This window comes from Marinobacter sp. (genome assembly GCF_046484525.1).
Classification (GTDB): domain Bacteria; phylum Pseudomonadota; class Gammaproteobacteria; order Pseudomonadales; family Oleiphilaceae; genus Marinobacter.
Genome location: NZ_JAWOIS010000049.1, coordinates 1 through 114,737, shown reverse-complemented (window position 1 = coordinate 114,737; position 114,737 = coordinate 1). Strand labels below are relative to the sequence as shown.

The following is a 114,737-nucleotide window of genomic DNA, read 5'->3' as shown; positions in this document are numbered from 1 at the left end:
TGGCCCGAAGCTGTCGCTTACGTATTGTTTTGCCCTGGCCGGGATTGCAGCGGGTCGAGGTGCCTCAGGGTCAAGACTTTCCGGATCCGTATCGGGATCAGGCAAGGCGCAGGATCCGGATCGAATGAACGCGCGCCCGGCGTCGGTTCCGGGCTTTATCAAAAACTCTTCGATAGGCGTAACTTCCTGGATGTTGCCACCTGCCAGCAAAATAGTGTTGCCCGCGAGTTGGCGCGCGTGCTCCAGATTATGAAGAGCGACAATGATTGAGCGTTTTCGTCCTTCGTCGGCGATGCACTCCAGTAGTCGTCTCGCCTCCGATTCGCTGAGCCCCGTGGTCGGCTCGTCCAGCATTAACAATCTGGAGCCGGTTGCAGCCATGCGCATGATGGCTAGGAGTCTTTGCAGGGCAAGATCCAGGTGGACTACCGGGTCGTCAATCCGTTCGATGAGTTCACTCAGGCCGGCCGAGTCCAGAAGACGCACTGCCAGTTGCCGTTGCTGCAGGGGAGAAAGTCCCTGGCGTTCAGGAAGGTCGTGGATGATGTTCTCCAGGACACTGGACATCATCATGCGGGTATTCTGGGCCACAAGCGCCGGGCGCTCTCTGGTGGAAATGGGATTGCCCAGATAGGTTGCCTCGCCCCAGGTCCTGAGGTTAGGGCTGGCATCGTTATAACCGCTGAGGGTTCGGAGCAGCGTTGATTTTCCGGTTCCGGCTGGCCCGAGAAGGATTGCCACCTGTCGGTCCGGGATATCCAGATCCAGGCTGGCGAGGATGGTTTTTTCTCCGAAGCCGACGCCGAAACCTCGCATGGATAAAACCGGAGGTGTGGAATCCGCCGAGTCGCCAGGGGTCATCGTTGAGCCCCCGGGTCCAACATGGCGAGCAGCGCCTGTAGCATAATGGAGACGTCTGTCCGCTCACGGGCATCCACCTCAAAGACGGGGGCCTGAATACCGAGTTCCGAGAGTCGGGTGTGGTAAGAGTAAAGTCCCGGGCGGGGCTTGGTATCCATGCGTGTAACGCCTACAACCAAGGCATTCTTTTTTATAAAAGTCTCGAAAGCACGGACGTAGAATTCCAGATCGGCCAGTGGATCTTCGCGGTCATTATCGACCAATACCACGATGCCCAGGCCGCCAATGGTGAGGATGTCCCACATAAATCTGAAACGTTCCTGACCAGGGGTACCGTAAAGGTGAACTTTCAACCCTTCCCCAAGCTTCATTACGCCATAGTCCATGGCGACCGTCGTTGTCGCTTTTTGCTTGGCGACCTCGTCACTGGCCTTGCTTTCGGTACTGACAACCGGAATGTCACTGATAGAGCCGATGGCGGTGGTTTTGCCAGCACCGACCGGTCCGGTAAAGATGATTTTGTGCTCCACTGAGTTCTCCTAAAACCTGGCAATCTTTTTCAGAAGTGACGAAAGCAGCGATTGGCTGCGATGAGGCGCCAGGCTGGGCTCTTCAGCTTTACGGTTGATGGCGCGACCGAGACCCGCGGCTTTGGCAGCGCTGTAGATTTGAAAGATTTCGCTGGCGGGGACCTTCAGTAGCCGAGAGGCAAAGAACACGGACGTCGGATGTTTTGAGAGCAGCGCCAGGATTCTGAAACTGTTTGGGGTGCGGGGTAGGCGAGTCAGGTTGGGCCAGTAATCCAATTGAATCACGTCAGCCTGGTTACAGCCTTCCATCAGTCGACCATCGGAAACGTAAAATGCAGCTTGCCACATCAGCTCATCGATATTTCGTCCGATCCCGGAGTCCGTAGAGAGTTGATCGTCCCCTGTGTCAAGAATCCTCACGCGACAGTTATCCGGGCTCTGGCAGAGTAATGCGGGCAGATCCGGGCTATCCGTAAAATACTCTCCCCGGCTGCTCATTACCGTCAGGCTGCCGATGCTCCCGCCGCTTATGCGGATATCCTGATTGTTGGCAACTGCACGTTGCAGAGTATTGAGCAGATAGTCCTCTGGACTGAAATAGGTTGCTGCCGCAGAGGCATCCGGGGATTTGTTATTGAGGGTCTGTGCGTCCATACGCAGTAAATGTCCGGGTAAAGTTTTGTTGACGGCTCCAGGCCAGCGTTGTCGAGCCTTAAATAGGTGATTGGTCTGGTAGTTTCTTGCGAAGGCTGACTCGTTGAGAATGCTTAAGCATTGGCATCACCGTACTCTAGGCAGCCCTTAACAGGTGCGCAACATACGACATGTCCTGTTTGGCAACATTTGTGCCGGTTTTTGTTGCCGAATGTAAAACTTTGTTTTGCGCTGGAGTTTTAGAATTTTGTTCTTAAAGTTTTGGCGGCAGTCTTAATAACCTTTAATTAACTAGGGTTATTTGTCAAAGCTCAGGATCTTACTTTATTTCTGTCCGTTATCAAAAAAGGCTTCGCTGACACCATGAAGATGCATAACCACCTGTATCAGGATCAGGAATCATTGTTGAAGTTTGTCAGCGATCATGGTCTCGCCTATCAGACTGGTTTAGTACAGGTATTTGCCGGTAAAGTGGAGTGTGGTGGGTGTGTTCGGTTCGGGGTAGCCGATGTTGAAACCAGTTTCTATCAGCAACAATCTCTCAGCCAAGGACATGGAAAATCCGGACATCTCGGCCTTTATTCTGGAACAGCTTTCGCTCCACGGTGGCCATAACCTGATTTTTGAGATTACGGAAACGGAATCTATTCAGGACTATTCCAAGGTCAAGCAGTTTGTCGAAGGCGTACGCGCCAGAAATTCGAAAATTGCAATTGATGATTTTGGCAGCGGCTATTCCAACGATTCTTATCTGATTGAAATTCAGCCGGACCTTATCAAGGTCGATGGTTCAATAATCTCCCGGATACTGGACGATGAGAAGAGTCGTCTAATTACTGAGAGCATCGTTGAGTTTGCACACAAGATTGATGCAAAGGTGGTTGCGGAGTTTGTGTGTAATGAAGAGATTGCCGATGTATTGCGAGATATGAATGTGGACTTTTTCAGGGTTTCCATTTCGGAAAGCCAGAAGTGCTTTCGGATTTGTCCGACTAGTATGAACGGAAAACAGGGGGCTTGTGCCCCCTGTTCAGACAGTTCGACTCACCCGAGTAACCCTTTGTCGGCTATTTACACTCCAGCCAGGGCGATTAGGCGTTGATCACCTGGTCGATCTTCGCGGCACACTTGCGCGCCTCAAGGAATACCCGCCCCAGGTTCACTGTCGGTTTGGCCGCCAGAGCCAGAACCTTGTCGTCGCCAGCCCGGATCAGAAGCATCAACCCCTGAGTTCCTTCCACCAATAACTGCTTCATCTGACCGCGCCCGATTTCATCCGACGCCTGTTCTGCCAGCGCCAGCAGTGAAGCGCACATGGCGGAAAAACGATCTTCATCAGTAGTGGTGCCGAGGACAGCACCAATGATGTAACCATCTGTCGTCATAGTGGCGGACGCTTCAATTTCCGAGGAGGAAGCATTGAGTTCCCGGAGAATGGAGCGGGCGGCACTGGCCTTCGGATGGGACTGACCAAAATAACCCATGGTGTTCATCCTTCTAGTTCACAACCCCTGCAGTGAACCGGAGTTCATCCGTTGGGTCAATTGTTACTATGTAACGGCTACAGCGCAGCTTCCACCTTAGGCAGTGCAGCGCGGGCTTTGGTTAAAACCATGCCAAGGTTGGCGGATTTACGACATACGAATGTCACTACGTGGTCCTGGTTCTCCTTGGTGCGCATGAAAATGTGAATCAGGTTCTCACTGTTGACGATGATTTCCTGAAAGTAATGGAAATCATCCAGCGGAAGGCCTCGGGATTTCTTGAACATGTTCTCGATGGTCACAACGTTAGGGCCCTGAAACAGATCAGCAGTTGCTGCGGCGAGCATTTCAAGGACTTCCTGAGGATGTGAGTCAACGGTTTTGATGCCAAGAAGCATCCCACTGCTTAAGTCCACATAACCACCTGCCAGGCACTCCGGAATAGTGGAAATAGCCTGTTGAATAGTATTATCAAGGTTCGACATAAGTAACTCCGGATCTTTTCGATTGATTGACGCAGGTCAGTTTTTTTAGCCTGCTTGTATTTTTCGCCTGGCTATAAACCGGGCGTACCTTTCTAGAAACTCAGCCTGGACTTCGGATTGCACCCAGCCAGGCTCCATCTGGCGGACCGTTTCAAGTGCATCCAATGCCTCTTTGCCTTCCCATATCAGGTAGGCCGCGAGAATTGTTCCGGTGCGTCCCAAGCCTGCGCCGCAGTGGATGGCAACAATGCCGCCGCTGCTGGTGATTTCCTGAATTTGTTTGCACAAACCCACAGCTTGAGTGATAGCAGGGGCTGCCATGTCCCTGAAAGGACACCAGATACTTTCGATTCCAAACCCAGAGAGTCTGGTCGTCTCAGGTAGTGTCTTGGTGAGGCTGATGAGAGTGGTGATCCCCACCCGCTGCAGGGCCTTCAGGTCACCTTCGAGATCCCCCAAGACCCCTGGACTCGACATGCCGGCCAACTGTCCCTGTTTGAGCCAGAGAAAACCCCGAGGTCCGAAGTTGTCACTTGCGTAATCCTTAGCGATGGCGGGTGTTTTTGCCGGGGCAGGAGTTGAGACATCCAGAATATCGGGGTCGGTGTCAGGCGAGGGAACCGAGCACGAGCCCGTACGAACAAAGGAACGCCCCGGATCAGTCATCGGCGTGCTAAAGAAGGTATCTGTCGGAGTCTTCTCCTGGACAATGCCGCCAGCGATCAATATCGTCTCTCCACGTAGTCGCCGGGCGTGGATCTGATTGTGCACGGCCATAAATATAGAGCGCGTGGCACTTTTCATGGTAATGAAGTCGAGTAATCGATCAGCTTCGGCTTCGGAAATGTCAGCGGAGGGTTCATCAAGAAGTAGAAGAGGGGCACCTGTTGCTGCCAGCCGCATGATGCCAAGGTGACGTTGCTGAGCCAGCTCCAGATGTATGACTGGTTCATCAATCCGGTCGACGAGTTCCTGAAGTCCAGCTGATTCCAGCATGGTTACGGCAAGTTCTCTTTGCTGCATTGGGGAGAGGTGCCGTCTCCCGGGCAGGTCATGAACGATGTTTTCCAGGATGCTGGCCATCATCAGACGGGCATTTTGTGCAGCAAGGACAGGACGTTTTGTCCAGGCCTCCATGAGTTTGCCACGATAGCTGGCTTGCCCCCAGGTTCTCAGGTTGGGGTTGGGATCGTTGAATCCCGCAAGTGTTCGTAACAGGGTTGATTTGCCCGTGCCGCTGGGTCCAAGCAGCAGGGTAACGCCAGATTCCGGCAACTCCAGATTGATGTCGGCGAGTACGGTTTTTTCTCCGAAGGCGACTCCGAATCCGGATAGCGAGAGCAAGGGTGCTGATCGATCGTGACTGGGAACCTCCAGCACCTCATTATTAGCTCTATCGGGCATGATCTACTCTTCGCAATTGCTGATTTACGCTGTATCCGAATCCGAAAGTCAGGTCTTGATAACGTTCAAACCCTGACCGAAAGTTGAAAGGCTTTTCTGCGGTACAAGGGGCTGGTCTGTACGCCAGTCGGAGGACACCAAATTTTCGCCATCTCGTTCGGGAGAGCTGAATGGTCTGACTTTTCTTTCATCGAGTTGATTAAGATCAAGGTGCAGTTTAGTGATCCTTAAGTTTATGCACAAGAAGAATAAGTCGCTTATATAGACACTTAGTGCTTAAGTCGAAGTTATTGATGGGTTGGAAAGGAGGGGTGACCATGACGGTTTGCTGAGGATAAGACCGTCTCATAGGGGAAAAAGGGCGCCAGGGTTGTGGCGCCCCGTTGAGTTACTGAACTGTTTCCTGCTCGCTGAAAATGCCCGCGAACAGGGCCGTGGACAAATACCGTTCCGCCGAATCCGGCAGCACCACCACGATGTTCTTGCCTTGGTGTTCCGGCTGCTTGCTGACGCGAACGGCGGCGGCTACGGCGGCACCACAGGAAATCCCGCACAGGATGCCTTCTTCCTGCATGAGCCGGTGGGCCATGTCCATGGCTTCTTCATTGGTTACTGCCTCCACCTGATCGACCAGATCCAGATCCAGGTTCTTGGGTACGAAGCCGGCGCCGATGCCCTGGATCTTATGGGGGGCGGGCTTGGGCTCTTCGCCATTCAGGGTCTGGGTGATGATCGGGGAATCGGTGGGCTCCACGGCGACCACGGTGATGTCCTTGCCCTTGGTGCCCTTGATGTAGCGGGCCACACCGGTGAGGGTGCCACCGGTGCCGACCCCGGAGACGAAAATGTCCACTTCGCCGTCGGTGTCGTTCCAGATTTCCGGGCCGGTGGTGTCCTCGTGGATACGGGGGTTGGCCGGATTCTGGAACTGCTGGGGCAGGAAGTGGTTGTCCGGATCGGACGCGAAGATTTCCTCGGCCTTGGCGATGGCGCCGGGCATGCCTTTGGCCGGCTCGGTCAACACCAGTTCAGCGCCCAGGGCCTTGAGAACCTTCCGGCGTTCCAGGCTCATAGAGGCCGGCATGGTCAGGATCAGCTTGTAGCCACGGGCGGCGGCGACAAAGGCAAGGGCGATGCCGGTGTTGCCGCTGGTGGGCTCGACGATGGCCATGCCGGGCTTCAGTGTGCCGCGTTTCTCGGCATCCCAGATCATGGCGGCACCGATCCGGCACTTCACCGAGTAGGCCGGGTTACGGCCCTCGATCTTGGCCCAGATAGTGGCGCCGTCGTTGACGCGGTTGAGTTTGACGAGCGGCGTGTTGCCGATGGACAGGGAGTTGTCTTCGTAGATTCGTGCCATGGTGTTATCCTCCTTTTTGCAGCCATCATAGCACCGGATAGCCGGCCGTCCTGTTTTCAACCCAGTTCGCTGTTGAGCCAGGCCGAAAGTTGGGCGGTGGGCATGGCGCCGCTCTTGCGGGCAATCTCGCGGCCGCCCCGGAACAGGATCAGGGTGGGGATGCTGCGGATGCCATACTGGCTGGAGGCCTGAGGGGCCTGTTCGGTGTTGAGCTTGGCGAAGGCGACCTTGCCGGCCCAGTTGCGGGCGGCCTGCTCGAACTCCGGTGCCATGGCCTTGCACGGGCCGCACCAGCTGGCCCAGAAATCGACGAGTACGGGCAGGTCTGACTGGCCGGTAAAGCTGGCCATGGAGGCATCGTCGAGATTGGCCACATCGCCATTCAGCAATGGTTTCTTGCAGGCGCCACAGTTGGGCTTGTCACCCAGGCGGGCGGCCGGGACGCGATTGGTCCTCAGGCAATGGGGACACTTGATCTGGAGTGGATCAGACATCAGGAACTCCTCACGGAATGGGTCTGCTTATCAGATAGTAGCCCCGATGCCTGAATTCAAGCCCGCCTCATTGATTGACTTCGCGCCCGGTGTAGTCGGAGAAGTCCGGCTTTTGCGGATGGTGCTGGTCATCGGTCATGTAGGCGGAGGTGAGCACAAACTCGGCGGTGGCCCGGTTGCAGGCCACGGGAATGTTCCACAGGGCGGCAATGCGCAGCAGGGCCTTGATGTCCGGGTCGTGGGGCTGGGGTTCCAGTGGGTCCCAGAAAAACACCAGCAGGTCGATCTCGCCCTCGGCGATCTTGGCGCCGATCTGCTGGTCACCGCCCAGCGGGCCGCTCAGCAGGCAGTTGAGATCGTCCCGTCCGAGGCTCTCCCGCAACAGCCTTCCGGTGGTACCGGTGGCATAGAGACGCAGGGGCGCGAGCCGGGTCCGGTTCTCGTTGGCCCACTCCACCAGTTCCTTCTTCTTGTTGTCGTGCGCCACCAGGGCGACGGATTTTACGGCCATTTGCGGTAAAGTCTCCTGTTATGGATCAAGATTGGTTGTCAGTGTTCCACAGCCTGACGCGGGACGAAATAGGAAAGAGGGTTTATGGGCACCACGCAGTTTGACTGGCAACACACACCGGCGGCGGTTTGGCGCCGCCACCGCTCGGGTCTGCGGGCGATCCGGCGGCTGGATCCGATCAGCTGGAGCGATCTCAAAGGCATTGACCGGCAGAAGCAGGCGCTGGCCCGCAATACCGAACGCTTCCTGGCCGGTGAGCCATCCAATAACGCGCTGCTCTGGGGCTCCCGGGGCACCGGCAAGTCGTCGCTGATAAAGGCCCTGTTGAACCGGTATCGGGACCAGGGGCTGCGTATGATCGAGGTGGACAAGGACGACCTGGTGAACCTGCCCGAGATCGTCGATGACATCTGTGATCTGCCGTTTCGGTTCGTCATTTTCTGCGACGACCTGTCGTTCGATGTCGGTGAATCCGGCTACAAGGCACTGAAGAGTGTGCTGGAAGGCTCCCTGGAGTTGCCGCCGGAAAACGTCCGGGTATACGCCACTTCCAATCGCCGGCACCTGATGCCGGAGTTCATGAGCGACAATCTCAAGAGCGAGGTACGGGACGGCGAACTGCATCCGGCGGAGGCGATCGAGGAACAGGTGTCCCTGGCGGACCGGTTCGGCCTGCAGCTGTCGTTCTACCCGTTCGCTAAGGATGTGTACCTGCAAGCCATTGATGCCCTGTTCCCCGAGGTTCAGGACCGGGAAGCCCTGCACCTGGAAGCCATCCGCTTTGCCACCGGCAAAGGCGTGCGCAACGGGCGCACCGCCCAGCAGTTTTTCCGGCAGGTGGCCGGAGACAGCCGGTTCCGCTGAGCTACTGCCGCCTGGCCATCTTGATGAAGTGATGATGGACGATACGGATGCCCAGGAATACCAGGGCCATGACCACGGGGATGGCAATGCCCAGCACCAGGGTCTTGTTGAAGGCCACGCCGCTGTCGTAAAGCGCGTCCAGTCCCAGTTTCAGCAGGCCGATCAGGTAGTAGGAGATGGCCACCACGGAGAAGCCTTCCACGGTGTGCTGCATCATCAGCTGGATACGTGACCGGCGGTCCATGGAACTGAGCAGCTGCTGGTTCTGGCTCTGGATGGCCAACTCCACCCGGGTGCGCATCATGTCCGAGGCCCGATCCACACGCCGGCTCAGGTCTTCAACCCGCTCGCTCACCGCCTCGCAGGTTTTCACCGCTGGCGTCAGCCGCCGGGTCATGAACTCGGTCATGGTCAGGTGGCCGGAAAGCTCGTCTTCCCGCAACTCCTCCAGTCGGGTCAGTACCAGGCGGTGGTAGGCCCGGGTGGCAGAGAAGCGGAACGTGGAATGGGCGCGGAAGGCCTCGATCCGGGCGGCGATGTTACTGAGTTCGCCCAACAGCCGCTGCTCATCCACGTCCTGGTTGTCGGCCAGGGCCTGGGTGATGATCGCCAGCTTCTGGTCCATGTCGTTCAGGGACGGGGTGATTTCCCGGGCCACGGGCAGGGCCAGCAGGGACATCAGCCGGTAGGTCTCGATTTCCATCAGGCGCTGGGTGAGGCGGCCCAGCTGGCTGTTGGACATGTGGTGGTTCTGGACCATGAACCGACCGAAACCGTCACTGTGCAGTTTGAAGGTGCCCCAGATCCTGGCTGCACCTTCCTGGGGGCTGCTACCCACCAGGCGCAGACCCTCGAAATGCTGGCGGACAAAGGCGAGATTGCTGGCGGCATCGTGGGACGAGGGCCGAATGTCCACGTGGAAGGCGGCAATCACAGTACCTGCCAGTTGCTCAAGCCAGCCCTCGGGCAACGGTGTGATCCCGGTTTCGGTGAAAGGATCGGCACTGCTTTCGGCCAGGTTGGTAAAGCTGTAGGAGGCGAACTCCATGTGCATTTCCCGGCGCACCTTCAGGGTGCCGAAGGTCTGCTCGAAACAGCCAACCTCCTCCTCGGGAACCGGGTAGCCCAACATGCGGTGGAGCTCCTGCAGGTGCAGGAACTGCTCCCGGCGCTGGTCCGGGGTGGTCAGGATCGCCATCTGGGTCACCCGCGCCGGGGTGGGCAGCACCTGGAAGGGGCGGGAGTGGAGTTCGTTGTACAGGTCATCCCGCAGGGGATGGATGTCGAGATGTTCCAGTCGTGAGCTCACAGCAGAATCCGGGCTTATCTGGGGTTGACCGGGATGATAACCCGGAAACGCACCCCGTCAATGCCACCATGGGCCTCATTGGCGGCTTCTACCCGGCCACCATGGTACTCGGCAATCAGTCGAACGATCAGCAGACCCTGCCCCAGATGGCCCTCCCCGCTGCCCTCCCGATGGGACACGAAGGCGCCGAAGATATCGGCGGAGCCATCCTCCGGCAAGGCCGAACCCTGGTTGAATACGGACAGTTCCAGAGTCTCCGGGTGCTGTGCCAGGGCGACCTCGATCAGCCCGTGCTCGGGGGTGAAGTCCCGGGCGTTATCCACCAGCTTGTCCAACAGTTGCACCATGTGTTCCGGGGAACCGGTCAGGTGGCAGCCGTGTTCCGGGCCGACGTACCGGATCTCGTGACCGCTGTCGAGGCCCTGATAAGCAGCGGTGGCCCCGGCGGCCACTTCGGCCAGGTCAAAGGGTTCCGCGTCGGCCTGATCGAAGCTCTGTTCCAGTCGTGCCGCTTCACTCATGCCGTGGAGGATCTGGCGCAGACGTTCCGTGGCGGTTGAAGCGCGCTCCAGGTATTGCTGGCGCTCCGCCTCGAATCGGGCATGGGCTAGATTTTCCAGGGAGGAGCGCACGATCGCGACGGGGGTCTTCAGCTCGTGGGACAGACGGCGGGAGAAGCTCTCGAGATAGCGGTTGTAGCCATGCAGCCGTTCCACCATCTGGGCGAAGTGAGCCTGAAGCTGACCCAGTTCATCGCGGCTGGCGGCCGAGGGCAGGGTGCCGATGATCCGGCCGTCCTCGTCGACGCTGGCGCTCACCAGTCGCTGCAGGCGGGCAATGCGCCAGGACAGCCAGCTGGCGTAGCCGAGCAGAACCAGGGTCAGGGCAACGATGATCAGGGTGCTGCGGGCAATCACCGAGCCCAGGGTCGAACCGGAAAGGGTCAGCAGTTGGTCCAGGGATTGTTCCAGAATCAGGGTCCGGTCCCCGAAAACCGGCTTGGAGACCAACAGCCATCGGCTGTCATCCGGGTGCTGGAAGAGCCCCTGTTCCGGCAGGGAGCGGGCTTCCAGCTGGCGCGCCTGGTCGGGGAGGAGCCCGGGCTCGGGCTGATAACGCTGGACCAGGTAACGCAGGACGTTAAGGCTGATTTGCTCCAGCACCTGCACGGGGCTGAGGCTGTCGAATTCCGGTGACGTACCCCTACCGGGCTTTCGGGCGTGGGTAATCACCCAGCCAGCCGGCTCGACAATCCGGGCCTGCTGGCCCGGGTCGAGCTGTTGCGCCAGTCTGCGTTCCAGCGCCGGCCGGCGACCGACCAGAACCGGCAGTGGCTCGAGTGACGTTGCCAATGGGAACTCCCCATCCCGGTAGGCGGCAAAACCAAGGCGGCTGTTATCCGGTGGTTGCGGCAGCTGGAGCTCCAGCTGCCAGCCCTCGCCGTGCTCCTGCCATGCACCTTTGACACGGTAGTCCGGGCGCGGTTCTTTGCTGTCGGTCTGGCCATAGAGCTCGCCGGGTGCGGACGGACGAACCAGCCAGGCCTGGCGCGCCGGTGACTGATCCACCGCCGTGGCCGGCGCCTGTAGCCAGAGTTTCAGGGAATCATGGGGTTGCCCCGGGTCGGAGGGACTGAAGAAACTGGACTGACGACCGCGCAGTCTGATCAGCAGATAAAGGTATTGGCCATTGCTGGCCGCCTGCCACTGGAATTGCAGACCGTCGTCGGTCCGGGTGCCTTGCCAGGGCTGGGAAGCTGCCGTGTCATCGTAGCCGGGCCATTCGGAACCATAGCCGTCCGGTGTGAAGGGTTGGCTCAGGGGCGCAACATAGATGACCGGCACCTCGGCGGGAATCGCCGGCTCGCCCAACAGCCGGTCTCCCGCCAACTCCGCCAGTTGTTCGGCGCGGGAGTCCAGCTGCCGGATCGCCTGTTCCCGCAGTGCCGTATCCAGTTCGAGCACGAATTTCAGGCCCGCCCAGGGGATGAGCAGCATCAGCAGACTGGCAACCAGGAGCTGGCGCTTGAGGCTCAAGGGTCAGACCTCATGGGCGTTCCAGCGATAGCCCATGCCGTAGGCGGTCTGGATGCCATCGAACTGGTCATCCTCCTGCTGGAATTTGCGGCGAATGCGCTTGATGTGGGAGGTCACGGTGTTGTCATCGAGCACGGTGCTGGCGGCGTCCATCAGCTGATCCCGGCTGCGGACATGGCCAGGGTGGCGGACCAGCGAGTGCAGCATCCAGAATTCGGTGACGGTCAGGTCAATGGGCTGATCGTTCCAGGCCACGGTCATCCGGTCCACGTTCAGGGTGAGCCGGCCCCGCCGGAGCAGCTCATCCGGTTTCTGCAGCGCCTCGGCCCAGGCATCGGCCCGGCGCAGGAGCGCGGTGATCCGGGCCAGCAGATGATCGATGCTCATGTCCTTGGTGACATAGTCATCGGCGCCCAGCCGCAGGCCATGAACCGTGTCGATGTCGCTGTCCCGGGCAGTCAGGAAGATGATCGGCAGGGTCATCGACAGCTGCCTGAGGTCCTGGCACAGCAGGAAACCGCCTTCCGGCTCATCGCCAAGCCCGACATCAATGATGGCAAGATCCGGCAATTCCTGGTGCAGCGCCTGATAGGCCGAAGCCCGGTCCCCGTAGGCTGAGACCCGGTAGCCCCGGCGCTCGAAGGCGGCCCGGTAATTGTCCCGGATCGCCGGTTCGTCTTCGATCAGCACAAGGTGTTTCTTCATGGTCATCGACCGGTTGCCTGAATGGAGTCCCTATTTAACCATGGCAACCGGCCAGGACAAGGTCCAGGGGCCTGTTGCCACAATTGATCATTATTCGTCGCCGTATTGTCGCACTCTGCCACGGCCTGAACCTTTCGGGTTGGTGAAATAGCGGTCATCCACGGAATTGATCAGGAAAGGACCTTGTGATGATGCTATCGACGACCCTGCTCAGACTCTCAGTGCCAGCAAAACCCGCAAGCCGGGTCCGGCTGCGCCGGTTCATGGAGGGTATCACCCTCTGGCTGGCGTTTCTGCTGCTCCTCTTCGTTCAGCCCCTTTACGCCGAGGCGAATGTGGCTGATGAACTCCAGCCCGGGCTGTTGCATTTCACCGACAGCCGGGGTGAATGGCAGGAGCCTGCGCTGGTGCTTGAAAGTGACTTTGATGTCACGGTCAGCGGACTGATCGCTGACACCCGCCTCACCCGGCGCTTCCGCAACACCAGTGACGACTGGCGCGAAGGCGTCTTCGTGTTCCCGCTGCCGGAGAAGGCCAGCGTCCATGCCCTGACCATGACGGTGGGTGAGCGCACGATTACTGGCAAAGTGCGCCCGAAAGAGCAGGCCCGTCAGGAGTATGCCGAGGCCCGGGACAGTGGCCGGCAGGCTGCGACGGTGGAGCAACAGCGCCCCAACCTGTTTACCTCCCGGGTAGCCAATATACCGCCCGGGGAAGATATCACCATCGAGTTGCGCTATCAGCAACCGGTGGATTACCGGGACGGTCAGTTCTCGTTGCGACTGCCCACCACCCTGACACCGCGATATATGCCCGGGCGGCCGCTGCCGACAGGCGAAGTCTCTGACTGGAGAGAGGGTTGGGCAATCGCCACCAGGGCAGTGCCGGATGCTGATGCCATCAGTCCGTTCACGGTGCGACCGGAGGACGTTGCCGCCGACAGCCACCGGGCCCGGATCAACGTGTCTCTCAATACCGGACTGGAGCTGGCGGATGTCTCCAGTCCCGGCCACGAACTGGAAACCCGGACCGATGGCCAGCAGGTCCATGTTTCGCCTTCGGAAGCGACAGTGCTGATGGAGCGGGACTTTGTGCTCCGCTGGCGCCCGGTTCGTGGAAGGGAGCCGGTGGCCGCGGTGTTCCATGAGCAATTCGGCGGTGAGGATTACCTGATGACCATGGTAGTGCCGGGTGCCACGCGGGATAGGGCTCTGCCCCGGGACCTGGTGTTCGTGATCGACACCTCTGGTTCCATGGCTGGCGAATCGATACGCCAGGCCAGGCAGGCGCTCGGGCGGGGCCTCGATACCCTCGCTGGCGAAGACCGGTTCAATGTCATCCAGTTCAACTCACAACCCCATGCCCTGTTCATGGAGCCGGTGCCGGCCGATGGCAACAGCCTGTCCCGGGCCCGTCGTTATGTCAGTCGGTTACAGGCCGAGGGTGGCACAGAGATGAGTTCGGCCCTGTCGCTGGCGTTCAATGGGGCTGGTGGCGATACAACAGACGATGCCGCACGGGTCCGGCAGGTGGTGTTTATCACCGACGGTGCGGTGGGCAACGAGGCGAGCCTGTTCCGGCAGATTCGCGCGCAGTTGGGCAACCAGCGTCTGTTCACTGTCGGGATCGGTTCGGCCCCCAACATGCACTTTATGCGGGAGGCGGCCCGTTGGGGGCGGGGTACCTATACCGCGGTCAGCAATCCTGCGGATCTCAGTGGCCCGTTGGAGGCCCTGTTTATGGCCATGGAAGCACCGGTGCTGACAGGGCTCCAAACCCAATGGCCTGGGGCTGACGCGGAAGCGTACCCGGAACGCCCGGGCGACCTGTTCGGGGGTGAGCCGCTGATCCAGATTGTTCGCGGTGTGCCGCCGGAGGGGCGGCTATTGCTAACCGGCCTGGCGCCGGATGGCAAGCGCTGGGAGCGGACACTGGACCTTCGGCAGTCTGCCGGAGGCTCCGGGCTGCATCGGCGTTGGGCCCGCGCGAAGATTGACAGCCTGCTCGACCGGGCCAGGGTTCAGGGTGAACAGCCGAATGAGGAGCAGATTGTCCGGCTGGCGATGGCCCACAGCCTGATGTCGCCGTTTACCAGTTTCGTGGCGGTGGACAGCACACCGGTGCGCCCCGGTGATGATCCATTAATCTCTGACAACGTGCCTACCCTGTTGCCGGCCGGAACCTCGGCCGGAATGTTGCGATATCCCCAGACCGCCACCCTGTCACCGCTACTGATTGCCCTGGGCCTCGTGGGCCTGATGTTCAGTGCAGCGATCGTATTCCTGCGCGGGAGGGTAGCGCTGTGAGCCGGGTCCTTTTGTTGCTGCTCAGTTCATCCGCCACCCTGCTGGTTTTCGGGCTTTGGATACCCATCAAGGCGGTGGTCGCCCAGGAATTGCTGGCACTGGCGTGGGCGGAGAGCCAGGCCCGGCAGACCGAAACCCGTCCCTGGCCCTGGGCGGACACCTGGCCGGTGGCCAGGATGGCGCTGCCGGAACTGAACCGGTCCATGATCGTGCTGGAGGGTACCCACGGCGAGAGCCTGGCCTTCGGTCCGGGCCGGGTGGTTGGCGGGTTGCCCGGTGCGGGCCCGGTCATCATTGCTGGCCACCGGGATACCCACTTCCGGCAGCTCAACGAACTGGCGCCCGGAAGCGGGATTCGTCTGCAAGGGCAGGATGGCCAGTGGCAGGACTACCGGGTTGAGGCATCCCGGGTGGTGGACAGTCGCCGGGAGCAGATCGACACCCAGCGCCTCTCTCCGGACACGCTGCTGCTGGTGACCTGCTACCCGTTCGAGAGCCTGGATGCCGGCGGGCCGTTGCGTTATGTGGTGACGGCGCGGCGCCAGGATCCGGCAACGGGTAACCCGCTGGAACAAATTGATACTGTTGCAGGGCTATGACCTTGGCGTACACTTGTGCGCCAGTTTTATGTGACAGAGAAGCTGTACCAGATGGGTGTTTTGAGAAAGCTTTTGGCGTGGCTGAGCGTGCCGGTAATCAGTCTGTTTGCAATGGTCCTGTACCTTGCCCGCCCGTTCAATCCGGATAACAACCGTATGCTGGGGTGGGTAGTCGCCCGCTTCGGACGCTGTATTCTGGGCATGGAACGCCCCATCGAAGGCCGGGAGAACATGCCCCAGGACCGGCCCACCGTGGTGATCGCCAATCACCAGCACAACGATGACCTGTTCGTCATGGGGGATCTGCTTCCTCCCCGGACGGTCGCCGTCGGCAAATCCTCTCTGGTCTGGTTGCCGTTTTTCGGTCAGGTCTTCTGGCTCGGGGGCAATGTCATCCTGAACCGGGGCCGATCCAAGAAAGCCGTAGCGGCAATGCAGCTGGTTGGCGAAACCATCGCCCACGACCGGAAAAGCCTGTGGGTGTTCCCCGAGGGTACCCGCAGCCATGGCAAGGGGCTGGGCAGCTTCAAGAAGGGCGCCTTCTATGCTGCGATTGCTTCCGGTGCCCCCATCACTATGGTCTGTGCCAGTGAATACGCCGACAAGACCTGCGGCGTTCTGGGGCGCCGTGAGCCGGTGGCCATTCGCATCCTCCCTCCGATCGAAACCGGTGATCTCAAGCCCGAGGATGTGCCCGAGCTGATCGAGCGCTGCCGGTCCCGGATGGCCGAAGCCATTGTCTCCATCACGCCCGCCTCTGGTGCCGGAAGTGCTTGAAGCACCGCAGGAAACAGGGCAGTCTTTGCGTGGACTGACCGTTTCTTGAAGCATCCTCAGGGAGAGGCGAGAGATGAACCTGATTTATTTTCTGATTATTGGTGGTGTGGCCGGCTGGCTGGCCGGGCTGATCATGAAAGGGCGCGGCTTTGGCGTATTGGCCAACATTGGTATCGGAATTGTCGGCTCGTTTATTGGTGGCTTCCTGTTCGGGCTTCTGCAGTTGTCGGCCCACGGCGCAGTCGGCCGGCTGGTGACGGCGACCGTGGGGGCCGTTCTGCTTCTGGCCATCGTTAACAAGATCAAGAAGGGTTAAGCATGATTGTCCCGGTAACCGGTGTCTATGCCGCTGTAATCGGTTTGCTCCTGCTGGTGCTTTCGGTCCAGGTGGTGAGGTTTCGGCTCAAGTACCGCAAGGGCCTTGGCGTCACCGAGGACCGGGATTTCGAAGCGGCGGTTCGCGCCCATGCGAATCTGGTTGAGTATGCGCCTCTGGGTTTGCTGATGCTGGGGCTTGCGGAACTCAATGGTGTACCCAGTGGTTTCGTGTACTGGACTGGCATGGCCCTGGTGGTGGGGCGCATCCTGCACGCCTGGGGTATGATCAATGGCCATGGTGGTCCTCACCCGGCCCGGATCATCGGCATCATCCTGACCTGGCTGGCAATTCTGGTGGCATCACTGCTGTTGTTCTGGAACGTCTGGCAGGTATACGGCGGCTGAACCGTCACAAAGCAAGCGGGGGCCCATGGCCCCCGTTTTCCGTAGTGGCATGGTCTCCCCGGATTACAGGGCCTGGGCCATTTCCTGTGACAGATATTCCAGCTCCACCCGCCGGTTGGCAGCATGATCCTCAAAGGTGGCCAGCGGTCGCGTTGATCCCCAGTGCGCCAGCCGGATCTGGTTTTCGCCCACGCCTTCCCGGATCAGGATCCGGGCGATGGCGCTGGCCCGCAATCGGGACAGGAATTGGTTGTAATCCTCGGTGCCGAAGTTGTCGGCATGGCCGTGGATTCGTACTTTCAACCCCGGATATTGGCGGAGGTAGGTGGCGTGCCGGTGGATGATCTCCAGATCATCATGGTCCAGAGCATGCTTGTTGAAACCGAAATGAAATTTCAGTCGATGAGGTCGTTGTCCCGCAGGGGTGGCCATCGCCGCCGTAAAACCTGATGCCAGCGCCGCTTTGGCCAGCAGTTCCGGGTTGTCCAAAACGAGTACGGTCATGTGCAGTATCCTTGGTTCCAGTATCCGGTTCTTGTTGTTATTCCTGTTCACTATTGGCGGTGGCAGGAATAACGGCAATTGGCGAAAGGTCGATAGGACGCGGGTACGTCGTCTGGCTGCCACCGATTTAATGTCATTTGAATGACTCAGGTGTGACAGTGTCCCGCACCAGCCCCGCTATCTGTGGGGCTGTCCACATTTCTCGGCTTAAGCCGTTGTAACCGTCGCCACAAGAGCTATTACACCGGGAAATGCGGGCAGGGCTGTGGTAAAAAAGCAGGTTTTCAGGGGCAGAATATGATGAATTGTGACCGCCGATGCTGATTATCCCCGCCGAGAACGCCGTTAACTGGAAACGCCCGCCCCTGGTCACCCTGGGGCTGATGTTCGCCTGCGTGCTGGTTTTCCTGTTTTACCAGGGGGATGACAGCCGCCGGATCGAGCAGGCGGTTGAGCAGTATCTCTCCCACGATCTCCAGGAGCTGGAAGCCCCGGTCTACGAGGATTACCTGCAACGGCAGATCCAGTTCCGGGGCGAGGAAGAGCGTGTCTATGACCTTCAGGAATTCCAGCAGCTGCGGGAGGAGAATGCCGACTTCTGGATCGCCATCAGCCTGATGATGGACCGCGAGTTCTACCACTACCTGCTGGAGAACCGCGATATCCTCTGGGCACCGGCGGAGCGGGCATACTGGCTGGATCAGCGGACCGCGATCGAGCAGGACTTCATCAGCCAGCTCAGTGCCCAGCAGCTGGGCCTGGTGCCGGCCGATCTCAAACCCTATACCCTGATTACCTACCAGTTCCTGCATGGTGGCTGGGGCCATATCATCGGTAACCTGCTGTTCCTGTTCCTGCTCGGCTTCACGGTGGAGAAGGCGCTGGGGCCGGGGCGGTTTCTGGTGGCCTACCTGCTGTGTGGTGCCATTTCCGGCCTGGTGTTCACGGCCTTTTCCGCGGGCAGTCCGCTTCCCCTGGTAGGGGCTTCGGGATCGATCTCGGGTCTGATGGGCATGTACGTTGCCATCTACGGTTTGCAGAAGATCCGGTTTTTCTTTTTTCTCGGCGTGTACTTCAACTATTTCCGGGCACCAGCACTGGCCATGCTGCCGGTCTGGCTGGGCAAGGAAATCTATGATTACTGGTTCGCCGGAGCGACCGGTATCGCCTACATGGCCCACGCCGGCGGCCTGGTAGCGGGGGCCGGCCTGGTCTGGCTGTTCGGACGTAGCTGGCTGCATGTGCGGGAGGAATTCTTCGAGCCGGAGGAAGCCGAACAGGATGCCCGCTTTACCACCAGCTATGCCCAGGCGATGGCGAACCTGGGCCGGATGGAATTCGATCTGGCCCGCCGTCAGTTTGAGGCCCTGCGCCAGCATTACCCGGATCGGCCAATTTTGCTGGAGCACCTGTACCAGCTGGCCAAGCTGAGGCCGGACCTGCCCGACTACCGGGACCGTACCCGGGAGCTCATGGAGGACACCCTCAGCCGGCGCCAACCAGAGCAGATGGTTGAAGTGTGGGAGGAATATCTTGGCAAGGGCGAGCACTACCATCCGTTGGCTGCCGAAGACCACAACCGGGTGCTGTTTACCAGCTTGAAACAGCAGAATTTCAAGGCCGCCGAAAAAGCGTTTGAACGGTTGCGGGCGACGGGGAATGAATTGCTGACGTCAGAGGCCTGCCGGCTGCTGGTAGGCGAGTTCGAGAAGCGGGAGATGGAGCCGAAGGCGCGGCATTATCGGCAGTTGCTATGAAAGCGGGGTCAGAAGAAAGTGTTCTTCTGACCCCAACTTCAGGCAAACCTCTTCAGATCCCCGCGAACTCCGGAGTCAGATGAACGTTTTCATCTGACCCCACCTTCACTTTTCACTCCGCTACCGCAAAGCTCGCTTTGGGCCCCTTCAATGGCTCCCGCTTCTCCGCCTGCGCCAGATACGTTCCGATCTGTCCATACAGCGGATGATTGGAGCACTTTTTCTGAATAAAGGTCAGGAAGGCAGTGGCTTTCTCCCACTGTTGCAGGCCATTGGCCAGGATCTGGGCCACCAGCAGGTACGCCGGAGCGAGCTGGTCGCTGTGCGGGAAGCGTTTGTGGAAATCCTGGAGCAGGCGCAGGGCGGGCTTGAACCGGCCCCGGTGATACATGGCGCCGGCACAGCGCACACTCAGTTCCGGATCCTCGAGCCGGAACGTGGGCTCGGCCTCCTGCAGCAGGGTGACCAGTTCGGCAATTGCCTCGCCGTCGTTGCTGTTCGCCAGCCAGTTGAGGATCCGGGCATGGTGACGGTGCAGCTCCGGGACATCCCGGCGGGCCATCAGCAGCTTGTATAGCTGGGCGATTCGCAGGGCATTGTCCGGGTCCCGTTTCAGGGTTTCCCCGAGCATGGACTGCACCCGGTCGTAGTTTCCGTCCTTGAGGTTCATGTCGATATCGGCATCAAAGCGGGCGGCCCTGTCCCGACTCTGTGCCTGGGCAAGGGTCTCGCCATCCTGAACGTCTGCCGCAAAACCCAGCTCCTCCTGGTACTGGAACAGAAGGTAACCGAGCATGTGGAACAGGATCAGGGTGAAGGTACTGTTCAGGAAGCCGGCCAGGGGCTGTGAGAACCACAGCGGGAAGTGGTTCAGGGCGAAATCCTGTGCGGCACCGGAGGCCAGGGTGAGCAGGATCAGATAGCCGTAGAGCAGGAAGTAGGGTGTCCCGATGCGGGAAATCAGCAGAGCCAGGTTCATGGGGTTCACGGCCGCCCCGACCGAGCGCTCCATGGCCAGAACCATGATGCTGGCGGGCAGGGCCAGCACGACAAAGGCGATGGCCAGCATTCCCAAGATCGGGCCGCCGAGCATGGCGGCGGCCCCGACCAAGCCACCCATCACCACGAACACCAGAAGTTGCAAAACCACGATATCAAAGCCGCTGCCGGTAAAGGCCACGGCCACAGGCGGTGGTTTCAGGTTACCTTCGGCGGTGTGATTGATTACAGCGTAGGTATACTTGAACAGAGCCAGGGCGAGCACAATCCAGATCAGGATGCCGATCAGGTTTGCCGGGGCGATCACCGGCACCAGGGTGCAGATGGCAATCACGATCAGTGGGTCGCTGTGGAACGGGTAGCGAAAGAAGGCGCCGATCCGGTTCCAGAACGGGACCGCTTCGGTCGCGGCCCCAAGGTAACGCATGGCCTTGCTGCAGTGCGGGCAGAGCGCCTTGCGCTGGCGGGTATCGGCATCGGGCATGCAGCGGCTGCAGTAGCGGATCTGGCATTCGCCGCAGTGCCATTTGGCGGGTTCACCGGGGTGGTAGTGGCAATCGTGTTTCACAGCGGGTCGGGTTCCTGGTCCGTCAGAGTCAGGCGGGTCATGATGACAGAACTGAAAGGGCCGCGCAGCTACCTGGTTAACAGGTAGACTGACAACCCATAGTGACCGTATTGAACGGAAGGTACTCGGGGTCCGGAGGCGTCTTGCAACACAACAACCTGCAACAGTCGGCTGATTCCGCTGGCGGGCATCAGCCCTACCGCTGGCGCGACATCTTTCTGCTGGCACTCAAGCACAAACCGCGTCTGGTGCGCGCAAACCTGCTGGCGATCCTGGCAACGGTCATGGCCGTACCGGTACCTCTGTTGCTGCCGGTGCTGGTGGACGAGGTCTTGCTGGACAAAGCAGGACCGGTACTTCCGGTCATGGATGCCATCCTGCCTGGCGGGTGGCAGCAGCCCGTGGTCTACATTGGGTTGATGGTGCTGGCAGCGCTGCTGCTCCGGTCGGCCGCACTGTTCTTCAATGTCCTGCAATCCCGGGAATTTTCCAAGGTTTCCAAGGATGTCGTGTTCCGCATGCGCTCCCGCCTGCTGGGCCGGCTCCAGCGCGTGGCCATGTCGGAGTATGAGACCCGTGGTTCCGGGGCCATCAGCAGCCACTTCATCACCGACCTGGATACCATGGACCAGTTCCTCGGTACCTCCATCAGCCGGTTCCTGGTGGCCAGCCTGACCGTCATCGGTACCGCTGTTGTATTGCTGTGGGTGCACTGGCAACTGGCGTTGCTGATTCTGCTGTTCAACCCGCTGGTAATATTCGCCACCATCCTGATCGGCAAGCAGGTCAAGGAGCTCAAGCGCCGGGAGAACAGCGCTTACGAGGAGTTCCAGGGCGACCTGACCGAAACCCTGGACGCCATTCACCAGCTCCGGGCGGCCAACCGGGAGAAACACTACCTGCGACTGCTGATCGACCGGGCGCGGGTGGTCCGGGATCATGCCATCCGGTTTCAATGGCGAAGTGACGCTGCCACCCGGGCCAGTTTTGCCCTGTTCCAGTTCGGTGTGGATGTATTCCGGGCCGCCGCGATGGTCACCGTTCTGTTCAGCGACCTGAGTATCGGCATGATGTTCGCCATCTTCGGCTACCTGTGGTTCATGCTCACTCCGGTCCAGGAAATGCTGAACATGCAATACGCCTGGTTCGCCGCCAACGCCGCCCTGGGGCGCATCAACCGGTTGCTGGAACTGAAGGAGGAGCCGCGCTATCCGGCGCTGGAGGACCCGTTCCGTGGTCACCACACGGTGAGCCTGACGTTGAGGGATATTCATTTCGCCTATGGCGACGAGCAGGTGCTGCGGGGCATAAACGTCCATCTCGAACCCGGTGAGAAAGTGGCGATTGTCGGTGCCAGCGGTGGTGGCAAATCCACCCTGGTGCAGATCATCCTGGGCATGTACACGCCGCAGCAGGGTGAGGTGCTGATCAACGATGTGCCGGTGCAGCGGATCGGGTTGCCGAGGCTACGGGAACATGTGGCCACCGTGCTGCAGCATCCTGCCCTGTTCAACGACTCCGTCCGGCAGAATCTCACCCTCGGTCGGGACAAGCCGGATGCCGAGCTGTGGGAGGCGTTGCGCATTGCCCAGCTCGACACCATGGTGGCGGCCATGCCCGAGCAGTTGGATACCGTGATCGGCCGTCAGGGTGTTCGATTGTCCGGGGGGCAGCGCCAGCGTCTGGCCATTGCCCGGATGGTACTGTCGGATCCGTCGCTGGTGATTCTGGACGAGGCCACCTCGGCGCTGGATGCCGAGACCGAGTACCAGCTGCACCGGGACCTGGAGGATTTCCTCAGGCAACGGACCACCCTGATCATCGCCCATCGGCTCAGTGCCGTGAAACAGGCGGATCGTGCCTGCGTGTTCGAGGATGGCCGGATCATCGAGGAGGGGCGGCATGAGGAGCTGATTTCTCGGGAAGGTATCTATGCCCAGCTGTATGGGGAGCGCCAGACCTGAGATCCGGGCCGGCGGTGAGCCTGTTCCTTCTCTGCAACTTTCGGTGTCGACCCTGGTCTGATATTCACGGAAGTGATCCCGAACATTCACCGGCCAACGGTTGAAGTCCTGCCAATAGCTGCAATAGTTAAGGATGACGTCACAATGCCGTGCCTTTTCATCACCCTGTTTGGCGAGTCGGGCGAGCGCATTTTTACGAGCAGTATGATGAAAAGGCTCCCGAGAAGCCTTCCGGAATGTTCGGATAACGACGAAAAGGAGGCACCACATGTCGAATGAAAGTCTGGGTAAAGACAGCCTGAGTACTCTTTCCTCCCTGGATGCGGGTGGCAAGGCCTTCCATTACTACAGCCTGCCCGAGGCTGCCAGAACCCTCGGCGATCTCAACCGCCTGCCATTCTCACTCAAGGTCTTGATGGAGAATCTGCTGCGCAACGAGGACGGTACCACCGTGGACCGGTCCCAGATCGATGCCATGGTACAGTGGCTGAAAGACCGCAAGTCCGATACCGAGATCCAGTACCGTCCGGCCCGTGTGCTTATGCAGGACTTCACTGGGGTGCCCGGTGTGGTCGATTTGGCGGCCATGCGTGAGGCGGTCAAAAAGGCCGGCAAGGATCCCGCATTGATCAATCCGCTGTCGCCGGTGGATCTGGTTATCGACCACTCGGTGATGGTGGATGAATATGGTACGCCTGAGGCCTTCAAGGATAACGTTGCCATCGAGATGGAGCGGAACCAGGAACGTTATGAGTTCCTGCGCTGGGGCCAGCAGGCCTTCGACAACTTCCGGGTGGTGCCGCCGGGCACCGGTATCTGTCACCAGGTGAACCTGGAGTACCTGGGCAAGACCGTCTGGCATAAAGACGTGGACGGCAAGACCATTGCCTATCCGGACACCCTGGTGGGCACCGATTCCCACACCACCATGATCAACGGCCTGGGTATCCTGGGCTGGGGTGTTGGCGGTATCGAAGCCGAAGCTGCCATGCTCGGCCAGCCGGTTTCCATGCTGATTCCCGAGGTGATCGGCTTCAAGATTACCGGCAAGTTGCGGGAAGGCATCACCGCAACGGATCTCGTACTTACCGTCACCGAAATGCTGCGCAAGAAGGGCGTGGTGGGCAAGTTCGTTGAATTTTACGGCGATGGCCTGAAAGACATGCCGGTGGCGGACCGGGCCACCATTGCCAACATGGCTCCGGAATACGGTGCCACCTGTGGTTTCTTCCCCGTGGATGAGCAGACCCTCACCTACATGCGCCTGACCGGTCGCGATGACGCCCAGCTGGAGCTGGTGGAAGCCTACGCCAAGGCCCAGGGCCTGTGGCGCGAGCCGGGCCATGAGCCGGTGTACACCGATACCCTGGAGCTGGACATGGGGGATGTGGAAGCCAGCCTGGCGGGCCCGAAACGCCCTCAGGATCGCGTAGCCTTGAAGAACATGAAGGCCACCTTTGATCTGGTCATGGAAACCTCAGAAGGCCCGGCCAAGCCCCGGGAAGCCAGGATGGAATCCGAAGGCGGTGGAACGGCTGTAGGTGTTGATGAAGCCTATTTCGAACATCCTGCCAGTCGGCCGATCGAGATCGGCGGCCGGCAGGCCAGACTGGACCCTGGTGCCGTGGTTATTGCTGCGATTACCTCCTGCACCAACACCTCCAACCCCAGCGTGATGATGGCCGCCGGCCTGATCGCGAAAAAGGCGGTGGAGAAAGGGCTGAGCACCAAGCCCTGGGTGAAGACCTCGCTGGCGCCGGGTTCCAAGGTGGTTACCGACTACCTGGCGGTGGCCGGTCTGCAGGACGATCTGGACAAGCTCGGCTTCAACCTGGTGGGCTACGGTTGCACCACCTGTATCGGCAATTCTGGTCCGCTGCCGGAAGCGGTAGAAAAGGCGGTTATCGATGGTGACCTGACTGTCGCGTCGGTGCTCTCCGGTAACCGGAACTTCGAGGGCCGGGTGCACCCGCTGGTGAAAACCAACTGGCTGGCGTCGCCCCCGCTGGTGGTGGCGTACGCCCTGGCCGGTAACGTCCGCGTGGATCTGACCAGGAACCCGCTGGGTGCCGACAAGGAGGGTAACCCGATCTACCTGAAAGACCTCTGGCCGAGCCAGAAGGAAATCGCCGAGGCGGTGGAACAGGTCAAGACCGACATGTTCCGCAAGGAATACGGTGAGGTGTTCGAGGGCGACGAGACCTGGAAGTCCATCAAGGTGCCCGAGAGCAAGGTCTACGAGTGGTCTGACAAATCCACCTATATCCAGCATCCGCCGTTCTTCGAGGGTATGGGCGAACAGCCGGATCCCATCGACGACATCAGGGATGCCAATATCCTGGCGCTGCTGGGTGACTCGGTGACCACCGACCACATCTCACCGGCCGGTTCCTTCAAGCCGGACACCCCGGCCGGCAAATACCTGCAGGAACATGGTGTGGAGCCGAAAGACTTCAACTCCTACGGCTCCCGTCGGGGTAACCACGAGGTGATGATGCGCGGCACCTTTGCCAACGTGCGCATCAGGAACGAGATGCTCGATGGCGTGGAAGGCGGATTCACCAAATTCGTGCCCACCGGTGAGCAGATGGCCATCTACGATGCCGCCATGAGATATCAGGAAAGCAGTACGCCGCTGGTGGTCATTGCCGGCAAGGAATATGGCACCGGCTCCAGTCGTGACTGGGCCGCCAAGGGTACCCGCCTGCTCGGCGTCAAAGCCGTGGTGGCGGAATCCTATGAGCGCATCCACCGCTCCAACCTCATCGGCATGGGTGTGATGCCCCTGCAGTTCCCGGAGGGTGTGGACCGCAAGAGCCTGAAACTGACCGGTGAGGAGACTATCAGCATCGAGGGCCTGTCCGGCGATATCAAACCGGGCCAGACCTTGAAGATGACCGTGAAGTACAAGGATGGCTCCACCGACAGTTGTGAACTCAAATCGCGGATTGATACCGCGAACGAGGCGGTGTACTTCAAGCACGGGGGTATCCTGCACTATGTGGTGCGGGAGATGCTGAAGAATGCCTGAGGCGTCAAAGTGGGTTCAGATGAACTCCTTCATCTGAACCCTGGTTAACCGCCGAGCCCGGGAAAATCCCCGGGGTCAGATCAGCCGATCTGACCCCATCTTCACCCCGTGTTTTACACCTCGTTTTCAGGTAAGCTGGCGCCCTTCCCGACAACCCGTTGAACGAAGACAAGGTCCCATGGCTGAATCCTCCCGAGACGACATCAAGGCCAAGCTCAACCTCGAGACTTCCCGCATCAACTGGCACGAACTCCAGACCTACTTTGCCCGGGGTCAGGTCGTGCGCGTGGCGCCGGAGCTGGATTTGCTGGAGGTTGCCGCCGAACTCACCGCCGATAACAAGGCACAGTTCGAGCAGTGGATGCAGAAAGGGCAGGTGGGCGATGTAGCCCCTGATGTAGCCCGGACCTGGTACGATCGCAATGCCGAACTCTGGGCCGTGGTGGTGGCGCCCTGGTTGCTGGTGCAGGACCGCTCGGGCCACGTGCTGCATTGATTTTGTCCCTACCGGACATTCCGGCGTCCCGTCCGGATCTCTTACCCCTTATCCCAACCTGAGGACACCATGCTCACCGGAGCTCTGCTGATACTGGCACCGCTATTTCTCGGTTTTGCCATTCCCCTGGCCAAGCGCCGGGTGATGACGTTTATCCATTACACTGTCGAGACCCTGGTGTATTTCATCCTGGTGTTATTGGGCCTCGGATTGGGTCAGATGGAGGGGTTGGCTGCCCAGTTGGGCAACATGGCGGTACAGGTCACCGCCCTGGTGGCTTTGCTGTTCGTGGCCAACATGGTCGGCCTATGGCTGTTTCATCGCTGGCAGCCGATGCAGGTAGAACGGGATGATAGTGAAGGGCGGCCGGGTTACCGGCGCCTGTTCCTGGCCGGCTTGAAGCCGTTGGTGGCGGTGATCGCCGGGCTGGTTGCCGGCTATTTCCTGCTGCCGGCCCTGCCCATGACCGACCAGGTGGCCACCTGGGCACTGATGCTCCTGCTGTTCCTGATCGGTCTGCAACTGCGCAACGCCGGGCTGTCCCTGCAGAAGCTGCTGATGAACCGGCAGGGGTTGGGCATGGCCCTGTCGGTGATGGTCAGCTCGCTGGTGGCCGGCGTGTTGCTGATTCCCGTCCTCGGGCTGCCTTGGCATGATGTGCTGGCTCTGGCTTCAGGATTTGGCTGGTACTCCCTGTCGGGTATCGTCATCGGTGATGCCCTTGGTCCTGCGTGGGGAGGAGTCGCTTTCCTCAACGATGTGCTGCGGGAGATTATCGCTCTGGCGATCATCCCTCTGTTGATTGCCTCCCGGCCCGCGATGGCCATCGGTTATGGGGGGGCAACGGCGATGGATTTTACCTTGCCGGTGATTCGCAGTAGTGGTGGTCTGGTGTGTGTTCCGGTGGCGATTGCTTCGGGATTCCTGCTTTCGTTTTTCTCGCCGGTACTGATGGGGATTTTTCTGTCCCTGGGTTAGGAACCTATTACCGGTCGCCAATCGGGGTTTTACCGCTGTAATGCCAAACAGTATGATAAGAACCTGCAAGAATGAAAAAAGTGTAATCTTTTAATCCGGAGTTTCCGATGCGTCGCCGCCACTTTCTGGGAGCCTCTCTGGCAGCCGGTTTTGCCGTCCTAGGGCTCAGTGGTTGCGGTTCTGCCCGCCCGCTCCGGTTCGGAATCCACCCCTGGATCGGCTATGAGCCACTGTACCTTGCCGAGGAGTTCGGGTGGCTGCCCTCTTCCGTGACGCTGACAAAAGGGCAATCGGCACTGGACTCCATGGGGCTCCTGAAATCCGGTGACATCGACGGCGCCGCACTGACCCTGGATGAGGCCATTCGGGTGCATGTTCAGGGTACCGAGTTGCTGGTGGTGGGGGTGACGAATGTTTCCGTGGGCGCCGATATGCTGGTGGTGAAGCCGGAGATCGAAGACCTTGACCAGTTGCGAGGACGTCGGATTGGGGCAGAAATGTCGAGCGTTTCCGGCACCTTACTGTTAAACCTTCTGGACAGGGCCGGCATTGAAAGGGATAAGGTGACGATAGTCGATCTGTCGATGGACGAGCATGTATCGGCCTGGCAGCGAGGAGATCTGGACGCCGTCGCCTGCTATGAGCCAACCGCATCAACTGTGGTTGGCCTTGGCGGTGTGAGGCTCTTTGACAGCAGCCAGTTGCCCGAGACGATTTTTGACGTGCTTGTGGTAACCCGGGCATTCGCTGCGCCGCGACGAGAGGCTGTTCGTGCTTTACTGGAGGCGCATTTTGCCGGCCTCCGCCACCTCGTGCGAAACCAGTATGACTCCATTTACCGGGTCGCTACCCGACAGGACACATCGCCGGCGGCCGTCAGGTCCGCGCTGGCCTCTGTCATGTTGCCGGATATCGCCTCCAATCAGCGGTACCTGGCAAAGAATGGCCGGATCGAGCGGGTTGCCCACAATCTCTCCCGGATGCTGGCCAGGGAGGGTCAGATTGCCCGGGCGCTGGAAGTGGACCGTTTCTCCAGCAGTGACTTCCTGCCCAGGAGTGGTGTGTGAGGAAGTGGCCCATCGGGTGCCTCGCGCTCGTCACTCTGTCATTGTCCTTCTCCAAAACGGTCATTTCACAGGGCGTTCAGGAACTGAGGTTTGGCGTCTATGCCTATCGGCCCGAACTCATCATCCAGGAGCGATATCAACCCCTGACAGATTATCTGTCCGGAAAGATCGGGGTCCCTGTAAAGCTCGAGGTGCTTAATGATCGAAAAATGCACAGTGCTCTGGTCTCAAACCAGCTGGATTTCTTCCTCACCAACCCCAGCCAGTTTCTGATAATCCGCAGTGAACGCAGTCTTTCCGGCGTATTGGCGACCCTGGTGCGCAGCGAGGGCAAGGTCGCAACAGCGAGCCTCGGCGGCGTGATTTTTACGAAAGCCGGTCAGGACGACATTGCCAGCCTGGTGGATGTCCAGGACAGGACGATTGCCTCGCCCGGGCGCCACTTCCTCGGCGGATTTCAGGCCGAGGCGCTGGAATTGAAGGACGCCGGCGTAGATGTGTTTACAGACAACCGGATCAAACTGGTTCCCAGCCATGACCGGGTGATACAGTCGGTGCTCCGGGGAGACGCTGAGATTGGCTTTGTGAGGACCGGTATCCTCGAGGAGTTGGCCGAGGACGATCCTTCGTTGCTGGACCGTATCAAGATCCTCAATCGTCAGAACCTGGTTGGCTTTCCCTATGTTGTCTCCACACGCCTGTATCCGGAATGGCCGGTTGTCGCTCTGCCCCATGTGGACAGCAATATTGTCCGCCGGGTGGCGTCGGCTCTGTTCGCGATCGAGGAGGATTATCCGGCGGCACTGAGTGCAGGTATTGCCGGTTTCGCCCCGCCCGCCGACTACCAGCCTGTGGAATACCTGGCCCGGGAACTACGGGTTGAACCCTATGACCAGATACCGAGTCTGACCTGGCCGGAGCTCGTTCGACAATACTGGGTCTGGTTGGCTGCTCTCCTGATCGTACTGTTGTTATTGACCGGTTCCATGTTCTGGTTGGGCCGGAAGAGGCGGGAGCTGGCGGCAGAGCAGCGGCGACTTCGCCGCTTGATCCTGAGCTGGCCTCAGCCCATGTTGATGCTCCGCGATGGCACCTATGTAGACAGCAATCGCGCTGCCCTGGAATTGCTGGGATTTGCTGTACCACAGTCGATCCTTGGCAAGGACATCGCCGCGTTCTCGCCGCAGGTGCAGCCGGATGGCGAAGTTTCGCGGCAAAAAATGCAAAAGCTTCTGAGTCGGGTGTGCCGGGATGAGGTGGTGCAGGTCGAGTGGGCGTTCCGGCGTTCTGACGGCTCGCAAATCTGGGTAGACATGACGCTGGCGCCGGTTCATGAAAAGGGTGATATACAGCCCTACGTCCTGTGTTCATGGTATGACGTCACGGACCGAAAGGAAGCCGAGCAACGCCTGCGGCTGGCGGCCAGTGTGTTTGATCATGCCCGTGAAGCCATTTTCATCACCGACCTTCATGGGTCGGTGACCGACGTCAACGATGCCTATGTGGGTATTACCGGCCGGAACCGTGCCAGCACGATTGGTGGCCTGCCACCATTGCCTCTGGAGGAGGGGGCCGGAGTGTTCTCCAGCGCCCGGAGAGACGGCTTCTGGTCCGGTGAGTTTGTCAGCAAGCGTCACAATGGTGAACGTTTTAACATGGCGTTGACGATCAGTGGGGTTCGGGATGAACAGGGTGCGATCAGCCATTTCATGGGCATTTTCTCCGACATCACACAGCTCAAGGCTCATGAGAAGGAATTGCGCACCATGGCGCATTACGATGCGCTGACCCATCTGCCGAACCGGGTACTGTTTGCTGACCGGATGAGCCAGTTCATGGCCCAGGCCCGGCGCCAGGGGGATTCCTTGGCGGTTATCTACATTGATCTGGACCAGTTCAAGCCGGTCAACGATGCCTTTGGCCACAAGGCAGGTGACGAGTTGTTGATTGAGGTGGCCGCCCGTATGCGAGCCGAGCTGAGGGAAGAGGACACCTTGGCTCGAATCGGAGGCGACGAATTTGCGGCGCTGGTTGTGAATATCGAGGAACCGGCCGTGCTGACAGGTTTGCTGGCGCGGCTGCTGCGTGCCGTCTCGGTACCGGTCCTGGTGGCGGGTCACCGGGTAAAGGTATCAGCAAGTATTGGTTATGCCCTCTACCCCCAGGCTCAAGAGCTGGATGGTGATCAGTTACTGCGTCAGGCAGACCAGGCCATGTACGAGGCCAAAAAGCAGGGACGTAACCGCTACTGCGGGTTCGACAGCGCGGGTTCCTGATCTCCGTTCACAAGGCGAGATACGGGCCGCCAGGCGAGAGCCTTGTTCCATTGGTCCACCAGCCGTCGGACGGAGCTGAGGGTATCCAGGGTGCTCTCGCCATCCGTGGTTGCGATCTCACGACGGACGATCATGGCCAGCAACTCCGATTTGAGCTGATGGTAGATTTTTTCCGCCACATCCACGGTGTCCGGCAGGGGCTCATCTGCGGCGACCAGGGTTCTCAGGGTGTCGATGTACCGCTCCAGGGATTCGGACAGCCGGGCCATGCCGGGCTGGTCCTCAGCCTCCTTGAGTTTCAGCAGTTCCGCCGCCAGGTCCGTGGCTTCCATAAGGTACCGGCAGGTGCGGATGCTCAGGGTCAGGGCGTCTACAGTCGAGGGGTGCATCTTTTCGGCCCGGACTCTCGAGACGTAATCGACGATAGCCGAGTTCAGGCTCCGGCAGGCATCCGCCTTTGGCTGAATCTGTGCGGGCTTCAGGTCTTCCCGGTCCAGGCAGACCCTGAGTAGTCCCCGGATCAGGCCGGTCAGGCGTTTCATCTCCTCATCCACAGCGGCAACCGCCAGTTCAGGTGTAGCCACCAGGGTGTTGTCCAGGTGCCGTGGCTCGGCGTTATCCTCTTCCTTGCTTCGGAACAGCCGTCCGAGAAAGCGTGCAAAGTGGGGCGTGAACGGCAGCATCAGCAGCGCCCCGAGGACATTGAACAGGGTGTGGAACAGGGCCAGGGACACAGCGACATTGGCGTCCAATTCAAGCCAGCGGGCCATCAGTGCCACTATCCAGAGCATCACCGGTAGAATAACCAGAGCGATGACGCCAGTTGCGGTATTGAACAGGATATGACCAATAGCCAGGCGTCGGGCATTGGCGGTGGCCTTGAGGGCGGACAAGGCTGCGGTAGAGGTGGAGCCCAGATTGGCCCCGATCACTGCGGCAGCGGCGCTGTGCAATGGGATCAGGCCCCCGGCGGCTGCGGTGAGGACGATGGCCAGGGCCGCGCTGGAGGACTGGGTCAGCACCGTGGCCAGAAAACCGATGAGAATGAACATCGGCAATCCGTAACCCGTATCGATCAGGGTCTGGCTGTCGATTCCGACGGTCAGGGATTCCAGCGACGTTTTCAGGATCGACAGGCCCAGGAAGAACAGGGCGAAGCCTGCCAGGGCCTGACCCAGTGCCTCGCTCCGGGTGTTGTTGGTGGCCAGCTTGAGCCCCATGCCGAGGGCTAGCAGGGGCAGCGCAAACGCCTCGATATTGAAGCCGAAACCCACCAGACTCACCAGCCAGGCGGTCATGGTGGTTCCGATATTCGAGCCGAAGATGACCCCCAGAGACTGGGAGAGCCCGAGCAGGCCGGCGTTCACGAAGCCGATGGTGGCCACCGTGACCGCGCCGGAGGACTGGACAATACCGGTGATGAGAAAACCCGCCGCGAGGCCGCGGAGGGGCGTCCTGGTCCAGCTTCCCAGAAGGTGGCGGAGGTGGCGTCCGGCGGCATTCTTCAGGCCATCGGTCATCATCTCCATGGCCAGCAGGAACAGTGCCAGCCCGCCGAGGATCTGGAAAACGGTCGTGGTCATCGGTCCGGGAAGAAGGTCCTGAGGCTGTTGGTATAAGTCTGCGCCAGAACCTGATCCAGCGGCATGTCCTTGACCTCAGCAATCTTCTCGGCCACGAATGGCAGGTAGAACGGCGCGTTTTCACGACCCCGGTAGGGAACCGGGGTCAGGAACGGGGCATCGGTCTCCAGCAAGATCTGCCCAATGGGCGCCATGCGTACGATATCGCGCACGTTCTCTGCCTTGTTGAAGGTGGTGATGCCGTTGAAGCCCAGACACCAGCCCTGGTCGAGGGCATAGCGGGCCAGCCCCGGGCCGGAGGTGAAGCTGTGAATGACACCACGGCTTTTCAGGGTCGCCTCGAACTCCTTAAGGATGGTGATGGTGTCCTCGTCCGCGTCACGACTGTGGATCACCACTGGCCGGTCCGTGTCACAGGCAATCTGCAGCTGGCGGCGGAATACGCCCCGCTGTGTTTGGCGGTCGGCGTTGTCGTAGAAATAATCCAGCCCGATCTCACCCACCGCCACGATCTTGTCATCACCGGCGTGGGCACGGATCTCTTCCTCGACCGCATCGGTGTAGGTTTCCGCCTCGTGCGGGTGGATGCCCTGGGTGCCATAGACCCAGGGCGCAACCTGGCTCAGTTCCCGGACTGTGGCCAGGTTCTCCGGAGACACCGCGATGGTGATCACACGTTCAATGTTCACCCGCTGGCTCTGCTCCAGGGTTTCCTCCAGGGGGCGGTCCTTGAGGTAGTCCAGGTGACAGTGGGTTTCGATGATCGGGTGATCAAAAACCGGAATCTCACGACGTTTCTTGCTCATTGCTTTGACTGAACTCCATCGCAACCTTGAATCTGGCTGCTATTCTGGGAACTTGATCCCGCAAGTTTACCAGTTTGTGCGATTGTTAACCTGTTTCGGACTATGACTATGGGAAAGGATGTTATGGAGGTATCGCCGTTCGCCAGTGCCTGGTGTTTTGATCCCGGTAAGCCCCGGTTCCGGGACTACTCCACGCTGCTGGACGATGACGAGGATATTCCCGCCCTGGAAGCCAGCCTGGAAGAGATTGGCGAATATCAGCGCAGGCTCTGGGCCAATCGCAAGCGGGCACTTCTGGTGGTGGTTCACGGGCCCGACACCAGCGGCAAGGACAGCCTGATCCGTACCCTGGCCACCTACGCCGACCCGGCAGGCTTCCACGCCTGGTCGTTCAGCCGGCCGCAAGGGGCGGAAGTCCGCCATGATTTTCTCTGGCGGGTTACACCCTACCTGCCGGGTCTGGGCGAAATGGTAGCCTTCAACCGGAGTCATCACGAAGCGGTCATTGCCGAGCGGGTCTGGCCGGTCCATGCCCCGGACAGCTACAACTGGGACAACCGTTACCAGTCCATCCGTAATTTCGAGCGCCACCTGGTACAGGAGGGCACGACGATCCTGAAAGTGTGGCAAAACCTGTCCGAAGACGAACATCGCCGGCGCCTGCTCAAACGCCTGGACAAGCCCCGCAAACGTTGGAAATTCGATAAATCCGATATTGATGGCTGGGCCAGGCGGGCGGAGTATGGGGCCTTTGCCGAGCAGGCGATGGCCGCAACCCATACCCGGGAAGCGCCCTGGTTTGTGGTTCCCGGGGACAGGAAACCCCAGGCCCGCGCGATTGTGGCCGCGATGCTGGCCGAACAGCTCAAGCAACTGGCCCCGGACTATCCGGCGGAAGATGAATCGGTGCTCGAGGAATACCGGCAACTGTTGGCCCGGAACGGGATCAGCTGAAAACAACGGACACGGAGGCGTGCATGCACATTGTAGTAGTCGGTGGTGGTGTGGTCGGGGTGACCACGGCCTGGGAACTGAACCGTCGGGGCCACCAGGTAACGGTTATCGAGCGCCATGATGTTGCCGGCAATGAGACCAGCAAGGGCAATGCGGCCCAGCGTTCCTACGGGGTGGTCTACCCATGGGCGGATCCCTCCATGGTGTTCAAGGCGTTGCCATGGCTGTTCAAACAGGACGGCCCGCTGAAACTGCGGATGCCACCGTCGGTGGAAGCGGTGAGGTTCATGTTTGCCACCCTCCGCTATGCCTGGTCGCCGGGCCTGTTTGGCCTGAACCGGCGCGCCATGCTGCGCCTGGGGATCCACAGCCGGGAGCGCTTCCTGAAGCTGGAGCAAGAGCTGAACCTCGGTTTTGACGGTGACCACAAGGGGCTGCTCCATCTGGCCAGCACGCCGGAAGCCCTGGAGGGCTACCGTGCCGTGCACGTTCTTCTGACCGAGCTCGGTATTCCGTCGCGACTGCTCACGCCGGAACAGGTCCGTGAAACGGAGCCCGGCATGGTCGGTGGCGGCCCGCTGTACGGGGCACTGAGCTACGATACCGACGGCACCGGTGACTGCCACCTGTTTTCCCGGACCCTGGCCAGTGCCTGCGAGGAGAAGGGGGTGAAATTCCGCTATAACGTTGAAGTGGATAACCTGATCGCCGATGAACAACGGGTGGATGCAGTCGCCCTGCGCAACGCCGATGGTGAGCGGGAAATCCTCAAGGCAGATGCCTTTGTGATCAGTGCCGGTTGCTGGTCACGGGCACTGGTTCGGCCGCTCGGGCTGGACTTGCCGATCTACCCGATCAAGGGCTACAGCATTACCGTGCCCCTGAAAAATCCAGAGCACGCGCCGGTCAGCACCATCCACGATGACAACTACAAGGTTGTGTCCACACGGTTGGGCAACCGGTTGCGGGCGACCGGTTTCGTGGAGCTGGCGGACTTCAACCGGGACATTCCGGAAGCCCGCATTGCCACCATTCGCAAGTCGGTGGAGTCCCGCTATCCCGGTTGTGCCGATCTGGACGCGGCAGAGACCTGGACCGGTTTCCGGCCCATGACGCCGGATGGACCGGCCATCATCGGCCGGGGCCCGAGGGAGAACCTGTACCTGAACACCGGCCACGGCACCTTCGGCTGGACCTTGTCCGCCGGCAGTGCCGATGTCATTGCCCGGGTCATTGACGGTGAAACGTCACCGGTAAACCTGGATGCCTTCCGGCCCGGACGTTTTCAGGAGTAAGGCTATTTCTTCCTGAGGGTCCGTTCGATGTTCCCGCACAGGGTGTGGACGAGCCCGATATCCCGCTCCGACAGCAGTGGCAGGCGTTCGAACACCCACTGCGACAGCTTGCCTTCCGGGGGCGTGTCGACACTGGGCAACAGGTGCTCGAGGCGTTCCCGAAGCGCGCCCAGGCCAGCCTCGGCGGGTGGGGGCTTGTCGCCTTCTGCCTCGCTGCTGACAGACAGCTCCGACATCTCCCAGGCATAGAGCATGACCGACTGGGCCAGGTTCAGGGAGGGGTAGGCGACCTTCATCGGAATGCCGGTAAGCAGGTCGCACAGGGCCAGCTCCTCGTTGGCCAGGCCCCGGTCCTCGCGCCCGAACACCAGGGCGGCGGTGGCCACCGACTTGCCCTTGTCAGTCAGCACCGTCCGCAGACGATCAGGTGTGTGCCAGTCCTGGCGGTTGTGGCGGGGCTTGGCGGAAGTTCCCATTAGCAGGTCTACGGAGTTTCGCACCGCCGCCAGATCAGGGAAAATGCGCGCGTTATCGAGAATATGATCGCTGCCGTGGGCCAGCCAATGGGCTTCCGGGCGGGTGTGCAGGTCGGAATTCACCAACCACAGCTCGCCGAACCCCATGGTACACAGGGCACGGGCAGCCGCTCCGACGTTTTCAGGAACCTTGGGTTCGACAAGTACAAAGGCCAGTTGCATGACGTTTCCTCCGGCCGCGAGTTTACACGAGCCGACGACATCTTTTTATAGCCGATGGCAGGCGCTGAACCACTGGCTTGCCGGCCACGCAGAATTCTGGCGGCCGGCACCGTTCATGGAGCCGACTCCGGCCTGGGCGCAGGCGCGTCCGGAGCTGTCGGCCTGGCTTGAGGGCCTCAGTGATGAGGACTGCGATTACTACGAACAGCACCTGAGCGAGTTTGCTAGGCGGATCAGTGGCTGGCTTCCGGGCCTGGCCGATTATGAGCAGAGAATAGCGGTACCGGTTCTCTCTCCCTCCCCGGATACTCTCGCCGGGACAACCCTGCCGGAGGTGGCTGCCACCGACATGCCCGGTCGCAAGCGGCTCCAGGCCGGGGCTTTCGCGGCTTCGGTGATCCCCATGAACCGACCGGTGCTGGACTGGTGCTGCGGCAAGGGCCACCTGTCACGAACCCTGGCACGGCAATGCCCGGAACCGGTGCAGGGCTTCGAATGGGACCCGGCATTGGTGGCTGACGGTAACCGGCTGGCCTGCCAGTTTGACGATACCGTGACCGTGCATTGCCAGGACGTGATGGCGCAAGACCTGTCCTGGCCGGCCGGCAGCCATGGCGTGGCCCTGCATGCCTGTGGCGACCTGCATCGCCAGCTGATCCGTCAGGGCAGCGCCGCCGGCGCGCCGCGCCTGAGTCTGTCGCCCTGTTGCTATCACCTGACCGCTCACTCCAATTATCAGCTCCTCTCTGCGCAAGCGAATGAAAATCCGCAGCGGCTGAGAATGACCCGAAATGGATTGCGGCTGGCGGTCCAGGAGACCGTTACCGCCCCTGCCCGGGTGCGGGCACAGACCATACTGGTCAGCCAGTGGCGACTGGGGTTTGACGCCATACAAAGACATGTGCGGGGCACTGACCAATACCTTCCGGTTCCCTCCCATCCGCCCCGGGTAGTGAATGAGGGTTTTGAAGCCTTCTGTCGATGGGCGGCCCGGAAAAAACAGCTGGCACTGCCGGATCAGGTGGACTGGGACCAATGGATTGATGCGGGCCGGCGGCGGTTCAGGCAGGTCCGCCGCCATGAACTGTTACGCCACCTGTTCCGCCGGCCGCTGGAACTCTGGCTGGTACTGGACTATGCCGTGGCCCTGGAAGAACAGGGTTACCGGGTGCGGCTGGGGACCTTCTGTGACCGCTCACTGACTCCGCGTAACCTGCTGCTGGACGCGGTCAGGGCTTGCGATACTCCACGCGCTCCACGCAACCATCCCTGAAGTACACGTAGGTAAGTTCATACAGGGCACCGTAATAGCGGGTCTGGTAGATCCAGACTTCCTGCGGGCTGGTGTGCACCTCCGGGGGATTGCCAAACGCCCGTCGGACGTGATCCCGGGTCATGCCCCGGACTACCTCCTCCCGCACCAGGTAGCGTCTCAAATCGGTGGAGTTGATGAAGCGGCAGGTGGAGGCCTCCTTGGGCTGTTCGGTTTTCGTGTTCTGGCGCCCGGGATCCTTGCTGGCCGGCTCGGGCAGGTTCTGGTTGAAACTGCCGCCGATCCGGTTGTCCTGAATCTCGATGGCCCGGGCATCGCTGCCGCAGGGCTGGTCCGAGAAGGTCACCGAGCCGTTGCTTTCGCAGCGGTAGACCTCGGCCAGGGCAGTGCCGGAAAAGGCCAGCAACAGGGCTGTCAGTGCCAGAACGCGATTCATATTGTTATCGCCATTGATGATTTTGTTGATACTAAAAAGAAAGGCGCCCGCAGGCGCCTTTCATTCGTTCCGGCTTCGCGTTAGCGGCGAATCTGGATACGAGCCTCAACGCGACGGTTGGCTGCACGGCCTTCCGCGGTATCGTTGGAGGCAATGGGCGCCTCCTCACCATAGCCCATGGCGTTTACACGTTCCGGATCCACGCCCAGCGGGCCTGTAAGGCGCTCAGCCACAGCCTCGGCGCGGCGTTGTGACAGGAGCTGGTTGTAGTCGGCTTTACCCATGCTGTCGGTGTGACCGGCGATCTCCACGATGGTTTCCGGATTCTCGTTCAGGAAATCGGCCACACGGCTGATTTCAGCATCGTAGGAGTTGCCAATCACCGAGCTGTTGGTGGGGAACCGCACTTCGATCTCGAAAGTTTCGATGGTCTCGACCACACCCACACAGCCGGTAGCATCCACTTCCGCGCCAGCGACGGTGTTCGGGCACTGGTCCTTGCTGTTCACAACGCCGTCGTTGTCGCTGTCCAGCTCACAGCCACGGGCGTCAACCTCAGCGCCTTGAGGCGTGTTCGGGCAGGCATCGCGGGCATCGGCAACGCCATCCCTGTCCGCATCCGGCTCACAGCCGGTGCTGTCCACAACCGCGCCCACCGGAGTGCCCGGGCACTGGTCACCGGTATCGGGGACGCCGTCGTTGTCGCTGTCCGCCGGTGCGGCTTCACCCACAGTGCGGTTGAAAGCAAAGCTGATACCGAGGGACACCATGGTATCGAAGGTGCTTTCGTCAATGCCGTGGAACTCGCGTAGATCGCCGCGCAGGGAGATCGCGTCGCTGATGTTGTAGCGGACACCGGCACCGACATTCACCCGGGTCTCTTCGTGGTTGCCGCCTGCGGTGTGCGGACCTGTGACATCCTCACCAAAGTCGGCGTGGCCGGCACCCAGAGCAAGGTAGGGGTTCCAGGCCTCGTTCTGGCCGGCAAAGTAGTAGAGCCCGTCAAGGCGGATTTCGTCGAAATCGGAAGATCCATCAACATACTTGCGGTCCGCATCAGCTCGGGAGTACACCGCCTCTACCGCCCAGTGCGGAGTAAAGCGGTATTCCGCACCCACACCGAAGGTGCCGGTTTCGCTCAGGTCCCGCTTGTCATCGAAATACTGGAAGCCGGCGAAAGGGTTGAGATAGATGGTTTCCTGGCGTTCCTCGGCCAGGGCAGGCGTCGCCAGGGTGAGGGCGGCTAAAACTATCGTGCGCATGGCATTCATGCTGAACCTCCTGTTCGGTTGTCTCTCTTGCCAATGCTTTGCTGCAGAGTTCAGGGCTTCTTACCTGCAAACTAGGACAATGAGACAGAAAAGACAAAGATTGAAATATTTGGTTACCGAGGTGAGTTTACGGCGATGATTTGCAATCGGATGCGGTGAATCAGGCCAAAGCAGTCAGGCGAATCAGGCCAAAGCGGAAAAGTAGAGGTGTGCACTTTTCTTGCTGAAATTGAGAGTGTCTCCGTTGTCGAAGCGGACTTTGAAGGAGCTTTCGTCCTCACCGACGATCGTCCCTGCCCCGAAAATTGCATGGCTCACCCGCTTACAGTGCCAGACGGGCGCTTGCAGATCTCCGACAGGCTGAGTAGCCCCCTCCAGACTGACGCCTTCCCGCTGGGCATAGCGCTGGCTGACCGGAGTGAGCGGCGCATCCAGGCGGATGCTTGACCCGATTTCAGCGCCTGTTCTCAGTTGCTCGCCGAGTTCATCCGACAGTTCGAAACAGCACTCCTCCAAAAACCGGCTGGGCGTTTGGTCACCGTCCAGGTGCGGGCGTTTGCTGACCGGTCGGCTGACCAGATGCAAGGCCTCTCGTGTCCGTGTCATGGCTACGTACAACAGCCGACGTTCGCTCTCCAGGAACGCCCGGGCATCATCGTGCGATCGGGGAGAGTAGGGCAGGTATTTCTCCTGCAGACCGGGAATGATCACCATCGGCCATTCCAGGCCCTTGGTCCGGTGAATGGTCGACAGCAGCACGCCCCCTTCCTTGTTCTCGCCGGCCTGCTGTTTCAGGGTTTTCAGATGCGTCAACGCACCCTCGGCGTCCACATCCAGGCTCTTCAGGTAATGCCGGAAACCTTGCACGGTATCGATCCGCTCCTCGGCACTCTCATGGGTCAATGCCAGGTTGCGGATGCCCTCGTACAGGTCAGTGTGCTCGGCATAAACGCTGATCAGCCCTGCCACCGGGCCCCTGAATCCGGACAGCTGGGCCAGCACGTCGCCCAGCTTACGCAGCTTGCGGGCAGCCAGGGGTGCCAGGGCACCGAAATCCATGGCCAGAATCCGCTCATGCCAGGCCTCGCCGAAACCGGCCAGGAACTGCGCCAGATTCTCCAGCTCCGGCTCCTTCAGCCCGACATGGGGAAACCGTAGTAATAACCGGGCGAGTTCCAGCCGATCCGCATCCGGCAACTGACCCAGCTTGCCGGTCACCACCATGAGCAGTGCGGTAATGGCCCGGACCTCCCGGCTGAACAGCGCCCCCTTGCCGGCATCAATCCGGTAGGGAATCTGCCGGGCCAGCAGCTTCAGCTCGATTGGCACGCTCTGACTCCAGACCCGGAACAGAATCGCCGTCGCCGACAAGGCCTCTTTGGCCTGGTTCTTCAGAATCTGCAGGACCTGATCGCTGTCGCTTTCCACCCGGTGCAGGTGAATCGCTGTATCCGGCGTGGACGGATGGGAATGGCACAGTACATCCTTGCGCCCGGTGTTGTGACAGATCAGATGATTGGCCAGCAGCGCCACCCGGTGGCCATAGCGGAAGGTATAGCTCAGCGTCTGCTCCAGCGGACTCTCGAACTCATCACTGAACCGCTTGAGAATAAACTCCGGCTTCGCGCCCCGGAACTCATAGATCGTCTGGTCCGGATCCCCCACCACCGTCACCCGCGCCCGGTCACCGGCGACATAGCGCAGCAACAAGTGCTGGATCTCATTGGTATCCTGGTACTCATCCACCAGAATCAGATCCATCTTGTTGCCCACCAGCCGTTGCAGTGGCGGATTCTGGTGAATCGCCATCACCGGCTCGTACAGCATGTCGGCATAACTGATCCGGCTCTGGGATTTACGCCACTGCTCGAAGCTGTGGAACAGATCGATCAGGTACCGGTGCTTGTCCGAATACCCCAACTCCTCGAACACCATCCCCGCTGGTGACAGCGTCGTCTTCACCAGATCGATAAAGCCGGTGGCCGTCTCCACAAAATCCTTCTTGTTGCGCCGGATCTCATCCGCCAGATCCTCCGGCGCCAGCCGCCGCGTAAGCTGCCAGGCCTGGAAACTGATCTCCTGTTCGGTCAGAATCTTGTCCGAAAACCCGGGCAGATAACCCTCCCGCACAAACCGCTTATAGAGCCGCAGCCCCATGGCGTGATATGTCCGGATCTCCGGCAATGCCAGCCCCGACTGATGACACACCTCCTGCAGCTTGCGCCCGAAATCAACCCGAGCACTTCGGTTGAACATCAACACCAGCATCCGGTCCGGATCGTGCCCCTGTTCCAGCAAATACCGGATCCGCCAGGCCAGCGTCGATGTCTTGCCACTACCCGCCACGGCAGTAATCACCGAATGCTCGTAGCCGGCGGTAATGATCGCCCGCTGCTCATCGGTCAGAAAATCCGGCAGGTTGGATGTATAAGGAGTTTGGGGGTTGGTCGGCATGGCCGGTATTGTACTGGCCAACTGGTAGTGCGGATACCGGTCCCGCATAATTGAAAACAATTGTTGATGCCTCACGGCCTATGACTCACAGGCATGACAGTGAGTTGGGAGAGCCCCTTCCAAAACTGTGCGGAGCCATGGATCGCGGAGCTCAAGCGCCACATGGACGTGCCGCCAGGAGCGGGTTTTGGAAGGGGCTCTCCCAACTTACTGCCCCCGCAACCAGAAGGTCTAAGAAAGATGGAAATGTCAGAACCAGTAAACGTCCTGGGCGAAAAACTGGAAACCTGCGGCACCGACCCCGAAACCGGCTTCTACCGCGACGGCTGCTGCAACGTAGGCCCCGATGACCTCGGCCTCCACGCAGTCTGCGCCGTCGTCACCGATGACTTCCTCGAATTCTCCAAAGCCCAGGGCAACGACCTCGGCACCCCAAGACCGGAATTCGGCTTCCCCGGCCTCAAAGCCGGCGACAACTGGTGCCTTTGCGCCGCCCGCTGGCAGGAAGCGTTCGAAGCCGGGTGTGCCCCCAGGGTCCGGCTCCGGGCCACACACCAGGCCGCCCTCGAGAAAAGCGGCCTGAACGACCTCAAAGCCCACGCCGCAGACCTCAACTGATGACTCCGCCCTTCGGTGACAAAGCCACAGGGCGTCTAGCCTGGTGTCGGCTGGTTGAGCACCTTGGTGCCCTCGGCGAGCGAAGGCTGGTCCTCGTCGAGGGCGACCGCGACCGTGCGCTGGCATGGCTTCAGCAAATCCTGCCCGAACTGCACCAGTCACCCGGCATCTGGACCGGCCCCAGTGATGACAATCCATCGGCAGGCCTCACCCCGGTGCCGCCGGCCAAAGCCAGAGACTGGCTGGGCCGCGAACTGGCAGTGGTGGTCTGGGACGGCTGGCAGGGCAACCCGCCGGATGGCCTGGCAGCGATTACCGGCACCCTTAAGGCCGGGGGCCTGTTGTTCTGGCTGATGCCTCGTCTGGCCGACTGGGGCCGGTTTGCCGATCCGGATTACCGGCGTACCGGCCTCGACAATGCCGAGCACCACCCGTTTGCTCGGCGCATGGCAACCATTCTCGGCAACGATCCCAGCGTGATTTGGGTCGACGCCCGTGATCCCGGCCGTACCCGGATACCGACACTGCAGGCGCCAGAAAGCCCCTTCACTGTAGCTACCACCGACGACCAGCAGCGCCTGATCGGCCTGTTGCTTCACTTCGGCCAGGGCCGGCGCCGGCGTCCCCTGGTGGTCACCGCAGACCGGGGCCGGGGTAAGTCCGCTGCCTTGGGTATCGCTGCAGCGGGGCTGTTACAACAGGGCCGCGCGCGCATCCTGGTGACGGCGCCCAGCCGCGAAAGTGTTGAAACTCTGTTCCACCACGCCCGGCAAACCCTCGGGAACGACCTGGTAGCTGACGACGGCAACGGCCTCGTCAACCGGGCCGGGGCCGAACTCCACTTCGTACCGGTGCAGGAAATGCTGGCTTTAAGGTCACCGGCCGAAGTGGTCCTGGTCGACGAAGCGGCAGCGATCCCGCCCCAGATCCTGGAGACCATCCTGTTGGGCTGGCCCAGAGTGGCCTTTTGCTCCACGATCCATGGCTACGAGGGCGCAGGCCGTGGCTTTGCCATCCGATTCCGCTCCGTGTTGGACCGCAAGACACCGCACTGGCAGTCTGCCACCCTGACCGAGCCAGTGCGCTGGGCTTCGGGTGATCCACTGGAGGCGCTGGCCTCTAACCTTTTCCTGCTGTCTGCTTCCGGCCTGGACAGGGATGATGCCCGGCTTCCCGCCAATGTTATCCGGATTGATCGGTGGTGCCCCGCTGACGCGCCGGAGTCCGAACTCGCCGACGCTTTCGGCTTGTTGGTCGATGCCCACTACCGGACCACTCCGGCCGATCTGCGCCAATGGCTGGATGATCCATCGACTGTGACCTGGTGTGCCTGGCACGAAGGCCGCATCGTCGGGATGCTCTGGGGAGCAGTTGAAGGCGGACTGAGCAGGGAGCTGGCGCAGAGTGTTACCCGGGGCCAGCGCCGTATCCGGGGTCATCTTCTGGCCCAGTCCCTGGCATCCCACAGTGGCTTTCCGGAAGCAGCAACCCAGAGGACCCTTCGGGTCGTCCGGGTTGCCGTTGCCAGTCATGCGCGCCGCAGTGGGGTGGGCAAGCGCCTGGTGGCGGCCGCCCGGACCTGGGTGGCTGAGCAGCGGCTGGATAGTCTGGGCACCAGTTTTGGCGGCAGTCCCGAATTGCTCGCCTTCTGGCAGTCCTGCGAGCTGAACGTGGTCCGGGTGGGGTTTTACCGGGAGAGTAGCAGCGGTGAGTACCCATTGCAGATGTTGACTGGATCGCGTCCCCAGGGTGTCGAACTGGTCGATCGCCTGAGAGGGCGGCTGGCCCGGCACTGGCTGACACTGGTCCCGCGGCACTGGTGCGGGATGCCCGCGGAACTGCTGGCGGCCATCAGTGACGACCTGCCGGAAACCCGCATCCTGAATGATGATGACCGGCGCGATCTGGACAACTTTGGCCACGGACACAGGGGCTTTGATCTTTGCCTGCCGGTACTCCGGGAGCTTGGGCAAGTGCCGGGTGTCATGAACTGGCTGAGGACGCGACGAGACTTGGCCCTGTGGACGGCAGCGGTGCTTCAGGGCCGCTCCTGGGCTGATGTGCAAGCCGCCGGCATGTGCCGCGGCCGGAGGGACGGCGAGGACCGCCTTCGCGCACTGGTGCGGGAACTCCTGGAGAACGGACCTGAGATGTGACCCGCTCGATTTAATTCCCGTCGTCCCCTGCGCAGAATAGGCCCACATTCAATACAGAGATCGTTGATATGGCCAAGGGATCCGGCACCCTCCACGCACTGTTCCTGTCGCTTTTGCTTTCGCTGCTGGTGTCGGGATGTGCCACCCGGGATGAACCCGGCAACCTCGCCCGGGAAACGGCCACCGAGACCGCTACGCCGCTGATTCGGGCAGCGGCAGCCGGCAACCTTGAGAAAGTCAAAACCCTGGCAGAAGCCGGTCACTCGCTCAATACCCTGACCGAGCGGGGCTCCCCCCTGATGGCGGCCGTGCGCGCCGGACGTGACCGGGTGGCCTGGTACCTGCTCAGTGAGGGAGCGGATCCGGATCTTGCCGCGCGGGGTGAGTCAACGCCCTTGATGGTCGCGGCGGGTGACGGCAGCCGCCGGCTGGTCCAGCTGCTGCTCTCGGCTGGTGCCAGTGTCAATGCGGTGGATGAACGAGGGTATACGCCGGTGATCCGGGCTGCCGAGCAGGGCAACCTGTCCGTGGTCAAGGTGTTGTTGGCCGCCGGGGCAAACGTCAATGTCAGTCAGGGCGGCGAGTCGTTGCTGATGAAAATTGTCGGCAGCGGGGATCTGCTGACCGCAGAGATGCTGCTGGCGGCCGGCGCCGACGTCAACTACCGGGCGGAGGACGGCAGCACCGCCCTGAGCCGGGCCCGGGCCATCAACAATCGGGATCTGGAGATGTTGCTGGTGCAGGCGGGCGCTCGCCTGTGACAGGTTACTTCAGCTGCATCGGGTCGGTCTCATCGTCCCACTCCGGCTCAAAGTGGGCGGCGACAACGGTCTCCGGTACTTCGGCCACCGTGGCGTAGGACCAGGCTGGTTTCTGGTCCTTGTCCACCATCCTGGCCCGGATACCCTCGGGCAGATCCCGGCGCCGGCTGCACTCAAGGGCCATGGCCAGCTCCATCCGGAAGACATCTTTCAGGGACATCTGCTGGGCCTCCTTTAGCTGGGTCCAAACCAGCCAGGCAGAGACCGGGCAGCCGCCGCGCAGGTTGTCGATGCAGGCCCGCCACCAGTCACTGTCAATATCCGAGCCAAGCAACTGATCCACCACGGCCGTCAATTCCCCGCCGGCACTGAGGCGCGCAATCGTCTGTTCGTGCTGTTCCAGGTTGCTTGTCGGCAGCGCCCGGTAATCCGGCGCCGGCATCTGGTCGAGCAGTCGGAACAACCGGTTGTCATCGGCAGCGGCCTCACCGGCCCAGCGCTGTTCCTGCAGCCGGGAGAGCAGGGTGTCCCGATCTTCAGGCAGCAATGCCATATCCGCCAGGCCCACCCGCAGGGTATCGGTCACGTTGAGCCGGGCACCGGTCAGTCCCATGAACAGGCCCAGGCGTCCCGGCAGGCGGTTGAGGAACCAGCTGGCGCCGACATCCGGAAACAGGCCGATGGAGATCTCCGGCATGGCCAGAGTGAGGTCCGGCGTTACCAGTCGGTAGCGGCAGGCGGACAACAGGCCCAGGCCGCCCCCCATGACCAAGCCATGCCCGATGCCAACAACCGGCTTGGGGAATCGGTGCAGGCTGTAATCCAGCCGGTATTCCCGGGTAAAGAAGCGGGAAGGGGCTTCATGGTCGCCGTGACCGGTCATGGCGCCATAGAGCTGGCGGATGTTGCCACCTGCGCAGAAGGCTCGGTCACCAGCCCCTTGCAGTACCACCAGGCAGATCCTGTCATCCGTCGCCCAGCGATCCAGGGCATCCTGGGTCTGCTCCACCATGCCTTCGCTCAGGGCATTGAGGGTGCCGGGCGAGTTCAGGGTGAGCAAGCCAAGAAAGCCTTCACGGCAGGGTAGTTCCTGGACCTCTACGGACATGGGGTGTGTCTCCGGGTTGGCTAAAACAGAAATCTGGGTATTCTACGTTGTCGTACTTTCCCATTAACCCGCGAGTGCGGTAAAGGGGACGATTGTCGAAATGAGCGCCTTGATCTATCACATTTGAGTCAGGCGCGCTCTGTGCTATAAGTGCATCACAGTCGAGTTTTATAACACCTAAAGGCATTTTCACGCCGACAACGATGAGAGGGTAGTAACTATGAAATTCAAGAACTTCGCGATTGCAGGACTGATGTCTGCCGCTGTTGCCCTGCCGACTCTGGCTTCCGCTGCGGGCGACGTTGAGGCCGGCAAGGCCAAGGCTGCCGTTTGTGCCGCTTGCCACGGTCAGAATGGTCTGGCTCAGATTCCGACCTATCCGAACCTGGCCGGCCAGAACGAACAGTACCTGGTGTCCGCGCTCAAGGCGTATAAGAACAAGCAGCGTTCCGGTGGCCAGGCCGCCATCATGCAAGGCCAGGCCGCAGCCCTGAGCGATGAGGATATCGCCAACCTGGCAGCTTACTACGCCAGCCTGCCGGCTGGTGGTCAGTAAGCTCCGGCTTGGTGTCAGCGGGGCGGCTCAGGCCGCCCCGCTGACAATACGGTAAGACGGCTGGTAAGCCTGCAGGCCAGGCAGCTTCATCCGGTTCTGGGCTACAAACTGCTCCAGCATCGCCTCCAGAGGCTTGATCAGCGAGGGATCTCCTGCGATCTCGAACGGCCCTTTCTCCTGAATCTGGCGAATCCCGCTTTCCTTCACATTTCCCGTGACAATTCCGCTGAATGCCTTGCGCAGGTTTGCCGCAATCATGTGCACGGGCTGGTCCCGGTGCAGTTCCAGTGACCGCATGCTGTCGTGGTTGGGCTCGAACGGCAGCTGGAATACCGGATCGATCTTCAGCATCCAGTTGAAGTAGTAGGCGTCCTGCATGGCGCGGCGGAACGTTTCCACCTCTTTCATACCCTTTCTCATGGCCTGGGCGACGCGGGCCGGGTCATCGATGATGATTTCATACTTGCTGGCGGCCTCGTCACCGAGGGCATTGCGGATGAACTTGTCGATCATCTCGAAGTATTCCGCGTTTTCTTTCTCGCCGGTGAAAATGACCGGGAACGGCAGGTCCGAATTGTCCGGGTGCAGGAGGATGCCGAGCAGGTACAGGATTTCCTCGGCGGTACCTACGCCGCCGGGGAACACGATGACGCCGTGGCCGCAGCGCACGAAAGCCTCGAGGCGCTTTTCGATATCCGGCATGATTACCAGTTCGTTGACGATCGGGTTCGGTGCCTCGGCACCGATGATGGCTGGCTCAGTGATGCCCACATAGCGGCCATTCCTAACCCGCTGCTTGGCGTGGCCGATGGTGGCTCCCTTCATCGGTCCCTTCATGGCACCAGGACCGCACCCGGTGATGATGCTCAGCCCGCGCAGGCCCAGCTGGTGGCCAACTTCCTTGCTGTACTGGTACTCCGCCTGGCTGATGGAGTGGCCGCCCCAACAAACGACCATATCCGGCTGGCGCCCGGCTTCCAGTACGCCGGCGTTGCGCAGGATGTGAAATACCAGGTTGGTGATGTCTTCGGGATTATCCCGGCGGAACCCGGCAATGGTCTGGGGAATGGAGTGGGTGTATACGATATCCCGGAGCACGGAAAACAAGTGCTCGCGGATCGCCCGCAGCATTTCACCATCGACAAAGGCATAACCGGGGGCGTTGATCAGTTCCAGCTTCAGTCCCCGGGGCTGGGGCACCAGTCTCACGTCGAAATCGGCGTGGGCCTCCATCAGGGCCTTACAGTTGTCGGTTTCGACGCCGGTGTTCAGCACGGCCAGGGCGCACTGGCGGAACAGCTGGTAAAGACCACCCTCGCTCCGGTCCTTGAGCCGATTGACTTCATGATTGGAGAGGATTTCAAGGGCGCCCTCCGGGGAAACCAGGGCGTTGTTCGTGGGTTCTGTCATTTAACGGTGAAACTCCTGAAGGTTTCGGCAATGCCGGATTTTGAGGCACTCTGACAAAACGGTACACTAAGCGCTTTCCTCTTTGTACGCCACCCGACAAAACTCCGATCTATGAAATTACTGATTCGTCCCGCTCCGGAAGTTGCCATCAAGAGTAAGCCCGTTCGTCGGCAGCAGATGAAACAACTCCGTCAGAACATTCGCAAGCTCCTGGCCCGACTCGATCACGAAATCGTCGTAGAGGGCAGCTGGGATCGGGTGGACGTGGAGGTTCCGGATGACCGGGGTCTCTATGGTCCGGTTATTGATGCCCTGTTGCGGATCCCGGGCATTTCCAGCATTCAGGAAATTGAGGTGTATCCCTTCCAGTCCCTGGAAGATATCGGCGAAAAAGCTGTCGCTGCCTTTGCTGGCCGCCTGGACGGCAAGACCTTCGCTGTGCGTGCCAAACGCCTGGGGAGCCACGACTTCCGGTCCATCGATATCGAGCGCTCGGTGGGGGCGGCGCTTTGCAAAGCTTTCGATACCGCCGGTGTCGATCTGAAATCACCGCAGGTCGAGGTCCGGATCGAGGTCAAGGAAGATGGCTTCCACATCGCCCGGCGCAAGCATCAGGGCCTGGGCGGCTACCCGTTGGGTTCGGTGGAAAGCGTGATGACCCTGATCTCGGGTGGCTATGACTCCTCCGTGGCGGCCTACCTGATGATGCGCCGTGGCCTGCGTAGCCATTTCCTGTTCTTTAACCTCGGTGGCACTGCCCATGAGGTCGGTGTTCGCCAAGTGGTGCATTACCTGTGGGAGCGCTATGGCGCCTCCCACAACGTGAAGTTCATTTCCGTGCCGTTCGAAGGCGTGGTGGCGGAAATCATGCGCTCGGTGAACAACCGCCATTGGGGCGTGGTGCTCAAGCGTCAGATGCTCAAGGCGGCGGCTGAAATTGCCCGTGACCTCAACATCGCCGGGCTGGTGATGGGGGATGCGGTGGCCCAGGTGTCCAGTCAGACCCTGTCAAACCTGAACGTGGTGGACCGGGCCAGTGACGAAGTGGTGTTGCGGCCGCTGATCGCCATGGACAAGCAGGAAATCATCCGTATTGCCCATGATATCGGCACCGAGTCCTTTGCCCGCAACATGCCCGAATACTGTGGTGTGATTTCCCAGAAGCCGGCCACCCGGGCCAAACTGCACCGGGTCGAGGCCGATGAGGCGAACATGGATGCCGGGGTGCTGGCCCGGGTAGTCGAAAAGCGGACCGAAACCCCGGTCAACCGTCTGCTGGAAACTACGGTCACGCCGGAAGAAGTGGAGCTGGTGGAAACGCCGGCGGTGAACGACGTCATCATCGATGTGCGCCATCCGACGGAAGAAGAGCAGTCACCGCTGGAGCTGACCAACAACCGGGTCCTGAAGATCCCGTTCTACGAACTCAATCAGCAGATCGACGAACTGCCGCAGAATCGCCAGTACCTGCTGTACTGTGACCGCGGCACCATGAGCCGGATGCACGCCGGCCACCTGAAGGCCGAAGGGCACGACAACGTCAAGGTCTATGCCCCGGCCTCGTAACGGGTGAGCCTCAGCCTTCCAGGCCCCGGAAAAACTGCTGCACGTTGGTGCTCAGGGCTTCCAGGTCGTAACCACCCTCCTGGACAATCAGTGTCGGCAGGCCCAGCCGGCGGATGTGGGTGCTTAGCCGGTGGAAACCTTCCGAGGATACCGATACCTTGGCCTGGGGATCGTTCTTGTAGATGTCAAAGCCCAGGGTGAGGATCAGGGCATCGGGCTGGAACAGCTTGATGGCGGCCAGGGCCTCGTCCACTTTGGCGAAGAAATCCTCCTCACTGGAACCGTGTGGCATGGGCATGTTGATGTTGTAGCCATAGCCTTCGCCCTCGCCACGTTCGTCCTCGAAGCCGCTTACCACCGGGTAGAAGTTGGTGGGGTCGCCGTGGATGGAGATGTACAGGACATCGCTGCGGTCATAGAAGATTTCCTGGATACCCTGGCCATGGTGCATATCGGTATCCAGAATCACGATTTTCGGGAACCGGGATTTCATGTGTTCAGCGGCAATGGCAGCGTTATTCAGGTAGCAAAAACCACCGGCCGCGTCCCGGCGCGCGTGATGTCCGGGTGGTCGGCATACCGCATAGGACGTCCTGTCGCCGGCAATCAGTGCATCGGCCGCACCCAAGGCACTCTGGGCTGACCAGTAGGCCGCGTGCCAGGTGTGTTCGCCAATCGGACAGCTGCCATCGGCCTGGTAGCGGGCCGCCTCGGCGAGAATGCCGGTCAGGTGATTGGGCGAGCGGACGAAAATGTTCGAGATCACCTCGTCACCCCAGTCATCCATCTGCTTCCAGCGGCGGTGGGCGGACTCCAGAAAGCGGAGATAGCCCAGATCATGAACCTTCGATATCGGGCCGGCACCCTGGTCCGCCGGTTGCAGAACCGAAATGCCCATTTCCCTCAGGCCGTCCAGCATTTGACCAGTACGATCAGGCACTTCCTGCGGCTGACGCATCTGCCCACGGGTAAAGTAGGTCTGGGGAATATGCTGATCCTGTGCGGGATGGAAAAACGCTTTCATTGTCCGGCCTCCTGAAATGGTAATGCTCCGAGTATAAGCACAGTCGCAGGATGTTCAAAAGCCTGCCCTTGACTTTACAGGCTGCGCTACAACACTCACTATGAAAGACATGAGCCACTGACGCAATGCCGTCCCGGAAGGGGCGCCGCCAAATACCGAAAGAGGAGCCGAGATGATTGAGTCACCCCTGTTGGAAAAGCTGACTGGCTACATTGGCGGTCGCTGGACAGACAACGCCGAAGGTAACACTTTTGATATCTACAATCCGGCGACCGGCGAAGTCATCGCGCAAGTACCGTCAATGCCGGAGCGGGATGTCCAGGCTGCCGTGGCTGCCGGCAAGTCGGCTCTGAAACTCACCAACCCGTATTCCATTGAAACCCGGCGCAAATGGCTGGAAGACATCCGGGATGGTCTGAAGGAGAACCGCGAGGAAATCGGCCGAATTCTCTGTATGGAGCACGGCAAGCCCTGGAAGGAAGCCCAGGGCGAAGTCGACTACGCCGCCGGCTTCTTCGATTACTGCGCCAAACATATCCAGGCCCTCGACGCCCACACCATCCCGGAAAAGCCCAAGGACTGCACCTGGACTGTCCATTACCGGCCGGTCGGCGTGACGGGCCTGATCACACCGTGGAACTTCCCCATCGGCATGATCGCCAAGAAACTGTCCGCGGCGCTGGCGGCAGGCTGCCCGTCGGTGATCAAACCGGCCAGCGAAACACCGCTGACCATGATTGCCCTGTTCAGTTTGATGGACAAACTGGACCTGCCCGACGGCATGGTCAACCTGGTGATGGGCAAGGCCAGCGTGATCGGTAAGGTCCTGTGCGAAAGCCCGGACGTCCCCATGCTCAGCTTCACCGGTTCCACCGAAGTGGGCCGCAAGCTCATCGTCGACACCGCCGATCAGGTCAAAAAACTGGCCCTGGAACTGGGCGGCAACGCTCCGTACATCGTATTTGAAGACGCTGATCTGGACGCCGCAGCCGATAACCTGATCGCCAACAAATTCCGGGGTGGTGGCCAGACCTGCGTGTGCGCCAACCGCATCTTCGTCCACGAGAAAGTGGCCGACGTCTTCGGCGAGAAGCTGGCGGAACGGGTCAACAAGATGACGGTTGGCGACGGCATGAACGAAGGCGTCGACATTGGCCCGCTGGTCAACAAGCAGGGCTTTGACAAGGTCAAACGTCACCTGGATGACGCCCTGGAAAAGGGTGCGAGCCTGGTCGCCGGCAAGCAGCCGAGCGAGCTCGGTGACGGACTGTTCTTCCCGCCGACGGTGGTGGTCGGCGTCAACCGGGACATGTGTTGCTACCAGGAAGAAACCTTTGGTCCGCTGGTGCCCATGGCCCTGTTCCGTACCGAAGAGGAAGTCATCGACGCCGGCAACGACACCGAATTCGGCCTGGCCTCCTATGTGTTCACGGCAGACGCTGACCGCGCCCAGCGCGTGGCCGCCGGCCTCCGTTTCGGCCACGTCGGCTGGAACACCGGCACTGGCCCGACCCCGGAAGCGCCATTCGGTGGCATGAAGGCCTCCGGTATCGGGCGTGAAGGTGGTCTTGAAGGCCTGTTCGAGTTCGTCGAGCCTCAGACTGTGCCCAGAGGTTTCTGACGAAAAGCTCTCTCCCAAGCGCGAATAGCGCGAGGGCGGGGCCCCTTCCAGGACTGTCTGTGGCCAAGGATGGCCACAGTCAAGCGCACATGGACGTGCTCGTAGCGTGTCCTGGAAGGGGCCCCGCCCTCGTGCGTTTCCCCCTAAAGAACGAGGGCTATCCCAGGCCCGACAAGCCCCGCCATACCCTGTTATACTCCCAAGCCTGTTTATTTAACCAGTAGCGAACCGAATCCCTATGGACGTCTCCCACATCATCGATCCCCTGAACGACGCCCAGCGTGAAGCTGTCACCGCCCAGAACGACCACCTGCTGGTATTGGCCGGCGCAGGCAGTGGCAAGACCCGGGTGCTGGTGCACCGGATTGCCTGGCTGATGACCGTGGATCGGGTACCGCCGACGGCTATCCTGGCGGTAACCTTCACCAACAAGGCGGCGAAGGAGATGCGCTACCGGGTCGAGCAAATGATGCAGATCCCGACCCGGGGACTGTGGATCGGGACCTTTCACGGGATTGCCCACCGGTTGCTGCGGGCGCACTGGCAGGATGTCGGACTGCCGGAGAACTTCCAGGTGCTGGACAGCGACGACCAGCTGCGCCTGATCAAGCGGGTAATGCGGGAGAACCAGATCGACGAGAGCCGGTGGCCGCCGAAGCAGGCCCAGTGGTTCATCAACAGCCAGAAGGATGAAGGCCTGCGGGCGGACCACATTCAGGAGAATCCCGGCGACCACTTCACCTCCACCATGCTGAAGATCTACCGCCAGTACGAGAAATTGTGCCAGCAAAGTGGGCTGGTGGATTTCGGCGAATTGTTGCTGCGTTCCCATGAACTCTGGCTGCACAAGCCTGAGCTTCTGGCCCACTACCAGCAGCGCTTCCAGCATATGCTGGTGGACGAGTTCCAGGACACCAACACCATCCAGTACGCCTGGCTGCAAGTGTTGGCCAGCAACCGGGTGCCTCTGACCATTGTGGGAGACGACGACCAGTCCATCTATGGCTGGCGCGGTGCGAAAATCGAGAACATCCAGCAGTACCAGCGGGACTTCCCCAACGCCCGGCTGGTGCGCCTGGAACAGAATTACCGATCCACCCAAACCATCCTGAAGGCCGCTAACTCGGTGATCGCCAACAACCAGGGGCGTCTGGGCAAGGAACTTTGGACCGATGGCTCCGAGGGCGAGCCGATCAGCCTGTATGCTGCGTTCAACGAACAGGACGAGGCCAACTATATCGCCGATTCCATCAGTGCCTGGGTGGACGAGGGCAACCTGCGCAGTGAGGCAGCGATCCTCTACCGCTCCAACGCCCAGTCCCGGGTGCTGGAAGAAGCGCTGATGCGCCAGGGCATTCCCTACCGGGTCTATGGTGGCCTGCGCTTCTACGATCGCCAGGAAATCCGCAACGCCCTGGCCTATCTGCGCCTGGTGCATTACCACCGGGACGATGCCGCTTTTGAGCGGGTGGTGAACGTGCCCACGCGGGGTATCGGTGCCAAGAGCCTGGCGGAACTGCGGGAATACGCCACCGAACAGGGTATCTCTCTGTGGGAGTCCGCCGAGCGCTTGCTGGCGGCCGGCCAGATGAAGGGTAGGGCGAAAACCGGTCTGCAGTCGTTCCTCGACATCATCAATGGCCTGTCTGAGATGGTGGACCATGCCTCCCTGCAGGGACTGATGAAACAGGCAATCGAAGTCAGCGGGTTGAAGGATTACCACGCCAGCGAAAAGGGCGAGAAAGGTCAGGCCCGGGTGGAAAATCTGGAAGAACTGGTCAGCGCCCTGTCCGACTTCGAGGTGGAGGAAGGCGTGGATCCGCTGGCGGAATTCATCGCCCAGGCCGCCCTGGATGCTGGCGAGTCCCAGGCGGACGCCCATGAAGACAGTGTGCAGCTGATGACTTTGCATTCCGCCAAGGGCCTGGAGTTTCCGCTGGTGTTCATGGCCGGTGTCGAGGAGGGCCTGTTCCCCCACAGCATGTCCCTGGAAGAGCCCGGCCGCATGGAAGAGGAGCGCCGCCTGGCCTACGTCGGCATTACCCGGGCCATGAAAAAGCTGGTGCTCACTTACGCCGAGTCCCGGCGGCTGTATGGCCAGGAGAAATTCCACGCCCTGTCCCGGTTCGTGCGGGAGATCCCGGGCGACTGCCTGCAGGAAGTCCGCCTGCGCAACACCGTGACCCGCCCGGCCATGGTCGAGCGACCCAACGAAAGCCTGTTCAGCCACGATTCCGCCCAGCAGGCCGGGTTCAGCCTGGGCCAGCGAGTGCGCCACCCGAAGTTCGGTGAGGGCATCGTGATGAATAGCGAAGGCACCGGGCATCATACCCGGGTGCAGGTGAACTTTGATGACGGGGCCAAGTGGCTGGTGTTGGCTTATGCGCCGCTGGAGGCTTGCTGAGGTTTGGGGGTAGCAGCGGGCTGGTCAGGCTTTCCGGCATGAAAAAGGGGTCAGAAGAAAGCGTTCGTCTGACCCCGATCTCGGGTCAGACTCCGCGGTAAAAACGGGGTCAGATGAAAGCTTTCATCTGACCCCTGGGGTTTCTCGGAGCTTGGGGCAGGTGTCGGGCAGGGCTTTCCAAAACTGTGCGGAGCCATGGATGGCGGAGCTCAAGCGTCACAGGGACGTGCCGCAAGGAGCGTGTTTTGGAAAGCCCTGCCCGGCACCTGCCTTCCCCACATCCAGAATGCCTACATCAGCACCGTGTAAATCACCCCAGCCAACACAATCCGGTAGATGACATACGGCCACATCCCCACCTTGTTCAGCCACTTCAGAAAGAAGTGGATGCCAGTAATGGCCATCAGGAACGAGGTCACCCCGCCAATCAAGAACCCACTCCAGTCCACGACTACATCGGAGGTTGCCACTTCCAGCAGCTTCACCGCCGACGCCAGCACGATAATCGGGATGGCCAGCAGGAACGAGAACCGGGAGGCAGTCTCCCGGGTCATGCCCAGGAACAGGCCGGCGGTGATGGTGACGCCGGAGCGGGAGGTGCCGGGTACCAGGGCCATGGCCTGGGCGATGCCGACGAGGAGGGCGTCTTTCCAGTTCAGCGAGTCCAGGGTGCGTTGCCGTTTCGGTAGCCAGTCGGAGATGCCGAGCAGGATTCCAAACACCAGAGTGGTCACGAAGATCACCGAGGCGCCCCGGAGTTCGTTGTCGATCATATCCAGCAATGCCAACCCGGCCAGGCCCGCGGGAATGGTGCCGATCACCAGGTACCAGGCCAGCGCACCCTGGCCGACAATCCTGCGCTGGGACACGGATTTCAATCCGTCCCGGGCGATGCCAAACACGTCCCGCCGGAAGTAGAGCACCACTGCCAGGAGCGTGCCCACGTGCACTGATAAATCAAACCCCACGCCCTGATCGGTCCAGCCGAAGAACGCCGGTGTCAGGATCAGGTGGGCGGAGCTGGAAATGGGCAGGAATTCGGTCAGTCCCTGGAGAAGGCCAAGGAACAGGGCCTGGAAAAGATCCATTCTGTGGGTTCCGTTCGGTTCAATGCGTCAGAAATGTGGGCGGGATAGTAGCAGGGAGGGCGGGGGCTGAACAGTTATCCAAGGGGCAAAAAAGCCGGACACCCGTTCGCGGGTGTCCGGCAGTCATTCAGACGTAGCGTCTGCGCTTGAAGCTTACCTTGTCGGCATAGTCTTCAATCCGCCCGACGCGGCGGACATTCGCCCAGGTTCCCTTGTAGTAAGGAATGATGTTCCGGTCGGTCCAGGGTGTCACCAGATCGCCCATGACGGAGTTGAAGTACATCGCCTCCATGAACACATGGCCTGGCTTGATGTCCGGCTCCACATAGGCCATGGCCGTCGTAGCGCCGTAGTCGTTGAACAGCTCGACCACATCGCCGGACTCGATACCGAGATCCCTGGCGTCCTCCGGATTGATCTCCAGCGGGGCCATAGGGTAACGGCCGCGGCGGAACTCCACGTGCTGGTCATGATAGGCTGTCTGCCAGATCTGGTTGGTGCGGCCATTGTTCACCCAGAACCGGTATTTCTTCCGTTGCTCCTCAACAGTGTCCGGTAGCCCGTTCCAGGGTGCGGGCTGGAAGTGCGCCTTGCCGTCGTCCGTGTCGAACTTGCCGTCGGTGTAGAGCATTTCCGTGCCGATCAGCTGACCGTCCGTGTACTCCTTGATCGGCAGCTGCACACCATTGTTGCCAGCGGCCCTGAGGCGCTCGTAAGTGGCCAGGTGGCCGGTGGGGCCGCCCTGACTGTCGATGTCTGGGGCTCCGGACTGGCCGGCGCGGCGGAAGCCGTCGTTGAAGGCGTCCTCCTCGGTTTGCCAGTCGAAGCCTTCAAAACGATTGGCCATCTCGGCGTTGCCCTCGTCCTCGTAAAGCTTGCGCAGGGCGTTGGCCATGTCTGCCGCAATCTGGCAATCCGGTTTGGCGGTTCCGGGAGGATCCATGAATTTCTCCGACAGACGCAGGCGACGCTCACCGTTCATGGAGGTGAGGTTCATTTCACCGGGGTGCGCCGCCGGCAGCATCAAGTGGGCGGCCTCAGTAAATTTGGTGGCGTACAGGTCGATTACGGTGACAAACAATCCACCGTCTTCCTTGACGGCCTTGTGGATGACCTCCGCCATCTTCTCCGGACCGGCGCCACGGACCCTGCGCAGGGCCTGTTTAACGATGTCGCTGCGGCGCAGGACCTCATTTCGGTACTGCTCGGCATTGAGGGTGGTCTGGAAGGCATTACAGGCCCAGACCGTCAGCATCTGGCCGTTGCCCTGAATGATTTCCTGATCCACATACGGAGCCGGACGGCCACCGGGGTACGGCGGGCGACAGTAGCCTTCCTGGTGACCGCCCATCCGAACCACACCGGTGCCCCGGCGGCCTACGTTGTGGGTGGCCAGCACCAGGTCCACCAGAGCCGACTGGATGCGGTAATTGTCGTTACCCCAGATGATGCCTTTCTCGTAACCGTGCATGGTCCTGGGCGCGTGGCCGGAGGCCTTGGGCTTGTAGGCCCATTCCGCTGCCTTGATCAGCTTGTCCTTGCTGATGCCGGTAATCCGGCTGGTTTCGTCCAGGCTCTGGCGGTTCGCCTTCAGGGCGTCCTCGAAGCCGCTGGTGTAAGCTTCGATGAAAGCCTTGTCATGCCAACTCTGATCCACGACGTAGGTCAGCAGGCCGTTGAACAAAGCGGTATCGGTGCCCGGCTCGATGTCCAGAAACAGGATGTTGTCCTTGCCGACGGCCTGCTCAAGCAGAGCGACGGTGAGTGCCCGACGGGGATCGACCAGGATGATCCTGGTCTGCTGAATGGTTTCCCCATCCTCATAGACAGCCCGCTTCTTGTCGGCTGTCTGGCCCTGCAGGCTCGGGAGCCAGTGGTTGAGGAAGTAGTTGGTCTGGGTTTCGTAGGCATTCGCGCCAATGGAGAAAATGCAGTCCGCCATCTGGGCATCTTCATAGCTGTTGTTCAGCTCGCCGATGCCCATGTCCCGGGTAGCGTGGCACTCGGAGTTGTAGGCGGGGCGGTTGTGAATCCGCACCATCTTTGTGCCCAGACCGGTGAAGATCAGCTTGCCGGTGCCCCAGGTGTTCTCGAAGCCACCACCGGCGCCACCGTGGTCGAACAGGTTGAACATCAGCTGGTCAGATCCGTCGTCATCCAGGATCCGCTTGGTCAGATGACTATACAGGGCGATGGCCTGATCCCAGCTGGTATCCCGCCATTCGTCACCGGCAAAGACCCGTGGATATTTCAGGCGCTGACTGCCAACGGGCGTCTGCGGCGAATGCATGATGGAGGCCATCTGGCCACCCCGGGTGGACGAGAGCCCGCCGTTTACCTTGCACGCCTTGTCCGGGACGATCATGATTCGGTGGTAGCTACCATCATCATCCTGGATAACGTTGGTCATGGCCTGGGTCATGGTGGCTGCCAAAGGTGGCAGTTGCTGGCGGAAGTCCAGGCCCAGCGCGTTCTGATCGGGCGCCAGACCGCCTTCCTGATCGGCAGGCCACTTGTAGACATGGTAACCGCAGCCAACGATACAGAAATGGCAACAGGTCTGGGTTTTCTGGGCATTGGCCGGCGGCAGTGCGATCCGGTCCCTCTTATGTTCGAACATGAGCTCGTCCTCCTTCAGGCGCCGGGAAGCAGATTGGACTGGCGGCCATAAATCAGACCATCCACTCCGATCGCCTCAATGGAATCGTCCGAATCCCGGTACGTCAGGAGAATCCGGGGCAGGTTTTCCGTGGCCTGGCCGGATACCATCTGGCCATTGAGCTCGGAATCAAACACGCTGAAATGGCAGGGACACTTGAACGTGCGCTCCTCAGTAGAGTAGGACACTGGGCAACCCATGTGGGTGCACAGGGTGCTGTAGGCGACGATGTCGCCATCCGGACCAACACCACCCTGGGTTTTACGGCCGGTTTTGATCAGGGTGCAGGGTGAGGAAGCATCGGGATAGCTAAAGGAAACCGGCTGGCCGACTTTCAGGTCGCCTGCCTTGCTGATAGTGGTTTTCGGGTAGTCGAGCATGACCTTTCCGGGCTGCTGGCTACCTTCGGCGGCGTGCGCCGGGTTCAGTAACAGGCTGCCGCCGAGTGCGGCGGAGCCGGCTGCGGTTGTACCGGTAAAGGCCAGGAACCGCCTTCTTGACAGTTTCATTGGTCGTCCCTCTCCATTTTTGTTGTAACTGCGCAAAGGGCCCTGCTCAATAACAGGGCCCTTGTTCCGAATGTGTTGCAGTTCACATTAAAGAGTAGTTCAGACCTGTCGAGAAGCATCGATCTGGATGCTTGATGTTGTTACGGCAGCCCTTTTTCTGGATAAATTTTGACCACGATCAAGTTTGGTGACTGGCGACTGTTACCTGTTCTAGACGGGGAAGCGATCCTTCGTTTTATTGGCAATGCGCACCAGAACCAGCATCAGGGGCACTTCCACCAGCACACCAACCACCGTGGCCAGCGCAGCCCCGGACTGCAGGCCGAACAGGGCGATAGCCGCGGCGACGGCGAGCTCGAAGAAGTTGCTGGCACCAATCATGGCGCCGGGTGCGGCAATGCAGTGGCGCACTTTCCACAGCAGGGCCCAGCCATAGGCCAGGAAGAAGATCAGGAAGGTCTGCACGATCAGCGGCACGGCAATCAGCGCAATGTGCAACGGATTGTTCAGGATTACCTCACCCTGGAAGGCGAACAGCAGCACCAGGGTGACAATCAGCGCCCCCGGCGTAACCGGCCCCAGCCGCTTCATGAACACCCCGTCGTACCAGCGCTGGCCATGGCGGGCAATCAGGGTGCGTCGGGTCAGGTAGCCAGCGGCAAGCGGAATGACGATATACAGGACCACTGACAGCAGCACCGTATCCCAGGGCACCTGGATGTCGGAAATGCCCAGCAGGAAAACAACAATGGGTGCAAAGGCGAACAGCATGATGATGTCGTTCAGGGACACCTGTACCAGCGTATAGGCGGCATCACCTTTGGTCAGGTAACTCCAGACAAACACCATGGCCGTGCAGGGCGCGGCGCCCAGCAGAATGGCGCCGGCCAGGTATTCGCGGGCCAGCTGTGGCGAGATCAGCGGTTCGAACACCACCATAAGGAAGAACCAGGCGATGGCAAACATGGTGAAGGGTTTGATCAGCCAGTTCACGATAGTGGTAATGGCCAGACCTTTTGGCTCTTTGCGAACACCGACAACAGCACTGAAATCAATCTGCGCCATCATCGGAAAAATCATCGCCCAGATCAGGATGGCGATGGGGATGGACACCTGGGCGTATTCGAAACGCGACAGGGTTTCCGGTATCGACGGGGCCAGTTGCCCCAGGGCCACGCCAGCCACGATCGCCAGTGCCACCCATACAGACAGGTAGCGTTCGAATATCCCCATGCCGCCGGATGAAGCTTCCGTGGTCAGTTGGTTGCTGCTCATTGCACATCCTTAAATGGAACGTTGGTTCACGCGCTTCGACAATGCCTCCGCGCTTTCCTTGCGTTCGGAATAACGGTCGGTCAGGTACTCACTGCGGTCCCGCACCAACAGGGTGAACTTTACCAGTTCTTCCATGACATCCACGATGCGGTCGTAGCAGGGCGAGGGCTTCATACGGTTGTTGTCGTCGAATTCCATGAACGCCTTGGGCACAGTCGACTGGTTCGGAATGGTGACCATGCGCATCCACCTGCCCAGAACTCGCAACTGGTTGACCGCATTGAACGACTGGGAGCCGCCACACACCTGCATCACTGCCAGAGTCTTGCCCTGAGTCGGTCGAACCGCGCCCATGGCCTCGAGCAACCGGGCCGCTTCTTCCACCGCCAGGCGGCTGAACGAGCGCTCCCGCAGGGACCCGTACAGCAGCAGAATTCTCGGCCGGTGGCTTGAAGGCGCTGCGGCAAACAGCTCCTCGTTGGTGGGGGCCCGGAACAGCCCGTTATCAATGTTCGGCAGATCAGATGGATTCATGGTCAGCGTCAGGTTTCCTGTGAACGGATTCAGCCCAGAAGTTTCTTGATCTCGTCGGCACTGGCCACCTTGCCTTCCATGGCAATCTCGCCGTCCACGGCCAGGGCGGGTGTGCGCATGACGCCGGCATCAATGATGTCGTTCACGTCGGTGACTTTTTCCACTTCGTAGTCGAGCCCGAGCGCCTTTGCAGCTTCCTCTGCGTTGGTGGTCAGTTGTTTGCATTTGGAGCAGCCGCTGCCATAGATAGTGAATTTCATCGTTATCTCCTTCGCGTATACGCGGCAGGTCTAGACCCACCAGTTTCCGTAAATAAAGCCTGTGGTGGTCGCCATGACCACCACCAGGGCACAGTACACCAGGGTTTTCTGGGTGCCCAGAATGGTCCGGATCACCAGCATGTTCGGTAACGACAGGGCCGGACCCGCCAGCAATAGCGCCAGTGCCGGCCCCTTGCCCATGCCGGAGCCCATCAGGGCTTCGACAATGGGTACCTCAGTCAGGGTGGAGAAATACATCAGGGCGCCCAGTACCGAGGCCAGGATGGTGGAGAGCAGGGAGTTGTCGCCCACGGCGGCGGCTACCCATGCCGAGGGAATCATGCCTTCATGGCCCGGCCGGCCCAGGGCAAAGCCCGCTACAAACACACCGGCCAGCAACAGTGGCAGGATTTGCTTGGCGAAATCCCAGCTTTGAAGCGGCCACTCCCGGTCTTCATCCCGCATGGTGGCGATCAGCATCAGTCCGCCAATAGCGATCACGAATGGCAGTTCCGGCATGCTCGGAGCCACGGTGGCCGCGATGGCAACCGCCGCTGCCAGAATCAGCAGCTGACGGGGTGGCCAGTGCCAGCGCCAGACCAGCAGAGCGCCCAAGGCAGCGCCAAGGGCGGCAGTGATCGGCCATTTCAGATCGTAGATGGCCATCCATGTGCTGTTGTCGGCCGCAGCCCAGTTGGCAAACACCAGAATGCCCACCATCAGCGCAAAGAACAGGGTAATGATGCCTACGGGTTTGTCGGCATCATCGCCGCCAAAGCCCCGGGCATTGTTGACGGAGCGTTCGGCTTCCTCCTTGCGGTAGATCAGGTGCATGATCGCGCCGATGACCACGGCAAACACAATGGCGCCAATGGCCCTGGCCAGGCCGATTTCGGCGCCCAGTACCTTGGCGGTGACCACAATGGCCATGATGTTGATGGCGGGGCCAGAGTAGAGAAAGGCTACGGCCGCGCCCAGGCCCGCACCCCGGCGGTAGATTCCTCCAAACAGTGGCAGCACGGTGCAGGAGCAGACAGCCAGCAAGGTGCCGGACACCGATGCCACACCGAATGCCACCGGCTTGGAGGCGGAGGGGCCCAGATAACGCATTACCGAGCCCTGGCTGATATAGACCGCCATGGCACCGGCAATCAGGAAGGCAGGCAGCAGGCACAGGATGACGTGTTCCTGGGCATACCAGTTGGTCAGCCGGAAAGCTTCCAGCACGGCGTTGTCAAATCGCTCGGTGCCGGCGGGCATAAAAAAGATGGCCAGAAAGGCGAGGATCATGACAAACAGCAGGTTTCCTTCCCGTTGATTGCTCCGATAGATCTCCAGCAGTTTTTCTGTCATGGCCCTTTCCGGTGTCCTTTGTCTGGTTATTCGTGGCTGGCCTTTTGAAGGCCGCAGGGTGGGTTACTGTCTTTACTCTGTCATGGTTGACGGTTATTATCGCAAAAACTGAATATATGGCAATTCGAATATGCGGAAATGCGTATGAAAAGAAGAGTCCTGTTTGTGTGCACGGCCAACAGCGCCCGCTCCCTGATGGCGGAAGCCCTGCTTAGGCACATGGCCGGTGACCGGTTCGAGGTGGCCAGTGCCGGTACCGAGCCTTCTCGCCCCCATCCTCTGGCGATACAGGTATTGCAGGAGGCCGGCATTCCGACCGATGGGCTGTACAGCAAGTCGCTGGCGGAGCTGCGGGGCCAGTACTGGGATTACGTGATTACCCTGTGTGAAAAAGCCGCCCGGGAGTGCGGATTGGTGGCTTCCAAACCCCAGCAGATCGCGTGGGATTTTCCGGACCCGGCCGAAGCTAACCGTCACGCCACCTTTGCCCTGACCCTCAAGGAACTGAAAGAGCGCATCGGCCTGTTCACCCTGGTCCACCAGAAAGAGACCAGCCTGAAACAGGCCAGCTACAACCCGGTGACTATTTTCAAGGCGATGGGGGACGAGCTTCGCCTGGCCGCGCTGTTACTGATCAAGGACCAGGAAAAGCTGTGCGTGTGTGAACTGACCGAGGCCTTTGAAGTACCCCAGCCAAAAGTCAGCCGCCATCTGGCCTCACTCCGGGATGCCGGCCTGCTGGAAACGGAGCGCAGGGGCCAGTGGGTTTATTATTACCTTAATCCGGGGTTGCCAGAATGGGTTGCGCGGGTTCTGGATGAAACCGCACGGAACAACGTCGTACTGATCGAACAGTCACTGTCACGATTACAGGCCATGGTGGATCGCCCGGTTATGCAGTGCCCCTGACTATCCACGCACAGATTAGCCAACGCGCAAGGAGAACAGCATGAGCAAGATCAAGGTAGGAATTAACGGATTCGGTCGGATTGGCCGTCTGGCGTTGCGTGCGGCCTGGGAGTGGCCGGACATGGAATTTGTCGCCATCAACGACCCGGGCGCTGATGCCGGGACGCTGGCGCACCTGCTTAATTTCGACAGCATTCATGGCCGCTGGAGTCAGGAGGCAACGGCGGACGGAACGGGTATTGTGGTCGAAGGGCAGCGGATCCGCGTGACCCACAACCGAACCATCGGCGAAACCGACTGGACCGGCTGTGATCTGGTGATCGAGGCCAGTGGCGTGAACAGAAAAGTCAATGTCCTGCAGGCCTATCTGGATCAGGGCGTGAAACGGGTGGTGGTCACCGCGCCGGTCAAGGAAGCGGGCGCCAGGAACATTGTGCTGGGTGTGAACGAACACATCTTCGATCCGGCCAACGACCGCATTGTTACCGCCGCTTCCTGCACCACCAACTGTTTGGCGCCGGTGGTCAAGGTGATTCACGAGAAGCTGGGCATCAAGCATGGCTCCATCACCACAATCCACAGCCTGACCAACACCCAGACCATCATCGATGCGCCTCACAAGGACCTTCGCCGTGCCCGGGCTTGCGGCAGTTCACTAATCCCCACCAGCACTGGTTCAGCAACGGCGATTATCGAGATATTCCCGGAACTGAAAGGACGCCTGGATGGCCACGCAGTACGCGTGCCTTTAACCAATGCTTCACTCACCGATTGCGTGTTTGAAGTTGAAACTGCCACAGACAGGGACACCGTAAACCAGCTGTTGAAAGAGGCGGCGGGAGGTGAGCTGAAAGGTATTCTGGGCTACGAAGAGCGCCCGCTGGTGTCGATCGACTACAAGACCGACCCGCGTTCGTCCATCGTCGATGCCCTGTCCACCATGGTGGTCAACGGTACCCAGGTGAAGATCTACGCCTGGTACGACAACGAGTGGGGCTACGCCAACCGCACCGTTGAGCTGGCGCGCAAGGTAGGTTCTGCCTGATATGACGGCCGCCATCCGACAGTATCTGGTCATCACCGGCAACTACTGGGCCTTTACCCTCACGGATGGCGCCCTGCGGATGCTGGTGGTGCTGCATTTTCACCAGTTGGGCTACTCGCCGCTGGAAATCGCCCTGTTGTTCATCTTCTACGAGTTCTTCGGGGTGGTGACCAACCTGGTGGGCGGGTACCTGGGCGCCCGCATGGGCCTGAACCGCACCATGAACATCGGCCTGTTCCTGCAGATTTTGGCGCTGGGCATGCTGGCGGTGCCGGCGGCTATGCTGACGGTGCCCTGGGTGATGGCGGCGCAGGCGCTCTCAGGGATTGCCAAGGATCTGAACAAGATGTCCGCCAAGAGCGGCATCAAGTTGCTGGTGCCGGATGAGCAACAGGGTACGCTGTACAAATGGGTGGCGATCCTGACCGGCTCCAAGAATACCCTCAAGGGTGTGGGTTTTTTCCTCGGCGGTGTATTGCTGATGGCCGCCGGCTTTACGGGTGCCGTGATCATCATGGCGGTGGCTCTGGGCCTGGTGTGGCTGGCCAGCCTGTTCCTTCTGGGACAGGATCTTGGCAAGAGCAAGGCCAAGCCCAAATTTAGCGAGGTGCTTTCCAAAAGTCGGGCCATCAACGTGTTGTCCGCAGCGCGGATGTTTTTGTTCGGTGCCCGGGATGTCTGGTTTGTGGTGGCTCTGCCCGTTTACCTGCACACGGTCTTTGGCTGGGACTTCTGGAAAGTGGGCGGCTTTATGGCCACCTGGATTATCGGCTATGGCTTTATCCAGACCATCGCCCCGCGCATCACCGGAAACATGGAAGGCAAACAGCCGGCCGTGCTCTGGGCGTCAGCCCTGGCGCTGATTCCGGCAGCGATTGCCATTGGTCTGACGGCGGGCTGGTCACCGCAGATCGTGATTGTCGGTGGCCTGCTGTTGTTTGGCGTGCTGTTTGCCGTCAATTCCTCCCTGCACAGCTACCTCATCGTCAGTTACGCGAGAGGCGATGGCGTATCCCTGGATGTGGGCTTTTATTACATGTCCAATGCCGCCGGCCGGCTGCTGGGAACGATCCTGTCCGGGTGGGTCTACCAAGCCTGGGGGCTGGAAGCCTGCTTGTGGATATCGTCGGGTCTGGTGGCCATGGCAGCGTTGCTGTCGGTGCTGTTGCCTGAGCGGCGGCCAGTGACAGCCTGACCGGGCCTCAGAACCGAATGGCCAGCCCTGCGGCGGCTTCCACCTGCAAGTAGCCGCTGCTGTCGAACCTGAGTTCGCAGCCACCGGAGCAGAACGCGGAACCTCCCGAATTCAGGGCGGTGTAAACACCGCGCAGATCCAGCCTCAGGCGCAGTTGTTCAGTCAGGAAGAACTGGTACCCGCCACCCAGAGACAGGGCGGCCCGGTGGTGAGTTTCGTATTTTGAATCGTCCGGTTCCAGTCGGGTAACGCCCAGGACGCCGGAAATGAATCCCCCGTGGGTTTTCCCGCCCGGGAAATAGAGGCCTCCGAACTGTAGTTGGTAGATCGTCAGTTCGATGGAATCGACGGCCGGTGCGAACAGGCCGTTGTCCAGTCGTGCAGAGGTGCTCTGCCGGCCGAAATAGAGCTCTCCCTGTTTGCCCGGCTCTGGCAGATCAAAATTGAACACCAGCCCCTGGCTTGTGGAATCCCGGAAGTTGATCTGGTCTGTGGTGCTGGCACCGGAGGTCTCGATATCCACTGAACTACTCATGCGGAAACCTGCAAACGGTGACAGGCTCACCTCAGCCGTCACCGGTGGCGCTGACAGAACCAGGACAGCTGAGAGAATTCGGAGATTCATTCAGGTACTCCGGCGTTGGGTGGCTGGTGGTTGGCAGGATTCCGTGTAACGATATTACCATTGCAGATCCCGCAAGCCTTGCCAAGGATCTACCAGGCACCAAAGTAGCATGGGTGAAGTACGGTTCCCGACGCCAGGCTTTGCCCTTCGCTTGCATAAAAGACAACAATAATGATCGACCTGCTAAAACGTTACCCCTTACCCGTCATTGTGCTGGCCCAGCTCTTCGGAACTTCGCTCTGGTTCAGTATCAATGGTGTCTGGCTGTCGCTGTCCGCGGAATTAGGCCTGACGGAAACCGATCTGGGCCGGCTAACGCTGGCGGTTCAGGCAGGGTTCATCGCCGGTACCCTGACCATCGCTGTGACCGGTCTGGCAGACCGCTTTGGCGCTAGCCGGATCTTTGCCCTGTCGAGCCTCCTGGGTGCCCTGGTCAATGGCGGGTTTGTTTTCGCCGCCGGTTGGCCACCGGTTGATTTCCTTCTGCGGTTTGCCACGGGGCTGTGTCTTGCTGGTATCTACCCCCTGGGCATGAAAATGGTGATCGCCTGGATCCCAAAATACGCCGGTGCGGCACTGGCCTGGCTGGTGGGCATGCTTACCCTGGGTACAGCCCTGCCACATCTGATGCGGGGAGCGACGCTGGGCATGCCCTGGGAGTGGCCTCTGATGGCGGCATCCTGCCTTGCCCTTGCGGGAGGGCTGCTGGTTTTCCTGTTGGGCGACGGGCCGCACCTGCCGAAAAGCAGTGGCCGGCTACCCCTCAGCCAGGGGCTGGCTGCCCTGCGTATACCGAGATTCCGGGCGGTGGCCGGTGGTTACTTTGGCCACATGTGGGAGCTTTATGCCTTCTGGACATTGACGCCCCTGCTGATCGGCCGGGAACTGCAGCGTCTGGGTCAGGGTGAGGCATGGGTTCCCTGGCTGTCGTTCGCGGTGATCGGCATTGGCGCTGCGGGCTGCGTCGGTGGCGGCCGGCTTAGTCGAACCCTGGGCAGCGAATGGGTGGCCCGGCGGGCGCTGATGGTGTCCGGGGCTTTCTGCCTTCTGTATCCCTGGTTGAATGGGCTCGCCCCGGTCTTGCTGATCGCGTTGCTGGTTGTCTGGGGGATTGCGGTGGTGGCAGATTCGCCACAGTTTTCGGCACTGGCGGCTGCAACGGCACCGAAAGAATCGGTGGGTTCTTCGCTGGCGGTGATGAATGCGGTCGGGTTTGGGCTGACCCTGCCCGCCATCTGGCTGACCAGCGGATTATGGGGCCAGTTGGATGTCTGGGTGGTTCTGCTGCTGGTGCCCGGGCCGGTGCTCGGGCTGTGGTCGCTGTCCAGAGCGCGACCTGACGCTAAGTCTGGTTAATGGGCGTGAGCCTGATGAAGCCCGATATGTCCAAACCGAGAGTACTAGTGCTGTCCGGTTACGACGCCGCCAGTCATAAGCGCTGGCGTGAGCAACTGGCGGCACTGTTGCCGGAATTCCACTGGCACGGCCTGGCATTGCCTCCGAGGTTCTTCCGCTGGCGCATCCGGGGCAATCCACTGAGCTGGCTTAATGAGCCGCTCCTGCTGGAACGCTGGGATCTGATTATTGCTACATCCATGGTGGATCTGGCCACCCTGCGCGGTCTGCACCCGCGCCTGGCCAATACACCCTGCCTGCTGTACATGCACGAAAACCAGTTCGCCTTTCCGGTCTCCCGTGGCCAGAACACCAGTGCCGATCCACAGATGGTGAACCTCTACAGTGCCCTGTCTGCCGATTGTGTGGTGTTCAACAGTGGCTGGAACCGGGACAGTTTTCTGGACGGTGTCGATACTTTCGTCCAAATACTGCCTGACAGAGTGCCCGAAGGGCTGATCGAAACTTTGCGTGATAAGTCCCGGGTGATACCGGTACCGATTGAGGACCGTTTGTTTGCCGATGATCGTGGCGTGAGCTGGGCTCGGCCACACCTGCTCTGGAACCATCGCTGGGAATACGACAAGGGACCGGATCGCCTGTTGAAACTCCTGCAGGTTCTCGACCGGCGCTCAGTTCCGTTTCGGCTCAGTGTTGTCGGCGAGAGTTTCCGGAAGCATCCGCCGGCATTTGGCCAGATCCGTGAGGCGTTCGGCCAGCGGATAGAGCAGTGGGGCTTTCTTGAAAGCCGGGCGGACTATGACCGGTTGTTACGCCAGGCGGATATGGTTGTTTCGACAGCCCTGCATGATTTCCAGGGATTGTCGATGCTGGAGGCCATGGCATCCGGATGTGTGCCCCTGGCCCCCGACCGGCTGGCCTACCCGGAGTATGTGCCGGACGACTGCCGATACCAGAGTCGTGAACAGGCCGCGGACCCGGAAGCAGAGGCTGCGGCAGACTGCCTCGAACGGGTGATGCGATGCCAGCCAAAGGCCTGCAGGCCGGATGCCTGGCGGGCATCGGTGCTGGCAGTACAATACCAGTCTCTCTTTGATGCCCTGATCCATGCCGGGAAGAGCGACCTTACTTTTTCATCACGGCTTTGATAGACTCCGCGCCCTCTTTTCGGCCGATGCCTGATTTTCATCAGAGATACTGAAACCAGACTGTGACGATCCTTCCACCCTAGCATTCAGACTTCCCTTCTCCCTCGATAGTCCAGCAAGGCTTGAGCATCCAGCCGGTATATCGTCATCGGCCAAGTGGATTCGTTTCTCTCGATATCTTGCTCACGGAATAGCGACTGTCATGGTTTTTCTCCAGACTCTGGCTCCACAGGAATAGGCCTGGTGTCTGTTGCCCGGCTTTTGAAACCTTTAATCGGATTAAACGAATATGCTCAGCAGAATACGAAACAACTGGTTCTCCAATGTTCGGGGCGATCTGCTCGCTGGTATCGTTGTGGCCCTCGCCCTGATTCCGGAGGCCATCGCCTTTTCCATCATTGCAGGAGTGGACCCGAAAGTGGGGCTTTATGCTTCCTTCTGTATTGCTGTGGTGATTGCGTTCGTGGGCGGTCGCCCCGGGATGATTTCAGCTGCCACCGGCGCCATGGCATTGCTGATGGTCACGCTGGTGAAAGAACATGGTCTCGAATACCTGCTCGCCGCGACCCTGCTCACGGGTGTGTTTCAGATTGTTGCAGGCTACCTCAAGCTGGGGGCACTGATGCGGTTTGTCTCCCGTTCGGTGGTGACCGGGTTTGTGAATGCGCTGGCGATCCTTATTTTCATGGCGCAGTTGCCCGAGCTGACCGACGTCACCTGGCATGTCTATGCCATGACCGCCGCAGGCCTGGCGATCATCTACCTGTTCCCGCTGGTTCCGGTGATCGGCAAGATCCTTCCGTCACCGCTGGTGTGCATCATCTCTCTCACGGCCGTTGCCATGATCCTGGGTCTGGATATCCGCACCGTGGGCGATATGGGTGAATTGCCGGATACCCTGCCGGTGTTCCTGTGGCCGGATGTGCCGCTCAACCTCGAGACGCTGATGATTATCCTGCCGTATTCCCTGGGGCTTGCCGTGGTCGGCCTGCTGGAATCCATGATGACCGCGACCATCGTGGACGACCTGACCGACACCACCAGCGACCGTAATCGCGAATGCAAGGGCCAGGGCGTGGCCAACATCGGTGCCGGGCTACTCGGTGGCATGGCCGGTTGCGCGATGATTGGCCAGTCCATCATCAACATCAAGTCCGGTGGTCGTACCCGGCTCTCCACCTTCACCGCCGGTGCTTTCCTGTTGGTGATGGTGCTGGTGTTGGACCAGTGGCTGGTCCAGATACCCATGGCGGCGCTGGTGGCGGTGATGATCATGGTGTCGATTGGTACCTTCAGCTGGGAGTCCATCAGAAATCTCCGGGAACACCCGCTCTCAACCAACATCGTCATGGTGGTTACCGTGATCGTGGTGGTGGCGACTCACAACCTCGCCTTTGGGGTACTGGCTGGCGTACTTCTGGCTGCCCTGTTCTTCGCCAACAAGGTGGGCCATTACATGCTGGTGACGTCGGACTATGACCAAGCGTCCGATACGCGACGCTACAACGTGGTGGGTCAGGTGTTCTTCAGCTCTTCCGAGAAGTTCATCGAAACCTTTGACTTCAAGGAAGCCGTCGACAATGTGGTAATCGACCTGGGCCGGGCTCATTTCTGGGATATCACGGCCGTGGGTGCACTGGACAAGGTGGTCGTCAAGTTCCGCCGGGAAGGTGCCGATGTCGAGGTGGTTGGCCTGAATGAGGCCAGTGCCACCATCGTTGACCGCTTTGGCGTGCACGACAAGCCTGATGCTGTGGATCAGTTGATGGCCCACTGACCAAAGGCTGGTCGATGCATCGAAAGCCTGGCCGCTTGCGGCCGTCAGCAGCCCTGCCTAGACTCATGACTGTTGGATGGTTATGACAAGGAGAAGCGGCCATGGCGTTCCAGACCCTTGATGGCAACGAAGCTGTGGCCTCGGTGGCTTATCGCCTGAGTGAGACCATTGCCATCTATCCGATCACCCCGGCGTCGGTGATGGGCGAACATGCCGACGACTGGGCGGCTCTTGGCCGTCCCAATCTCTGGGGGCAGGTTCCCAGTGTGGTGGAAATGCAGTCCGAAGCCGGAGCCGCCGGGGCCGTGCACGGAGCCCTGCAGGCGGGCTCGCTGGTGACCACCTTCACTGCTTCCCAGGGGCTGCTGTTGATGCTGCCCAACCTGTTCAAGATTGCCGGTGAGCTCTCGCCGTTCTGCATGCACATTGCCGCCCGCAGTGTTGCCACCCATGCCCTGTCGATCTTCTGCGACCATTCCGATGTGATGACCGCCCGCGGCACGGGCTTTGCGCTGCTGGCTTCCGGGTCGGTTCAGGAAGCCCAGGATCTCGCCGCCATCGGCCACGCGGTCACCCTGGAGGCTCGGGTGCCGGTGATGCATTTCTTTGATGGCTTCCGAACCTCCCATGAAATCTCCAAGATTGCCGCCCTGAGCGATGAGCAACTGCAGGGCCTGGTGTCCCATGAAGGGGTGGCGGCCCATCGTGAGCGTCGAATGACCCCGGACCGGCCGGTGGTTCGGGGCACCTCCCAGAATCCCGACGCGTTTTTCCAGTCCCGGGAGGCCACAAACCCGTTTTACCAGGCCTTCCCGGAGAAGCTGGAATCGGTGATGGAGCGGTTTGCCGAGGTCACCGGGCGGCGGTACCGGCTGTTTGATTATGTGGGGCATCCCGAGGCGGAGCGGGTGGTCATCCTGATGGGGTCCGGGGCGGAATGCGCCCACGAGACGGTGGACTGGCTGCTTGGGCAGGGGGAGAAGGTCGGTGTACTCAAGGTGCGCCTGTTCCGGCCCTTTGCTACCGACCGTTTCCTGGCGGCGCTGCCCAATACCGTGAAGCATCTGGCAGTGCTGGACCGGACCAAGGAGCCCGGAGCCCAGGGCGAGCCGCTGTTGCTGGAGGTCAGTGGGGCGCTGATGGAAGCCTGGAGCCGGGGTGAGCGGCAGATCCTGCCCCGGGTGATCGGAGGCCGGTACGGTCTGTCTTCCCGTGAATTCACCCCGGCGATGGTGTGCGCCATTTTTGACGAGCTGCAGAGTGAGGCGCCGAAAACGCGTTTCACCGTCGGTGTTCGTGACGATGTTACCCGGTTGTCGCTGGAGGTGGATGAAGAACTGGATATCGAATCGCCAAAAACCCGCCGGGCCCTGTTCTTCGGGCTGGGGTCCGACGGCACTGTCAGCAGCAACAAGGCCAGTATCAAGATCCTGGGCGAGGGCACGGACCTCTTTGCCCAGGGGCATTTCGTCTATGACTCCAAGAAATCCGGGGCCACCACGGTTTCCCATTTGCGGTTTGGCCCCTTGCCCATCCGTTCCAGTTACCAGATCCGCAAGGCCCAGTTTGTGGCCATTCATGCACCCCAGTTCCTCGAGCGATTCGATGTTCTGGAGCACGCTGCCGACGGCGCAACGGTACTGCTGAATGTTCCCTGGTCAAAGGATGAGACCTGGGACCGTTTGTCGGTCGAAGTCCAGCGGGTGCTGGTGGAGCGCAAGGCCCGCCTGTATGTCATCGATGCAGCGGAAGTTGCGGAGAAAGCTGGACTAGAGCGGCGCATCAACACGGTGATGCAGGTGTGCTTCTTTGCCCTGGCCGACATCCTGCCAAAGGACGAGGCAATCGCCCGCATCAAGGACGCCATCCGCGAAACCTGGGGTCGTCGCGGGTCGGAGGTGGTTCGCCGTAACGTGGAGGCGGTGGATTCCGCACTGGACAACCTGCATGAAGTACCGGTACCGGACAAGGTGACGGCGACCCGCACCCGACCCCCAAGGGTGCCGGAGGATGCGCCGGACTTCGTACAGAAAGTCACGCGGCTGTTGATGGACGGCCAGGGCGACAAGCTGCCCGTGAGCGCCTTCCCGCTGGATGGCACCTGGCCCTCGGGTACCAGTCAGTTCGAGAAACGCTCCATTGCCCAGGAAATTCCGATCTGGGAGCCCGATCTGTGCGTGCAGTGCAACTTCTGCGCGATGATTTGCCCCCATACCGCCATCACCAGCAAGGTCTTCGAGCCGGAGGCGGCGCGAAATGGTCCGGAATCCTTCGAGGCCGTTCCCGAAACCCACACAGCGGAACTGGAAGGTCTGGACTACCGGATTCAGGTGGCGCCGGAGGACTGCACGGGTTGTGGCCTGTGTGTGGAAGTATGTCCTGCCAAGGACCGCACCCAGCCCAAGCGCAAGGCCATCAACATGCAGCCTATGGAGGAGCATCGCGAGGCAGAGGCGGAAAATCTGAAGTTCCTGCGCAGCTTGCCGGATGTTCCCAGGGACCGTATTCCCCGGGATTTCAAATCGCTGCCGTTGTTGATCCCGTTGTTCGAATACTCCGGCGCTTGCGCCGGCTGCGGCGAGACGCCCTACATCCGCCTGCTCACCCAGTTACTGGGTGACCGCCTGCTGCTTGCCAATGCCACCGGTTGTTCCTCCATTTATGGCGGCAACCTGCCCACCACACCGTATACGGTGAATGCCGATGGCCGGGGGCCGACCTGGAACAATTCGTTGTTCGAGGATGCGGCGGAACTGGGTCTGGGCATGCGTCTGGGACTGGACAAGCTGGTGGGACGAGCCCGACAGTTGCTGGATGGCATGAGCGAACGTTTGCCTCGAGAACTTTACAGCGACCTGACCGGCCCCTGCGCCACCCTCGACGAGGCGGCCATGGCGGCACGGCGAAAGGCGGTCGCAAGATTGCGGGACTGGCTGGCGGATCAGCAGGGCGAGGAGGTGCAGGAACTGGCGAGTCTGGCCGATGAGCTGTGCCCCAAGAGCGTATGGGTCATTGGTGGTGATGGCTGGGCCTACGACATCGGTTACGGCGGCCTGGACCACGCCCTGGCCTCCGGTCGGAACCTCAAGCTGCTGGTCCTGGATACCGAGGTGTATTCCAACACCGGCGGTCAGCAGTCAAAAGCCACGCCCATGGGCGCGATTGCCAAGTTTGCGGCTGCCGGCAAGGAAACCCGCAAGAAAGACCTGGGCTTGCTGGCCATGAGTTATGGCCATGTTTACGTGGCTCAGATTGCCATGCAGTCCCACAGTAACCAGACCACCAAAGCTCTGCAGGAGGCCGAAAGCTTCGATGGCCCCGCGCTGATCATTGCCCACAGCCCCTGTATCGCCCATGGCTACGACCTCGTGCATTCACCGGCACAGCAAAAGCGGGCGGTGGACAGCTGGGCCTGGCCGATCTACCGCTTCGATCCCAGGCGCATAGACGAGGGCCTGCCGCCCCTACAGCTGGACTCTTTGCGCCTGAAAGTTCCGATGAAAACCTACATGCAGGAGGAAGCCCGCTTCCGAATGCTCGAATTGCGGGATCCGGAAAGGTATGAGCAGCTTGTCGCCGCCGCCACCGAGGCGGCGCAGGACCAACGGGAACTCTATAAACAGCTGGCGGGCATCCATTTTGAGCCCCATGAACATCCGGAATCCGGACAGGGGAAGGGGGAATCACATGACTGAGTTGACAACCCGATGGCTCGGGCTGGACCTGCACTCGCCTCTGGTGGTGGGTGCCAGCCCGCTGACCGATGATCTTGATGCCCTAAAGGCCTGTGTCGACGCGGGCGCCGGTGCCGTGGTGATGCATTCGCTGTTCGAAGAGCAGCTGGTGGCGGAGCAGATGGCGGCCCATCGCTTCATCGATTCCCGGATCAATATGGATGCCGAGGCGCGCTCGTTCTTTCCCGGATCGGAGATGTTCGAGGTGGGCTCCGGCAGTTACCTCAAGCGCCTGGAGCTGCTGCGGAACGGGCTGGATGTCCCGGTGATTGCCTCACTGAACGGCATTTCGCCCGGTGGCTGGACCCACCACGCCCGGGAGCTGGAAGACGCCGGCGCGGAGGCCATCGAGCTCAATCTTTACGATCTGGCCACCGATCCCGCCGATACGGCGGCAAGGCTGGAACAGCGGCAGCTGGAGGTGGTGCGTTCGGTGGTGGAGCAGGTTTCAATTCCGGTGAGCGTCAAGCTGTCACCGTTCTACTCGGCATTACCCGCCTTCGTGGCGGGTCTGGAAGCGGCGGGCGCCCGAGGACTGGTGCTGTTCAACCGCTTCTATCAGCCGGATATCGATCTGGACGAGCTGACCCTGAGCCGGGAGGTGGTTCTGTCCAGTAGTGCGGAATTGCCCCTTCGGTTGCACGCCGTGGCCATGCTGTTCAATCGCACCGGTCTGGAAATGGCGGTCTCCGGAGGCGTCCATACCGGTGACGATGCAGCCAAGGCTTTGCTTTCCGGCGCCACCGCGGTGCAGGTGGTGTCCGCCCTGTTGGCGGAGGGGACGCAGGCCCTGGCCCGGATCAGAAGCGCCATGGATCAGCGACTGTCATCGATGGGTTACAGCACCCTGGCTGACGCCCGGGGAGCCCTGTCACTGGACAACGCACCGGATTCACAGACCTGGGAGCGCCTGAACTACGCCCGCCTTTTACACGGCTGGCAATGACAGTCAAAGGCCCTGCTCGGGCACTTCCCGGATCCGGCCATGCTCATCGATCGCTACGTAGACAAACAGCCCCTCGGTGACTTTTCTGGGGTTTTTCGCAGCACGGTCCAGGGTCCAGACCTCCACATTGATTCTCATGGAGCTGCGGCCGATGTCCACCAGCTCACAGTAGCACCCAACCTGGGAGCCCACCCGCAACGGCGACAGAAACTCCATCCGGTCCATGGCCACGGTGGCATTGCGGCCCTGGGAGATCCGCCCCGCCATGGTGGCGGCAGCGAGATCCATTTGCTTTACCAGCCAGCCGGCAAATACATCACCGTTGGCGTTGGTGTCTGCGGGAAGGGGGATTACCTGGAGGATGAGTTCGCCCCGGGGGGCGGGTTTGTCATCGTCGAAAGCCGTCATGGAGCCTGCCTTTGATAAGTCTGGAATTATTGTAAACCCGCATGTTAACGGCCTGAACGCGTGCTGCAAGAAAATTTGCGCGATGGCGACTATATTTCAGAAGTTGTAACAAACTTGTCACAGAGACCTCCTAGGATGCACTCATCGGTAAAGCACATCCGACACAACGTCCTAACCAAATAATGGAGACTTGACGTGATGAAACTGAACAAAGTACTCGCAAGTGTTGCGCTGGCTGGCTCTGTCGCCGCCATGTCCACACCGGCCATGGCCCGTGACACCATCAGCATCGTGGGTTCCTCCACTGTTTATCCGTTCGCGACCGTGGTTGCCGAGCGTTTTGGCCGTACCACCGACTTCCCGACTCCGAAGCTGGAATCCACCGGCTCCGGCGGCGGTCTGAAGCTGTTCTGTGAAGGTGTGGGTACCCAGCACCCGGACATCACCAACGCATCACGTCGCATGAAGAAGAGTGAATTCGAAAACTGTCAGGCCAACGGTGTCAAGGAAATCACCGAGGTTCGTATCGGCGCTGACGGTATCGTTATCGCCAACTCCAAGGACGCTCCGAAGCTGGATCTGAGCCTGGAGCAGGTGTTCCTGGCACTGGCCAAGGAAGTTCCTGATCCCAAGGGCGGCGACAAGCTGGTGGCCAACCCGTACCAGAAGTGGAGCGACATCGACTCCAGCCTGCCGGACATGGAAATCAGCGTGATGGGTCCCCCTCCGACTTCCGGTACCCGTGACGCCTTCGTTGAAATCGCCATGCAGGGTGGCTGCAAGCAGTACGATTTCATCAAGAACATGGCCAAGAACGACATGAAGTCCGTGTGCCACAGCATGCGTGAAGACGGTCCGTTCGTTGAAGCCGGCGAGAATGACAACCTGATCGTGCAGCGTCTGGCTCAGGATCCGGATACTCTGGGTATCTTTGGCTACAGCTTCCTGATGGAAAACTCCGGTCAGATCCAGGCTGCCACCGTAAACGGTGTTGAACCGACTCCGGAGTCCATCGCTTCGGAAGACTACCCGGTTGCCCGTTCCCTGTTCTTCTACATCAAGAACGCCCACGTCGGTGTTGTTCCGGGTATCCAGGAGTACGTGGCCGAGTTCACCAGCGAAGGCGCCTGGGGTGACAACGGCTACCTGGTAGACGTAGGTCTGATTCCGAACCCGCGCGAGCAGCGTATGGCCACTGCCAAGGCCGTCAAGGAACTGAAGCCGATGACTGGCAACGAGCTGTAAAGCGCTGCCGTCACGGGTCAGGGATGACAAAATAAGGAACGCGGGCCATATGGTCCGCGTTCCTTTGTTACGTTCAAGTGAATATTTCTGGCCAGCAAGCTGGCAGAATAGACGGCTAATCGAACGAACACGCCATCAACACAGAGATTGTTATGCAGACGGCTAATCTTTTGCCTCTGGTTCTGGTTCTTGCGGTTATTGCCTATGGGCTCGCGTATATGCGGTCCAGGGCGGTGGCGGCACCACTGGGCGGAATCCGGAACCTCAAGGCGCTTCCATTTTACTACGCAGCCAGGGCGGCACTGTGGTCTGCCATACCCGCGCTGATTGTGTTGGCGGCCTGGGCCGGATTCGAGGGTAAGGTGATACAAGGCATTGTGATTGCCTCATTGCCTCAGGATGCCTGGCCCAATTCTCCCGGTGAAGCCAGCCTGGTCTTGTCTCAGATCAGTAACGTGGCCGCGGGCAAACTGAATGCTGATTTCGTGCCTGAGCACATTGCCGGCGCTGCCGGTCTGCTGGAATCTCTGAGAGACCAGAGCGCCAACTTCAAAGCCATTCTGGTGTTATTGATTACGGTGTTGGGGGCGGCCTTTGCCTGGAGCCGGGTCGCGCCCCACGTCAATGCCCGGGAAAACGTCGAACGAACGCTCCGGCGCATTTTTTTCGTGTGCGCTGCGGTTGCGGTTCTGACCACCGTCGGCATCGTGTTCTCGGTGATTTTTGAAACAGTGCGCTTCTTCGGCAGAGTGCCGGTAACCGAATTCCTTTTCGGCACTTCCTGGAGTCCGCAGACCGCCTTGCGTGCTGACCAGGTTGGTTCTGACGGTGCCTTCGGTATGATCCCGCTATTCACCGGGACCCTGCTGATTTCGGCCATCGCCCTGCTGGTTGCGGTGCCCGTCGGGCTGCTTTCGGCCATCTATCTATCCGAATACGCCTCGAGGCGAATGCGCGCGACGGTCAAGCCTCTTCTGGAGATGCTGGCTGGCGTACCAACTGTGGTTTACGGTTTTTTTGCCGCCCTGACGGTCGCACCGTTCATTCGTGACCTGGCGGAAATGATCGGTCTGGAGGCCTCTTCCCAAAGCGCCCTCGCGGCAGGACTGGTGATGGGCATCATGATCATCCCTTTCGTTTCCTCGCTGTCTGATGACGTGATCAACGCCGTACCGCAGAACCTGCGGGATGGCTCCCTGGCACTGGGTGCAACCCAGTCCGAAACGATGAAGAACGTGATCTTTCCGGCGGCTCTGCCGGGAATCATTGGCGGCATTTTGCTGGCGGCGTCACGGGCGATCGGCGAGACCATGATCGTGGTCATGGCAGCGGGCTTGGCGGCCAACCTTACCGCCAACCCCCTGGAATCGGTTACCACCGTGACGGTGCAGATTGCCACCTTGCTGGTGGGTGATCAGGAGTTCGACAGCGCCAAGACCCTGTCGGCCTTTGCCCTGGGCATGATGCTCTTTATTGTCACCCTGCTGCTGAATGTCATCGCACTCAAGATTGTTCGTAAATATAGGGAACAGTATGACTGATCAACGTTCTCAGGCGGAGCTTGTCCGTCAGTCCCTGAAGCGTCGGTACCGGAAGGAACGCCGGTTTCGGCTTTATGGTCTTGTGGCCATTTTTGTCGCCCTGGCGTCCCTGGTCATTCTGTTTGCTGACATTATTGGCAAAGGCCACACCGGGTTTATCAAGACCACCATCACTCTGGATCTGAGGCTGAATTCGGACTCCATGTATCTGGATGATCCGACGGACCCTGACCAGCGCTCCATGGCCGATTTCAATGCGCCGATTATTGCGGCGCTCCAGGAGTATTTCCCGGAGGCCGAAGGCCCATCGGCGCGGCGTGAGCTGAGTCGACTGGTGGGAAGCTATGCCGCCAACGATGTCAGTGACTTCCTCGAAAACAACCCGGAGTTGCTGAATACCACTCAGACCATGGAATTTCTTGCCCATGACATGGTGTCGGTGTACGTGAAGCATGCGGACGATCCCAGCTACAGCATCCGGCTCTCGGAACAGCAGCAGCAATGGGTGGATGAGTTGTTGGAGCGGGGAGTGATTGATACCGGCTTCAATGACGTTCTGTTCAGCCGCGGTGACTCCCGGGAGCCCGGCAATGCCGGTATTCTGGGCGCTATCGTTGGCTCATTACTGACCATGCTGGTTACCCTGGCCATCTCTTTTCCCATGGGGATTGCGGCGGCGATCTATCTGGAAGAGTTTGCGCCCCAGAACAGGATTACTGACTTTATCGAGGTCAACATCAATAACCTGGCGGCGGTACCATCCATCATCTTCGGCCTGTTGGGCCTGGCGGTGTTTATCGGCCTGTTCGGCATGCCCCGCTCGGTACCGGTGGTCGGTGGCATGGTACTGGCACTGATGACGCTGCCCACCATTATTATTTCCAGCCGGGCGGCCATCAAAAGTGTTCCGCCCTCCATTCGGGAAGCGGCTGAGGGCATCGGTGCATCCAAAATGCAGGTGGTCCTGCATCATGTGGTCCCGCTGGCGATGCCCGGGATGCTCACCGGTTCCATCATCGGTATGGCACAGGCGCTGGGTGAAACAGCCCCGCTGCTGCTGATCGGTATGGTGGCCTTCATTGTCGATGTGCCGGATGGATTTTTCAGTTCGGCAACGGTGCTTCCCGTTCAGATCTATTTGTGGGCCAGCAGCTCTGAACAGGGCTTTGTTGAGCTGGCCTCCGCCGGAATCATGGTCCTGCTGGCCTTTATGATTACCATGAATGCATTGGCCATCTGGCTCCGTAAGCGACTTGAGCGCCGGTGGTAAGGAGATTATCCATGAATACTATGAATTCAACCGTAACGAGCGAAGCTGGTATGCCTGAAGAAACAGCGATCCCGGCCCAGGAAGAAAGACCGGCAGAAACCGTGATCGAGGAAGGCCGGACCGTTGGCCACCCCTTCGCGGACGATGCGAAGTTCAAGCTGCGCAATGTCGAGGTATTCTACGGCCAGGACCGCGCCATCAAGAATATCAGCCTGGATATCGCCCGCAACGAGGTGATTGCCTTCATCGGACCCTCAGGTTGCGGCAAGTCCACCTTCCTGCGTTGTCTGAACCGAATGAACGACAGCATTGATATCTGTCGGGTCAAGGGTTCGCTGCAACTGGATGACCACGATATCTACGATCCCAAGCGGGATGTGGTAGAGCTGCGTGCCCGGGTGGGCATGGTGTTCCAGAAGCCCAACCCCTTCCCAAAGTCCATCTACGACAACGTCGCCTATGGTCCGCGTATCCACGGCCTGGCTAACCGGAAGTCGGATCTGGACGAGATTGTTGAGAACAGCCTGCGTAAAGCGGGCCTGTGGGATGAGGTCAAGGATCGTCTGGATGCCACCGCGACGGGTATGTCCGGTGGTCAGCAGCAGCGACTGTGTATTGCCCGTGCCATTGCGGTCAGCCCGGAAGTGATTTTGATGGACGAGCCCTGCTCGGCACTGGATCCCATCGCCACTGCCAAGGTGGAAGAACTGATTGCGGAAATGTCAGAGAGTTACACTATCGTGATCGTGACCCACTCCATGCAGCAAGCGGCGCGGGTGTCCCACCGTACGGCCTATTTCCACCTCGGCCATCTGGTGGAAGTGAACGAGACCAACAAGGTATTCACCTCGCCGGAACATGAACTGACCGAATCCTACATCACCGGTCGCTTCGGCTGATTCCGGATCCGAGGAATTTTGGAGAAAGATAGTATGCCTACAAAGAAGGATGATGTTTACGGGGATCATATCTCCCATAAGTTCAACGATGAGCTCATGGAGCTCAAGACCGAATTCCTGAAAATGGGCGGTATGGTCGAAGCCCAGGTGGAGAATGCCATCCAGGCCCTGGTGGACGGCGACGGCCACCTTGCTGAGCAGATCCGCGCCAAGGACAAACAGGTCGACAAGATGGAGGTCGACCTGGACGAGGAGGCGACCCTGATCATTGCCCGTCGCCAGCCTACTGCCCGGGACCTGCGACTGGTCATTTCCGTGATCAAGATGGTGGCGGACCTGGAGCGGGTCGGCGATGAAGCCAAGAAGATCGCCAAGCTCGCGATCAAGTTGTCCGAGGAAGGCCAGGCGCCGCGGGGCTATGTGGAGGTGCGCCACATCGGCACCCATGTGCTCGGCATGCTGCACGACTCCCTGGATGCCTTCGCCCGGCTCGATTCCGAGCAAGCGCTCCGCATCATGAAGGAAGACAAGCGGGTGGATGAAGAATACCAGGCCGCGGCCCGTACCCTGCTGACCTTCATGATGGAAGACACCCGTAACATCTCGCGCTGCATGTCGGTGATGTGGGTACTCCGTGCCCTGGAGCGAGTGGGGGACCACGCCTGCAACATCGCCGAGAACGTGATCTTCATGGTCAAGGGCGAGGATGTGCGCCACACGCCGGTGGAAGAAGCCGAGCGGGTGGTTGGTCGCTGACTTGGAGTTTGCTTCCAGGTCGGGGTCAGATGAAAGCTTTCATCTGACCCCTTTTTCATGTTCTGGCCCCGTCCCGTGTTCACCCCTCAGGCCTGCTTCATCTTGTCGGTATACGGCGGCCAGCCAAACGGCTTGCCGGCCAGCAGGTGCAGATGGATATGGAACACGGTCTGCCCGGCATTCTCCCCGCAGTTCATGACCGTCCGGTAGCCATCCTCGGCAAAACCCATCTCCTTCGCCAGCTTGCTGGCCACGTAATACAGGTGCCCCACCAGTTCCCGGTCGCCTTCCTCGATGTCGTTGATGGAGGCAATGGCCTTCTTTGGAATCACCAGCAGGTGCACCGGCGCCTGGGGATTGATGTCCCTGAACGCGAGGCTGATATCGTCCTCGTAGACGATGTCGGCGGGGATTTCGCGGTTGATGATCTTGGAGAAAATCGTCTCTGCCATGGTGGCTCCTTATTTGTTTTCAGTAGTGATCGTTTACAGCTGGCCCAGGCCTGGTAGCCGTTCGGTAAGCTGCTTGAGGACCGCCGGCAACTGGTCGTCTATGCCCATGGCGTAACGGGCGACCCGATTGCGGGCAAAGGGCAGGGCGCGGGCAGTGCCCAGGCCCAGGTTGCGCAGCAGGTGGACCGGTGGAATACGATTGCTGAACAGATGGTAGAACAGATCCATGGTCATCATCATCCGCCGGTTGGCGGGGCGGCGTTCCTGCTCGTAGCGGGCGAGCCAGGCCGGATTGGCCGGATCGCCATCGGCACGGACGGCTTCCCGGATCATGGCTTGAAGCCTCTGGGCGTCCTGGAATCCGAGGTTCACGCCCTGGCCTGCCAGTGGGTTGATGGTGTGGGCTGCATCGCCCGCCAGAACCATTCTCCCGGCAAAATAATGCTTGGCGTGCTGGCGGGCAATGGGAAAGCTGGCCCGCGCATCAATGTGGGTCAGTACCGGCAGATCTTCCGGGAAAGCACTCTGAATCTCGGCCCTCAGGGCCTCGTCGTCCAGGCTTTTCAGGCATGCCAGCTGCTCGGGAGCATCGTACCAGACCAGTGACGCCCAGCTTTCCCCGGGGAAGGCCTCACCGGCATTGTGCAGCGGCAGGAAGGCCCGGGGTCCGGAGGGGTAGAAGCCCTGCCAGGTGATGTCCTCCACTGCACCTCGATAACGCACCGAAATGACCATGGCTTGCTGGCCGTACTGGTCCCGGGTGACACCGATCCCGGCCATATCGCGGATGCGGGATTGGGCACCATCGGCACCGATCACCAGTCTGGCACTCAGGGTTTGGCCATCCTCCAGGGTGATCGTCGCATGGTCCTCATCCTGGGCCACACTGGCAACACCGGAGCCCGCCAGGATGGAAACGCCCGGCCCTGCCTCGGCAGCCTGCCAGAGTGCCTGCTGGGTGACGGAATTTTCCACGATGTGTCCCAGGTGTGGAGCGCCCAGATCCATGGCGTCGAAGGTTACTTCCGTCAACCCGCGTGGCACCAGGTTGCTGAGGGGGTGCGGAGTCTCGTCCCAGACCGCCAGGCGGCGGTAGGGTGTGGCTCGCATGTCGAGAATGCGAGACCAGGCGCCCAGGCTGTCCAGGTAGCGTTCGCTACCAACACTCAGGGCCGATACACGGATATTGGGGGCTGTCCGAGGGTCGAATGGCGGTACGGCAGCCCGGTCGATCATGGCGACCGATAGGCCCTCACGGCCGAGTCCGGTGGCAAGTGCAGCACCGACCATGCCGGCGCCGACAATGACAATATCAAATGCTTGAGTCATAGCGGGTTCCTGTCTGATGCCGTCAGTTTACGCGATGGAGGCATTCAGACAAGCGACCCGGATAAACCCGGGGTCGGGTTGTCAGTAGCCGGCGGCTCCGGACACCCGTTCCTCGTCCAGATCCCGATGCCGACGGCGTTTCACCAGCCAGGCTGGTTTGCGGGCGCCGGGTTTTACGAAGCCCTGGTTCAGTACCATCGGCTGCACCAGGTTCATGAAGTCTGAGGTCTTCATATGCACTGATTCGGTATGGCTGCCGGCCGCGAAAGCCAGCTCCGGCTGTTCCGTCAGGGACTCGGCGCAATAGACGGTCATGCCGAACAGGTTGCCAAACGGTGGCATGGCACCCACTTCACAGTTCGGGAAGCGATCCTGGAATTCCTGTTCATCGGCCAGATCGACAAAATCGGTATCGAGAATCTGTGACAGGCGGTCCCAGCGGATACGCCAGGTGGCAGGCATCACCAGCATGGCCATCTTGCCATCGAGTTCGATGATGACGGTCTTGACGACGCGGTCGCCTGCTATCTTGACGTGATGGGCCAGTTGCTGGGCCGTGAACGCCGGGGGGTGGGACAGGCACATGTATTCCACACCTGCCTGGTCGAGGTAATCTTTCAACTGCTGTACCGGCATAGCGACAACCTCCTACCAGCAATGACAGCGTCCCGGAGCCGTTGAACGTTGAGGAACCTGGCTCCGTCGGGGTTCGGCAGGGTGCCGGTTCAACACCCCGCCTTTACTGCTCATCTTAGTTGAGGTTACGCAGTTTGCGAGTAACCGGATGTATCAATTGCGATACGGTTCACTCGGTTTTATACAGATGAACGTCGCGCTGGGGGAACGGGATGCTGATGCCCTCCGCGTCGAAGGCCTTCTTCACGCGCTCCTGCATATCCCAGTAGAACGGCCACAGATCAGCGGACTTGGTCCAGGCGCGGACAGTCAGGTCGACGGAGCTCTCACCCAGAGCGCCCACCACGATCAGCGAAGCCGGATCTTTCAGGGCCCGCTCGTCTTCTTCGATCAACCGCTTGCAGATGTCCTTGGCCTTGTCGATATCGTCGGCATAGCCGATACCGAAGGTCATGTCGCAGCGACGAGTTTCATAGGCGCTGAGGTTGGTCAGGCTGGCATTGGCCAACTGGCCGTTAGGGATGACGATCCGGCGGTTATCGAAGGTGTCGACAATGGTGTACAGAATGTTGATTTCACGCACCGAGCCGAGGTAGCCCTGGGCTTCGATCACATCGCCAACCTTGAACGGCTTGAAGATCAGAATCAGCACGCCGCCGGCAAAGTTGGCCAGGCTACCCTGCAGGGCCAGACCGACCGCCAGACCGGCAGCACCGATAATGGCGATAAAGGAAGTGGTGGCAATGCCCACCATGGACGCCACGGAGATCAGCAGCAGGATCTTGAGGATCACCCCGATCAGGCCGCAAAGGAACTTGTTGAGGGTGGGGTCTTTCTGGCCGAGCTTGTGGTCAAGAATTGCTATGAACTTGTTGATCAACCACATACCGATTACCAGAGTGATGATCGCCAGCACCACCTTGGGGGCGTAAGTCATCACAAGGGCCAGTGCCTGGTCCAGCAGTTCGGATGATGCGCCCCCGTCGGCGCCAATGAGAGCTTCCATCAAGGGACTCCTTGTTCCTTAGAGTTTTTCAGAGTGAGTTCAGGCTTCGGAAAAGCTGACAAAACCGGTATCTTCCAGCCTTGGTTATAGCAGACATTTGCGTCAGGCATATAACAGGTAGAGTCCGGCGAGTCTGGAGTTCTACGCAGACCGCGCCAGGTTGGCTTGCTCAATGATGACTTCGGGGCCTCCACGGACAAGAATCCGCCCCTCTTTCTGGCTGAGCTGGTAATCGTACATGGGGTCGTAGTAGTCGGTCAGGAGCACTTCGATCCAGGCATCGTGGCCGTGCAGGTCGCCCTGCTTCTCCTGGGTCGACAGGGCGGTTTCCATCAGCGCCCGGAGTTGCTTGTGGCGCTCGCCGCCGAGGCGTTTGCGGATGCGGTCCATGGCGGACAACAGGTAGTCGCGGAAGTTTAGCCAGCCGGCCGTCTCGCCGTCCCGGGCCACGTAGTCGGCATGCATGTTTTCCACGTAGTCCTTGCGGATGATGGCGACACGTTTTTCCATCGGTTGTTCCAGCACCAGCAGGGGCGCTCTGGCCATATGTTCCCGCAGGCTTTCCGGCAGGGCACAGCGACCGATCAGACGGCTCTCGTCTTCCAGGTAAATCGGGCCGCCGGTCAGGTGATGGGCTTTGAGCATGGCCACCGACAGGCGGTTCTCGAAATCGATCTGGGAAGGCTGGGGCGTGACCCGGCGGCCGAAACTCGAGCCACGGTGGTTGGCCTGGCCCTCCAGGTCCACCGGGTTGGGCAGGCGGTGCAGAACGCGGGTCTTACCGGTGCCGGTGCGTCCGCTAAGCACCCGGAATTCGCTCTTTTCGATCAGTTCCTCGAGGCTGTCGATCAGGAACCGTCGCAGGGCCTTGTAGCCACCCTTGACCAGCGGGTAATCGATGCCCGATTCCTTGATCCACTGCTGGGTCAGGCGGGAGCGTAGTCCGCCACGGAAACAGAACAGGTAACCCTCCGGATGGCGGGCAACAAACCGTTTCCAGGCCTCGATGCGTCGGGCCTTGATATCGCCGGAGACCAGCTGATGGCCAAGCTCAATGGCCTTGTCCTGGCCCTTTTCCTTATAGCAGATCCCGACCCGGTGCCGTTCCTCATCGTTCATCAGTGGCGCATTCTCGGCAGTGGGAAAGCTGCCCCTGGCAAACTCCACCGGTGCCCGGACATCCATCAGCGGCACGTCGTTGAGGAACAGGGACAGGTAGTTATCGGTGTCTGGTCGGGTCGCCATTGCACGGACCTGGAGGTTGAAAATGTGAGGCGAGAGTATAACGGATCCGGTGTCTTTCTGCCCATTCGCCGCTCTCTTCGCACCACCGCGCGGGTACAATGGCCAGCCTTGTGAATCGGGATCTGGAGGGATGATGTCACCGGAACGGTTGAATAAACACTTGCGCAAAACCCTGAGCCGGGGACGGGTGGCAGAGACACGGCCCGCGGGCTGCCCAGAAATCTCCCTGTACCTGTTTGACCCAGCGGTGCTGGAGGGCCCCCTGTCCCATGACGAGGCCCAGGCAGTGGTGGCGAAACCGGCCTACTGGTCGTTCTGCTGGGCCAGCGGTCAGGTACTGGCGCAATGGATCCTGGAACATCCTGATGTTGTTCGGGGCAAGGTGGTGCTGGACTTCGGGACCGGGTCGGGTGTGGTCGCCGTGGCGGCCGCGCTGGCAGGTGCGGCGCGGGTGATCGCTTGTGACCTGGATCCGGCATCCCTGGACGCCGCGGTCGTCAACGCAGCCCTCAATGGTGTGATGCTGGAGTTTTGCGATGACTGGAACCGACGCCCCGAGGGCATCGACCTGGTGACTGCGGCAGACGTGCTCTATGACCCGGAAAACCGCCCTTTGCTGGAGGTATTTCTGGCCGCGGCGCCAGAGGTTCTGCTGGCGGATTCCCGGGTCAGCGATCTCGGTAATGACTGTTATGAAAAGCAGGCAGTGATCGAAGCCAGAACCTGGCCGGATCTCAACGAATTCGAGGAATTCAACAGGGTGAGGATCTATCGGGCAAAAGCCGGGGGCTGAAAAAAACAAAGGGTGGCCATTTGGCCACCCTTTCGGAACAGGTCGGCGCGTCCATGCGCTGGGGCAACTGCCTTGTTGCTGGTCCCTGGTCTCCGCTCCCTGGCGCCAGCATCCTAGCCGGCTTTCCGGTTAATTATCCCTTAAGCGAGGCGTCCCTGTGTCCTTGCCTCTCCCCGCGCTCCGTGCCGGGGTGCATCCGATGCGTCGTCCACTTCCTTGTCATCCCTGACGGAGCCACTATAGCAAGGGAACGTTGACAAACGTGTGACGGGGTCGGGTTTTACCGTTTGAATGCTGTATCACATTCTGGCTGTTTCAATAAGATCAATGGGTTAGACAGCAATTAAGCGCCCTCGCCGATGCCCTCGCACTCATTGATGCTGAAAGCTCGCACAGCAATGTAGGAAATGTCTCACAAGGATTCGGGCGAATCTCTCAAATCCAGCTTTCCGGCCCTGGGCAGCCCCGGCCAGGGCAGCAGGCCAATAGCGATACCGACGCCATCGGCAAGCAGGTCTTTCAGGGAAAAATCCCGGTAGGGGAGGGTCGCCTGCACCAGTTCAATGCCCAGGCCGAAGAGCAACAGTGCCGGCACGTACCAGAGTGCCCGCAGTTCCGGCCAGGCCAGACGGGTCAGGATGGTCAACTCCAGGAAGGCGATCAGGTGGTTGATCTTGTCGCTGGGGGCGGAGGGTATGGGGTAGCGGGTGTCCGTGGTGGCCAGGATCACGATGGCGACGAGGGACACAGCCAGCGCTACCCGCCAGAGTGTCCGGTTTTGAAGCAGAGCCAGACCATGTTGTTTGAATGATGCCATGGGGAGTTTCCGAGAGTCCTTCCGGGCTGTGGGATGTTTGCCAACATGATATGCTTTGCGCCCCGTCACTGTCATTGAAGCGGAGGATCAGCCAGCCATGCTCAAGGGTAACTTTTTTCGCGGACTGGGTTACCTGGGGGAGGGGTTCCGCCTGATTCGACAGCCCGGCCTGCGCCTGTTCGTCGTCATTCCCATTGTCATCAACATCTTCCTGTTTGGAATTCTGTTCTATTTCATGGCCGAGGGCTTTGCTGCGCTGATTGCCATGGCCATGGGATTCCTGCCGGACTGGACCTGGTTGCAGGCCCTCGACTGGCTGTTCTGGATCCTGTACGGCGCGGTGATCCTCCTGATGCTGGCCTATGGGTTCGTCATTGTCGCCAATCTGATTGGTTCCCCCTTCTACGGTTACCTGGCGGAGCTTACCGAGAAGCATCTCACCGGCCAGGAAATCAATACCGATGACAGCTGGGCGGTAATCATCAAGGACATTCCTCGTGCCCTGTGGCGGGAGGTCCAGAAAATCCTGTATTACCTGCCCCGCGCCATCGGCCTGTTCATCATCGGACTTATTCCCGTGGTCAACCTGGTGGCGGCGGTGCTGTGGTTCCTGTTCAACTGCTGGATGATGGCCCTGCAATACGTGGATTTCCCGGCAGATAACCACAAGGTGAGTTTTCCGGCGCTGCGCCGGCTGTTGGGTGATACCCGGCTCTCGGCTCTGGGGTTCGGGTTGCCGGTTGCGCTGGCGGCGATGGTGCCGGTTCTGAACCTGGTGGTGGTGCCTGCGGCGGTTTGCGGCGCGACTGCTTATTGGGTGCGGGAAAACGGCTCGGCTCTCAAATAAGTTCTGCAAATAGTTTCTGCAAAAATTTCGGCAAGTAATTTCGGTTTGGAGGCTTCTTGGAAACATCGGATTTTGTCATTGGTCAGCGCTGGGTCAGTCACAGCGACACCGGGCTGGGCCTGGGGATCGTCACGGATATTTCCGGGCGTCGGGTCACCCTGGGTTTTCCGGCTGCAGACGAGGAGCGTACCTATGCCATCGACAACGCGCCCCTGTCCCGCATCGTGTTCCAGATCGGCGAGGACATAGAGACCTTTGACGGCGACCGCTACATCGTCCGGGCCGTGGAAGATATTGGCGGTGTGCTCATGTACCACGCCGATGACGGTGAGAACATCCACCAGATCTCTGAAGTGAAGCTGGCCGGCTCGGTCAATTTCTCGGCCCCGCACCAGCGTCTGTTTGCCGGCCAGTTTGATCGGAACGGGGCGTTCCGGCTGCGTTACGCCACCGTTCAGCACCAGGATCGTCTCCGGGCTTCGCCCGCCCAGGGGTTGATCGGTGCGCGCACCCAGCACCTGCCACACCAGATATACATCGCCCAGGAAGTGGCCCGGCGCCACGCCCCGAGGGTCTTGCTGGCGGATGAGGTCGGCCTGGGCAAGACCATTGAGGCTGGCCTGATCCTGCATTACCAGCTACACACCGGTCGCGCCAAGCGGGCGCTGATCGTGGTGCCGGATTCCCTGATTCACCAGTGGCTGGTGGAAATGCTGCGCCGGTTCAACCTGCGCTTTTCCATCATCGACCAGGAACGTTATGACGCCCTCAAGGATGACGAGGATGACATCGACGCCCTGGTGAATCACATTTTTGGTGACGAGAATTCGGAAAACCCGTTCGAGACCGACCAGCTGGTCTTGTGCAGTCTAGATTTCCTGACCAGAAACGCCAGCGCCCGCGCGGACGCCCTGGCCGCCGGCTGGGATCTGATGATTGTTGATGAGGCCCATCACCTGGCCTGGGCGCCGGAGGCGGCGAGCCCGGAATACGAGGTGGTGGAATCCCTGTCGGCCCGGACCCGGGGTTTGCTGCTGCTCACCGCCACACCGGAGCAGGTGGGTATCGCCAGCCACTTCGCCCGGTTGCGGTTGCTGGATCCAGCCCGTTTCCACGACCTGGAGACGTTCCGGGAAGAGGAAGCCCAGTACGAAACCATCAACCAGGTGGTGCGCCGCCTGCAGCAGGATGAGGCGATCAGTGACGCCGACCGTGAGGCCCTGCGTGGCTGGCTCGGCGATGAACTGGGCCAGCTGGAGCAGGAAAACAACGCCCGGCAGGCCATCATCGACGCGTTGCTCGACCGCCACGGCACCGGCCGGATCCTGTTCCGAAATACCCGTGCGGCGATCCGGGGCTTTCCCGAACGCCAGCCGGCGCCAGTCCCCCTGCCATGCCCGGAACTCTATGACGGCCTCGATGTGGGGCTGGAGGGGCTGAGTCCCGAGCACGGCCGGGCCGAGGAGCGCTGGCTGGCCGAGGACCTGCGCGTCGCGTGGCTGGAGAAGACCCTGCTGGGCCTGCGTCCGGCCAAGGTGGTTGTGATCTGTGCCCACGCCGAAACGGCCATGGCGCTGGAACACTATCTGCAGTTGCGGGCCGGTATCCGTAGCGCGGCGTTCCATGAGCACCTGAGCCTGGTGGAACGGGATCGTGCGGCGGCCTATTTCGCCGACAGCGAGCAGGGAGCTCAGGCGTTGATCTGTTCCGAGATCGGCAGCGAGGGCCGGAATTTCCAGTTTGCCCATCACCTGGTGCTGTTCGACCTGCCGGCCAATCCGGACCTGCTGGAGCAGCGGATCGGGCGGCTGGACCGCATTGGCCAGACCGACGCCATCCGGATTCACATCCCCTATCTGGAGGGTACCAGCCAGGAAGTCCAGTACCGCTGGTTCCATGAGGGATTGAATGCCTTTGCCGAGAGCTGCGCTGTGGGGGTGGCCGTCCAGGAAGCGGTGCAGAACCAATGGCAGCAGGCCATCGATGGCGACACCGGTGTGCTGGACGAAGTGATCGAGGCCTCTGCCCATGAAACAGCGCGGCTCAAGACCATGCTGCAGAACGGACGGGACGCCCTGATCGAGTTGAATTCCTGCCGCCGGGACGTGGCCGAGGAGCTGATCGGCCGGATCGAGGAGGAAGAAGCCTCCGCCCAGGTCCGGGATTACATGATCGAGGCCTTCGACATCCTCGGCGTGGACGTGGAAGATCATGGCGAGCACTCGGATGTGCTCAAACCGGGTGAGCATTACCACGCCGGGCATGTGACTGATTTGCCCGAGGACGGTCTGACCGTAACCTGGAGCCGGGAGCAGGCCCTGGAGCGGGAAGATCTTGCCTTCATGAGCTGGGAGCACCCGATGGTGACCGGGGTGATGGATTCGGTGACCAGCTCCGGGCTTGGCAAGGCCGCACTGGCCAGCCTCTCGGTGAAGGCGTTGCCGCCAGGAACGCTACTGATGGAGGCTCTGTTCACCGTGCACTGCCCGGCGCCCGAATCTTTACAGCTGACTCGTTACCTGCCGGTGTCGCCCCTGCGTCTGCTGGTGGACGTCAATGGCAAGGAGCTATCTGCCGCCTTGCCGCACGACCGATTGAATGAGCTGTGCTCCAACATCCGCCGCCGAACCGCACAGGCGATCGTGCCCCGGATCCGGCCCCAGGTGGAGACCATGGTGGATCACGCCGAGCGCCTGTCAGAACCGCATCTGGAACCCATGAAGGAGAAAGCCCTGGGCGGTGTCGAGGCCGTTTTTGGCCCGGAAATCCGCAGGCTTGAAGCCCTGCAGAAGGTCAACTCGGCCATCCGGGATGAGGAAATCGACTATTTCCGCAACCAGCTGGCCGCTGCCCGGGAGGCTGTCAGCCATGCCAGTCTGGCCCTGGAGGGGATCCGCGTGATTGTGACCGCCTGATGACGGTAACTCCCTGACTGCGAAGCAATTGCTGGCCAGCCCTCATCCGATAAGGTACCGTGAACGTAACACAGTGTAGTCTTGGTGCTCCAGGGCCGGCTGGCAGCCGTCAGCCGCCGGAGTTCTCGCAATCCATGGAGGACAGAGAAAACCTATGATGACTTTCATTCTGTTTGTGGTAGCGCTGGCGGGTCTGCTGATTGTTATGCGTCGTGAGGCGGGGGCCAAACCGGCCATCGGTGTGATGGTAGTGGTCGGGTTCCTGTCCTGGATCTTCGCTTCCGGCTGGCTGGCCCTGATACTGTTTCTCGGCGCTGGTGCCACGGCCGCAGCCGGCTTGCCGGGCTTTCGCCAGGGTTGGCTGACACCCCGTATCTTCGCGATGTTCAAGAAGGTGGCGCCGAAGGTCTCCGATACCGAAAAGGTGGCCCTGGAAGCCGGCACCGTCGGCTGGGACGGCGAGCTGTTCACCGGCCGCCCGGACTGGCACAGCCTGCTGATCAATCGCCACAACGGACTGAGCGAGGAAGAGCAGGCCTTCGTGGATAACCAGTGCACCCACGCCATCTCCATGTGCAACTCCTGGGATATCGCGGTGGAGCGGGCGGACCTACCGAAAGAACTCTGGGACTTCCTGAAGAAAGAGAAGTTCTTCGGCATGATCATTCCCAGGGAATACGGTGGTCTGGACTTCTCCGCCAAGGCGCAGACCGCGGTACTGCAGAAGCTGGCGGCGAACGAGATGCTGATGGTCACGGTGGGCGTGCCGAATTCCCTCGGCCCCGGCGAATTGCTGGTCAAGTACGGTACTGAAGAGCAGAAACAGTATTACCTGCCCCGCCTGGCCGATGGCCGGGAGATTCCCTGCTTCGGCCTGACCGGTCCCCGCGCGGGTTCGGACGCCACCTCGCTACCGGATACCGGTATCGTCTGCAAACAGGAAGTGGACGGTAAGGAAGTGCTGGGTATCCGCCTTAACTTCGAGAAACGCTGGATTACCCTGGCACCGGTGGCGACAGTCGTCGGCCTGGCCTTCCGCATGTTTGATCCGGATGGTCTGCTGGGCGACATCGAAGACTACGGTATTACCTGTGCGCTGATCCCCCGGGACACAAAGGGCATGGAAATTGGCCGTCGTCATTGCCCCATCGGTACGCCATTCCTTAATGGCCCGATTCGGGGCAAGGATGTCTTCATCCCGCTGGACTATATAATCGGTGGCCAAAAGATGGCCGGTGAGGGCTGGCGCATGCTGGTTGAGTGCCTGTCAGTCGGTCGTTGCATTACCCTGCCGTCAGGTGCCGCGGGCACTGCGGCCTATTCGGTGGGGACCGCCGGTGGCTTCACCCGCATCCGCCGCCAGTTCAACACGCCGGTGGCCGAGATGGAAGGCGTGCAGGAGCCCCTGGCAAGGATCGCCGCCAAGACCTACATCGCCCAGGCCGCAGTGAACCACACCGCCAATATGATCGACAACGGCCAGAAACCGGCGGTGCCGTCAGCAATCCTGAAATACCACCTGACCGAGTTCCAGCGCGGCATCCTCACCGACGCAATGGATGTTCATGGCGGCAAGACCGTCACCTTGGGGCCCCGAAATTACCTGGGTATCGGCTTCAGCGGCGCTGCGGTATCGATCACCGTGGAAGGCGCCAACATCATGACCCGCAGCCTGATGATCTTCGGCCAGGGCGCGATCCGCTGCCATCCCTACGTTCTGGAGGAGCTGGCGGCCAAGGACAGCGACGACATCCGGGCCTTTGACAAGGCGTTTTTCGGCCACGCCGGTCTGATCTTCGGCAACGCGTCCCGGGCCTTTACCCAGGCGCTGGGGTTGGGCCGTGCCGACGTGCCATTCGACAGCTCCAGCCGTCGCTACGCCCAGGCGGTGGCCCGGTTCAGCGCCGCGTTTGGTCTGTGCGCCGATGCCGCCATGACCACCCTCGGTAGTGAGCTGAAGATGCGTGAGCTGATATCTGCCCGGCTGGGGGACATGCTGTCCAACCTGTACCTGGCGTCCATGGTGCTGAAAAACTGGCACGAGACCCAGCCGGTCGAAGGTGAGCGGGAGGTGATGGAATACAGCATGGAGCTTCTTGTCAACCGCACCGAGAACGCTCTGGACGAATTCCTGCAGAACCTGCCGAACCGGCCGGTGGCAATGGCACTCCGGGCCATCACCATGCCGCTTGGGCGTCGCTGGAATGCGCCCCATGACAGCCTGGCCCGCAAACTGGCCAGGGCCATCTCCACCGATACCCCGATCCGCCACAGGCTGCTGGCCAGTATCTGGAGCACCGAAGGTGAGGGCACGGTCGAGAACCCGGTGGCCCGCTATAACGGTCTGCTGAAGGATTACGACAAGGCCGAGCAGCTGTACCGCAAGGCAACCAAGGCCTATGCCAAGGGCGAGCTGCCGATGACGGCGTTGCATCCCGAGGAGCGCTTTGAGGCAGCTCTCAAGGCAGGTATCTATACCAAGGAAGAAGCGGACTTTATGCGGCAGTACGAGGAGGTTGTGCTGGAAATGCTGACCGTGGATGACTTCCCGTTTGATGCCTTTGCCCGCAACCAGGAAACGGTGATCGACCACAATCCGGCTTGATCATCGCCGGATATTCCGTAGTGTAATGGAAGGCGCCCCGTCGGGCGCCTTCCGTGTTCAGGGTGGAGTAAACACGCATGTGGCTATCGGTTCTGGCGGTAAGTATGGGTGCGGTGATCGGTGCCAACCTGAGATGGGCACTGGGGCTCTGGCTTAACACCACCTACCATGCCATTCCCTATGGAACCCTGGTCGCCAATCTCGGTGGGGGCTGGCTGATTGGCCTGCTCATGGGCTATTTCACCCATGGTACGTCGCTGTCGCCCGAGTGGCGGCTGTTTGCCATCACCGGCCTGTGCGGGGCCCTGACCACCTTCTCCACGTTTTCGCTGGAAATGTTTGCAGCGCTCCAGGAAGGGAAGTGGGGCATGGCGATGGCTGGTATTCTTGCCCATGTGGTGGGTTCTATCCTGATGACCGCCCTCGGTTTTTACACCTTTTCCCTGATCAGGGGCTGACTCCCTGGTGGTGGGTATCTTTACCTACATAAATCTTTGAAATTTCACTTGGCATTCCCGAGATTCCCGCGTAGAGTTGGATCTCAAGGAAAGAGTCAGCAAAGCGTTTAATGAATAAGACGTACCTGTAGTCAGTAGTGCCGTCCTGTTTTTGATTAAGCGAGTTCTGTATTTCCGCAAACGCTGACCACGCGCCGCTGTGGCGTGAGGCAGTAGAGTAAATGATTGATTTCAGGAAGTTTAAGTATGTCTACTACTACCGGTACTGTTAAGTTCTTCAACGAAGCTAAAGGCTTTGGCTTTATCACTCGTGAAGGCGGCCCGGACGTATTCGTTCACTACAGCGCCATTCAGGGCTCTGGTTTCAAGACCCTGGCTGAAGGCCAGCAGGTCGAGTTCACCGTAACTCAGGGCCAGAAGGGTCCTCAGGCGGAGAACGTTGTTGCTCTGTAATCCCTGACGGATTCAGCAACACGCAAAAAAGGCAGCTTCGGCTGCCTTTTTTTGTGATTTCCCCCCGCAATATGTAATCTTTATCCCCCTGTTGCTCGTTTAACCGGATGTCGAGAAATACAGGGATTCCCTCCATGTTGTTGCGATTTCTGAAAGCCACCTGGATCCTGTTCTGGGCGGTCCTGCTTACCCTGATCCTGTTCCTGCCTATCGTGATCGCTGCGCTTGCCGGCAAGCGGGGTGATGCGGCTTTCCACGGTACTCAGATCTATGCCTGGATCATCCTGAAGGTGTGTGGCATCCGCCTGCGAGTCACCGGCAAGGAACACACCCAGCCGGGTCAGCGTTACGTCATTCTCAGCAACCACGCTTCCTATTTCGATCCACCCGCTCTGGTGCTCGCCCTTGGCCTGCAGTACCGGTGGGTGATCAAGAAGGAGCTGCGCAAGGTGCCCCTGTTCGGCCTGGCGCTGGAGACGTCCCGTAACCTGTTCATCGACCGGTCAAAAGGGGCGGACGCCCTCGAAAGCATCAAGCAGGGCGTCGCCCAGCTGCCTGATGGTACCAGTATCCTGTTGTTTCCGGAGGGAACCCGCTCGTGGGATGGCAAGTTGTTGCCCTTCAAGCGGGGTGGGTTTGTGATTGCCCGGGATGGCGGTTTGCGGATCCTCCCGGTCACCATTGCTGGCTCCCATGAACGGCTACCCAAGGGGCATGCCGCCTTTACCAGTGGCGAAATCCACATTGTCATCCATCCCCCGGTGAGTGCATCGGAAAAGCCGGTGGAGGTGTTGATGGACCAGGTGCGGGCAACGATCGCTGACACTCTGGAGCAGAAAGGGTAGGGGTGCGCCCCGATCGTTCCGGGGCGCGGTGTTGTGATGCCCTAGTTGGCAAAGATCCGCTGGTAGAACGCCATGGTGCCTTCCCAGGAGCGGGTGGCAGCCTCTTCGTCATAGCCGATGGGCATGTTGAATTCCTCGGCTACCTTGTCCGCACCGGGGTTGGTGAAGGAGTGCCGGACTCCCGGAAAGCTCACCAGGGTCAGATCCACTTCGGCATCCTGCATTTCCTTGACCAGACCGGCGACCTGATCGGAGGGGACCATCTGGTCGGCGCCGCCGGTGTAGACCTGGACCTGCGCCTTCACCTCACCTGCCTGGGCCCTGACCGGGCTACCAAGGGCGCCGTGGAAGCTTACCACGCCATCAAGATCGACGCCCAAGCGGGCCATGTTCAGCACCACTGCACCGCCGAAGCAGTAACCCTGGGCGGCAATGCGCTCGCCATCGACACTTTCATGATTCTGCAGCAGTTCCTTGGCCTTAAGGAAGCGTGCTTTCATCTGGTCCATGTCCTTGGTGGCTTCCTGCATGAACTTCTGGGCCGTGTCGGGGTGGTCGGTGACCTTGCCCGAGCCGTACATGTCCAGCGCCAGGGCGGTGTAGCCGGCGGCCGCGAGCTTTTCGGCCTGGTCCCGGGCGAACTCGTTATGGCCCCACCATTCATGAACCACCAGCACGCCGGGGCGCTGACCCTCATCCTCATCGTCCCAGGCCAGATAACCGGTGAAGGTAGTGTCGCCGATGGTGTATTCGATGGCTTCGGTCTGCATTTCGGCGAGAACGCCTGTGCTGGTCAGGGAGAGGCCAAGTGTGGTTGCCAGGGCTGTCGTTTTTATCGGTTTCATGTTTCCTCCTGTTCCTTTTGGTTCTGGTTTTCTTGTGCCGTTTGATACGGCCATGGCCGGAAAACCGATGCATTCAATTGCGTCATCCGGAATGCTGTCCTTTTTACTACACTTGAGCCAGAGACTCACGGATTCACTTTGGCACAGTGCAGGAGATTGTCCATGAAAGTCGGGGTTCCGAAGGAAATCAAGAACCATGAGTACCGGGTCGGCATGATTCCGGCATCGGTTCATGAAGTGTGTGGTCATGGTCATGAGGTGTATGTACAGGAAGGAGCCGGAACGGCCATCGGCTTTTCCGATGACGATTACCGGAAGGCCGGTGCCCGGTTGGTGGCTACTGCAGAGGAGGTATTCGAACAGGCGGAGCTGATCGTCAAGGTCAAGGAACCCCAGGCTCGCGAGCGGGCCATGCTCCGGTCGGAACATACCCTTTTTACCTATCTGCACCTGGCTCCGGACCAGTCGCAGACCGATGACCTGGTGAAATCCGGGGCTACCTGTATCGCCTATGAGACCGTGACCGATCACGCCGGCCGCCTGCCTCTGCTGGCCCCGATGTCCGAAGTGGCCGGCCGTATGTCGATCCAGGCGGGTGCCCATTGTCTGGAGAAATACCTCGGTGGGCGGGGGGTCCTCCTGGGTGGTGTGCCGGGGGTCAATCCGGCCCGGGTCACCATCATTGGTGGTGGTGTGGTGGGGCAGAACGCCGCCGCCATGGCCGTCGGCCTGGGCGCCCACGTCACAGTGGTGGACCGCAACATGGAGGTGCTCCGGCATCTGGATCACCGCTTCGGTAACCAGATTTCCACCCTGTTCTCCACCGCCCACACCCTCGAGCAGGCAGTTATCGAGTCGGACCTGGTGATTGGTGGTGTGCTGATTCCCGGAGCCTCGGCGCCCAAACTGATCACCCGGGACATGGTCCGGCGCATGCCCGAGGGCAGTGTCATCGTGGATGTGGCTATCGACCAGGGCGGCTGTGCCGAGACTTCGAAGCCCACCACCCATGACAATCCCACGTACGTGGTCGATGGTGTGGTACATTACTGCGTGGCAAACATGCCCGGTGCGGTGGCTCGAACGTCCACCCTGGCGCTGAATAATGTCACCCTGCCGTTTATTGCTGCCCTGGCCAACAAGGGGCCGAAACAGGCCCTGAAGGATGACCCCCATCTGTTGGCGGGCCTGAATGTCATGGCCGGCAAGGTGACCTACAGGGAAGTGGCCGAAGCCACCGGGTATCCGTATACAGAAGCTGAATCCCTGCTGGGAATCTGACAACCGGAGCAGATATGAAGCTGATTGGATCCACCACCTCGCCCTACGTGCGCCGCATCCGTATCCTGCTGGATGAGGAATCTTACGAGTTCATCAACCTGGATATCTACGGCGAGGACCGGGACGAGCTGCGGCGCAACAATCCGGCACTGAAGATTCCCATGATCGAGGATGAGGGTCAGGAAATCTACGACTCCCGAATCATTGCCCGCTACATCAGCGCCAAACAGAACCGCGATCCGTTGACCTGGGACCAGCAGAATCAACTGACGCTGATCGATGGGGCCAATGATTCCGCGGTCACGCTGCTGTTGTCCAAGCGTTCCGGCATTGATGTCGATGCCGATGTGATGTTCTTCAACCTGCAGCGGGAACGGATTATGACCACCCTGCGGACCCTGGCGGCCCAGGTTGAGGAAGGGCATTTCGAGGCGTGGAACTACCCGGCGATTTGCCTTTATTGCCTGGTGGACTGGCTTGATTTCCGGGATCTGGTGGACTTTACCGGCGTTGAAAGCCTGTTGGCGTTCCGGGACAGCCGCAAGGACAAGCCCTGGGTAGCCCAGACCGATCCCCGCCAGGCCTGATCTTTCCTCTGCCTCCCCGCTTACGGGTGGTCCGTTAGGGGCCACCCGAGTCCTCTGAAATTTAAGTTGCATTTAAGTTATCCTGGCGGTTGCAGAGGCGAACCATTGCTTTTATCTTTGGTCGTCACTTAATCAATTAAGAGCGGAATCGGCTCCCCTTCTCCGGCTTGATGGTTAAGCAAGGACACTGGCTTGAGCATTGATCGTGAAACCAGAACAGGAGGCGCTCCACACGTAACTCCGACAGACCCGTTTTTGGTCTATCGACTTAATGCATTAAGTCAGCATCGACTGGAAGAAAAATCAAATCTTACAAAAAGAAGATGAGGTTCTGGCAAATGACTTTTATGAAAGCACAAAAACGCAGTCCCATGGCCGTGGCTGTCACGCTGGCTTTGGCAGTTACTCCGCTTACTTCACAGGCCCAGGAAACCACGGAAGAACGCCTGTCCGCGCTGGAGGCCAAGCTGGCCGAAGTTGAATCGCAAGCAGCGGGGCAGGATGAGGGCTTTTCCTTTAATACCTACGCCCGTTCCGGGTTGCTGCTCAATGGCGACCTGCAAAGTGCCTCCGGAGGCCCCTACTTGACTCCAGCCGGCTCCGTTGGTGGGGCAGTTGGTCGACTGGGTAATGAACCTGATACCTACGTGGAGGCCATCCTCAACTACAAACAGGTGGCAGAGAACGGCACCAAGTCCCATTACCGAGTGATGATTGCGGACTCGACCTCCTCGTCAAATGACTGGACCTCCGCGGATGGCGCCTTGAACGTGCGGCAAGCCTACGTCGAGTTTAGCGATCTCGCTAGTTTCAGTGGTGTCTTTAAGGATGCGTCAATCTGGGCAGGTAAACGTTTTGACCGGGACAACTTTGATATCCACTGGATGGACACCGACTTCATTTTTCTTGCGGGATTGGGTGCCGGTATCTACGACGTTAAATGGTCAGATAATGTGAAGTCCAACTTCTCTTTGTATGGGCGCAGCTTTATTGACTTCGCGGCGGACACCGATTTTGTCCCGGAAGGCAGTCACAGTACCGATAACCTGATTCTGACAGCCAACAACTATGTCGGTAATTTTCAGTGGATGATCAGTAGCATGAAGGCCCAGGAAAACGACCAACGTGTCGTTGAGGGCATTACCGAGGCGGCTGAGACTGGTATTCACACCATGCTGGCTTACCACGGGGGCAGTTTCTTTGGCCTGTCTGAAGGTAACTTCAAGGTGGCGGTTATGCATGGCCAGGGTCTGGGTGCCGAGACAAAGAGCATCGGTGCTGATGGTAATCTCCATGAGGACGCGGTCAGTACCCGTTTCGGAGTCTACGGCACCACTTATCTGAGCGAAAACTGGCGCCTCGCCCCGGCGATCCTGGCGGAAACAAGTGCGGATCGATACCTCGTAGGTGACGAATACCAGTGGTTGACCTTCAATACCCGTCTCGCGAACGAAATTACCGAAAACTTCGAGATGCAGTACGAGGCTTCGTGGCAGACCATGGATATTACGACAATGGGCTACAACGGCCGCAATGATGTTGATGGTGATTACAGCAAGTTCACCATAGCGCCGACATTCAAACCCCAGGTTGGTGGCTTCTGGAATCGTCCCGAAATTCGCGTGTTTGCCAGCTACTCTACCTGGGATGACGAACTGGAGAGCTACGCCGCCGGTGACGCACTAGGTGCCGACAGTGATTTCGAGAGCGGCCAGTGGACTTTTGGAACGCAGATGGAAATCTGGTTCTGAGACAGACAACAACAAACTGAATTGAGGTGATCACTATGTCCAGATTTAACCTGAAACACTGGATGGTCGGAAGTACAGCTGCCTTCCTGATGAGCGGCGGATTGCAGGCCGAATCCATCACCATCTCATGCGGCGCGGTGGGCGCCGAGCGACAGATCTGTGAAGAAGGGGTTGCTGCCTGGTCAGAAAAGACCGGCAACGAGGTCCAGGTGGTATCCACTCCCAACTCTGCCACCGAGCGCCTGTCCCTGTACCAGCAGTTGCTGGCAGCCCAGTCCGGGGATGTGGATATCTTCCAGATCGATGTGGTCTGGCCGGGCATGCTGGCCCAGCACATGATTGATCTGACCCCGTACACCGATGGAGCTGAAAGTCGGCACTTCGAGGCACTGGTACAGAACAATACAGTTGATGGCCGGCTCGTGGCCATGCCCTGGTTCACTGACGCGGGGGTGCTGTATTACCGTAAAGACCTGCTCGAAAAGTACGACCAGACGGCACCTGAGACCTGGGAACAGCTGACCGAGACCGCTGAAGCGGTCATGAAAGCCGAGCGCGATCAAGGTAATGATAAGTTCTGGGGGTTTGTCTGGCAGGGTCGTGCCTACGAGGGGCTCACATGTGATGCCTTGGAGTGGGTGACCAGTCACAACGGTGGTACCATCGTGAATGCCGATGGTGAGGTTACTATCAACAACTCTCAGGCGGTGAAGGCACTGGGTCTGGCCAGTACCTGGGTGGGTAACATCTCGCCCCGCAGCGTGCTCAACTATACCGAAGAAGAAGCCCGGGGCGTGTTCCAGGCTGGTAACGCGCTGTTCATGCGCAACTGGCCGTACGCCTGGAGCCTGGCCCAGAGTGATGATAGTCCGGTGAAGGGCAAGGTCGGTGTCGTGGCGCTGCCAAAAGGTGGTGAAGATGGGCGCCATGCCGGAACCTTAGGTGGCTGGCAGTTGGCGGTGTCCAAATACTCGGAGAATCCCGAGCTGGCAGCGGACCTGGTGCGTTACCTGACTGGCTACGAAGAACAGAAACGACGGGCCATCACGGGCAGCTACAATCCGACGCTCCCAGAATTGTACCAGGATGAAGAAGTGCTGGCGGCGGCGCCGTTCTTCGGTGAACTGTTCGAGACTTTCAAGAATGGGGTGCCACGGCCTTCCTCAGTGACCGGCGAGAGCTACGGACGCGTGTCCAATGCCTTCTTCAACTCCGTTCATAGCGTGCTGTCCGGCGAGGCTGAGCCGGAGCAGGCCATGAGTACGCTTGAGCGCGACCTGCGTCGTCTGGGCCGTAAGGGCTGGTGACGGATCATGTCACACACTACTCCAGCACCGGCAGAAATCGAAGTGGTCGGCAAGACGCCGACCGCCTCTGTCCCGGCCCGGCGGCGGGCCAGTAAGGTCAGCCGCCAGCGCCTGCGAGCAGCATGGGTGTTCCTGATTCCCATGCTGCTGGTGCTGGCCGCCGTGGCGGGATGGCCTTTGTTCCGGACTATCTGGTTCAGCTTCACCGACGCCAGTTTCGCGAATATCAGCGAGTACAGCTGGGTTGGTTTCGAGAACTACCTGGTCTATGACGATGGCATGTGGTTCGGCGTCCTGGCCGATCCCACCTGGTGGCGGGCGGTGTGGAACACCCTGTTCTTCACCGTGGTGTCCGTGGGCGCCGAGACGGTCCTCGGACTCATTATTGCACTGACCCTTAACGCCCAGTTCCGTGGCCGTGGCTGGATCCGGGCTGCCACTCTGATTCCCTGGGCCATTCCCACGATTGTATCCGCCAAGATGTGGGGCTGGATGCTCCACGACCAGTTCGGGATCATCAACGACTTGCTGATGACCCTCGGTATTATCGCCGAACCCCTGAACTGGACCGCCAATGCGGATCTGTCAATGTGGGCGGTGATCATGGTGGATGTCTGGAAGACCACCCCTTTCATGGCCTTGCTGACCCTGGCGGCCCTGCAGATGTTGCCCTCGGATTGCTACGAAGCAGCAAAAGTGGATGGCATCCACCCGGTAAGGGTGTTTTTCAAGGTGACTCTGCCGCTGATCACCCCGGCCGTGATGGTGGCCATCATCTTCCGGGTCCTGGATGCCCTGCGGGTTTTTGATGTCATTTACGTGCTGACGTCCAACAGCGAGGACACCATGTCCATGTCGGTTTACGCTCGACAGCAGCTGGTGCAGTTCCAGGATGTCGGTTACGGTTCGGCAGCATCTACCGTGCTGTTCCTGATCATTGCACTGGCGACCATCACCTATCTCTACCTCGGCCGCAAACAGATTGGAGGTGAGGCATGAATTCCCGTTTGCTTAAGAAAGTGGCTGGCAAGATCGGGTTTTCGGTATTGCTGGTGGTGATCCTTCTGTTCACGGTATTCCCGTTTTATTACGCCATCCTGACCTCGTTCAAGAGTGGTTCGGAGTTGTTCACGGTGGAGTACTGGATCAGTTCCTTCGACTTTGCCAACTACGCGGCGGTACTGGGACAGGACTCGTTCGTCAACAGCATCTGGAACTCCGTTCTGGTGTCCTTCGCCACAGTGCTCATTGCCATGGGATTTGGTCTGACTGCAGCATACGCCTTGGGGCGTGTGCAGTTCCGGGGGCGCAATGCTGTGTTGATGATCGTTCTCGGGATCTCCATGTTTCCCCAGGTGGCGGTGTTGTCCGGCCTGTTCGAGGTGATCCGCGCCATGAATCTGTACAACGATCCGCTGGCTCTGATCTTCTCCTACACCATTTTTACGCTGCCGTTCACGGTGTGGATCCTGACCACCTTCATGCGGCAGCTGCCCAAGGAACTGGAGGAGGCCGCCATTGTGGATGGCGCATCGCCCCTGACCACTCTGTTCAAGGTGTTTGTGCCACTGATGTGGCCAGCCATGGCCACTACCGGGTTGCTGGCGTTCATTGCCGCCTGGAACGAGTTCCTGTTCGCACTCACATTCACCCTCACCGACGACCAGCGCACCGTACCCGTGGCCATTGCCCTCATTACCGGCGGCTCCCAGCACGAGTTGCCCTGGGGCAACCTGATGGCGGCCTCGGTCATTGTGACGGTGCCGCTGGTGGTGTTGGTGCTCATCTTCCAACGTCGAATCGTGTCCGGCCTGACGGCGGGCGCGGTCAAAGGTTAATCAAGGAGTTTTCTGTATGACCCAGCCATGGTGGAAAGGCGGCATCATATACCAGATCTATCCCCGCAGCTTTCTAGATACTAATGGGGATGGCATCGGTGACCTCAAGGGCGTCACCGAGAAGCTGCCCTACGTGGCCTCGTTGGGGGTGGATGCGATCTGGTTGTCGCCGTTCTTCACCTCACCGATGAAGGATTTTGGCTACGACGTTTCGGACTATCAGGGCGTCGACCCGATGTTCGGCGACATGGCCGACTACAAGGCCTTGGTGGAGGAGGCCCATCGCCTCGGCCTGAAGGTCATCATCGACCAGGTGCTGAGCCATACCTCCGATGTCCATCCCTGGTTCGAGGAAAGTCGCCAGAACCGTGACAATCCGAAGGCCGACTGGTTCGTGTGGGCTGACCCGAAACCGGACGGCACGCCGCCCAACAACTGGTTGTCCATCTTCGGTGGCAGCGCCTGGACCTGGGACAGCCGCCGCGCCCAGTATTACTTGCACAATTTCCTGGCCAGCCAGCCGGACCTCAATTTCCACAATCCGGAGGTACGTCGGGCCCAGTTGGACAACATGCGCTTCTGGCTGGAAATGGGCACCGACGGTTTCCGGCTGGATACGGTAAACTTCTATTATCACAGCCAGGGCCTGGAGGATAACCCACCGGTGCCTGCGGATCAGCCCAAGACCTTCGTGGCCAGTGGCGTGAACCCCTACACCTACCAGCGCCATGTATACGATCTGAGCCAGCCGGAGAACCTGGACTTCCTGGCGGACCTGCGCCGGCTGATGGACCATTACCCGGGCACCACTCTGGTGGGCGAGATCGGTGACGACAAGCCGCTTGAGCGCATGGCCGAATACACCCGGGGCAACGGCCGGCTGCACATGGCCTATTCGTTTGACCTGCTGTCGGACCACCATGGCCCGGACTGGGTCCGTGACGTCGTGCGCCGGTTCCAGAGTGGTCTGGGTGAGGGCTGGCCGTGCTGGGCTCTGAGTAACCACGACGTGGTGAGGGTGGTAACCCGCTGGGGCGAAGGCGTGGAGGACCCGGCGGCGTATGCCCGTATTCTCATGGCCCTGCTGCTGACCCTGCGTGGCAGTGTGTCCATGTACCAGGGTGAGGAGCTCGGTCTGCCCGAGGCCAATGTACCTTTTGCAGCCCTGCAGGATCCCTATGGCATTGAGTTCTGGCCGGAATTCAAGGGACGCGACGGCTGCCGGACACCCATGCCCTGGACGTCGGAACCCGGCGCTGGCTTTACCACCGGCGACCCCTGGCTGCCCATCGACAGCGCCCACCGGGAACTGTCGGTCCAGGACCAGGAACAGGACCCCAACTCCACCCTTAACCGGGTGCGGGGGCTGATCCGGTGGCGCCAGCAGCAACCGGCCCTGGTGGAAGGTGACCTGGAGTTACTTGAGGACACCGGCGATGCCCTGTGTTGGGTGCGCCGAACGGATGAGCAGTGCCTTCTGGTGGCCCTGAACCTGACCGGCAGGGAGATCCGGACGCCCTTGCCCCTGGCTGTCGGCAGGGTTGTCAGCGAACCCGGCTTCGAGGGTCGTGTCGATGATCGTGACCTGGTGTTGCCGCCGTACCAGGCCCTGTTTGCAGAACTTTAAACTTCGGAGCGCCCGGCCGGAGCCGGGCGATCAAGAGAGGAGTCTCCACCATGGCTTGCGTGGAACTGAAGAACATCAACAAGACCTTTGGTAAAGAAGAGATATTGCCTTGCGTGAACCTGCGCATCGAAGACGGGGAATTTGTTGTCTTTGTCGGTCCGTCCGGCTGCGGCAAGTCCACCCTCCTGCGCTTGATCGCCGGCCTGGAGGATCCCACTGGTGGTGACATCGAGATTGACGGTGAGGTGGTTACCGAACAGTCCCCCAAAGAGCGGGGTGTGGGCATGGTGTTCCAGTCTTATGCCCTGTACCCCCATATGTCCGTATACGAGAACATCGCGTTCGGACTGAAACTGCGCAAGGCCAACAAGGGCAAGATCCGGGAATGGGTGGAAAAGACCGCGCAGGTCCTGCAACTGGAGAAACTGCTGGATCGAAAACCGAGGGAGTTGTCCGGTGGCCAGCGCCAGCGGGTCGCGATCGGCCGCGCCATGGCCCGCGAGCCCCGGATCATGCTGTTCGACGAGCCGCTGTCCAACCTCGATGCCAGCCTCCGGGTCCAGATGCGCACAGAGATCGCCAAACTGCACGACCGCCTGCAGTCCACCATGATCTATGTGACCCACGATCAGGTGGAGGCCATGACCCTGGCCGACAAAATCGTAGTGCTCAACAAGGGCAACGTGGAACAGGTGGGTACCCCGTACGAACTCTACGAACACCCGGCCAGTCTGTTTGTTGCCGGTTTCATCGGATCGCCCAAGATGAATCTTATGCCGGGCAGGATCGCCGGAGGCACAGGCAGCGACAGAACGCAGGTCGACGTGGATGGACTTGGTATGCTGGCGATTAACCGGGACATTGCTGAGCTGGCAGAGGGCGACGCCGTCACGGTGGGCGTCCGGCCCGAGCACTTCCACCTGGAAGTCTCCGATCGGGATCACGGTCTTGAGGTGGTTAACGTCGAGTACCTGGGCAACGAGGCCTACGTTTACATCGAGCTGCCGGCCATGGAAGAGTTGATGGTGGTGCGCCATCCGGTGCCCTGTGAGATCACTCCCGGCCAGAAGGTGGCGTTGAGTACTGACGCGGACCTGGTCCACGTCTTCGGCAACAACGACCAGGCATTGTCGCCCCATGCGCAACAGCCGCCAACCGCCGGGCTGGCCGAGGCGGCAAGCCGTTGACCACAGAAACACACCGGTGGGGAAATCATGACCGTCAGTAATATGCCGAAACGGCTAACCGTGAAGGCGATGGCCGAGAAACTGAATGTCTCCACGGCCACCATTTCCAATGCCTTCAACCGGCCGGATCAGCTCTCCGAGGCCAAGCGGCGCTGGATTCTCGAGGAGTGCAAGCGTCTGGGCTACATGGGACCGAATGCGGCCGCCCGCAGTCTGCGGACCGGACGTACCGGCATTGTCGGGGTTATGCTGGCGGACAACCTGGCCTACAGTCTGACCGATCCGGTGGCCAACGAGTTACTGCACGGGGTGGCCGAGGTTCTCGATCGGCGACACATGAACATGCTGCTGCTCTCCAGCCACGATGAACAGCGCTGCCGACTGCAGGAATCGATGGTTGATGGCTTTATCATCTACGGCTGGCTCAAGGAAGAGGACACCTACGAGCGCCTGAAGCAGCACGGCAAGCCCATGGTGGTGGTGGACTTTGATCTGGAAGGCTGTACCTGGGTCAACATCGACAACTACGACGGCGCTCGCCGTAGCGCCGAACATGCCCTGCGCACGCCGCCGGAACAGGTGGCCATTCTGGGCCTGAGGCTGGTGGACACGGATCGGGTCTGCCGGATCCGTGATCGTGAGCTGTTCAGCGAGACCCGGGCAATTTCGGTCCGGCGCCTGAACGGTTACCTTGATGCTCTGGGGGCGGCTGGTTACCAGGTGCCGTCGGAGCGAATCTGGTCCACGCCCACCAACACCCATCAGGATGCCTACCAGGCCGCGCGCGAGGCACTGACCAGCTCTCCCCGGCCGGACCTGCTGCTGTGCATGAGTGATCGCATCGGGCTGGCAACTATCCAGGCGGCATTGCAGATGGGGCTGAGGGTACCGGAAGATGTCCGGGTAGTCGGCTTCGACGGCATCCCGGAAGCCGCCAATATCCATCCGTCCCTGACCACTGTCTACCAGCAGAGTGCCGAAAAGGGCCGGGTGGCAGCCCGTATTTTCCTCGGCGAGCAGGAGGACCGGAATGTCCTGCTGCAGACCCACTTGCTGGTGCGTGAAAGCTGCCCGTAACTGTTCGAGAGGTTCCAGTTGATGTCCGATGTTCTGTGCTTCGGCGAGGCGCTGATTGATATGCGGGGTGAGCAGGGCGAGGGTGGTGTTTATTATGTACCGCAGCCCGGCGGCGCCCCGGCCAACGTGGCGGTCGGTGTTGCCCGTCTGGGCGGACGCGCCGGGTTTGCTGGCCAGGTGGGTAATGATGTGTTCGGTCAGACGATTGTCCGCGCGCTGGTCGATTACGGTGTGGATACCTCCCTGTTGGCGATGTCGGATTCGGCACTGACTGCGCTGGCGATGGTGTCGCTGGACGAGCAGGGTGAGCGCAGCTTCAGCTTCTACCGCAACGCCACGGCGGACCTGTTGTACCGGTCGGATCAGCTGCCAGAGAGAGCGCTGAATGCGGCCCGGATCTTCCATCTGTGCTCCAACACCCTGACCGAACCGGCGATTCGTGACACTTCGCGGCGCCTGGTGGCACGGGCTCGCGAGGCCGGCTGCCTGGTCAGTTTCGATGTCAACTTCCGGCCCGGACTCTGGCCGGCACCGCAAGAAGCGCCGGAGATCATCGGGCAGATCGCCCAACAGGCGGACATCGTCAAGTTCAGCCGGGAGGAACTCGGGCAGCTCTATGCCAAAGAGGCCTGGGCCGTGGTGGAAGCCCTGCACGAGCAGGGTGTGTCACTGGTGGTGGTGTCGGACGGCGCGGCCACCCTGCGAGCGTTCGCGGGTGGAGAACCCTTGCTGATTGAGCCGCCGCAGGTGCATGCCCTCGATACCACGGCTGCCGGTGACTCATTTGTTGCCGGTCTGCTCTACCGTCTGTGGCAGGACCGGGTTTCCGGCACCGGTTTCCGGCAGTGGTTGGCGTCGGAAGGTGTGCTCGCCGATGCCCTGAAATTCGCCAGCCATTGTGGTGCGGTTACCGCAACCCGGTTCGGTGCGTTTGATGCCTTGCCAGAACCAAAGGATCTGAAAGCCTTTTCTAAATGACAAAAAGTCATTAAGGCTGCCTTTTAACCCCATCATTCTTGACTATAGTTAAGTTCAGGTGCCGCTTTTTGATCCGACAGCGTGCGAGAGGCGTACCTGATCATACCAACAACAGCAAGAAAAGGGGGTGTCCATGCTCCTGCACCATGCATTCGGTCTTTTCACGCACCCAGGCGAAGAATGGGTGTCCATTCGTAAAGAACACGAGACTCCTCGACGGCTCTACATAGCCTATGTATTGGTTCTGGCTGCCATCGCACCAGTGTGCGCTTACATATCGACAGCCTACTTCGGCTGGACGGTGGGTAATGAGCGGCTGATCAAGTTGACTGAAATCAGCGCCCTGCAATTGAGCGTGCTGACTTACCTGGCCATGCTGGTGGGTGTTTTCGCCCTGGGCTACGCCATCAACTGGATGGCGAAAACCTACGGCGCGAAGGAAGAACATGTCCCGTCTAATGGGATTGCGTTGGCAGCCTATTCCTGTACGCCGTTGTTCCTGGCAGGCTTTGCCCTGCTTTACCCGGTGCCCTGGTTCAACGCGATTGTGTTCCTGATCGCCGCCTGTTATGGCGCCTGGCTCATGTATGATGGATTGCCGATAGTTATGGGTATAGAGAAAGAGCGTGCCGTCATGTATGCCGGAGCGTTGCTCACGGTGGCTCTGGTAATACTCGTGTCGACGCGGGTCGGTTCCGTCATCCTCTGGAACTTGGGTGTCGGCCCGGTATTTGTGAGTGGGTGAACGCGGACAGCGTCGCCAACAAATTACCCAGCGGGGTGGGAGAGAAGGGAGCCAGACCGGCTCCCTTCAGGTTTTCAAAGGCTGTTTCTAGTCACCATCGTCGATCCGGAGTCCCGAGCTGGCAGAGCCCATCTTGCCCTGTTCAAGACGGATGGCAACTTCCAGGTTGTGCCTTGAGTCTGCATTGGCGAAGGCCTCGTCCTTGGTAATCTTGCCCTGGTGGTAAAGGTCCAGAATGGCCTGATCGAAGGTCTGCATGCCCATTTCCCGGCTCTTTTCCATCACCTCACCGATGCCGCCTATCTCTCCTTTGTTGACCAGTTCCTTGATGTAGGGGCTTGTAAGCATCACTTCGGCTGCCGGGACCCGTGTGCCATCCACGCTGCGCAACAGGCGTTGGGACACCACTGCCCGAAGGTGCAGGCTGAGATCCATGAACAGCTCCCGGTGGGCCTCATCCGGGAAGAAGTTCACAATCCGGCGCAGGGTCTGGTCCACGTTACTGGCATGCAGGGTGGAGATACATAGGTGACCGGTCTCTGCGTAGGTCAGCGCCTGCTTCATGGTTTCCCGGTCCCGGATCTCGCCAATCATGATTACGTCCGGGGCCTCACGCATAGCGCGCTTCAGAGCGTCGGAATAGGAGTGGGTATCGACACCGACTTCCCGCTGGTTGATCACACTCATGCCGTGTGTGTGGGTGTATTCGATGGGGTCCTCGATGGTGAGTATATGGCCACTGCGGTGCCGGTTCCGGTAATCGATCATCGACGCGAGCGTGGTGGATTTGCCGGAGCCAGTGGCACCCACGACCAGGATCAGGCCCCGGGGTTCCATAATCAGTTGCTCCAGGATGCCGGGCAGGCCGAGGGACTCAATTGAGGGGATGTCGGTTTTGAGGTAGCGGATGACCATCGCTACTTCGCCGCGTTGCCAGAACACATTGACCCGGAACCGGCCGATGTGGTCCACCCCGATGGCCATATCCAGCTCCAGATCCCGTTCGAATGAGGCCCTCTGGCGATCGTTCATCACCGAATACGCCAGATTCTTGACGGCGCCCGGCGGAAAGGGGTTCTGGGTCAGGGGCTTGGTCTGGCCTTCGATCTTGATCATCACCGGTGTGCCGGTGGAAAAGTAGAGGTCCGATGCGCCTTTGTCGGCCATGATTTTGAGGTATGCGGGCAACTCCATAAAACTGTCTCGCTATCCACGGTTCAAAATACCAATACTAGCTCAGAAACCAGGGGCTTGCCCGGGAAGTGCTCGATGGCTCAGGCAGTGGGCAGTCCCCGGGTAATGACTGACGGATCTCCCTGACCTTCCACGGCGGCCAGCTCGGCACGGGACAACCATTCGCCGGGGGGCTTTTCCATGACCCGGGCGCAGGCTGCCAGGACATGCCCCCAGGAACACTGGTTAGCAAACAGCATGCCGGCCACGTTCAGCGTGCCGCCTTGATTCAGATAACCCAGCACCCGGGTGTGGGCCGGCTCCGGAAACAGCGGGTTCAGGTGGCCGCGGAAAACCTCGGGCCGCATATGGGTCAGGCCGACACGACGCCTGAGACGATGGGGGAAGAGGCGTTCGCGTTCGAATTCCGAGGCGCAGACGACGGCCTCGTGAGCGTCACGGGGCTGGCGAAAACGGCCGGGCTCCTGCACATATACCAGTCGGAAGGGAGTCCCGGTCTCCCGCAGGCGTTCACAGGCCCGAATCGCCTCGGATAACTGGTAGGCGCCGTTGGCAATCAATAGTAGTGGCTCTCCGGCACAGGTGTCCTCATCCACCACCAGGGCGCCGTGTCGGGCCAGGATGTCGGCCTCATTGGCGTCGAAGACACAGGGTCGTTCCCGCTTGGGCACCACCATGCACGTCAGGCGGCCGCGATCGGAGTACACCGAGGGGAGCGTGGCGAGGGTGCTGTTGTAGTCGGCCGGGAAGAGCACCCGGGAAACATCGTTCATCTCGGCCAGAAGACTCTCGCAAAATGTGGTGTCCTGGTGCGACTGTTCATTTTTGCCATTTTCCCAGGTGTGGGAGGTGGCGATGACCGGAAATCCGAGCCAGCGTGCGGGCCGTCCCACCACTTTCTGGTGCCGGGCGAAAATCAGTTCCTGGCGGATTGCCCCGAGCATCTTCACGCAGAAGGCCTCGTAGCTTGCCGCCAGGTTGATACCGGCCTTGTTGGCCAAACATGCGGAAATCGCCGCTTCCTCGTCCAGCACGGTTATGATCTTGCCGTGAATCGCTTCCTGGTCATTTTCGGGATCATTCACCCGATGTTTTAGCGCTTTGAGGGTGCCGGTCAGACGGTTGCTGGCGAGCTCGTCCGGATTGCCAACCCGGGGGCGCAGGCCCGGATTCTCCGCAACCAGGGCCCGGAAAAAATGGTCCACGGCGGTCATGGGCGATGAGGACGGTGCCCGGCACGGAGCCAGCCGGGGAATGACCGGATCGATCGGATTCCGTCGTGCCAGGGGGTGGTCCCGTTCCAGAGGGCGCTTCTGAAGGCAATGGTCGCTGAGTTGACAAACCGCATCCTTAATCTCATCCGGGCTGACCCAAAGTGGGTTGATGTGGGTCTGGAACAGCTCTCGGGCCCGGGTGTCGATCCGAGGATTGCCCGGCAGAGGCAGGTTGTGGGCGGCATTGCTGCCGGCGCCATAGAAACCGTAACCCTTGACGGTTTCGGCGATACCATAGGGAATGCGCACCGGGTAGTGTATCTCGCCGTTAATCGCGGCTTGCCCGTGATCCTTCAGGGCCTCCTCCATGGAGAACAGGACACAGACAAAGGCCGCCGGATCGCGGCCGTCGAAACGGACCGGATCAAAGCCCCGCTGGCTCAGGCGCGCCTCGAACCGTTCGAGCCCCTCCCGGGTGCCCAGCCCGGTGCGCCGGCCGTTGGCAATCATGATCGGCAGAACCAGCCCACAGTCCTCCTGGCGCCACCAACGGGGAATCCAGTCACTGCCACGCTGTTCCTCGGCGGCGCCATCAGAAAGAAACGCCACCAAGGTTTCCCCCGGCAGCGGCATGTGGGCATACTGGAGTTCCGCGAATCCCGGGTAGCCGCCCTCAATGATACCGCCGGCGGTATTCGGGTTGACGTGGCTGCCGACCGGCACCGCCATGGAACCATCAGGGTTCTGCCGGTAACTGTAGAAATCCTCGGCCAGCCGCGACAGGCCCTCGGCGCCCCGGTAACGCTCCTGCTGCTCGGGATGGAGATTGCCGGCCAGGACGTTGAGTGCTTCCACCGCGGCCACGCAATGGCCCTGACCCATCAACCAGCTCCGGGTCTCGCCGGTCAGGCTGTTAAGGGCGAGGTAGGCGGCGTAGGCCGGGACCATGTTAAGCGCACCGCCGGTGTGGCCTTCCGGACTGGTTTTGAAATCCTGGGGGGCAAGGGGCGCTCCGGAGACGTCCACACGTCGGGTATAAGTCATGTGCAACACCAGCCACAGGCCGGCGCTGGTCAGGCGGTCCAGCGCCACCAGTTTGCGATAGACCGCTTCGGTGTCCGGTTGCAGTCCTCGCTGTACCAGTCGCTCAGCCAGCGCCCGGACCCGCGCGCAAGTGGAATCTGTATGCCGGATGACGCCATAGCCACGGCGCCACAGATCGTATTGCGGGCGGAAATGACCGGTGGTCGGCGCCGGCTGGGATTGAATTGGCGCTGGCATGGCATGCCTCCGTGACTGGGATAATCTGCCAGTGATTGTAAAAGCTGGCAGCACGAGCCCCCTTGATGCAGGTCATTCAGTACTGCATATTGTTTTGGGCTGGTTTTTTTGAGGTTAACCTCCGAATCTGAGATCCTGACCTGATCATTCCTGAGGATCTGGTGACCGCCATGACAGACGACAAACGCCGTCAATACTCATCTCCGGTGGTGGATGGCATTGGCAAGTCCGCCAGTCGGGCCATGCTCCGGGCCGTGGGCTTTACCGATGAGGATTTCCGCAAGCCGCAGGTGGGCATTGCCTCGACCTGGAGCAATCTCACGCCCTGTAACATGCACATCAACCGGCTGGCCGAGGAATCCGCCGAGGGCGCCGATGAGGCGGGCGGAAAGTCCCTGATCTTCAATACCATCACCGTGTCCGACGGCATCGCCAACGGCACCGAAGGTATGAAGTACTCCCTGGTGTCCCGTGAGGTAATTGCCGATTCCATCGAGACCACTGCCGGCTGCGAGGGCTTTGACGGCCTCGTGGCCATCGGAGGCTGCGACAAGAACATGCCGGGTTGCCTGATGGGGCTGGCGCGGTTGAACCGGCCGTCGGTGTTTGTGTATGGCGGCACCATCATGCCCGGCAAAAACCACACCGACATCATCTCGGTGTTTGAAGCGGTCGGAGCCCATGCCCGGGGAGACCTGGACCTCATCGAGGTAAAGCAGATCGAGGAGACCGCCATACCGGGTCCCGGCTCCTGCGGAGGGATGTATACCGCCAACACCATGGCGTCGGCCATTGAGGCTATGGGCATGAGTCTGCCCGGAAGTTCGGCCCAGAATGCGGTCTCCGAAACCAAGGTGGAGGATTGCCGGGCCGCCGGGGCAGCGGTACTGAACCTGCTGGAAAAGGGTATCCGTCCCTCGGATATCATGACCCGAAAGGCGTTCGAGAATGCCATCACCGTAGTTATTGCCCTGGGCGGTTCCACCAATGCGGTGCTGCACCTGCTGGCGATGGCCAGCACCATCGGTGTGGTGCTGGATCTGGAAGACTTCACCGAAATCGGCAAACGGGTGCCCGTGCTGGCGGACCTGAGGCCCAGCGGCCACTACATGATGTCCGAGCTGGTGGCCATTGGCGGTATCCAGCCATTGATGAAGATGTTGCTGGATCGGGGGCTGTTGCACGGCGACTGCCTGACAGTGACTGGCCAGACACTGGCGGAGAATCTGGGGGACGTTGAGCCCTACCCCGAGGGGCAGGACATCATTCATGCCTTCGAGGATCCCATCAAGGCCGACAGCCACCTGCGTATCCTCTACGGTAACCTGGCGCCCACAGGGGCGGTGGCCAAGATTACCGGCAAGGAGGGTACCCATTTCACCGGTCGCGCCCGGGTATTCCATTCCGAGGAGGAGGCTCAGGCCCGGATTCTCGACGGCACCGTGGTGGCGGGTGATGTTCTGGTGATCCGTTACGAGGGTCCCAAGGGCGGCCCCGGAATGCGGGAGATGCTCAGCCCCACGTCCGCGATTATGGGCAAAGGGCTCGGCAGCGACGTGGCGCTGATCACCGATGGCCGTTTTTCCGGCGGTAGCCATGGGTTCGTAGTCGGTCATATCACGCCGGAGGCGGCCGAAGGCGGCCCCATTGCACTGGTGGAGGATGGCGACACCGTGACCATCGACGCGGTCAGCAACCGCATCGAGCTGGACGTATCCGATGCGGAGATGGACCGCCGCCGACAGGCCTGGCAGGCCCCACAGCCAGGGGTGACTCGCGGGGTGTTGGCCAAATACGCCCGGACCGTCAGTTCGGCGTCCAGGGGTGCGGTGACCGATCTGCCCTAGTGTCCCGTCTGGTTAATTCGCTGACCTACTGCGTGGCGCTGGGGACCCTGGCCAAGGCGCCAGTGCGCAGGTGTGGTGGTTCCACATCAAGTGCTGGCAACACCGGTCAGGGGCCCCAGCGCCGCGCCCTTCGGGAGATATGAGGATATGCCTTATCCCGAGATCGCCCAGGTACTTGACTGTCCTCCCGGCACGGTCAAAACTCGGATGATGCATGCCAGGAAGAATCTCAAGCGGTGCCTTAGTGCATTCCAGAGTGGCTTGTGAACCGCTATGCGTTCCTGTACGACTCAGACTTAGGCAATACAG

Annotated in this window: 99 protein-coding genes (1 of these 99 running past the window's edge); 58 read left to right on the top strand and 41 right to left on the bottom strand. The window is 60.2% G+C overall.

All coding sequences use genetic code 11. From position 1 onward, the window contains the following. The 3 genes in view from R6W86_RS11060 to R6W86_RS11050 are tightly spaced (at most 9 nt apart) and all read right to left on the bottom strand, a layout consistent with a single transcriptional unit that may run on beyond the window. On the bottom strand, positions 1–861 hold the 5' portion of the coding sequence (locus tag R6W86_RS11060) for an ATP-binding cassette domain-containing protein (protein WP_410329412.1). 477 nt of this gene lie to the left of the window's left edge; the window shows 861 of its 1,338 coding nt (coding positions 1–861); the start codon lies at positions 859–861; its stop codon lies off the left edge, out of view. After that, positions 858–1,391 (bottom strand): GTP-binding protein, encoded by a 534-nt coding sequence (locus R6W86_RS11055; protein ID WP_410329411.1) that lies wholly within the window; start codon positions 1,389–1,391, stop codon positions 858–860. The genes R6W86_RS11060 and R6W86_RS11055 overlap by 4 nt, the downstream gene beginning before the upstream one ends. A gap of 9 nt (positions 1,392–1,400) precedes the next feature. Beyond that, entirely contained in the window at positions 1,401–2,045 is a 645-nt protein-coding gene (locus tag R6W86_RS11050; RefSeq protein WP_410329410.1) for a hypothetical protein, read from the bottom strand. 508 nt (positions 2,046–2,553) lie between these two features. On the opposite strand from R6W86_RS11050, the gene R6W86_RS11045 reads away from it, so the two are divergent. Next, positions 2,554–3,147: an EAL domain-containing protein gene (locus R6W86_RS11045; RefSeq protein ID WP_410329409.1), complete on the top strand. Its 594-nt coding sequence runs from the start codon at positions 2,554–2,556 to the stop codon at positions 3,145–3,147. Here R6W86_RS11045 and R6W86_RS11040 read toward each other — a convergent pair. From R6W86_RS11040 to R6W86_RS11015, 6 genes are all read right to left on the bottom strand, one after another. Continuing rightward, positions 3,137–3,529, bottom strand: coding sequence for a roadblock/LC7 domain-containing protein (locus R6W86_RS11040; protein ID WP_410329408.1), 393 nt, complete (start codon positions 3,527–3,529; stop codon positions 3,137–3,139). The genes R6W86_RS11045 and R6W86_RS11040 overlap by 11 nt on opposite strands. 77 nt (positions 3,530–3,606) lie before the next feature. Next, the gene (locus tag R6W86_RS11035; protein WP_343812651.1) at positions 3,607–4,014 is read right to left on the bottom strand and encodes a hypothetical protein; all 408 of its coding nucleotides are present in this window, start codon (positions 4,012–4,014) and stop codon (positions 3,607–3,609) included. A 45-nt stretch (positions 4,015–4,059) separates the two neighbouring features. Beyond that, entirely contained in the window at positions 4,060–5,418 is a 1,359-nt protein-coding gene (locus R6W86_RS11030; RefSeq protein WP_410329406.1) for an ATP-binding cassette domain-containing protein, read from the bottom strand. 388 nt (positions 5,419–5,806) lie between these two features. Then, positions 5,807–6,778: a cysteine synthase A gene (gene cysK / locus R6W86_RS11025; protein ID WP_410329405.1), complete on the bottom strand. Its 972-nt coding sequence runs from the start codon at positions 6,776–6,778 to the stop codon at positions 5,807–5,809. A 56-nt stretch (positions 6,779–6,834) separates the two neighbouring features. After that, positions 6,835–7,272, bottom strand: a complete 438-nt coding sequence (gene trxC / locus R6W86_RS11020; protein ID WP_410329404.1) for a thioredoxin TrxC — start codon at positions 7,270–7,272, stop codon at positions 6,835–6,837. 67 nt (positions 7,273–7,339) lie between these two features. After that, the gene (locus tag R6W86_RS11015; RefSeq protein ID WP_410329403.1) at positions 7,340–7,783 is read right to left on the bottom strand and encodes a methylglyoxal synthase; all 444 of its coding nucleotides are present in this window, start codon (positions 7,781–7,783) and stop codon (positions 7,340–7,342) included. An 84-nt stretch (positions 7,784–7,867) separates the two neighbouring features. Here R6W86_RS11015 and R6W86_RS11010 point away from each other — a divergent pair, with 84 nt between their 5' ends. After that, positions 7,868–8,647, top strand: a complete 780-nt coding sequence (locus tag R6W86_RS11010) for an ATP-binding protein (RefSeq protein ID WP_410329402.1) — start codon at positions 7,868–7,870, stop codon at positions 8,645–8,647. Position 8,648: 1 nt separating this feature from the next. On the opposite strand, the gene R6W86_RS11005 is transcribed toward R6W86_RS11010, so the two are convergent. From R6W86_RS11005 to pdsR, 3 genes are read right to left on the bottom strand one after another with little or no spacing between them, the layout of a single operon-like run. Beyond that, positions 8,649–9,956: a DUF3422 family protein gene (locus R6W86_RS11005; protein WP_410329401.1), complete on the bottom strand. Its 1,308-nt coding sequence runs from the start codon at positions 9,954–9,956 to the stop codon at positions 8,649–8,651. Positions 9,957–9,970: 14 nt separating this feature from the next. Then, on the bottom strand, positions 9,971–11,992 hold the full coding sequence (locus R6W86_RS11000; protein ID WP_410329400.1) for an ATP-binding protein: 2,022 nt from the start codon (positions 11,990–11,992) through the stop codon (positions 9,971–9,973). Between the two features lie 3 nt (positions 11,993–11,995). After that, the gene (gene pdsR / locus R6W86_RS10995; protein WP_410329399.1) at positions 11,996–12,697 is read right to left on the bottom strand and encodes a proteobacterial dedicated sortase system response regulator; all 702 of its coding nucleotides are present in this window, start codon (positions 12,695–12,697) and stop codon (positions 11,996–11,998) included. Positions 12,698–12,885: 188 nt separating this feature from the next. Between pdsR and R6W86_RS10990 the strand changes: the two genes are divergently transcribed. The 5 genes from R6W86_RS10990 to R6W86_RS10970 all read left to right on the top strand — a co-directional run bounded on the left by R6W86_RS10990 (position 12,886) and on the right by R6W86_RS10970 (position 17,102). Further along, on the top strand, positions 12,886–15,003 hold the full coding sequence (locus R6W86_RS10990) for a marine proteobacterial sortase target protein (protein ID WP_410329398.1): 2,118 nt from the start codon (positions 12,886–12,888) through the stop codon (positions 15,001–15,003). Continuing rightward, positions 15,000–15,602 carry a class GN sortase gene (locus tag R6W86_RS10985; protein ID WP_410329397.1) on the top strand — a complete coding sequence of 201 codons (603 nt, stop codon included), beginning with the start codon at positions 15,000–15,002 and terminating at the stop codon, positions 15,600–15,602. Before R6W86_RS10990 ends, R6W86_RS10985 begins: the two co-directional genes overlap by 4 nt. Positions 15,603–15,653: 51 nt before the next feature. Further along, positions 15,654–16,379, top strand: a complete 726-nt coding sequence (locus R6W86_RS10980; RefSeq protein ID WP_410329432.1) for a lysophospholipid acyltransferase family protein — start codon at positions 15,654–15,656, stop codon at positions 16,377–16,379. 73 nt (positions 16,380–16,452) lie between these two features. After that, complete coding sequence (locus tag R6W86_RS10975; protein ID WP_343812634.1) at positions 16,453–16,695, top strand: GlsB/YeaQ/YmgE family stress response membrane protein; 243 nt, start codon at positions 16,453–16,455, stop codon at positions 16,693–16,695. A gap of 2 nt (positions 16,696–16,697) precedes the next feature. Further along, entirely contained in the window at positions 16,698–17,102 is a 405-nt protein-coding gene (locus R6W86_RS10970; RefSeq protein WP_410329396.1) for an MAPEG family protein, read from the top strand. 63 nt (positions 17,103–17,165) lie between these two features. Here R6W86_RS10970 and R6W86_RS10965 read toward each other — a convergent pair whose 3' ends face one another. Beyond that, entirely contained in the window at positions 17,166–17,606 is a 441-nt protein-coding gene (locus R6W86_RS10965) for an OmpA family protein (RefSeq protein ID WP_410329395.1), read from the bottom strand. A 317-nt stretch (positions 17,607–17,923) separates the two neighbouring features. Between R6W86_RS10965 and R6W86_RS10960 the strand changes: the two genes are divergently transcribed. After that, positions 17,924–19,363, top strand: coding sequence for a rhomboid family intramembrane serine protease (locus R6W86_RS10960; protein ID WP_410329394.1), 1,440 nt, complete (start codon positions 17,924–17,926; stop codon positions 19,361–19,363). Positions 19,364–19,475: 112 nt separating this feature from the next. On the opposite strand, the gene R6W86_RS10955 is transcribed toward R6W86_RS10960, so the two are convergent. Then, positions 19,476–20,930: a hypothetical protein gene (locus R6W86_RS10955; protein WP_410329393.1), complete on the bottom strand. Its 1,455-nt coding sequence runs from the start codon at positions 20,928–20,930 to the stop codon at positions 19,476–19,478. A gap of 143 nt (positions 20,931–21,073) precedes the next feature. Here R6W86_RS10955 and R6W86_RS10950 point away from each other — a divergent pair, with 143 nt between their 5' ends. The 6 genes from R6W86_RS10950 to R6W86_RS10925 all read left to right on the top strand — a co-directional run bounded on the left by R6W86_RS10950 (position 21,074) and on the right by R6W86_RS10925 (position 30,742). Further along, positions 21,074–22,894 carry an ABC transporter ATP-binding protein gene (locus R6W86_RS10950; RefSeq protein ID WP_410329392.1) on the top strand — a complete coding sequence of 607 codons (1,821 nt, stop codon included), beginning with the start codon at positions 21,074–21,076 and terminating at the stop codon, positions 22,892–22,894. A 268-nt stretch (positions 22,895–23,162) separates the two neighbouring features. Further along, the gene (gene acnA, locus R6W86_RS10945) at positions 23,163–25,925 is read left to right on the top strand and encodes an aconitate hydratase AcnA (protein ID WP_410329391.1); all 2,763 of its coding nucleotides are present in this window, start codon (positions 23,163–23,165) and stop codon (positions 25,923–25,925) included. Between the two features lie 178 nt (positions 25,926–26,103). Further along, positions 26,104–26,421, top strand: coding sequence for a DUF2288 domain-containing protein (locus R6W86_RS10940; RefSeq protein ID WP_410329390.1), 318 nt, complete (start codon positions 26,104–26,106; stop codon positions 26,419–26,421). Between the two features lie 69 nt (positions 26,422–26,490). Continuing rightward, positions 26,491–27,399, top strand: a complete 909-nt coding sequence (locus R6W86_RS10935) for a lysine exporter LysO family protein (protein ID WP_410329389.1) — start codon at positions 26,491–26,493, stop codon at positions 27,397–27,399. Positions 27,400–27,506: 107 nt separating this feature from the next. Beyond that, positions 27,507–28,466: an ABC transporter substrate-binding protein gene (locus R6W86_RS10930; protein WP_410329388.1), complete on the top strand. Its 960-nt coding sequence runs from the start codon at positions 27,507–27,509 to the stop codon at positions 28,464–28,466. Continuing rightward, the gene (locus R6W86_RS10925; protein WP_410329387.1) at positions 28,463–30,742 is read left to right on the top strand and encodes a diguanylate cyclase domain-containing protein; all 2,280 of its coding nucleotides are present in this window, start codon (positions 28,463–28,465) and stop codon (positions 30,740–30,742) included. The genes R6W86_RS10930 and R6W86_RS10925 overlap by 4 nt, the downstream gene beginning before the upstream one ends. On the opposite strand, the gene R6W86_RS10920 is transcribed toward R6W86_RS10925, so the two are convergent. Then, complete coding sequence (locus tag R6W86_RS10920) at positions 30,712–32,325, bottom strand: Na/Pi cotransporter family protein (protein ID WP_410329386.1); 1,614 nt, start codon at positions 32,323–32,325, stop codon at positions 30,712–30,714. The genes R6W86_RS10925 and R6W86_RS10920 overlap by 31 nt on opposite strands. Then, a complete protein-coding gene (locus R6W86_RS10915; protein WP_410329385.1) occupies positions 32,322–33,131 on the bottom strand; it encodes a TatD family hydrolase in 810 nt (269 codons plus the stop codon). Before R6W86_RS10915 ends, R6W86_RS10920 begins: the two co-directional genes overlap by 4 nt. A gap of 108 nt (positions 33,132–33,239) precedes the next feature. Between R6W86_RS10915 and R6W86_RS10910 the strand changes: the two genes are divergently transcribed. After that, positions 33,240–34,085 carry a polyphosphate kinase gene (locus tag R6W86_RS10910; protein WP_410329384.1) on the top strand — a complete coding sequence of 282 codons (846 nt, stop codon included), beginning with the start codon at positions 33,240–33,242 and terminating at the stop codon, positions 34,083–34,085. A 23-nt stretch (positions 34,086–34,108) separates the two neighbouring features. After that, a complete protein-coding gene (locus R6W86_RS10905) occupies positions 34,109–35,380 on the top strand; it encodes a D-amino acid dehydrogenase (protein WP_410329383.1) in 1,272 nt (423 codons plus the stop codon). 2 nt (positions 35,381–35,382) lie between these two features. On the opposite strand, the gene R6W86_RS10900 is transcribed toward R6W86_RS10905, so the two are convergent. After that, positions 35,383–36,078, bottom strand: a complete 696-nt coding sequence (locus tag R6W86_RS10900; RefSeq protein ID WP_410329382.1) for a tRNA/rRNA methyltransferase — start codon at positions 36,076–36,078, stop codon at positions 35,383–35,385. Between R6W86_RS10900 and R6W86_RS10895 the strand changes: the two genes are divergently transcribed. Continuing rightward, positions 36,077–37,351 carry a methyltransferase gene (locus R6W86_RS10895; RefSeq protein ID WP_410329381.1) on the top strand — a complete coding sequence of 425 codons (1,275 nt, stop codon included), beginning with the start codon at positions 36,077–36,079 and terminating at the stop codon, positions 37,349–37,351. The genes R6W86_RS10900 and R6W86_RS10895 overlap by 2 nt on opposite strands. On the opposite strand, the gene R6W86_RS10890 is transcribed toward R6W86_RS10895, so the two are convergent. From R6W86_RS10890 to R6W86_RS10880, 3 genes are all read right to left on the bottom strand, one after another. After that, on the bottom strand, positions 37,308–37,787 hold the full coding sequence (locus tag R6W86_RS10890) for a DUF4124 domain-containing protein (protein ID WP_410329380.1): 480 nt from the start codon (positions 37,785–37,787) through the stop codon (positions 37,308–37,310). The two genes, R6W86_RS10895 and R6W86_RS10890, sit on opposite strands and share 44 nt — an antisense overlap. A gap of 80 nt (positions 37,788–37,867) precedes the next feature. Then, positions 37,868–39,058 carry an OmpA family protein gene (locus R6W86_RS10885; RefSeq protein WP_410329379.1) on the bottom strand — a complete coding sequence of 397 codons (1,191 nt, stop codon included), beginning with the start codon at positions 39,056–39,058 and terminating at the stop codon, positions 37,868–37,870. A gap of 183 nt (positions 39,059–39,241) precedes the next feature. Beyond that, positions 39,242–41,560, bottom strand: a complete 2,319-nt coding sequence (locus R6W86_RS10880) for an ATP-dependent helicase (protein WP_410329431.1) — start codon at positions 41,558–41,560, stop codon at positions 39,242–39,244. Between the two features lie 192 nt (positions 41,561–41,752). Here R6W86_RS10880 and R6W86_RS10875 point away from each other — a divergent pair, with 192 nt between their 5' ends. The 3 genes from R6W86_RS10875 to R6W86_RS10865 all read left to right on the top strand — a co-directional run bounded on the left by R6W86_RS10875 (position 41,753) and on the right by R6W86_RS10865 (position 45,047). Then, positions 41,753–42,130, top strand: coding sequence for a DUF2237 family protein (locus R6W86_RS10875; RefSeq protein WP_410329378.1), 378 nt, complete (start codon positions 41,753–41,755; stop codon positions 42,128–42,130). Next, positions 42,130–44,286 carry a tRNA(Met) cytidine acetyltransferase TmcA gene (locus tag R6W86_RS10870; protein WP_410329377.1) on the top strand — a complete coding sequence of 719 codons (2,157 nt, stop codon included), beginning with the start codon at positions 42,130–42,132 and terminating at the stop codon, positions 44,284–44,286. Before R6W86_RS10875 ends, R6W86_RS10870 begins: the two co-directional genes overlap by 1 nt. A gap of 68 nt (positions 44,287–44,354) precedes the next feature. Continuing rightward, positions 44,355–45,047, top strand: a complete 693-nt coding sequence (locus tag R6W86_RS10865) for an ankyrin repeat domain-containing protein (protein WP_410329376.1) — start codon at positions 44,355–44,357, stop codon at positions 45,045–45,047. 4 nt (positions 45,048–45,051) lie between these two features. Here R6W86_RS10865 and R6W86_RS10860 read toward each other — a convergent pair whose 3' ends face one another. Beyond that, positions 45,052–46,155 carry an enoyl-CoA hydratase/isomerase family protein gene (locus tag R6W86_RS10860; RefSeq protein ID WP_410329375.1) on the bottom strand — a complete coding sequence of 368 codons (1,104 nt, stop codon included), beginning with the start codon at positions 46,153–46,155 and terminating at the stop codon, positions 45,052–45,054. A 220-nt stretch (positions 46,156–46,375) separates the two neighbouring features. On the opposite strand from R6W86_RS10860, the gene R6W86_RS10855 reads away from it, so the two are divergent. Next, on the top strand, positions 46,376–46,711 hold the full coding sequence (locus tag R6W86_RS10855) for a c-type cytochrome (RefSeq protein ID WP_410329374.1): 336 nt from the start codon (positions 46,376–46,378) through the stop codon (positions 46,709–46,711). Between the two features lie 27 nt (positions 46,712–46,738). On the opposite strand, the gene ppnN is transcribed toward R6W86_RS10855, so the two are convergent. After that, positions 46,739–48,121, bottom strand: a complete 1,383-nt coding sequence (ppnN, locus tag R6W86_RS10850) for a nucleotide 5'-monophosphate nucleosidase PpnN (RefSeq protein WP_410329373.1) — start codon at positions 48,119–48,121, stop codon at positions 46,739–46,741. A 111-nt stretch (positions 48,122–48,232) separates the two neighbouring features. Here ppnN and thiI point away from each other — a divergent pair, with 111 nt between their 5' ends. After that, positions 48,233–49,687 carry a tRNA uracil 4-sulfurtransferase ThiI gene (thiI, locus tag R6W86_RS10845; RefSeq protein ID WP_410329372.1) on the top strand — a complete coding sequence of 485 codons (1,455 nt, stop codon included), beginning with the start codon at positions 48,233–48,235 and terminating at the stop codon, positions 49,685–49,687. Positions 49,688–49,697: 10 nt separating this feature from the next. Here the strand turns inward: thiI and R6W86_RS10840 are convergent, their stop codons facing one another. Next, the gene (locus R6W86_RS10840; RefSeq protein WP_410329371.1) at positions 49,698–50,711 is read right to left on the bottom strand and encodes a histone deacetylase family protein; all 1,014 of its coding nucleotides are present in this window, start codon (positions 50,709–50,711) and stop codon (positions 49,698–49,700) included. A 172-nt stretch (positions 50,712–50,883) separates the two neighbouring features. On the opposite strand from R6W86_RS10840, the gene R6W86_RS10835 reads away from it, so the two are divergent. Further along, positions 50,884–52,332, top strand: coding sequence for an NAD-dependent succinate-semialdehyde dehydrogenase (locus tag R6W86_RS10835; protein ID WP_410329370.1), 1,449 nt, complete (start codon positions 50,884–50,886; stop codon positions 52,330–52,332). A gap of 238 nt (positions 52,333–52,570) precedes the next feature. After that, on the top strand, positions 52,571–54,736 hold the full coding sequence (gene uvrD / locus R6W86_RS10830; RefSeq protein WP_410329369.1) for a DNA helicase II: 2,166 nt from the start codon (positions 52,571–52,573) through the stop codon (positions 54,734–54,736). Between the two features lie 290 nt (positions 54,737–55,026). Here the strand turns inward: uvrD and R6W86_RS10825 are convergent, their stop codons facing one another. From R6W86_RS10825 to R6W86_RS10795, 7 genes are all read right to left on the bottom strand, one after another. Beyond that, on the bottom strand, positions 55,027–55,824 hold the full coding sequence (locus tag R6W86_RS10825; RefSeq protein WP_410329368.1) for an undecaprenyl-diphosphate phosphatase: 798 nt from the start codon (positions 55,822–55,824) through the stop codon (positions 55,027–55,029). Positions 55,825–55,951: 127 nt separating this feature from the next. After that, on the bottom strand, positions 55,952–58,444 hold the full coding sequence (locus R6W86_RS10820) for an arsenate reductase (azurin) large subunit (RefSeq protein ID WP_410329367.1): 2,493 nt from the start codon (positions 58,442–58,444) through the stop codon (positions 55,952–55,954). 14 nt (positions 58,445–58,458) lie between these two features. Next, positions 58,459–58,992 carry an arsenate reductase (azurin) small subunit gene (locus R6W86_RS10815; protein ID WP_410329366.1) on the bottom strand — a complete coding sequence of 178 codons (534 nt, stop codon included), beginning with the start codon at positions 58,990–58,992 and terminating at the stop codon, positions 58,459–58,461. Between the two features lie 210 nt (positions 58,993–59,202). After that, positions 59,203–60,267, bottom strand: a complete 1,065-nt coding sequence (gene arsB, locus R6W86_RS10810) for an ACR3 family arsenite efflux transporter (RefSeq protein ID WP_410329365.1) — start codon at positions 60,265–60,267, stop codon at positions 59,203–59,205. A 9-nt stretch (positions 60,268–60,276) separates the two neighbouring features. After that, positions 60,277–60,801, bottom strand: coding sequence for an NAD(P)H-dependent oxidoreductase (locus tag R6W86_RS10805; protein ID WP_410329364.1), 525 nt, complete (start codon positions 60,799–60,801; stop codon positions 60,277–60,279). A 29-nt stretch (positions 60,802–60,830) separates the two neighbouring features. Beyond that, a complete protein-coding gene (locus R6W86_RS10800; protein ID WP_410329363.1) occupies positions 60,831–61,061 on the bottom strand; it encodes a thioredoxin family protein in 231 nt (76 codons plus the stop codon). Positions 61,062–61,091: 30 nt separating this feature from the next. Then, the gene (locus tag R6W86_RS10795; protein WP_410329362.1) at positions 61,092–62,414 is read right to left on the bottom strand and encodes a permease; all 1,323 of its coding nucleotides are present in this window, start codon (positions 62,412–62,414) and stop codon (positions 61,092–61,094) included. Between the two features lie 144 nt (positions 62,415–62,558). On the opposite strand from R6W86_RS10795, the gene R6W86_RS10790 reads away from it, so the two are divergent. The 3 genes from R6W86_RS10790 to arsJ are packed head-to-tail and all read left to right on the top strand — an operon-like array spanning position 62,559 to position 65,563. Further along, entirely contained in the window at positions 62,559–63,323 is a 765-nt protein-coding gene (locus R6W86_RS10790) for a metalloregulator ArsR/SmtB family transcription factor (protein ID WP_410329361.1), read from the top strand. A gap of 40 nt (positions 63,324–63,363) precedes the next feature. Next, the gene (locus R6W86_RS10785; protein ID WP_410329360.1) at positions 63,364–64,368 is read left to right on the top strand and encodes an ArsJ-associated glyceraldehyde-3-phosphate dehydrogenase; all 1,005 of its coding nucleotides are present in this window, start codon (positions 63,364–63,366) and stop codon (positions 64,366–64,368) included. 1 nt (position 64,369) lies between these two features. Beyond that, complete coding sequence (arsJ, locus tag R6W86_RS10780) at positions 64,370–65,563, top strand: organoarsenical effux MFS transporter ArsJ (protein ID WP_410329359.1); 1,194 nt, start codon at positions 64,370–64,372, stop codon at positions 65,561–65,563. Positions 65,564–65,570: 7 nt separating this feature from the next. Here arsJ and R6W86_RS10775 read toward each other — a convergent pair whose 3' ends face one another. Next, positions 65,571–66,188 carry a hypothetical protein gene (locus R6W86_RS10775; protein WP_410329358.1) on the bottom strand — a complete coding sequence of 206 codons (618 nt, stop codon included), beginning with the start codon at positions 66,186–66,188 and terminating at the stop codon, positions 65,571–65,573. Positions 66,189–66,359: 171 nt separating this feature from the next. On the opposite strand from R6W86_RS10775, the gene R6W86_RS10770 reads away from it, so the two are divergent. The 5 genes from R6W86_RS10770 (at position 66,360) to R6W86_RS10750 (ending at position 75,149) form a co-directional block, all read left to right on the top strand. Next, complete coding sequence (locus R6W86_RS10770; protein ID WP_410329357.1) at positions 66,360–67,544, top strand: MFS transporter; 1,185 nt, start codon at positions 66,360–66,362, stop codon at positions 67,542–67,544. 26 nt (positions 67,545–67,570) lie between these two features. Further along, the gene (locus R6W86_RS10765) at positions 67,571–68,692 is read left to right on the top strand and encodes a DUF3524 domain-containing protein (RefSeq protein ID WP_410329356.1); all 1,122 of its coding nucleotides are present in this window, start codon (positions 67,571–67,573) and stop codon (positions 68,690–68,692) included. 289 nt (positions 68,693–68,981) lie between these two features. Beyond that, positions 68,982–70,469: a SulP family inorganic anion transporter gene (locus tag R6W86_RS10760; RefSeq protein ID WP_410329355.1), complete on the top strand. Its 1,488-nt coding sequence runs from the start codon at positions 68,982–68,984 to the stop codon at positions 70,467–70,469. A 101-nt stretch (positions 70,470–70,570) separates the two neighbouring features. Continuing rightward, positions 70,571–74,164, top strand: coding sequence for a pyruvate:ferredoxin (flavodoxin) oxidoreductase (gene nifJ, locus R6W86_RS10755; protein ID WP_410329354.1), 3,594 nt, complete (start codon positions 70,571–70,573; stop codon positions 74,162–74,164). After that, positions 74,157–75,149 carry a dihydroorotate dehydrogenase-like protein gene (locus tag R6W86_RS10750; protein WP_410329353.1) on the top strand — a complete coding sequence of 331 codons (993 nt, stop codon included), beginning with the start codon at positions 74,157–74,159 and terminating at the stop codon, positions 75,147–75,149. Before nifJ ends, R6W86_RS10750 begins: the two co-directional genes overlap by 8 nt. 3 nt (positions 75,150–75,152) lie before the next feature. On the opposite strand, the gene R6W86_RS10745 is transcribed toward R6W86_RS10750, so the two are convergent. Further along, on the bottom strand, positions 75,153–75,557 hold the full coding sequence (locus R6W86_RS10745; protein WP_410329352.1) for an acyl-CoA thioesterase: 405 nt from the start codon (positions 75,555–75,557) through the stop codon (positions 75,153–75,155). Positions 75,558–75,752: 195 nt separating this feature from the next. Here R6W86_RS10745 and R6W86_RS10740 point away from each other — a divergent pair, with 195 nt between their 5' ends. From R6W86_RS10740 to phoU, 5 genes are all read left to right on the top strand, one after another. Further along, positions 75,753–76,802, top strand: a complete 1,050-nt coding sequence (locus tag R6W86_RS10740) for a substrate-binding domain-containing protein (protein ID WP_410329351.1) — start codon at positions 75,753–75,755, stop codon at positions 76,800–76,802. A gap of 152 nt (positions 76,803–76,954) precedes the next feature. Then, positions 76,955–78,343 carry a phosphate ABC transporter permease subunit PstC gene (gene pstC, locus R6W86_RS10735; protein WP_410329350.1) on the top strand — a complete coding sequence of 463 codons (1,389 nt, stop codon included), beginning with the start codon at positions 76,955–76,957 and terminating at the stop codon, positions 78,341–78,343. Continuing rightward, entirely contained in the window at positions 78,336–79,613 is a 1,278-nt protein-coding gene (gene pstA / locus R6W86_RS10730) for a phosphate ABC transporter permease PstA (protein ID WP_410329349.1), read from the top strand. The genes pstC and pstA overlap by 8 nt, the downstream gene beginning before the upstream one ends. Before the next feature lie 11 nt (positions 79,614–79,624). Continuing rightward, positions 79,625–80,512, top strand: coding sequence for a phosphate ABC transporter ATP-binding protein PstB (pstB, locus tag R6W86_RS10725; protein WP_410329348.1), 888 nt, complete (start codon positions 79,625–79,627; stop codon positions 80,510–80,512). Between the two features lie 33 nt (positions 80,513–80,545). Then, entirely contained in the window at positions 80,546–81,268 is a 723-nt protein-coding gene (gene phoU / locus R6W86_RS10720; protein ID WP_410329347.1) for a phosphate signaling complex protein PhoU, read from the top strand. A gap of 86 nt (positions 81,269–81,354) precedes the next feature. Here phoU and R6W86_RS10715 read toward each other — a convergent pair whose 3' ends face one another. The 5 genes from R6W86_RS10715 to mnmH all read right to left on the bottom strand — a co-directional run bounded on the left by R6W86_RS10715 (position 81,355) and on the right by mnmH (position 85,936). Then, a complete protein-coding gene (locus R6W86_RS10715) occupies positions 81,355–81,720 on the bottom strand; it encodes a histidine triad nucleotide-binding protein (protein WP_410329346.1) in 366 nt (121 codons plus the stop codon). 33 nt (positions 81,721–81,753) lie between these two features. After that, on the bottom strand, positions 81,754–83,049 hold the full coding sequence (locus tag R6W86_RS10710; protein WP_410329345.1) for an FAD-dependent monooxygenase: 1,296 nt from the start codon (positions 83,047–83,049) through the stop codon (positions 81,754–81,756). 81 nt (positions 83,050–83,130) lie between these two features. Next, complete coding sequence (locus R6W86_RS10705; protein ID WP_410329344.1) at positions 83,131–83,685, bottom strand: aminoacyl-tRNA deacylase; 555 nt, start codon at positions 83,683–83,685, stop codon at positions 83,131–83,133. Positions 83,686–83,854: 169 nt separating this feature from the next. Then, entirely contained in the window at positions 83,855–84,691 is an 837-nt protein-coding gene (locus tag R6W86_RS10700; RefSeq protein WP_410329343.1) for a mechanosensitive ion channel family protein, read from the bottom strand. A gap of 141 nt (positions 84,692–84,832) precedes the next feature. After that, positions 84,833–85,936, bottom strand: a complete 1,104-nt coding sequence (mnmH, locus tag R6W86_RS10695) for a tRNA 2-selenouridine(34) synthase MnmH (RefSeq protein WP_410329342.1) — start codon at positions 85,934–85,936, stop codon at positions 84,833–84,835. A 133-nt stretch (positions 85,937–86,069) separates the two neighbouring features. On the opposite strand from mnmH, the gene R6W86_RS10690 reads away from it, so the two are divergent. Beyond that, a complete protein-coding gene (locus R6W86_RS10690; RefSeq protein ID WP_410329430.1) occupies positions 86,070–86,729 on the top strand; it encodes a class I SAM-dependent methyltransferase in 660 nt (219 codons plus the stop codon). Between the two features lie 412 nt (positions 86,730–87,141). Here the strand turns inward: R6W86_RS10690 and R6W86_RS10685 are convergent, their stop codons facing one another. Next, complete coding sequence (locus R6W86_RS10685) at positions 87,142–87,546, bottom strand: VanZ family protein (protein WP_410329341.1); 405 nt, start codon at positions 87,544–87,546, stop codon at positions 87,142–87,144. A 97-nt stretch (positions 87,547–87,643) separates the two neighbouring features. Here R6W86_RS10685 and cysZ point away from each other — a divergent pair, with 97 nt between their 5' ends. The 6 genes from cysZ to R6W86_RS10655 all read left to right on the top strand — a co-directional run bounded on the left by cysZ (position 87,644) and on the right by R6W86_RS10655 (position 95,669). Then, a complete protein-coding gene (gene cysZ / locus R6W86_RS10680) occupies positions 87,644–88,393 on the top strand; it encodes a sulfate transporter CysZ (protein WP_092003251.1) in 750 nt (249 codons plus the stop codon). Between the two features lie 56 nt (positions 88,394–88,449). Continuing rightward, complete coding sequence (gene rapA, locus R6W86_RS10675; RefSeq protein WP_410329340.1) at positions 88,450–91,308, top strand: RNA polymerase-associated protein RapA; 2,859 nt, start codon at positions 88,450–88,452, stop codon at positions 91,306–91,308. A 154-nt stretch (positions 91,309–91,462) separates the two neighbouring features. Further along, complete coding sequence (locus R6W86_RS10670) at positions 91,463–93,913, top strand: acyl-CoA dehydrogenase (protein WP_410329339.1); 2,451 nt, start codon at positions 91,463–91,465, stop codon at positions 93,911–93,913. Positions 93,914–93,990: 77 nt separating this feature from the next. Then, the gene (crcB, locus tag R6W86_RS10665; protein ID WP_410329338.1) at positions 93,991–94,371 is read left to right on the top strand and encodes a fluoride efflux transporter CrcB; all 381 of its coding nucleotides are present in this window, start codon (positions 93,991–93,993) and stop codon (positions 94,369–94,371) included. Positions 94,372–94,617: 246 nt separating this feature from the next. After that, positions 94,618–94,824, top strand: coding sequence for a cold-shock protein (locus tag R6W86_RS10660; RefSeq protein WP_008172950.1), 207 nt, complete (start codon positions 94,618–94,620; stop codon positions 94,822–94,824). Between the two features lie 134 nt (positions 94,825–94,958). After that, a complete protein-coding gene (locus R6W86_RS10655; RefSeq protein ID WP_410329337.1) occupies positions 94,959–95,669 on the top strand; it encodes a lysophospholipid acyltransferase family protein in 711 nt (236 codons plus the stop codon). 41 nt (positions 95,670–95,710) lie between these two features. Here R6W86_RS10655 and R6W86_RS10650 read toward each other — a convergent pair whose 3' ends face one another. Continuing rightward, positions 95,711–96,514: a dienelactone hydrolase family protein gene (locus R6W86_RS10650; RefSeq protein ID WP_410329336.1), complete on the bottom strand. Its 804-nt coding sequence runs from the start codon at positions 96,512–96,514 to the stop codon at positions 95,711–95,713. Positions 96,515–96,676: 162 nt separating this feature from the next. Between R6W86_RS10650 and ald the strand changes: the two genes are divergently transcribed. The 11 genes from ald to R6W86_RS10595 all read left to right on the top strand — a co-directional run bounded on the left by ald (position 96,677) and on the right by R6W86_RS10595 (position 108,892). Then, entirely contained in the window at positions 96,677–97,795 is a 1,119-nt protein-coding gene (gene ald, locus R6W86_RS10645; RefSeq protein ID WP_410329335.1) for an alanine dehydrogenase, read from the top strand. Between the two features lie 14 nt (positions 97,796–97,809). After that, positions 97,810–98,382, top strand: a complete 573-nt coding sequence (locus R6W86_RS10640) for a glutathione S-transferase N-terminal domain-containing protein (RefSeq protein ID WP_410329334.1) — start codon at positions 97,810–97,812, stop codon at positions 98,380–98,382. A 338-nt stretch (positions 98,383–98,720) separates the two neighbouring features. Beyond that, positions 98,721–100,133: a carbohydrate porin gene (locus R6W86_RS10635; protein WP_410329333.1), complete on the top strand. Its 1,413-nt coding sequence runs from the start codon at positions 98,721–98,723 to the stop codon at positions 100,131–100,133. Positions 100,134–100,195: 62 nt separating this feature from the next. Beyond that, positions 100,196–101,440: an ABC transporter substrate-binding protein gene (locus R6W86_RS10630; RefSeq protein WP_410329429.1), complete on the top strand. Its 1,245-nt coding sequence runs from the start codon at positions 100,196–100,198 to the stop codon at positions 101,438–101,440. A 6-nt stretch (positions 101,441–101,446) separates the two neighbouring features. Next, the gene (locus tag R6W86_RS10625; protein WP_410329332.1) at positions 101,447–102,439 is read left to right on the top strand and encodes a carbohydrate ABC transporter permease; all 993 of its coding nucleotides are present in this window, start codon (positions 101,447–101,449) and stop codon (positions 102,437–102,439) included. Further along, the gene (locus R6W86_RS10620) at positions 102,436–103,278 is read left to right on the top strand and encodes a carbohydrate ABC transporter permease (RefSeq protein ID WP_410329331.1); all 843 of its coding nucleotides are present in this window, start codon (positions 102,436–102,438) and stop codon (positions 103,276–103,278) included. The genes R6W86_RS10625 and R6W86_RS10620 overlap by 4 nt, the downstream gene beginning before the upstream one ends. Positions 103,279–103,294: 16 nt before the next feature. Beyond that, positions 103,295–104,905, top strand: a complete 1,611-nt coding sequence (locus tag R6W86_RS10615) for an alpha-amylase family glycosyl hydrolase (RefSeq protein ID WP_410329330.1) — start codon at positions 103,295–103,297, stop codon at positions 104,903–104,905. Between the two features lie 50 nt (positions 104,906–104,955). Continuing rightward, complete coding sequence (locus tag R6W86_RS10610) at positions 104,956–106,092, top strand: ABC transporter ATP-binding protein (protein WP_410329329.1); 1,137 nt, start codon at positions 104,956–104,958, stop codon at positions 106,090–106,092. A gap of 27 nt (positions 106,093–106,119) precedes the next feature. Continuing rightward, a complete protein-coding gene (locus tag R6W86_RS10605; protein ID WP_410329328.1) occupies positions 106,120–107,169 on the top strand; it encodes a LacI family DNA-binding transcriptional regulator in 1,050 nt (349 codons plus the stop codon). Positions 107,170–107,190: 21 nt separating this feature from the next. Further along, positions 107,191–108,147 (top strand): carbohydrate kinase family protein, encoded by a 957-nt coding sequence (locus R6W86_RS10600; RefSeq protein WP_410329327.1) that lies wholly within the window; start codon positions 107,191–107,193, stop codon positions 108,145–108,147. Positions 108,148–108,280: 133 nt separating this feature from the next. After that, positions 108,281–108,892: a Yip1 family protein gene (locus R6W86_RS10595; protein ID WP_410329326.1), complete on the top strand. Its 612-nt coding sequence runs from the start codon at positions 108,281–108,283 to the stop codon at positions 108,890–108,892. 87 nt (positions 108,893–108,979) lie between these two features. Here the strand turns inward: R6W86_RS10595 and R6W86_RS10590 are convergent, their stop codons facing one another. Together R6W86_RS10590 and R6W86_RS10585 are read right to left on the bottom strand one after the other, a co-directional pair. After that, positions 108,980–110,086 (bottom strand): PilT/PilU family type 4a pilus ATPase, encoded by a 1,107-nt coding sequence (locus R6W86_RS10590; RefSeq protein WP_410329325.1) that lies wholly within the window; start codon positions 110,084–110,086, stop codon positions 108,980–108,982. 80 nt (positions 110,087–110,166) lie between these two features. Continuing rightward, the gene (locus tag R6W86_RS10585; RefSeq protein WP_410329324.1) at positions 110,167–112,581 is read right to left on the bottom strand and encodes a xylulose 5-phosphate 3-epimerase; all 2,415 of its coding nucleotides are present in this window, start codon (positions 112,579–112,581) and stop codon (positions 110,167–110,169) included. Positions 112,582–112,751: 170 nt separating this feature from the next. Between R6W86_RS10585 and ilvD the strand changes: the two genes are divergently transcribed. From ilvD to R6W86_RS10570, 3 genes are read left to right on the top strand one after another with little or no spacing between them, the layout of a single operon-like run. Then, positions 112,752–114,428, top strand: a complete 1,677-nt coding sequence (ilvD, locus tag R6W86_RS10580) for a dihydroxy-acid dehydratase (RefSeq protein WP_410329323.1) — start codon at positions 112,752–112,754, stop codon at positions 114,426–114,428. Continuing rightward, the gene (locus tag R6W86_RS10575) at positions 114,428–114,571 is read left to right on the top strand and encodes a hypothetical protein (protein ID WP_410329322.1); all 144 of its coding nucleotides are present in this window, start codon (positions 114,428–114,430) and stop codon (positions 114,569–114,571) included. The genes ilvD and R6W86_RS10575 overlap by 1 nt, the downstream gene beginning before the upstream one ends. Before the next feature lie 4 nt (positions 114,572–114,575). Next, on the top strand, positions 114,576–114,695 hold the full coding sequence (locus R6W86_RS10570) for an RNA polymerase sigma factor (RefSeq protein ID WP_410329321.1): 120 nt from the start codon (positions 114,576–114,578) through the stop codon (positions 114,693–114,695). Positions 114,696–114,737 lie beyond the last annotated feature (42 nt).

Bases quoted from the DNA above. Each gene is read 5' to 3' on its own strand.
- R6W86_RS10685 (WP_410329341.1), bottom strand. From the start codon at position 87,546: ATGGCATCATTCAAACAACATGGTCTGGCTCTGCTTCAAAACCGGACA.
- R6W86_RS10585 (WP_410329324.1), bottom strand. From the start codon at position 112,581: ATGCCAGCGCCAATTCAATCCCAGCCGGCGCCGACCACCGGTCATTTC.
- R6W86_RS10815 (WP_410329366.1), bottom strand. From the start codon at position 58,992: ATGAAACTGTCAAGAAGGCGGTTCCTGGCCTTTACCGGTACAACCGCA.
- R6W86_RS10890 (WP_410329380.1), bottom strand. From the start codon at position 37,787: ATGAATCGCGTTCTGGCACTGACAGCCCTGTTGCTGGCCTTTTCCGGC.
- R6W86_RS10935 (WP_410329389.1), top strand. From the start codon at position 26,491: ATGCTCACCGGAGCTCTGCTGATACTGGCACCGCTATTTCTCGGTTTT.
- R6W86_RS10670 (WP_410329339.1), top strand. From the start codon at position 91,463: ATGATGACTTTCATTCTGTTTGTGGTAGCGCTGGCGGGTCTGCTGATT.
- pdsR (WP_410329399.1), bottom strand. From the start codon at position 12,697: ATGAAGAAACACCTTGTGCTGATCGAAGACGAACCGGCGATCCGGGAC.
- R6W86_RS10625 (WP_410329332.1), top strand. From the start codon at position 101,447: ATGTCACACACTACTCCAGCACCGGCAGAAATCGAAGTGGTCGGCAAG.
- mnmH (WP_410329342.1), bottom strand. From the start codon at position 85,936: ATGGCGACCCGACCAGACACCGATAACTACCTGTCCCTGTTCCTCAAC.
- pstB (WP_410329348.1), top strand. From the start codon at position 79,625: ATGAATACTATGAATTCAACCGTAACGAGCGAAGCTGGTATGCCTGAA.
- R6W86_RS10745 (WP_410329352.1), bottom strand. From the start codon at position 75,557: ATGACGGCTTTCGACGATGACAAACCCGCCCCCCGGGGCGAACTCATC.
- R6W86_RS10590 (WP_410329325.1), bottom strand. From the start codon at position 110,086: ATGGAGTTGCCCGCATACCTCAAAATCATGGCCGACAAAGGCGCATCG.
- trxC (WP_410329404.1), bottom strand. From the start codon at position 7,272: ATGTCTGATCCACTCCAGATCAAGTGTCCCCATTGCCTGAGGACCAAT.
- R6W86_RS10880 (WP_410329431.1), bottom strand. From the start codon at position 41,560: ATGCGGGACCGGTATCCGCACTACCAGTTGGCCAGTACAATACCGGCC.
- arsB (WP_410329365.1), bottom strand. From the start codon at position 60,267: ATGAGCAGCAACCAACTGACCACGGAAGCTTCATCCGGCGGCATGGGG.
- R6W86_RS10765 (WP_410329356.1), top strand. From the start codon at position 67,571: ATGTCCAAACCGAGAGTACTAGTGCTGTCCGGTTACGACGCCGCCAGT.
- R6W86_RS10865 (WP_410329376.1), top strand. From the start codon at position 44,355: ATGGCCAAGGGATCCGGCACCCTCCACGCACTGTTCCTGTCGCTTTTG.
- R6W86_RS11040 (WP_410329408.1), bottom strand. From the start codon at position 3,529: ATGGGTTATTTTGGTCAGTCCCATCCGAAGGCCAGTGCCGCCCGCTCC.
- R6W86_RS10965 (WP_410329395.1), bottom strand. From the start codon at position 17,606: ATGACCGTACTCGTTTTGGACAACCCGGAACTGCTGGCCAAAGCGGCG.
- R6W86_RS10610 (WP_410329329.1), top strand. From the start codon at position 104,956: ATGGCTTGCGTGGAACTGAAGAACATCAACAAGACCTTTGGTAAAGAA.
- R6W86_RS11030 (WP_410329406.1), bottom strand. From the start codon at position 5,418: ATGCCCGATAGAGCTAATAATGAGGTGCTGGAGGTTCCCAGTCACGAT.
- R6W86_RS10915 (WP_410329385.1), bottom strand. From the start codon at position 33,131: ATGAGCAAGAAACGTCGTGAGATTCCGGTTTTTGATCACCCGATCATC.
- R6W86_RS10570 (WP_410329321.1), top strand. From the start codon at position 114,576: ATGCCTTATCCCGAGATCGCCCAGGTACTTGACTGTCCTCCCGGCACG.
- R6W86_RS10775 (WP_410329358.1), bottom strand. From the start codon at position 66,188: ATGAATCTCCGAATTCTCTCAGCTGTCCTGGTTCTGTCAGCGCCACCG.
- R6W86_RS11050 (WP_410329410.1), bottom strand. From the start codon at position 2,045: ATGGACGCACAGACCCTCAATAACAAATCCCCGGATGCCTCTGCGGCA.
- R6W86_RS10975 (WP_343812634.1), top strand. From the start codon at position 16,453: ATGAACCTGATTTATTTTCTGATTATTGGTGGTGTGGCCGGCTGGCTG.
- R6W86_RS10705 (WP_410329344.1), bottom strand. From the start codon at position 83,685: ATGCCGGTACAGCAGTTGAAAGATTACCTCGACCAGGCAGGTGTGGAA.
- crcB (WP_410329338.1), top strand. From the start codon at position 93,991: ATGTGGCTATCGGTTCTGGCGGTAAGTATGGGTGCGGTGATCGGTGCC.
- R6W86_RS10825 (WP_410329368.1), bottom strand. From the start codon at position 55,824: ATGGATCTTTTCCAGGCCCTGTTCCTTGGCCTTCTCCAGGGACTGACC.
- nifJ (WP_410329354.1), top strand. From the start codon at position 70,571: ATGGCGTTCCAGACCCTTGATGGCAACGAAGCTGTGGCCTCGGTGGCT.
- R6W86_RS10640 (WP_410329334.1), top strand. From the start codon at position 97,810: ATGAAGCTGATTGGATCCACCACCTCGCCCTACGTGCGCCGCATCCGT.
- thiI (WP_410329372.1), top strand. From the start codon at position 48,233: ATGAAATTACTGATTCGTCCCGCTCCGGAAGTTGCCATCAAGAGTAAG.
- R6W86_RS10940 (WP_410329390.1), top strand. From the start codon at position 26,104: ATGGCTGAATCCTCCCGAGACGACATCAAGGCCAAGCTCAACCTCGAG.
- R6W86_RS11015 (WP_410329403.1), bottom strand. From the start codon at position 7,783: ATGGCCGTAAAATCCGTCGCCCTGGTGGCGCACGACAACAAGAAGAAG.
- R6W86_RS11035 (WP_343812651.1), bottom strand. From the start codon at position 4,014: ATGTCGAACCTTGATAATACTATTCAACAGGCTATTTCCACTATTCCG.
- R6W86_RS10785 (WP_410329360.1), top strand. From the start codon at position 63,364: ATGAGCAAGATCAAGGTAGGAATTAACGGATTCGGTCGGATTGGCCGT.
- R6W86_RS10920 (WP_410329386.1), bottom strand. From the start codon at position 32,325: ATGACCACGACCGTTTTCCAGATCCTCGGCGGGCTGGCACTGTTCCTG.
- R6W86_RS10860 (WP_410329375.1), bottom strand. From the start codon at position 46,155: ATGTCCGTAGAGGTCCAGGAACTACCCTGCCGTGAAGGCTTTCTTGGC.
- R6W86_RS10895 (WP_410329381.1), top strand. From the start codon at position 36,077: ATGACGTTTCCTCCGGCCGCGAGTTTACACGAGCCGACGACATCTTTT.
- R6W86_RS10970 (WP_410329396.1), top strand. From the start codon at position 16,698: ATGATTGTCCCGGTAACCGGTGTCTATGCCGCTGTAATCGGTTTGCTC.
- R6W86_RS10750 (WP_410329353.1), top strand. From the start codon at position 74,157: ATGACTGAGTTGACAACCCGATGGCTCGGGCTGGACCTGCACTCGCCT.
- R6W86_RS10900 (WP_410329382.1), bottom strand. From the start codon at position 36,078: ATGCAACTGGCCTTTGTACTTGTCGAACCCAAGGTTCCTGAAAACGTC.
- R6W86_RS10805 (WP_410329364.1), bottom strand. From the start codon at position 60,801: ATGAATCCATCTGATCTGCCGAACATTGATAACGGGCTGTTCCGGGCC.
- arsJ (WP_410329359.1), top strand. From the start codon at position 64,370: ATGACGGCCGCCATCCGACAGTATCTGGTCATCACCGGCAACTACTGG.
- R6W86_RS10905 (WP_410329383.1), top strand. From the start codon at position 34,109: ATGCACATTGTAGTAGTCGGTGGTGGTGTGGTCGGGGTGACCACGGCC.
- R6W86_RS10620 (WP_410329331.1), top strand. From the start codon at position 102,436: ATGAATTCCCGTTTGCTTAAGAAAGTGGCTGGCAAGATCGGGTTTTCG.
- R6W86_RS10800 (WP_410329363.1), bottom strand. From the start codon at position 61,061: ATGAAATTCACTATCTATGGCAGCGGCTGCTCCAAATGCAAACAACTG.
- R6W86_RS10660 (WP_008172950.1), top strand. From the start codon at position 94,618: ATGTCTACTACTACCGGTACTGTTAAGTTCTTCAACGAAGCTAAAGGC.
- R6W86_RS10990 (WP_410329398.1), top strand. From the start codon at position 12,886: ATGATGCTATCGACGACCCTGCTCAGACTCTCAGTGCCAGCAAAACCC.
- R6W86_RS10700 (WP_410329343.1), bottom strand. From the start codon at position 84,691: ATGGAAGCTCTCATTGGCGCCGACGGGGGCGCATCATCCGAACTGCTG.
- R6W86_RS10820 (WP_410329367.1), bottom strand. From the start codon at position 58,444: ATGTTCGAACATAAGAGGGACCGGATCGCACTGCCGCCGGCCAATGCC.
- ald (WP_410329335.1), top strand. From the start codon at position 96,677: ATGAAAGTCGGGGTTCCGAAGGAAATCAAGAACCATGAGTACCGGGTC.
- R6W86_RS10770 (WP_410329357.1), top strand. From the start codon at position 66,360: ATGATCGACCTGCTAAAACGTTACCCCTTACCCGTCATTGTGCTGGCC.
- R6W86_RS10960 (WP_410329394.1), top strand. From the start codon at position 17,924: ATGCTGATTATCCCCGCCGAGAACGCCGTTAACTGGAAACGCCCGCCC.
- R6W86_RS10650 (WP_410329336.1), bottom strand. From the start codon at position 96,514: ATGAAACCGATAAAAACGACAGCCCTGGCAACCACACTTGGCCTCTCC.
- R6W86_RS10605 (WP_410329328.1), top strand. From the start codon at position 106,120: ATGACCGTCAGTAATATGCCGAAACGGCTAACCGTGAAGGCGATGGCC.
- R6W86_RS10630 (WP_410329429.1), top strand. From the start codon at position 100,196: ATGGTCGGAAGTACAGCTGCCTTCCTGATGAGCGGCGGATTGCAGGCC.
- R6W86_RS10655 (WP_410329337.1), top strand. From the start codon at position 94,959: ATGTTGTTGCGATTTCTGAAAGCCACCTGGATCCTGTTCTGGGCGGTC.
- R6W86_RS10910 (WP_410329384.1), top strand. From the start codon at position 33,240: ATGGGAAAGGATGTTATGGAGGTATCGCCGTTCGCCAGTGCCTGGTGT.
- R6W86_RS10600 (WP_410329327.1), top strand. From the start codon at position 107,191: ATGTCCGATGTTCTGTGCTTCGGCGAGGCGCTGATTGATATGCGGGGT.
- R6W86_RS10615 (WP_410329330.1), top strand. From the start codon at position 103,295: ATGACCCAGCCATGGTGGAAAGGCGGCATCATATACCAGATCTATCCC.
- R6W86_RS10870 (WP_410329377.1), top strand. From the start codon at position 42,130: ATGACTCCGCCCTTCGGTGACAAAGCCACAGGGCGTCTAGCCTGGTGT.
- R6W86_RS10875 (WP_410329378.1), top strand. From the start codon at position 41,753: ATGGAAATGTCAGAACCAGTAAACGTCCTGGGCGAAAAACTGGAAACC.
- R6W86_RS10855 (WP_410329374.1), top strand. From the start codon at position 46,376: ATGAAATTCAAGAACTTCGCGATTGCAGGACTGATGTCTGCCGCTGTT.
- pstA (WP_410329349.1), top strand. From the start codon at position 78,336: ATGACTGATCAACGTTCTCAGGCGGAGCTTGTCCGTCAGTCCCTGAAG.
- uvrD (WP_410329369.1), top strand. From the start codon at position 52,571: ATGGACGTCTCCCACATCATCGATCCCCTGAACGACGCCCAGCGTGAA.
- phoU (WP_410329347.1), top strand. From the start codon at position 80,546: ATGCCTACAAAGAAGGATGATGTTTACGGGGATCATATCTCCCATAAG.
- R6W86_RS10595 (WP_410329326.1), top strand. From the start codon at position 108,281: ATGCTCCTGCACCATGCATTCGGTCTTTTCACGCACCCAGGCGAAGAA.
- R6W86_RS10760 (WP_410329355.1), top strand. From the start codon at position 68,982: ATGCTCAGCAGAATACGAAACAACTGGTTCTCCAATGTTCGGGGCGAT.
- pstC (WP_410329350.1), top strand. From the start codon at position 76,955: ATGCAGACGGCTAATCTTTTGCCTCTGGTTCTGGTTCTTGCGGTTATT.
- R6W86_RS11045 (WP_410329409.1), top strand. From the start codon at position 2,554: ATGTTGAAACCAGTTTCTATCAGCAACAATCTCTCAGCCAAGGACATG.
- R6W86_RS10790 (WP_410329361.1), top strand. From the start codon at position 62,559: ATGAAAAGAAGAGTCCTGTTTGTGTGCACGGCCAACAGCGCCCGCTCC.
- R6W86_RS11010 (WP_410329402.1), top strand. From the start codon at position 7,868: ATGGGCACCACGCAGTTTGACTGGCAACACACACCGGCGGCGGTTTGG.
- R6W86_RS10710 (WP_410329345.1), bottom strand. From the start codon at position 83,049: ATGACTCAAGCATTTGATATTGTCATTGTCGGCGCCGGCATGGTCGGT.
- R6W86_RS10635 (WP_410329333.1), top strand. From the start codon at position 98,721: ATGACTTTTATGAAAGCACAAAAACGCAGTCCCATGGCCGTGGCTGTC.
- ppnN (WP_410329373.1), bottom strand. From the start codon at position 48,121: ATGACAGAACCCACGAACAACGCCCTGGTTTCCCCGGAGGGCGCCCTT.
- R6W86_RS10795 (WP_410329362.1), bottom strand. From the start codon at position 62,414: ATGACAGAAAAACTGCTGGAGATCTATCGGAGCAATCAACGGGAAGGA.
- acnA (WP_410329391.1), top strand. From the start codon at position 23,163: ATGTCGAATGAAAGTCTGGGTAAAGACAGCCTGAGTACTCTTTCCTCC.
- R6W86_RS10980 (WP_410329432.1), top strand. From the start codon at position 15,654: ATGGGTGTTTTGAGAAAGCTTTTGGCGTGGCTGAGCGTGCCGGTAATC.
- cysZ (WP_092003251.1), top strand. From the start codon at position 87,644: ATGCTCAAGGGTAACTTTTTTCGCGGACTGGGTTACCTGGGGGAGGGG.
- R6W86_RS10715 (WP_410329346.1), bottom strand. From the start codon at position 81,720: ATGGCAGAGACGATTTTCTCCAAGATCATCAACCGCGAAATCCCCGCC.
- R6W86_RS10930 (WP_410329388.1), top strand. From the start codon at position 27,507: ATGCGTCGCCGCCACTTTCTGGGAGCCTCTCTGGCAGCCGGTTTTGCC.
- R6W86_RS10690 (WP_410329430.1), top strand. From the start codon at position 86,070: ATGTCACCGGAACGGTTGAATAAACACTTGCGCAAAACCCTGAGCCGG.
- R6W86_RS10835 (WP_410329370.1), top strand. From the start codon at position 50,884: ATGATTGAGTCACCCCTGTTGGAAAAGCTGACTGGCTACATTGGCGGT.
- R6W86_RS10840 (WP_410329371.1), bottom strand. From the start codon at position 50,711: ATGAAAGCGTTTTTCCATCCCGCACAGGATCAGCATATTCCCCAGACC.
- ilvD (WP_410329323.1), top strand. From the start codon at position 112,752: ATGACAGACGACAAACGCCGTCAATACTCATCTCCGGTGGTGGATGGC.
- R6W86_RS10885 (WP_410329379.1), bottom strand. From the start codon at position 39,058: ATGAATGCCATGCGCACGATAGTTTTAGCCGCCCTCACCCTGGCGACG.
- cysK (WP_410329405.1), bottom strand. From the start codon at position 6,778: ATGGCACGAATCTACGAAGACAACTCCCTGTCCATCGGCAACACGCCG.